Source organism: Sphingomonas trueperi (assembly GCF_040545665.1).
GTDB lineage: Bacteria > Pseudomonadota > Alphaproteobacteria > Sphingomonadales > Sphingomonadaceae > Sphingomonas > Sphingomonas trueperi_B.
In genome coordinates, this window is record NZ_JBEPMH010000009.1 from 1 (window position 1) to 90,594 (window position 90,594).

The following is a 90,594-nucleotide window of genomic DNA, read 5'->3' on the forward strand; positions in this document are numbered from 1 at the left end:
CCTCATCGCTGTCGCCAGACAACTTCTCGTCATCCTCAACGCCATGATCCGTAAAAGGCAGTCTATCGCGCTCGAGTGACCATCACAGTTGCCCCTAGGGCCTCAGGCGAGTGATCGCACCGTTTGCGTGCCTGAGCGCCCACGATGTGTTCGGGTGAAGGATGGCTGGCACGACGCGGCGGGACAATAGGTAGATCGGCCGGCGGCACAGGCGCACATGGCTACGTCCGGATTACAACGTGACAGGCGCTTGTAAGAAGCCTTGGTTTTCCGGGCTTCAGCCGCTTTTCCGTGGCTTAGGGCGGCTGGTGGAGCTGAGGGGAATCGAACCCCTGACCTCTGCAGTGCGATTGCAGCGCTCTCCCATCTGAGCTACAGCCCCGCCGCCTTGGTCCCAGGCTGACCCGGGAGGCGCTCCCCTTAGCGAGCCGAAACGGGCGATGCAACTGGCTTGTCGCATCTTGCGCTCGGATTCGTATCGCTGGCGACGAAGTGCCTGTGACACAGGTTAAAATTCGGGGAACCCATCCGCCCCTCTGCTCGCTTGGACGATGCGTGACGGCAAGCATGCCGCAGCCGCCGAAATCTCAGCAGGAGAGATACGATGGACGACCGCAACAATCGCTACGGCCCCTATGGCCCCACCGGTTACAACGACAGTGGCACCCCCGGCGACTATGGTCGGGATTACGGTTCCGGCCGCGATTACACCTATAGCAGCGCGCGCGACTATGCCGCCGCCGGCGAATATGGCCGTGGACGCGATCGCAATCAGCGCGACGACTGGAATCGCGGGCGCAACCAGGATCGCTCAAGCTATGGCGCGCAGGGCTATGGCCAGCGTAGCCAGGAGCGCAGCGGCTGGGATGGCAGCAACAACGACTGGAGCGACACCGGCTCGCGCAGCTACAGCAACTATGGTGGCAATTCGGCCCAGGATCGCGACCGCGACTATGGCCAGCGCAATTATGGCAACAGCGACTGGGGCAGCCGCGATTCGTTCGCGCGCAGCTACGGCCAGCAGGATCAGGATCGCTCGCGCTACGGCCGACAGGACCAGGGCCGCAGCGCCTATGGCTATGACCGCAACCGCGGCGAAGACCTGCGCGGCTATGATCGCGACCGCGGCTTCCTCGACCGCGCCGGCGACGAGGTCCGCTCGTGGTTCGGCGACGAGGAAGCGGAACGCCGCCGCCGCCAGGACCAGCGCTATGACGAGCAGCAGGCCCGCAACGAGGGCGCGTCGGACAGCCATTATGGCGAATGGCGCCGCAGCCGGCTCCAGGAGTTCGACCGCGACTATGACGAATATCGCCGCGAAAACGCCCAGCGTTTCCACAGCGAGTTCGAGACCTTCCGTACGGAGCGCACCGGCCAGCGCGATTCGCTGCGTCGCGTGACCGAGCACATGGAGGTGCTGGGTTCGGACGGCAGCCATGTCGGCACGGTGGACAAGGTGCGCGGCGATCGCATCATCCTGACCAAGAACGACACGGATGCCGAGGGTCGCCACCACTCGATCCCGTCGCGCTGGATCCAGACCGTCGACGACAAGGTGACGCTGCGCAAGACCGCGGACGAAGCCAAGAACCATTGGCGCGACGAAGAGCAGTCGGGCGCCATGTTCGGCGAGGACAAGGACAAGTCCAAGTCGACCGCGACAACCACTGGCCAGACCGGCACGGGCGAGCGCTCGCAGGACTGGAACACCACCGGCAACCTGAACGCGAGCTTCAAGGGCACCTACTAAGGTCCAATGAAGCGACGAAGGGGCCGTCCGGCGATACCGGGCGGCCCCTTTTTCACGGGTGAAAGGTCGACGCGGCCTCGCCGTTTCCTCCCCCGCCAGGGGGATTTGGCAGGCGCAGCCTGACGGAGGGGGAGGAAGCACGCCGGTCCGAGAGGTTCTGGCATCCTCCCCCTCCGTCGCCTTCGGCGCCAACTCCCCCTTGCGGGGGAGGATACGCCAGAAAAAGGGCCATCCGGCAGTGCCGAGCGGCCCTTCACCCGATCACAGGTCGACGCGGTCGGCGTGCATCACCTTGGTCCAGGCCTTGCCGAACGCGGTCACGAACGCCGCCTCGGCATCGTCCGTCGCATAGGCTTCGGCCAGCGCGCGCAGCTGCGCGTTCGAGCCGAAGATCAGGTCGACGCGGGTGCCGGTCCACTTCGCCTCGCCGGTCTTGCGATCGGTCGCGACGAAGCTGCCGTCGCCCTGCGCTGCCCATTTCGCGGTGAAGCTGGTCGACAGCAGGTTGCGGAAGAAGTCGTTGGTCAGCGTTTCCGGACGATCGGTGAACACGCCGTGCTTCGAATCGCCATGGTTGGCGCCGAGCACGCGCAGGCCGCCGACCAGCACCGTCATCTCAGGCGCGGTGAGCGTCAGCAGCGCGGCGCGATCGACCAGCAGTTCCTCTTCCGAATAGCCGGTCGACTGGCCGGCATAGTTGCGGAAGCCGTCGGTCTTGGGCTCGAGCGGCTCGAAGCTGTGCGCATCGGTCTGTTCCTGGGTCGCGTCGGTGCGGCCCGGGACGAAGGGCAGTGCCAGCTCGTGCCCGGCCTTCTTCGCCGCCGCTTCCACCGCCGCGGTGCCGCCGAGCACGATGAGGTCGGCAAGCGACACCCTCTTGCCGCCGGCCTGCGCGCCGTTGAACTTCGCCTGGATGCCCTCCAGCACGCCGAGCGCCTTGGTGAGTTCGGCCGGCTCGTTCACCGCCCAGTCCTTTTGCGGCGCGAGCCGGATGCGCGCGCCGTTGGCGCCGCCGCGGCGATCGGTGCCGCGATAGGTGCTGGCCGAGGCCCAGGCGGTCTTCACCAGCCGCGAAATCGACAGGCCAGAACCGAGGATCTTGGCCTTGAGGGCGGCGATATCGGCGGCATCGATCAGCGGGTGGTCCACCGCCGGCACCGGATCCTGCCACAAGCGCGGCTCCGCGGGGACTTCCGGCCCGAGCAGGCGACCATGCGGCCCGCTGTCGCGGTGGGTCAGCTTGTACCAGGCCTCTGCAAAGGCATGGGCGAACTGGTCCGGATTCGCGTAGAAGCGCCGCGAGATCGCCTCATAGGCAGGGTCTGCCCGCAGTGCGAGATCGGTGGTCAGCATCGTCGGGCGATGCTTCTTGGACGGATCATGCGCGTCGGGGATCACCTCGCCCGCGTCCTTCGCCACCCACTGGTGCGCGCCGGCCGGGCTCTTGGTGAGTTCATACTCATAGTCGAGCAGGTTCTTGAAGAAGCCCATGCCCCATTGGGTCGGCGTCTCGGTCCAGGTGACTTCGAGGCCGCTGGTGATCGTGTCCCCGGCATTGCCCTTGCCGTAGCTGCTCGCCCAGCCGAGCCCCTGCATCTCGACGCCCGCACCGGCCGGTTCCGGCCCGACATACTGGCTGGGATCGGCGGCGCCGTGCGTCTTGCCGAAGGTATGGCCGCCGGCGATCAGCGCGACGGTCTCCTCGTCGTTCATCGCCATGCGCGCGAAGGTCTCGCGGATGTCGCGCGCGGCGAGCAGCGGATCGGGGTTGCCGTCGGGGCCCTCCGGATTGACGTAGATGAGGCCCATCTGCACCGCGGCCAGCGGGTTGGCGAGGTCGCGCTCGCCCGAATAGCGGCCGCCCGGCTTGTCGCTGGTCTGCAGCCATTCGCGCTCCGGGCCCCAGTTGATGTCGCGCTCGGGCTCCCAGATGTCGGCGCGGCCGCCGCCGAAGCCGACGGTCTTGAAGCCCATCGATTCGAGCGCGCAATTGCCGGTGAGGATCAGCAGATCGGCCCAGGACAGCGCGCGGCCGTACTTCTGCTTGATCGGCCACAGCAGCATGCGCGCCTTGTCGAGATTGGCATTGTCCGGCCAGCTGTTGAGCGGCGCAAAACGCTGCGAACCCGAGCCAGAGCCGCCGCGGCCGTCGCCGATCCGATAGGTGCCCGAGCTGTGCCAGGCCATGCGGACGAACAGCGGGCCGTAATGGCCGAAATCGGCCGGCCACCAGTCCTGCGAGTCGGTCATCAGCGCGAAGATATCGGCCTTCACCGCCGCCAGATCGAGCTTCTGAAACTCCGCGGCATAATCGAAGTCCGCACCCATCGGATCGCCCGCGGGCGGGTTCTGGTGCAGCACGGTAAGGTCGAGCTGGTTGGGCCACCAAGTCCGGTTCGTCATCTCGAACAGGACGGCGTTACCCTCCATCTTGCCCCCATGCATCGGGCACTGGGATTCGGCGTTCATTCGGCATCTCCTTGCGGTTCGGGCTGTGGTCTCGAGCAAAGCCTCGCACGGCCAAAGCGATCGATGAAATGGATAAGTCCGGGCACACTGATCGATCCCGCCGCTCATGTCAGTATATCCGAACGGATAGGGGTCTTCCACCTCGCGCAGACGAAACGATGTTGCGCGATGGCGGTTACGGACTTGGCTGGTTTGCCGGCCGCAAGCGGTTACACTCGCAACCAACCGCAGAATAGAGAACCGGAGAGCCTGCACATGACCGACGCCACCGAAGCCGATCTGACCGGCGGCACCCCACGCCCCCGCCCCGAAGGCGAGGTCGAGAAGATCGGGGATCGCAAGCTGAAGCCGGCGACGATGATGATGGGGCACGGCTATGATCCGATGCTCTCGGAAGGCGCGCTCAAGCCGCCGATCTTCCTCACCTCCACCTTCGTCTTCCCCAACGCAGCGGCGGGCAAGCGCCACTTCGAAGGCGTGACCGGCAAGCGCCCGGGCGGCGCCGAAGGCCTCGTCTATTCGCGCTTCAACGGCCCGAATCAGGAGATTCTCGAAGACCGGTTGGCCGTGTGGGAAGAGGCGGAGGACGCGCTGGCCTTCTCCTCGGGCATGTCGGCGATCGCCACGCTGTTCCTGTCGATGGTCAAGCCGGGCGACACGATCGTCCATTCGGGCCCGCTCTATGCCGCCACCGAGACGCTGATCTCGCGCATCCTGGGGCGGTTCGGCGTCCAGTGGCTCGACTTCCCGGCAGGTGCCACCCGCGAGGAGATCGACACGGTGCTGAGCAAGGCGGCGAGCGGCAATGTCGCACTGATCTATCTTGAGAGCCCGGCCAACCCGACCAACGCGCTGGTCGACGTCGAAGCCGTCGCCGCCAGCCGCGACGCGATCTTCACGGGCGACAACAAGCCGCCGATCGCGATCGACAACACCTTCCTAGGCCCGCTTTGGGCGCAGCCGCTCCGCCAAGGTGCGGACATCGTCGTCTATTCGCTGACCAAATATGCCGGCGGCCATTCCGACCTAGTGGCCGGCGGCGTGCTGGGCACCAAGGCGCACATCAACACCATCCGGCTGATGCGCAACACGATCGGCACGATCTGCGATCCCAACACCGCCTGGATGCTGCTCCGCTCACTCGAGACGCTGGAGCTGCGGATGAGCCGCGCGGGCGAGAACGCCGCCAAGGTGTGCGAATTCCTCGCCAGCCATCCGAAGGTGGAGAAGGTCGGCTATCTCGGCTTCCTCGAGCGCGGCGAGGACAAGCGCCAGGCCGACATCTATCGCCGCCACTGCACCGGCGCCGGCTCGACCTTCTCGCTCTACCTCAAGGGCGGCGAGAAGGAGGCGTTCGCCTTCCTCGACGCGCTCAAGATCGCCAAGCTGGCGGTGAGCCTGGGCGGCACCGAGACGCTGGCAAGCCACCCTGCAGGCATGACGCACCTGTCGGTCGCGGAGGAGCGCAAGCAGGCGCTGGGGATCACCGACAATCTCGTTCGCATCTCGATCGGCGTCGAGGATGCCGACGACCTGATCGCCGACTTCGAGAATGCGCTGAAGGCGGTGTGAGCTTTCGTTCCCCTCCCGCTTGCGGGAGGGGAACGCTTACTTCGGCGTGCCCGCCGCTTGCTCTACCAGATCCGCCATCCGCTGCTGATCCTTCAGCGAGGGGTGGAAATTGCAGGCGGTGAATTCCAGCTGTGGCACCGCCACCGGCGTCGCGCCCGTCGCCGCCGCTACCGTGCGCACGTCCGCGATGAAGGCGGGCGCACCCATCAGCAGGAAGCGCGCGGCCGGGTTCGCCCCCTGCAGCTGCCGCACGAAGGCAACGTATTTCGCGCGGTAATCCGCATGCAGCGCCGCGTCGTCCTTCCACGCCTCGCCGGCTTGGACCGGCGTCGAGAAATCATTTGTGCCGAGGTTGATCACGATCAGCTGCGGCTTCCAGCCATCCTTCGCGGCCGGGGTCGGCTCGCCGGGAATGGCGCGCGGATAGAGCACCGGCAGCGTCTCGCCGGGATTGCCGCCGGCATAGTTACGAACGACGCCGCGGCCCGAAAACGCGATGACGCGATAATCTGCATTCCATTTCTTCGCGAGCAACGGGCCGAAGGCGCGCGCGGTGTTGGTCGTGTCGTGCACTTCCTCGGGGCTGCAGGTGCGCGTCGTGGCGGTGTCGCCATAGCCGACGCTGTGCGAATCGCCGATGAACTCTACCCGGCGCGCATGCACGGGCGGCGCGAGCGGCGTGCCGTTGGTGGTGATGCCGATCATCCGGCTGTAGCCGCTTTGGGTCTCGGTGAGTTTCTCGACGCGGACGACGTGCTCGCCGTCGGGAAGCCCGTCGAGGCGCCGCGAAACGCGACCCGGCTTCTTGAGCACGGTGCGCTCGACGCCGTCGATCAGGATGGCCAGATGATCGGTGTCGGCCTCAACCGCGACCGTCACCGCCGTCCCCTTGAACCGCCCTTCGAAATAGACGCCCGGCCAGCCGAACCGCCCATCGGCAGTTACGCGCCCGCCCGCATGCAGCGGCACCGGGGTTTCGATGGGCGCAAGCAGCAGCGCGGCGGGCAAGGCTAGGCGAAGCATGGTGGCAGCCTAACAACCCGCCCCGACGGCGTCAGCCCCAGAGCCGCTCGCGATAGGCCTCGAAGCAGCGCGCACCGCAACGCAGGCGGATCAGCGCGCCTTCGGCCATCGCCGTCGCGCGACGCGGATCATCTTCCACGGCGGGGCGGATCGCCTCGCGGTTCCAGTCCTCGCTATGCTTGATGTCGAGCACGGCATGCAGCGTGAAGTAGCGCGCTTCCTTGGGGCTGAGCCCGACGCGCTTCAGCCCTTCTGCGGTCGCCGCCGAGCGACCCGGCGCGGTCAGCTCGATCGCGCCCAGCGCGCCCACCGAATGCCACGCGTACCGCCGGCTGCTCGCCATCGCGGTCATCGCATTGGCAAGGCACAGGCTTTCCCACACGGTGTTCTCGATCACCGGCGTCACCGCCAGCGTATCGACCAGCGCGTCGAGCATCGGCCCGTGCATGCCCTTCTCGGTGCCATGCCCCATCTCGTCCCAGTAATTGCGGGCGAGTTCGAGCTTGGGCCGGGTCGGCAGCTTGACCTGGGTCATCGCGACGAGATCGTCGAACCCCGCCTCGCCGGCGGCTTCCTGCTCGAAGAACCATCGAAGCTGGTCTCGGTCCGCCTGCTCGGCGAGCCAGGGAAAGAGCGGGTCGCCCTGCCCCGGGCCGGTTGCCTGCAGCTCCTCGAACCAGTCGATGAAGCCGTCGACATCGGTCGGCGCTTCGGCCGCCTCGTCGATCACCTCGGCACGCAGCTCTTCGAGGAACGCGCCCTGCAGACGCTCCATGCGCATGTCGCGCTCGAACCGGCGCTGCCAGTCGTCGGAAGGAAAGCCGGGTTCGAGCCGCTCGCGGTTCCAGTGGGCGAGGCCGCGCTGGAAGCTGTCGGTCAAAAACTGCGAACGAATGCGTGGCGCGAAGTCGCGCGCGAGCGTTGCCATGGGGAATTCTCTCTCCTGCTTGGCCGCCTAAACCCCCGGCCGAAGAGGGGAGTTCCGATCGATTCAACCAGATCAATCACTTGGCAGTCGCCGAACTGTCATGTCGGGCCACGAATGCGAACCGGAGGGGCAGACCGTCACGGCAACGCATGCGCCAGGTGCATCCACCCATACCAAGTAGGTAATTGCAACAATTGCACGCGGCTCGGTAGGGCTGCATCGCCGCCGAAGATGCAGCTCTGAGAGGATCCATGTCGCGTATTGCCCATCCCGGACTGGCCGCCAAGGTCACCACCGCCGAACACGCCGCCTCGTTCATCGCCGACGGCATGACGGTGGGGATGAGCGGCTTCACCGGCTCCGGCTATCCCAAGGCGGTGCCGATCGCGCTTGCCGCGCAGATCGAGGCGGAACATGCCGCCGGCAAGCCGATGCGCCTCAAGGTGTGGACCGGCGCCTCGACCGGTCCGGAGCTCGACGGCGCGCTCGCCCGCGTCGACGGCATCGCCGCGCGGCTGCCCTATAACTCGGACCCGATCGCCCGCGAGAAGATCAACGCCGGCGAGATGGACTATGTCGACCTGCACCTCAGCCAGGTTGCCCCGCTCGCTTGGGAAGGGTTCCTCGGGCAGCTCGACGTCGCGGTGATCGAGGTTGCCGGCATCCGGGAGGACGGATCGCTGATCCCCTCCTCCTCGGTCGGCAACAACAAGACCTGGCTCGACGTCGCCAAGCGCGTGATCCTGGAAGTTAACAGCTGGCAGAACCCGGCGCTGGAGGGGATGCACGACATCTATTACGGCACCGCGCTGCCGCCCAACCGCGTGCCGATCCCGCTCACCGCGCCCGACCAGCGCATCGGCCAGCCGACGCTGCGCTGCGATCCGCACAAGGTGATCGCGGTGGTCGAGACCAACGCGCCCGATCGCAACCTGCCCTTCGCAGCACCCGATGCGAGCGCGCTCGCCATCGCCCAGCACCTGATCGAGTTCTTCCGCCACGAAGTCGGCAAGGGTCGCCTGCCGCCGTCGCTGCTGCCGCTGCAATCGGGCGTAGGCAACATCGCCAATGCCGTGCTCGCAGGCCTGCTGACCGCGCCGTTCGAGAACCTCACCGCCTATACCGAGGTGCTGCAGGACGGGATGCTCGACCTGCTGGCGGCGGGCAAGCTGCGCATGGCGAGCTGCACCGCCTTCTCGCTGAGCCCCGGCGCGGCCGAGCGGCTCAACCAGGATCTCGACCAGTTCCGCGATCGCATCCTGCTGCGCTCGCAGGAGATCAGCAACCACCCCGAAGTCGTGCGCCGCCTCGGCTGCCTGGCGATGAACGGGATGATCGAGGCGGATCTGTACGGCAACGTCAATTCCACCCACATCATGGGCTCGCGCATCCAGAACGGCATCGGCGGATCGGGCGACTTCGCGCGCAACGCCTATATCTCGATCTTCATGTCGCCCTCCACCGCCAAGGGCGGGGCCATTTCGTCGATCGTGCCGCACGTCTGCCATGTCGATCACATCGCGCAGGACGTGCAGATCGTGGTGACCGAGCAAGGCCTCGCGGATCTGCGCGGGCTCGCCCCGCGCAAGCGCGCCGAGCAGGTGATCGAACGCTGCGCCCATCCGACCTACAGACCGATGCTGCGCGACTATTACGAGCGCGCGCTGGCCGGCAGCTACGGCAAGCAGACGCCGATGCTGCCCGGCGAAGCGCTCGCCTGGCACCAGCGCTTCCTCGATACAGGGTCGATGCGGTAAACTACCTAGGGACGCTTCCACGAGACGAGAGCAGCGTCGTCGACCGCTATAATGTCCCTGGGCCGTGACGATCCCGCCCCGGCCCAGGGATGGAATTGGTGGATTTCAATCAGCCCGTCGTGCCCCGCAACGATCCACTCGAGCGCTCGATGCAGCGGCGGGTGATCGCGGCGTCGGCGGCGGTGATGGTGATGGTGGTGGCGCACCTGCTGCACCCGCTCGCGCACGGCCGCGATACCCAGCTGGTCGACGCGGTACTCGAGTTCGGCAGCGCCGCACTCGCCTTGTTCCTGCTGCTGGTCGGTGGGCCGCAGACGCTGCGGGTGTTGCGCGAGCGCCGCCAGGACGCCGAACGCGCCCATGCCGAGCGCAAGCAGGTCAACCACCTGTTCCGCATGACCGAGATGCTGCAGAGCGCCAACGGCTATGCCGATGCCAATGCGGTGCTGGGCGCGACGATCGATTCGCTGCTCGCCGGGTTCGGCGGCGCGCTCTACGTGTTCAACAATTCGCGCGACCGGCTGGAGCTGTCCGCCAGCTGGCACTGGCCCGAGGCCGATACGCTGCGGCCGATGCTCACGCCCTCGCAATGCTGGGCGCTCAAGCGCGGCAAACCGCACATGAATGCCGATACGCGCGGGGCGCTGCGCTGCGAGCATCATCTCGGCTGTGCCACTGTGCTCGAACTGCCGATGACTGCGCATGGCGAGATCCAGGGCATGCTCAAGGTGGCGACCACCCTGCCCGATGCCGCCGCGCAGCTCGAGCGGATTCAGCCGCTCGCCACCGCCATCGCCGACGCGATGTCGCTGGCGGTATCGAATATCGCGCTGCGCGAGAAGCTGCGTACCCAGGCGCTCCGCGACCCGCTGACCGGGCTCTACAACCGTCGCTACATGGAGGATGCGCTGAAACGCCATGCCAGCCTGGCGGAGCGGACAGGCGCGCACCTCTCGGCGATCATGATCGATCTCGATCATTTCAAGAAGCTCAACGACGAATTCGGCCATGCGCTGGGTGATTCGGTGCTGCGCGAGACCGCGGCGCAGATCATGGGCGCGCTGCGCACCTCCGACGTTGCCTGCCGCTATGGTGGCGAGGAACTGCTGGTGATCCTCCCCGAATGCGGGCTGAGCGAGGCGGTGGCGAAGGCCGAGATCCTGCGCGAGCGGATCGAGGCGCTCTCCGCCACGCACGACGCCAAGATCTCCGCCTCGTTCGGCGTGGCGTCCATTCCCGAAAGCACCCGCTCGGTCGCCGACCTGCTCGGGATGGCCGATGCGGCACTCTACCAGGCCAAGGAGGGCGGGCGGAACCGCGTGGTCGCCGCCCCCAGCCGTGAAACGCCGATGCTGCCGCTTGCCGCGGAGTGATCGCAGGCGGGCTTCCGTCCTCAGCTTTGCTCGGTTAAGCCTTGGCAATGCAGGGGACCTTTCAGCGCGCCGCGCTCGCACTCGCCGCCACGTCGCTTCTCGCGGCGCCGCTCGCCGCCCAGACCGGCTATGAGCATGCCGATCCGCTGGTCGGCACCGGCGGCGAGGGCCATACCTTCCCCGGCGCCGTCGCGCCCTTCGGCATGGTGCAGTTGAGCCCGGATACCGATACCGGCTGCGCGATCCGCGAATGCTATGGCCACGCCGCGGGCTATCGGTACGGCGACCCGACCATCCAGGGCTTCTCGCTGACGCATTTCTCCGGCGCCGGCCATTCGGACCTGGGCGACTTCCTGATCGCGCCGGTGGCGGGCGATACCGTGCCGCTGGAGCCGGGCGACCCCAAGAAGCCGGGCTCAGGCTATCGTTCGCGCTTTGCCCATGCCGACGAAGTCGCGCGACCGGGCTACTATGCGGTAACGCTGAAGGACCAGGCCGTCCGCGCCGAGATGACCGCGGGCACCCGCGTGGCGGTGGAGCGCTATGCCTTCCCGGCCGGCAAGGCGGCGCACCTGGTGCTCGACCTGCGCAGCTCGTTGTACAATTATCCCGGCAAGATCCTCTGGTCCTCGGTCCGCGTGCGTCCGGACGGCACGATCACCGGCGCGCGCGAGACGCGCGGCTGGGCGCCCGCGCGCAAGCTGTTCTTCGCGATCCGCCCCTCCGCCCAGCTCAAGAGCCATGCGTTTGTGGATACCGAGGGCAAGGTGCCGTACCGCGGCTTCCAGGGCCCCGGCCGCGGCGCCGATGGCGTGGCCCAGCTCCAGGGCCGTTCGATCGTCGCACGGCTCGACTTCGGGGCGCTCGACCGGCCGCTGGAACTCCGCGTCGCGCTGTCGAGCGTCGACGAGGATGCCGCGCTCGCCAATCTCGCCACCGAAGCCGGCGACTTCGATACCGTCCGCGCCCGCACCACGGCTGCCTGGAAGCAGGCGCTCGGCGCGATCGAGGCGCAGGGCAGCGACACGGCGCTGCGCAACTTCTACTCGGCCTTCTACCACACGCTGATGGCCCCCAGCGTCTTCTCCGACGCCGACGGCCGCTATCGCGGGCCCGACGATCAGGTCCACCAGGCCGAGGGCTTCACCTTCCACTCCACCTTCTCGCTCTGGGATACCTTCCGCGCCGAGCATCCGCTGCTGCTGCTCGTCCAGCCCGAGGCGCGCAACCGCGACATCATCCAGTCGCTGATCGCCAGCCGGCAGAACAGCCCGTTCGGCATCCTGCCGGTCTGGCAGTTCCAGGGCCGCGAGACCTGGACGATGATCGGCTATCACGCCGTGCCGGTGATCGCCGACGCGTACCTCAAGGGCCTGCGCGGCTTCGACGGCAAGGCGGCGCTCGACGCGATGGTCGCCAGCGCGACCTACGGCCCCTATGGCGGGCTCGACTGGTACCAGAAGCTCGGCTACGTGCCGATCGACAAGGAGCCGGAAGCCGCCTCCAAGACCGTCGAATATGCCTATGACGACTGGACCATCGCCCGCATGGCGCGTGCGCTGGGCCGCGACGATCTCGCTGCGACGTTCGAGAAGCGCGCGGGCAACTGGCGCAACAGCTTCGACGTGAAGACCGGCTTCCTGCGCGCCCGCAAGAGCGACGGCGCCTATCGCACCCCCTTCGATCCCACCGCGATCAACTATGGATCGGACTATACCGAGGGCAATGCCTGGCAATATTCGTGGTTCGTGCCGCAGGATCAGGCCGGGCTGTTCCGCCTGATGGGGGGCGATGCCGCGGTGGTGCGCAAGCTGGACGCGATGTTCGATTTCGACAATTCGAAGATCGACTACAGCCATGCCGAGGACATTGCCGGCCTCATCGGCCAGTATATCCACGGCAACGAGCCGAGCCACCATGTCGCCTATCTGTACAGCTATGCCGGCCAGCCCTGGCGGACGCAGGAGCGGCTGAAGCAGATCGTCGACAGCCAGTACAAGCCGACCCCGGACGGGCTCGCCGGCAACGACGATCTCGGCCAAATGTCGGCCTGGCTGGTGTTCACGATGCTGGGCTTTTACCCGGTCGCGCCGGGGTCCAACCAATATGTGCTGGGCCGCCCGTTCCTCGAGCGCGCGACGCTGACGCTGCCGGGCGGCAAGCGGTTCACCGTGAGCGCCCCGGGGTTGTCGGAGGCGAACCGCTATGTCGGGAGCGTGACGCTCAATGGACGCAAGCTCGACCGCGCGTACATCACCCATGACGAAGTGATGCGCGGCGGCGAGCTGCGCTTCGCAATGCAGGCTACGCCGAACCGCGCGGTGGTGCCGGTAACGGGCCGGCCGTTTTCGATGTCCGTTCCCGCCGCACGCTGACGTTGTGGATTCAGCCCTCCCCGCAAGCCGTCATCCCGGCGAAAGCTGGGATCCATTGGGGACAACGTCGAGGCGCTTGCCGAACGCGAGAGGCGAATGGATCCCGGCTTTCGCCGGGATGACGACCAACTTCCACTAGGCCGGGACGGCTCACCCGTCGCCGAGGCGCTCGATATCCGCGCCGACCGCCTGCAGCTTCTCTTCCAGCCGCTCGTAACCGCGATCGAGATGGTACACCCGATTGACCTGGGTCTCGCCTTCCGCTGCGAGGCCGGCGAGGATCAGGCTCATCGAGGCGCGCAGGTCGGTGGCCATCACCGGCGCGCCGGTGAGCTTCTTCACCCCGCGCACGATCGCGGTGCGGCCATGCACCTCGATGTCCGCGCCCATGCGGGCCAGCTCGGGCACGTGCATGTAGCGATTTTCGAAGATCGTCTCGGTGAGCGTGCTCGCCCCGTCCGCCTTGCACAGCATCGCCATGAACTGCGCCTGCATGTCGGTTGCGAAGCCCGGGAAGGGCGCGGTGTTGAGCGTCAGCGGGCGAATGCCGTTGTCGGCGGCGATGCGCACGCCGTTCGCGGTTTCCTCGACGGTGATCCCGGCCTCGACCAGCGCATCCAGCGTCGCGCGCATGTCCTCGGCCGAGGCGCCGACCAGCTCGACATCGCCGCCGGTAATCGCCGCCGCGCAGGCATAGCTGCCCGCCTCGATCCGATCGGGCATCACCGCATAGGTGGCGCCGTGCAGCCGGTCGCGGCCGTTGATCTCCAGCGTCTCGGTACCGATGCCGCGGATCACCGCGCCCATCGCGACGAGCAGGTTGCACAGGTCGACGATCTCGGGCTCGCGCGCCGCATTCTCCAGCACCGTGGTGCCGCGCGCCGTCGCCGCCGCCATCAGCGCATTCTCGGTCGCGCCGACCGAGACGACGGGGAAGCGGAAGCGGCCGCCCGAAATGCGGCCGCCGGGCGCGGTCGCCTTCACATAGCCGGCGCTGATCTCGATCTCGGCGCCCATCGCTTCGAGCGCCTTGAGGTGGAGGTCGATCGGGCGGTTGCCGATCGCGCAGCCGCCGGGCAGCGACACCGTCGCCTCGCCTTCGCGGGCGAGCAGCGGGCCGAGCACCAGGATCGAGGCGCGCATCTTCCGCACGATGTCATAGGGGGCGACCGTCGAGGTCAGCCGGCTGGCGCGCACCGAGAGCACCCGGCCGAATTCGTTCGGGCGCGTGCCCTCTACCGAGGTGGAAGCGCCGAGTTCATTCAGTAGATGTCCGAAGCTGTCGACATCTGCCAGACGTGGCAGGTTCCGCAGCGTTAGCGGCTCGTCAGTGAGCAGCGCACACGGCATCAGGGTAAGGGCGGCGTTCTTCGCCCCGGAAATCGCGATCTTGCCGGCAAGTCGATTGCCGCCACGGATGAGGATACGGTCCATGGCGAGCTTCTAGCCGCTCTGCGCGCCCGCGCAAGCGGTGGGCTGCCGGCCGGCTTGATCGATTTTAATGCGCTGATTCCGTTGCGCTGCTTTGCAGGGCGGACCGGGGGAAAGTGCAGAGCGTGTCATCCAGTTGTTTTGCCGATGTTTTGAGCGAGTTCATCCACCTCACGCCGAAGGAGCGCGAGGCGCTGGATGCGCTCGAGCTGCGCCAGCGCCATGTGCGCCGCGGGGCAATTTTACAGCGTGAGAACGAACCTTGCGGGGAGTTGTTCATACTCCGCAAGGGCCTGATGATGAGCTATGTGCTGCTCGACGACGGCAGCCGCCAGATCCTCCGATTCCTGTTCCCGGGCGACATGCTCGGCATCTCCTCGGCGATTTATCACGAAGCGCCGGAGACGTTGTGTGCCCTATCGGACACAGTGGTCTGCCCGTTCGACCGCGCGACCTTGTCCGGAATCATGCAGGAACACCCCCGGCTTTCGGCGATGATCCTCGTCTACAGCCAGATCGAGCGGGTGGCGCTTACCGATCGGCTCGCCGCGCTCGGGCGCACCAGCGCCAAGGCACGCGTGGCCGCGCTGCTGCTCGACCTGCGCAACCGGCTGCGCGCGACCGACAAGTCGATCGACCGTGCCTTCCCGCTTGGGCTGACCCAGGAGGAGATCGGCGACGCGACGGGGCTCACCGCGGTGCACGTCAACCGCATGCTCCGCCAGCTCGAGGAAGAAGGCATGATCGCGCGCGAGGGCGGCCGGGTGACGCTGCTCGATCGCGGCGCGCTGGCGGGCGCGGCGAACTACGTCAATCGCTATGAAGGGCTCGACCTGCGCTGGCTGCCGCCGGCGCGGTAAGCCGCGGGAGGTATCCCCCCTCGATCGTCATTCCCGCGCAGGCGGGAATCCATTTGCCAGGACGCTCGCGGAAAGAACTGAGGATTCAGCGCCAATGGATCCCCGCCTTCGCGGGGATAACCACGGAGGAGGTAGGCGAAAGCGCCTACGCCTTCTCCAGCGTGCACTGCAGCGGGTGCTGGTTCTGCCGGGCGAAGTCGATCACCTGCGAAACCTTGGTCTCGGCGACTTCGTAGCTGAACACCCCGCACACGCCCACGCCGCGCTGGTGGACGTGGAGCATCACCTGGGTCGCTTCCTCGATATTCATCCGGAAGAAGCGCTGGAGCACCAGCACGACGAACTCCATCGGGGTATAATCGTCGTTGAGCATCAGCACCCGGTAGGGCGTCGGCTTCTTGGTGCGGGTGCGGGTACGCGTGGCGATGCCGACCGCGTTGTCGTTGCCGCGATCATCCTGGTCGCCGTCCTCGGCCATCCGAATCTGTGTTGTACGAAGCTCGACCATAGACGTCGCAAAATATGTCGCACTGCCCCCAAGGGCAAGGCGTCGCGGGGCCGGGGGCGCATTTTGTGGCCATGAAAAAGGGGCAGTCGCCGCAGCGACCGCCCCCAAATCGTTTCCTTCCGGATCGGCAGGGCCGATCAGGCGGTGGTCTTCACCTTCTCGACCGCAACCGCGAAGCGGTTCGAGATCGGCTGCGCGGCGTCGCCGGCGAGCTTGATCACGGCTTCGGTATGCTTCGAGGCTTCGGCGACATAGGAGTCGAACGCGCCGCGCAGATAGTCGCTCTGCAGCTTGAAGAAGTCGGTCGGGGTCTTGACCGACGACAGGTTCTTCAGCGCCGCAGTCGCGCTCTCGAACGAGCGGCGGCTATAGTCGGCGGCTTCCTGGCCCAGGGTCTCGAAACCCTTGGCGGCGATACGACCCGACTCGACCAGCGCCTCGATGTTGCCCTTGGCGAACTCATTGGCTTCCTCGACCAGCTTGGTCGACTTCTCGACGGCAGCCTTGGTGCGCTCGTTGAAATCGGCGAAAGCGGTGTGGGCCTGGGTGGTCGCGTTCTCGTAGGTGGTAGCCATGATCGAAATTTCCTTCGCGGTGCTGGTGGTGACCGCCGGCGCGACGGTCTCTGCGGCTTCGATCACCGGTTCGGCGACGGCCTTGGCCGTTTCCGCGGGGGCGGCGATCGTCTCTTCAACGTGGGTCTTCACTTCCTGCGGTGCAGCGGTTTCGACCGGCGCCGGTACCAGGGCCGCAGCCGGGACGATCGTCTCGGCCAGCGGGGGTACGGGCGGCGGCGTCACCGCGGCAGCATCGGCCAGAATCGCGGGCTTGGGAGCGCCGCGAGCCGCCGTCTTGGCGGCCGGTTTGGCCGTCGTCTTGGGTCCCTTGCTGGCCATGTGACTAGCTTCCCTGCCTATTGCTGCACCGCAGCATATAACGAGATGGCGTCAGATTTGCAAGGCGTCATTGTGCAGTGCACAAAAAGTTACAAATGCCTCAATCTAACAATATTTTCTCAGCGCATTTTAACATAATCGCCAGGGGCTTCCGCAACCGCACAAAGGTTTCCACCCCCTGGCACACGCGCGCCGTCTGCCGCAACTTTGGCACCGTTCACCGCACGCAGCCAGTCGAGCCAGTCCGGCCACCAGCTTCCGGCATGTTCCGTCGCATGTTCAAGGAAGGATTCGAGCGAATCGGCGGGATCTTGATTGGTCCAGTATTGGTATTTCTTTGCCGATGGTGGGTTTATTACACCTGCGATATGGCCGGAACCGGCGAGCACGAACTTGTGCGGTCCGCGAAAATGCTCGGTCAACTTCCACACACTTTTGGCTGGCGCAATGTGATCTTCGCGGCCCGCCTGAATGTAGCTGGGCGTGGCAACCCTGGAGAGGTCGACCGGGGTGCCGCCGATGCTCAGCGCGCCGGGGGAGATCAGCTTGTTGTCCCGGTACAGGTCGGTCAGATAGCTTAGGTGCCAGGCGGCGGGCAGGTTGGTGACGTCCGAGTTCCAGTGGAGCAGGTCGAAGGGGGCATATTCCTGCCCCATCAGATAGTTGTTGGTGACGTAGTTCCAGATCAAATCGCGGCCGCGCAGCAGGTTGAAGGTCGCCGCCATGTAGCGCCCGTCGAGGAAGCCGTCGGCGCTGAGGCTGCGGATCATCGCCAGCTGCTCGTCATCGACGAACACGCGCAGGTCCCCCGCCTCGGTGAAGTCGACCTGCGCGGTGAAGAAGGTAGCACTCGCCACCTTCGCCGCCTCCCCGCGCGCGGCAAGCACCGCCAGCGTCGCCGCCAGGGTCGTCCCGGCGACGCAATAGCCGATGGTATGGACGCTCTCGACGCCGAGCAGCTCGCGCACCGTGTCGATCGCGTCGATCTGGCCGCGCTCGACATAATCGTCCCACACCACGTCCTTCATCGTCGCATCGGCCGAGCGCCACGAGACGACGAATACGGTGATCCCCTGCTCCACCGCCCAGCGGATGAAGCTCTTCTCGGGCGTCAGGTCGAGGATGTAGAAGCGGTTGATCCAGGGCGGGAAGATGATCAGCGGGGTTTCCAGCACCGCGTCGGTGGTCGGCGAATATTGGATCAGCTCGTAGAGTGGGGTGCGCTTCACCACCTTGCCCGGCGTCATCGCCAGGTTGCGGCCAAGCTCGAACGCGCCCGCCGCGGTCTGCGTCATCTGGCCCTTGGCCATGTCCTGCAGCATGTGCTGCAGGCCTTTCAGCAGGCTTTCCCCCTTGGTCTCGACGATCTTCTCGATCACCTGCGGGTTGGTCGCGGGGAAGTTGGTGGGGCTGATCGCATCGATGAAGCCCTGGGTGGCGAAGCGAATCTGGTCCTTCTGCCGGACGTCGACATGCTCGAGCGCCTCGACATTCTTGAGCAGGTGATCGGCAATGACGAAATAGCTCTGGCGAAGGAAGTCGAAGATCGGCTCTTCGCGCCATTGCGGTGCCTTGAAGCGCTTGTCGCGCGCCTGTTCGGGCGTCTCGACAAAGGGTTCGGCGTGGGCGGGGTCGAGGAAGCGCTGCCACAGCTGCATCGTATCCGCCCAGAAATCGGCGCTGGCGCGCATCGCCGGGGTAGGATCGAGCAGCATGCCGAAGGGCGGCGCGGCAGGCACATGCTCCATCAGGTCCAGCCCATGCTCCAGCATCATCTGCTGCGCCCGGCCCAGCACCCAGGTCCAGTGCTGCAGGTCTTCGAGGCGCGGCAGGGTCGGCGTGAGCGTGTCGGGCATTCGATCCTCTCCTTTGCCCCGCCTTAGCGCAGGCAATGCAATGCGTCATTCCCGACTTGGTTATTATGGCGTAGAACGACCGCACGACACAATTTTGTGTCGCATGCCAGAACCCTTGAAAGTCGAGGAAATGTCCGAAGAATTCTACCGCATCAAGCGCTTGCCCCCCTATGTCATCGCCGAAGTGAACGCGATGCGGGCGGCCGCGCGGGCGGGTGGAGAGGACATTATCGATCTCGGGATGGGCAACCCGGACCTGCCGCCGCCCGACCATGTGATCGAGAAGCTGTGTGAGGTCGCACGCAAGCCCGATGCGCATGGCTATTCGCAGTCCAAGGGCATTCCGGGCCTGCGCCGCGCCCAGGCCAATTATTATGGTCGCCGCTTCGGCGTCGAGCTCGATCCCGAGACCGAAGTGGTGGTGACGATGGGCTCGAAGGAGGGCCTGGCCAGCCTCGCTACCGCGATTACCGCGCCGGGCGACGTGGTGCTGGCGCCGAACCCGAGCTATCCGATCCACACCTTCGGCTTCATCATCGCCGGCGCGACGATCCGCGCGGTGCCGACCACGCCCGACGACGCCTATTTCGAGAGCCTCGAGCGCGCGATGAACTTCACCGTGCCGCGTCCCTCCATCCTCGTCGTCAACTATCCGTCGAATCCGACCGCGGAGACGGTGGACCTCGCCTTTTACGAGCGCCTCGTCGCCTGGGCGCGCGAGAACAAGGTGTGGATTCTCTCCGACCTCGCCTATTCGGAGCTGTATTTCGATGGCAAGCCGACCCCGTCGATCCTGCAGGTCAAGGGCGCCAAGGACGTCGCGGTCGAGTTCACCTCGCTGAGCAAGACCTATTCGATGGCGGGCTGGCGGATCGGCTTCGCGGTGGGCAACAAGCAGCTGATCGCGGCGATGTCGCGGGTGAAGTCGTATCTCGATTACGGCGCCTTCACGCCGATCCAGGCCGCGGCCTGCGCCGCACTCAACGGTCCGCAGGACATCGTCGAGAAGAACCGCCTGCTCTACCACAAGCGCCGCGACGTGATGGTCGAGAGCTTCGCGCGTGCCGGCTGGGAAATCCCCTCCCCCCGCGCATCGATGTTCGCCTGGGCCCCGCTGCCGCCGGCACTCGCGCATCTCGGCAGCCTGGAGTTTTCCAAGCAGCTGCTCACCCATGCCAAGGTCGCGGTGGCGCCGGGCGTCGGGTACGGCGAGAATGGCGAAGGCTTCGTCCGCATCGCGATGGTGGAGAACGAACAGCGCCTCCGCCAGGCCGCGCGCAATGTGAAGAAGTATCTCCAGTCGATGGGGGTCAACACGCCAGCCGCGAACGCGGGGTGATGGCGGCGGCCAAATGGCCGTCTCAGCAAAATGCCCTGGTGAGGCCCTGCGGCTGCAAAAGCGGGGCCCCGCGCACCACAACCGTCATCCCGGCGAAAGCCGGGATCCATTGAGGCCTCCCGCTAGGCTCCATCCCCGGCGTTCTGGCAAATGGATCCCGGCTTCCGCCGGGATGACAATCCTGTTCAAAGACAGCACGCCCGCATGCGCACCCCGCACTTGCGGACCTTGCCCCGCTCGGGGCAAAGCCCGCGACCATGTCACGACCCGGCTTCCCCTTCTCCACCCGCTTCCGCGTCCGCTATTCCGAGATCGACGGGCAGAAGATCGTCTTCAACTCGCGCTATCTCGAATATGCCGATGTCGGGCTCACCGAGTTCTGGCGCTGGGCCGATTTCGCCGCGCTCGGGCCGGAATGGATGGAGGCGGAGTTCAACGTCGTCCGCGCGCAGGTGGAATATAAGCGGCCGTTCCGCTTCGACGACCTGGTGGAGGTGTTCGTCCGTGTCGAACGGCTGGGCAACACCAGCATGACGATGCGCGCCGACCTCTGCCATGCGGAAACCGGCGAACTCCATGCCGAGGTGGAATTGGTAAGCGTCCACCTGGACCTCGACACGCGCCGCCCCAAGCCCATCCCGGACTCGGTCCGCGCCGCACTGGAAGCAATCGGCGGCTAGACCACCACGTCGGCGAAGGCGCCGCCCTGGGCCCGGCCCAGCTTGCGCTTCATTTCTTCCTCGATCTCCCGCCGGATCGCCGCCTGCTTTTCGGGGGCGAGCTGGTCGAACTGCTCCTGCGTCAGATTGTAGCGCTTGAGCACGGCTTCCTTGGTGCGCTCGGCCGGGCTCTTGCGGGCTTCGCGGAGAAAGGCTTCGGCGGTCTCGTCGACAGGGCCGCTCGTGCTGCCATGGGTCGCGGCGGCTCGCGCCACGCCTCCCACGCCGTTGATCCCCACCGTCGAAATGCCGAACGTCATGCGCAAATTTCCCTGATGCACACGCCATTATAGAAGCATTTACGCTTCAGTGGCGGAGCGGCCCCAACGTTACTCGGCCGCACGCGCCGCTTCGGCATCCTCGGGCAGCGCCCAGAGCAGGTCGCCCTTGCCCAGCACCCGGCCATCCTGCGCCTGCACCGTCACCGGCGCGATCGGCTTCCCGTCGCGCGCATCCACCAGGATCGGCGAGGCGGGCACGCCCGTCTCCCAGCGCTCGCCCCATTGGCGCAACGCCACCATCGTCGGCAGCAACGCATGCCCCTTGTCGGTCAGCCGATATTCCACCTTGCGGCGATCGTCGGCGCACGGGACCCGCGCGAGGATGCCATGCTCGACCAGCCGCGCCAGCCGGTTGGCGAGGATGTTGCGGGCGATGCCCAGCTCGCTCTGGAATTCCTCGAAATGGCGCAGACCGTTGAACGCGCCGCGCAGGATCAGGAACGACCAGCGTTCGCCCATCGCCTCCAGCGCGGCCGGCAGGCTGCATTCCCGCGCCATGGCCCGCAGCGTCTCTCGAACGGCTCCACCCATGCGGGCACCCTATCGTAAAAAAGGGGGGTGGGAAACCGGCCCGGCGCGGCACTTCGGCCACAGCGGTGCCGTCAAGCCGCGAATGCACCTTCAAATCGGTTGCAAAAAGCGGGCCAGTGACGCCATCTAGCAGGCGTGCTGCGTCAGTATGAACTTGTAGACCGGGTCCTCTCCTACGACCCCGAAGCCGATGAGGCATTGCTCAACCGGGCCTATGTCTTCTCGGTCAATGCCCATGGAACCCAGAAACGGGCCTCGGGCGACCCCTATTTCAGCCACCCGATCGAGGTGGCCGGCATCCTGACCGACCTGCATCTCGACGACGAGACGATCGCCACCGCGATCCTCCACGACACGATCGAGGACACGGTCGCGACGCCGGAGGAGATCCAGCGGCTGTTCGGCCCCAACGTCGCCCGCATGGTCGACGGCGTCACCAAGCTCTCCAAGATCGAGGCGCAGACAGAAAGCGAGCGCGCGGCGGAAAACCTCCGCAAGTTCCTGCTCGCGATGTCCGACGACATCCGCGTGCTGCTGGTGAAGCTCGCCGATCGTCTCCACAACATGCGCACGCTCCACTTCATCAAGAAGGAGGAGAAGCGCCGCCGCATCGCCCGCGAGACGATGGACATCTATGCCCCGCTCGCCGAGCGGATCGGCATGTACGAGTTCATGAAGGAGATGCAGACGCTCGCCTTCCGCCAGCTCGAACCCGAAGCCTATGAATCGATCACCCGGCGGCTGGACAGCTTCCGCGTCGAGGGCGAGGACCGGGTGCTCAAGATCGCCTCCGGCCTCAAGCTGCTGCTCGGCCGCGGCGGCATCAATGCCGAGATCACGGGGCGCGAGAAGCACCCCTATTCGATCTGGAAGAAGATGTCCGAGCGCCATGTCAGCCTCGAGCAGCTGTCCGACATCATGGCCTTCCGCGCGATCGTCGATACCGAGGAGGAGTGTTATCGCGCGCTGGGCGTGATCCACCGCCGCTGGCCGATGGTGCCGGGGCGGTTCAAGGATTACATCTCGACGCCGAAGCGCAACGGCTATCGCTCGCTCCACACCACGATCATGCACGCCGGCGACACCCGCGTCGAAGTGCAGATCCGCACCCGCGACATGCACGCCCAGGCCGAATTCGGCCTCGCCGCGCACTGGGCATACAAGCAGAGCGCGGTCCGCCCCGACACCCAGGTCAGCTGGATCCGCGACCTGATCGAGATCCTCGAACATGCCGAGAGCCCGGAAGAGCTGCTCGAGCACACGCGCATGGCGATGTACCAGGATCGCATCTTCGCCTTCACCCCCAAGGGCGAGCTGATCCAGCTGCCCAAGGGCGCGACGCCGATCGACTTCGCCTATGCGGTGCACACCGATCTCGGCGACCAGGCGGTCGGCGCCAAGGTCAACGGCAAGGTGGTGCCGCTGCGCACCGAGATCGAGCAGGGCGACCAGGTGCAGATCCTGCGCTCCAAGGCGCAGGAGCCGCAGCCCAACTGGCTCAACTTCGCGATCACCGGCAAGGCGCGCGCGGCGATCCGCCGGCACCTGCGCCACAAGGAGCGCGACGAGACGATCCGGCTGGGCCGCAAGCTCTACGAGGACATCGTCGCGCGGCTGCCCGCCCCCCCTGGCGAAGGCGCGCTGGGCGAGGCGCTCAAGCGGCTCAAGCTCCCCGATGCGGAATCGCTGATGGAGGCGATCGCCCGCCGCAGCCTTACCGACCGGCAGGTGATGGAAGCGGTGATGCCCGGCTCGGCCAGCGGCGAGGACGATCAGCTGCCGCCGCAGCATCACGCCATCGACATCAAGGGCCTCACCCCCGGCGTCGCCTTCACCTATGCCGAGGATTGCTGTCCGGTGCCGGGCGATCGAATCCTGGGCGTGCGCAAGCCCGACCAGCCGATCGTCGTCCACCGCATCGATTGCCCCAGCCTCGCCGATGTCGAGGAAGCCGACTGGGTCGACCTCACCTGGGGCGACAAGGCCGATGGCGGCGTCGCCGAGATCGCGGTGACGCTGAAGAACGAGCCCGGCGCGCTGGGCACGGTCGCGACGCTGATCGGCCAGCACAAGGCCAATATCCTGGGGCTGCGGCTGGATAATCGCGACACGACCTTTCACACCAACACGATCGACCTGGAAGTGCGCAACGCCGCACACCTGATGAAGCTGCTCGCGGCCCTGCGCGCGGCGGATGCGGTGAGTTCGGCCGAACGGGTGTGACGGACTGCCGTTTCCTCCCCCGCCAGGGGGAGGTGGCGCCGAAGGCGACGGAGGGGGAGGAAGCACGCAGGCTTGAGAGGTCCTGGCATCCTCCCCCTCCGACCCGCTGACGCGGGCCACCTCCCCCTGGCGGGGGAGGAAACGCTGTGGACCTTGCCCAAATTCGCGGTACGCTGCCTCCAACCAAATACATCAGTTGGGGAAAAGCCTTGGATCGTCGTACCTTCCTCGCCTCATCGAGCACCGCCGCGCTGGCCGCTTTGCTCCCCGCCGCTGCCCGCGCCGCCATGGCCGGCACCCGCGATGCCGAGATCAACGCCGTCTACAACCAGATCGTCGCCGAACGCATCCAGCGCTCCCCCGAGTTCGCCACCTCGCTCGGCTTCGACAAGGGCCCGAATGCCGCGCTCAAGCACAAGCTGAGCGACGGCAGCGCCGCGGCCAAGGTGCGCAACCTTGCCGATACCAAGGCCGCGATCGCGAAAATCGAGGCATTCGATCCCGCCAGCCTGTCCGAAGGCGCGCGGCTCGACCGCGAAGTGGTGCTCTACTCGCTGCGCAGCGCCACTGTCTCGCAGGACAAGTTCCAGATCGATTCGGTCGGCCGCCCCTTCCCGATCACCCAGCAGGGCGGCGCCTATTTCTCGACGCCCGATTTCCTCAACTCCAGCCACACGATCGTCACCCAGGACGATGCCGAGGCCTATCTCGATCGCCTCGACGCGTTCGCCGGCGCGCTCGACCAGGATACCGCCGACCAGAAGGAAGCCGCCGGGCGCGGCCTCGTCGCGCCGGGCTTCTGCCTCGAGCTCACCCTTGCCCAGATGGCCAAGCTGCGGCAGCCCGATCCGGCGGCGAACACGCTCACCCAGTCGGTGGTCCGCCGCGCCGCCGCCAAGCAGCTCCAGGGCGACTGGCAGGGCCGCGCCGCGAAGATCGTCGGCGAGAAGGTCTATCCCGCGCTCGATCGCCAGTACGCGCTGATCAAGGACCTCCACGCCAAGGGCCGCCCGTCGGCCGGCCTGTGGGACGTACCACGCGGCCAGGAAATCTACGCCGCGGCGCTGGAGCAATGGACCACCACCAGCTTCACCCCCGATCAGGTCCACAAGATGGGCCTAGAGCAGGTGGCGGAGATCAGCGCCAAGCTCGATACGCTGCTGAAGGCACAGGGCATGACCCAGGGCAGCGTCGGCGCACGGCTGACCGCGCTCAACGAGCGCCCCGACCAGCTCTACCCCGATACCGCGGAGGGGCGCGCTGCGCTGATCGCCGGGCTCAACGCCGGCATCCAGAATGTCGCGACGCTGCTGCCCAAGGCGTTCCTCAACCCCAACAAGGCGCCGCTGGAGATCCGCGCCGTGCCGGTGGAGATCCAGGACGGCGCCTCGAACGGCTATTACACCCGCGCTGCACTCGATGGATCGCGGCCGGCCATCTACTGGATCAACCTGAAGAGCGTGAACGACTGGCCGAAATATTCGCTGCCCGCGCTCACCTTCCACGAAGGCCTGCCCGGGCACCATCTTCAGATCAGCACCGCGCAGGCGGCGGAAGGGCCGCTGATCCGCAAGTTCGGCTTCTTCAGCGCCTACACCGAAGGCTGGGCGCTCTATGCCGAGCAGTTGGCGGACGAGCTCGGCGCCTATCACGGGCCGCTGGAGCGCGCGGGCTATCTCCAGTCCTTCCTGTTCCGCGCGGTGCGGCTGGTGGTCGATACCGGAATCCACACCCAGAAATGGACCCGCGACCAGGCGACCGACTATATCGTCCAGAACACCGGCTTCGCCCGGCCGCGCTCGCAGCGCGAGGTGGAGCGCTATTGCACGATGCCGGGCCAGGCCTGCGCGTACAAGCTCGGCCACATCGCCTGGACCCGCGCCCGCGCCAACGCGCAGAAGATCGCCGGCAACAAGTTCGATCTCCAGCAGTTCCATGAGGTTATCCGGTTGGGCGCGATGCCGCTCACCATGTTCGAACGACTGGTCGAGGAACGCGCCAAGGCGATGGCCTGAGCTTCGCAAGATCCTCCCCCGAGGGAGCGCTATCGCCTTTGGCCCTAGTCCCCCTCACCCCTCCCACCGCCTGCGGCGGCGGGCCCCTTCCCTCTCCCACAGGGGGAGAGGGAGTTTCGAGCCCCGCGCCCTCTCCCCCCCGTGGGAGAGGGAGGGAGCGCCGAAGGCGCGGAAGGGTGAGGGGGACTTCAGCACAGACGCGATAGCCCTACCTTCCAGGGCCAGGACCTTCCCGCCCGCGCCTCAGCCCGAGTATGGTTGCGGCGACCGGAACCGGCCGCCACAAGGGCGGTTGCCCTTCCCGTGTCCGTGAGCCCGCCATGTTCAAACTCCCCCGCACCGCCACCGCGCCCTTCTGTCCCTCCGAGGTCCGCGGCAGCGTGAGCGTGCCCGCGGGGCTTTCGCCGCTGGCCAAGCTGCTGCGCTATATGGGTCCGGGGCTGCTGGTTTCGGTTGGCTATATCGACCCGGGCAACTGGGCGACCGACATCGAGGCGGGCTCGCGCTACGGCTATGGCCTGCTGTTCGTCATCCTTGCCTCCAGCGCGGCGGCGATGGTGCTGCAATCGCTGTGCGCGCGGTTGGGCATCGCCACCGGGCGCGACCTCGCCCGGCTGGTCCGCGACCGCTATTCGCCGGGGGTCGCCAGGTTCCTCTGGGTGTTCGCCGAACTCGCAATCATCGCCACCGACATCGCCGAAGTGCTGGGCAGCGCGCTCGCCTTCCAGCTGCTGCTCGGCATCCCGCTATGGATCGGGGTGCTGATCACCGCGCTCGACGTGGTGATCGTGCTCAGCCTCAAGGGCCAGGGCTTCCGGCAGATGGAGGCGATCATGCTCGGGCTGGTCGGCACGGTGGCGGCATGCTTCGTGGTGCAGCTGTTCCTCTCGCCCCCGGACGGCACGGCGGTGCTGGCGGGGATGATCCCGGACCCCACTCGGCTCGCCAATCCGCACGCGCTGTACCTAGCGATCGGCATCCTGGGCGCGACGGTGATGCCGCACAATCTCTATTTGCACAGCTCGATCGTGCAGACCCGCGTCTCGGGACCCGACGAACCGGCGAAACGCGAGGCGGTGCGCTATGCCCAGTTCGACATCATCGCCGCGCTGCTTGCCGCCACCTTCGTCAACGCCGCGATCCTGATCGTCGCCGCCTCTGCCTTCAACGCCAACGGCAATACCGGCGTGCGCGAGATCGAGGATGCCTATCGCCTGCTCACCCCCGCCACCGGTGCCGCGATCGCCGCGCCCTTGTTCGGCATCGCCCTGCTCGCCTCGGGCCAGAGCGCGACCTTCACCGGCACCATCGCCGGGCAGGTGATCCTGGAGGGTTTCCTCGATCTCAAGATCCCCTGCTGGGTCCGCCGCCTGATCACGCGGGGGCTGGCGCTGGTCCCGGCGCTGGCCGGCGTGCTGCTGCTCGGCGACGGCGCGGTGGGGCGGCTGCTGGTGCTGACCCAGGTGGTGCTCTCCGCCGGGCTGCCTTTCGCGATGGCGCCGCTGCTGCTGCTCACCGCCGACCGCAAGCTGATGGGCCGCTTCGCTAGCCCGATCTGGCTGCAGGCGATCGGCTGGCTGCTCTTCGCCGGCATCACCGGCGCCAATGTGTGGCTCGTTACGAGCCTGTTCGCCTGATGCGCGCCCGCTCGACGGGCCGTTCCGGCAGCGCTACAGAGCGCGCGTGATGAAACGTCCCCAGCTTTCCGTCGTCGTCCCCTGCTACAACGAAGAAGCATGTCTCGACATGCTCCACGGCCGCGTCAGCGCCGCCGCGCGCGCCGCGGTGGGCGAGTCGTACGAGATCGTCTTCGTCAACGACGGGTCGCGCGACCGCAGCTGGGAGGTGATGCAGCGCCTGTCCGCCGCGGACCCGCACCTCGTCGCGATCAACCTGTCGCGCAACCACGGCCACCAGCTTGCGCTCACCGCGGGCCTCGACCTCTGCGCCGGCGAGCAGATCCTGATCATCGACGCCGATCTGCAGGACCCACCCGAGCTGCTGACCGAGATGCGCGAAACCATGGCCGCCCAGGGCGCCGACGTGGTCTATGCCGTCCGCCGCAAGCGCGAGGGCGAGAGCCTGTTCAAGAAGGCGACGGCGGCGATCTTCTACCGCATGCTGGATCGCATCACCGACACGCCGATCCCGCTCGACACCGGCGACTTCCGCCTGATGAGCCGCCGCGCGCTCGATGCGCTGCTGTCGCTGCCCGAGCAGGCGCGCTTCATCCGCGGCATGGTGGCGTGGATCGGCTTCCGCCAGGTGCCCTTCGTCTACGACCGGCACGAGCGCCATGCCGGCGAGACCAAATATCCGCTGGGCAAGATGATCCGCTTCGCGCTCGACGCGATTACCGGCTTCTCGACGGCACCCTTGCGCTTCGCCAGCCATGTCGGGCTGCTGCTGACCGGCGCTTCGGTGCTGCTGATCCTCTACATCCTCATCGCCTGGGCGATGGGCCATGCGATCCAGGGCTGGACCTCGACGATGCTGGTCGTGGTGATTCTCGGCGCGGTGCAGATGTTCGTGCTGGGGATGATCGGGGAGTATCTCGGCCGGCTCTATGTCGAATCGAAGCGGCGGCCTTTGTACCTGATCGCCGATGTCGCAGGGCCGGTGCAGGGCCATGCCTCGCTCGGCTATCGCCACCAGGATTCGGGCGCGATCAGCGTGTCACCGCAGGCGCGGCATAACGACGCGGCGGAGTAACTGCGGCAACCACCCTCACCCTCCCATCGCTGCGCGATGGGCCACTCCCTCTCCCAAAGGGAGAGGGGTTAAAGTCCCTCTCCCTTTGGGAGAGGGAGGGAGCCGCGAAGCGGCGGAAGGGTGAGGGTGGCCCACCCATCCTTGATGGCCCTCAGCCCTTCGGCTCGGCGATCACGATGATCGACAGTCCCGGCGGCATCGGCAGGCGGCCGAGCAGATGCCGCTCCAGCCCGAAGATCGTCTCGAACGCCTTGTTGAGCACGGCGGGCGGCGGCGAATCGTCGCTGTCGTCCTTGCCCATCAGCTTGCCGGCGAAGCGCGCCGCCACCGCCACCGGGAACAGCAGCGAGTTGAACCAGCGCAGCTTGCGCCATTTCAGCCCGGCCTTTTCCAGCGCGGCGAGCAGCGTGCCCTTGGAATAGCGGCGCTTGTGGTGGTTCACCACGTCGTGCGCGCTCCACATCCACTGATGCGCGGGCACGGTGATCAGGATCTTGCCGCCGGGCTTGAGCACCCGCGCCATCGCCTTCAGGGCGCCAACATCGTCCTCGATATGCTCGACCACGTCGAGCACCGCGACCAGATCATAGCTGCCGGGCGCGACGCCGGTCAGGTCCGGCAGCGGCGAGGCGCCGACCGGCTTGCCCAGCCGCGCGCTGGCAATTTCGCGCGCCGCCGGATCGATCTCGATCGCGTCGACCTCGCCGAACGCGCCCAGCATCGGCAGGTTGTGGCCGGTGCCGCAACCGATCTCGAGGATCCTGGCGTCCTTGGGCACCGCGCCGTAGCGCGCCAGATAATCGGCGAGGATGTCGCGGCGGGCGCGATACCACCAGTGCGTGGAATCATGCGCCGCCATGCGGTCGTAAACGATACGGTCCATTCAGCCGAAAACCCACAAGCGATTGAGTGCGAAGGTCGCGAAGGGCGTGACGAGCACCGCCGGCACCAGCGGCCACCAGGTGGGCCCATGGACCCAGGGACCGGTCAGCAGCCAGGTGAAGCCGGCATTGAGCAGCATGCCCGTCGCCTGCACGACGAAGAATTTCACCTTCAGCGCCGCATTCTCTTCGGCGCCGTGCCCCTGGAAGCTCCAGCGGCTGTGCATGAAATAGCCGAACACCACCGCGACGAGGAAGCCCGCCACGGAAGCGACCACCGGGTTGATGACATAGGTGGCGAGCGGCCAGTAGACGGCGGCATAGACCACTGTCGAAAGCCCGCCGACGATCACGAAGCGGATCAACTGGCCCAGCACCCCGCTGGCCCGCAATGCCTCAACGCGTTGCAATACTGCCGTCATCTCGCTTGCCCTCCGACCGGCGCTCGCCCTAATGCGCTGCAGCATCCGAGGAAAGCGATTTTGACGCCCAACATCCAGCGGCTTTTCCGCCTTCGAGACGAATTCGACCGCCACTGGCTGCTCTGGACGCTGGTCGCCTGGGCCTGCGTGACGGTTTGGTTCATCACCCAGCGCCAGGGCAACATCTATTGGCTGACCCTCGGCGACACCGACGACAACATGCGGCTGATGCAGGTCCGCGCGCTGCTGGCGGGCCAGGGCTGGTACGATCTGCGCCAGTACCGGATGGATCCGGCGCTGGGCGGATTCGACATCCACTGGTCGCGGATCGTCGACCTGCCGATTGCGGGACTGATCCTGCTGCTCGAGCCCTTTGTCGGCATGGCGACGGCGGAGAAATGGGCGTGCGGGCTCGCGCCGCTGCTGCCGTTGTCGATCACGATGACGGGGCTCGCGCTGACCGTGCGCCGGCTGGTCTCGAATTTCGCCTGGCCGATCGCGCTGATCCTGCTGGTGAGCGTCTGCACCACGACGCTGCCGATGTACGCGCCGCTGCGGATCGACCATCATGGCTGGCAGCTTGCCGCGCTGGCGATGACCGTCACAGGCATCGCCGATCCCCGCGGCGCGCGCGGCGGTGCGGTTGTCGGTCTGGCGAGCGCCTTCTCGCTGTCGATCGGGCTGGAACTGCTGCCCTTCTGCGCGATGGCGGGCGCGATCCTCGCGCTGCGATGGGTATGGGACGCCGCCGAGCGGTCCCGGCTGATGGTCTATGGCCTTACCCTGGGCGGCGGCTCGGCGATCGGCTTCGCGGCCTTTGCCTCCTACGCCAACCAGGCGATGCGCTGCGATGCGCTGACGCCGGTGTGGCTGAGCGTGCTGGTCGCCGCGGGCGCGCTGCTGGTGGCGCTGACGCTGGCCAACCCCGCGTCGCGCTGGGTGCGGCTGGCGCTGGCGGTGATCGCCGGCGGGCTGATCGTCGCGGGCTTCGTCCATTTCTTCCCGCAATGCCTGGGCCGCCCCGAGCAGGTCTCGGACGAGCTCTACAAGACCTGGCTGTCGAACGTCCGCGAGGCACGGCCGATCTATCGCCACCCGGCGGACGTCGCCGTTCCTGTCGCGATCGTCGCGGGGCTGGGCCTGCTGGGCGCGCTGCTCGCGGTGTGGACCGCACGGCGTGGCCCCAAGCTGGTCGGCTGGGTCGCCGTCGCGCTGTTCACCGCCTTCGCTGCGGCGATGCTGCTCTGGCAGATGCGCGCGGCGCCGGGCGCGCAGCTGCTCGCGGTGCCCGGCATCACGGCGCTGATCTGGATCCTGGTGCCGCTACTCGTCCGGCGCGGGCCGCTCTGGGTGCGGATCGGCGTGGCGGTGCTCGCCTTTGTCGGCGTCGGCGTGATCGCCAGCGGGGTGAAGATGCCCTGGGCGAACAAGGCCGCGTCTAAGCCCGGCAGCGACAAGGTGCGCCAGGCGAACATCGCCTGTACCCGCACCTCGCAGCTGCGCACGCTGGACGCGATCCCCGCGACGACCATGTTCACCCAGGTCGATCTCGGGCCGCGGCTGATCGTGGTGACGCACCACAATGCCGTCGCCGGGCCCTATCACCGCAACGGCCAGGCGATCCTCGACGTCCACCACGCCTTTACCGGCACCGCCGACGGCTTCCGCCCGATCGCGGCGCGCCACAAAGCGGCGTACCTGCTGCTCTGCCCCAACATGGCCGAGACGACCGTGTACCGCTCGCACAACCCCGTCGGCTTCTACGCCCAGCTCGCCAAGGGCCAGGTGCCGGACTGGCTGGAGCCCGTGCAGCTCCCCGACGGCTCGCCCTACAAGCTGTGGAAGATCCGCTACCAGGGGCAGTGACCCCGCGCCCGGATGGACGAGAGGGGCATGGCGCGGCTACAGCAACGCCCATGCCCGCAACCCCCGCCTGGCCGCCGCAATCCGCCCCCCGCCTGTTCGTCGAAGGCCCGCTCGAGCCGGGCATGCGCCGGATCGACGGCCCCCAGGCGCATTATCTGGGATCGGTAATGCGGCTGAAGCCCGGCGAAGCGGTGAAGCTGTTCGACGGCACCAGCGGCGAATGGCTCGGCATCGCCCGCGATGTCGGCAAGCGTGACCTGACGCTGGAGATCACCGAGCAGCTGCGCCCGCACGAGGCGGTGCCGGACCTGTGGCTCTGCGCCGCGCCGATCAAGAAGGGCCGGATCGACTGGGTGGCAGAAAAAGCGTGTGAATTGGGCGTCGCGCGGCTGGTGCCCGTCCTCACCCGCCGCACGGTGATCGACCGGCTCAACCTCGATCGCCTCCGCTCCCACATGATCGAGGCCGCCGAGCAATGCGGCCGCACCGCCCTGCCCGAACTGGTCGAGCCGGTGAAGCTCCCCGCCCTCCTCCGCGACTGGCCGGCGGAGCGCGCGCTGTTCTTCGCCGACGAGACCGGCGGCGTGCCCGCGCTGGAGGCGATGCGCGCCCACCCCGGCCCCGCCGCGATCCTGGTCGGACCCGAGGGCGGATTCGACGCCGAGGAACGCGAATCGATCCGCGCCGTTCCGCAAGCCATCGGCATCGCGCTCGGCCCCCGCATCCTGCGCGCCGAGACCGCGGCGGCGGCGGCGGTGAGCCTGTGGATGGGGGCCGCGGGCGACTGGTAACCGAACGGTACAAAAATCCGCTGGCGTGGTTTCGCCGGCACCGCTAGAGGCGCGAAAATGAGCACCAAGACCGTTTCGACCAAGACCGCGGCGGTCATCGAGGATCGCGCCCAGCTGGTGGAATATTTCGCCAAGGGCGAGAAGCCGGCCGAGCGCTGGCGCATCGGCACCGAGCACGAGAAGTTCGTCTACTGGATGGACGGCAGCCATCGCGCGCCCAGCTACGAAGAGCGCGGCGGCATCCATGCGCTGCTGATCGGCCTCACCGAATTCGGCTGGAAGCCGATCTACGAGGGCGAGCACGTCATCGCCCTGTCCGGCCCCGACGGCGCGATCAGCCTGGAGCCCGCCGGCCAGTTCGAGCTCTCCGGCGCGCCGCTGGAAAACCTGCACGATACCTGCGCCGAAACCGGCCGCCACCTCAAGCAGGTCAAGGCCGTCGGCGACCGGCTCGGCATCGGCTTCCTCGGCATGGGCATGTGGCCGGACAAGACCCGCGCCGAGCTGCCGATCATGCCCAAGGGCCGCTACGAGATCATGCTGCGCCACATGCCGCGCGTGGGCAGCATGGGCCTCGACATGATGCTGCGCACCTGCACGATCCAGGTGAACCTGGACTATGCCAGCGAAGCCGACATGGCCAAGAAGTTCCGCGTCGGCCTGGCGCTGCAGCCGCTGGCGACCGCCTTGTTCGCCAACTCGCCCTTCACCGAGGGCAAGCCCAACGGCTATCTTTCCTATCGCAGCCATATCTGGTCGGACACCGATCCGGCGCGCACCGGCATGCTGCCCTTCGTGTTCGAGGAGGGCTTCGGCTATGAGCGCTATGCCGACTATGCGCTCGATGTGCCGATGTACTTCGTCTACCGCGACGGCAAATATATCGATGCAGCCGGCCTCAGCTTCCGCGACTTCCTGAAGGGCGAGCTGTCGGTCCTGCCCGGCGAGCTGCCGACGATGGACGACTGGGCCGACCATCTCTCCACTGCCTTCCCCGAAGTACGGATGAAGCAGTTCCTCGAGATGCGCGGCGCCGATGGCGGCCGCTGGGGCCGCATCTGCGCGCTGCCAGCGCTGTGGGTGGGCCTGCTATACGATTCGGGCGCGCTCGATGCCGCCTGGGATCTGGTGAAGGGCTGGTCGATGGAGGGCCGCGAGGCGCTACGCAGCGCGGTGCCCAAGCTCGCGCTCGACGCACCGCTGCCGGGCGGCGGCAAGCTGGCGGACATCGCTGGCGAGGTGCTGGAGATCGCCGGCGCGGGGCTCAAGGCGCGCGGCCGGCTCAACGGCTCGGGCGACAACGAGTCCGGCTTCCTAGATCCGCTGCGCGAGATCGTGCGCACCGGCAAGGTGCCTGCGCAAGTGCTACTCGATCGGTATCATGGCGACTGGCATGGGGATATCACGCGGGTCTATGGCGAGGCGAAGTTCTGAGGGCAGCCCCGACAGCTATCTGGCCTTCCTAACGCGGAAGGTCGAGCTTTCGCGTGAGTCCATTCGGCGCGGTGAAGGGGCGAGCAATGAGGCTGTGGAAGCGAAATTCGCTGCACGCCGGGCTCAAACAAGACTTCGGAAGCCCGAGAGATAGAATGGCCGGAGCTCGAGACGAAGACCCTGACTGGGAAAAGATCGTTGCGGAGATGAGGGAAGCCCGCTCCATGAGCCGCGGGTACGCGTCAAATTGGGAGTGGGCGCCAGACCGACAGCTTGCTGAAGCGGGGGTCGTCCAAGCCTTGGCCGACTACCTCATAGGAGCTGAGGGCGCTTCTTGGACGTCTATTATACCAATCTCAGACGATCCTCCCGACGCCCTGCTTTCATCAACAGACGGCAGGCAAATTGGAGTCGAAGTAACGGAAATCGTCGATGAGAAGATGGTGAAGTGGCATCGCCACAAGAAGGCCCTTGGACAGTCATATCCATACCACTGGGCAACTTGGAATGAATCGCTTCTAGAAGAAGCGCTATCCAAATGCGTCATACGCAAGGATAAAAAGCTATCTTTCAAACGCTCGAACTTTGATGAGCTTTTTGTTATAGCATACACTGATGAGCCGGCCATAGATATTGATCTCGCACGACTAACGATCAGCAAGTTGTCAGTTAGCGTCGAAACAATCGACCGCGCATTCCTGCTTTTGAGCTATACCCCGAATGCGAACGTACTGGAATTTCCGCACGGAATCCCAATCTTCCCTATCCAACTCCGCCGTGCCTAGATGATTGCTACCGTTCTTTAGGCCCTCCCGCTTGCGGGAGGGCCTAAAGGTGCGATCAGCCTCAGACGGTGGGCTTGCCGTCCACGCGCGCCGGTACGCCGGCGCCGTCGCGCACGTCCGCCGGAAGCAGGGCTTCCGGCAGGTCCTGGTACGACACCGGGCGCAGATAGCGGTCGATCGCCAGCGTGCCCACCGAGGTGCTGCGGCCGTCCGAGGTCGACGGGAACGGTCCGCCATGCACCATCGCGTCGGTCACTTCGACGCCGGTCGGCCAGCCATTGGCGAGGATGCGGCCGGCGAGGCGCTCCAGCGACGGCAGCAGCTCCTGCGCGACGGCGACATCGCCCTCGTCCATGTGCAGCGTGGTGGTCAGCTGGCCTTCGAGCAGCGAGACGACCTTCTTCAGCTCCTCGACGCTGGCGCAGCGCACCAGCAGCGAGGTCGCGCCGAAGATTTCCTCGGCATGGCTCGGATCGGCGATGAAGTCCGCGCCCTGCATCGTGAACAGCGCACCGCGCGCGCAGGTCGGGCCCTGCGGCTCGACGCCCTGGGCGATCTGCTCGACGGTCGGCACCGACGACAGCTTCGAGACGCCGCTCTCATAAGCCTTGTGGATGTTCGGGGTGAGCATCACCTGCGCCGGCGCGCCCAGCATCGCTTCGCTTGCGGCCCCCAGGAAGCGCTCGAGCGCCGGGCCTTCCAGCGCCAGCACGAGGCCGGGGTTGGTGCAGAACTGGCCGGCACCCATCGTCACCGAGGCGACATAGCCCTTGCCCAGCGCCTCGGCGCGGGCTTCCAGCGCCGCCGGCAGCAGGAAGACGGGATTGATGCTGCTCATCTCGGCATAGACGGGGATCGGCACCGGGCGGCTCTGCGCGATGCGAACCAGTGCCAGGCCACCGCCGCGCGAGCCGGTGAAGCCCACCGCCTTGATGCGCGGATCGCTGACCAGCGCGCTGCCCAGCTCGTTGGCGGTGCCGGCAACCATCGAGAACACGCCTGCGGGCATGCCGGTCTTCTCCGCCGCGCGGGTGATCGCGGTCGCGACCAGCTCGGCCGTGCCCGGATGCGCCGGATGGCCCTTCACCACCACCGGGCAACCGGCGGCGAGCGCCGAGGCGGTGTCGCCGCCCGCGGTCGAGAAGGCGAGCGGGAAGTTCGACGCGCCGAACACCGCCACCGGGCCCAGCGGCACCATGCGCAGGCGCAGGTCCGGCTTGGGCAGCGGCGCGCGATCGGGAATCGCATGGTCGATGCGGACGCGCAGATAATCGCCCAGGCGCAGTTCCTTGGCGAACAGGCGCAGCTGGCCGGCGGTGCGGCCGCGCTCGCCCTGCAGACGGGCCTGGGGCAGGCCGGTTTCCTGCATCGCGCGCTCGATCAGTTCGTCGCCCAGCGCCTCGATCTCCTCGGCGATGGCTTCGAGGAACTTGGCGCGGTCCTCGCGCGACAGGCTCGAATAGGGCAGGAACGCGGCCTCGGCGGCGGCGCAGGCGGCGTCGACGTCTTCCAGCGTCGCCGTGCTGAAGCTGGGTTCGATCTCGCTGCCGGTAGCGGCGGCAACAGCGCGGAAGCCGGCGTCGCGGGCGACGCGCTTCGATGCGATGAACAATTCTCCGGTCAGCGCCATGATGAGCTCTCTCTCCGATCGACGAGGATGATTCTGAAAATGCAGGTTAGCGGTAACAAGCCGCAGGCGCGACTTAGGGGCCGCGCGGGCGCGGTTCAACCACGGAGTGCGGATCGCGTCAATTGTCGGAGTAAGCCGCGGCAGCGGTCGTAATGGCGGAGACGGAGGGATTCGAACCCTCGGTACGAGTAATCCCCGTACGGCGGTTTAGCAAACCGCTGGTTTCAGCCACTCACCCACGTCTCCGGATGCGCCGAGGTCGAGCCCTATAACGAGCCCTTCGCCCGCAATCAACGGGGATAACCACATGAACGTGAAATCGAGTCGATCGAGCGCCCATTCATTGCCGCGACAGCCCCGCGCCCCTAGGATGGCGGCTGCAAAAGCAGCAGGGTTCGGGAAATTTTGATGATGCGATCGGGTTGGTTCACGCTTCTGGCAGTTGCCGTCACCGGACTGGGCAGCGTGCCCGCGTCCGCGCAGATGACGACGATCGACCCCAATACCGCGATCGATTCGGACCTGAAGTCGCCGCAACAGCAGCAACCGCCGCAGCAGAGCGCGCCGCCACCCGCGACGACGCAGATGCAGGAATCCTATCCCCCGGCGGATACCGCGGCGCCGCCCGTCGACAGCGCCCCGCCGCCGGTACAGAACGCGCCCGCCAGCCCCGCCGCCGCCGATCCCTCGGCAACCACCGCGCGCCAGGCGGCGACCGACACGTTCGAGAAGGACGACCTGCTCGCCGCGGCAGAGGGCACGTTCGGCAAGGGCGCCTCGGGCCTCGCCAAGCTGCTTGAGGACATTCTGAAGGACCAGGGCAAGCCCAACGCCTATATCGCGGGCAGCGAGGCCTCGGGCGCGATCGGCGTCGGCCTGCGCTACGGCAAGGGGCAGATGTTCCACAAGGTGGAGGGGCAGCGCCCGATCTACTGGACCGGCCCGTCGATCGGCTTCGACCTGGGCGGCGACGCCAACAAGGTGTTCGTGCTGGTCTACAACCTCTACGACAGCCAGGAGATCTACAAGCGCTTCCCGCAGGGCGAGGGCCATGCCTATCTGGTCGGCGGCTTTTCGGCTTCCTACCTGCGGCGCGGCGACGTGGTGCTGATCCCGGTGCGGCTGGGCGTCGGCTGGCGGCTGGGCGTCAATGCCGGCTATATGAAATTCAGCGAAAAGCAGCGCTGGCTGCCCTTCTGATCGGATAGGGGGCGGGGCCGCACACGCAGCCCCGCCCCTGCCCTCAACCGAATTCGACCGCCTCGAACTTCACCGGTTCGCCGATCGCCTGGTTGGCGAGCTGGCCTTCCCACATCACCCGGTTGCCGCGGATGATCGTGCCGACCGGGCGGCCGGTGAGTTCCATGCCCGTGAAGGGCGACCAGCCGCAGCGCGAGGCGAGCCAAGCCGCGTCCACCGTCCAGCGGGACTTGAGGTCGACCACCGTAAAGTCGGCGTCGTAGCCCGGCACGATCCGGCCCTTGCCGACCAGCCCGAAGATCCGCTGCGGCCCCGCGCTGGTCAGGTCGATCAGCCGCTGCAGCGTCAACCGGCCCTCCGCGACATGGTTGAGCATCAGCGGCAGCAGCGTCTGCACGCCGGGCATGCCGCTGGGGCTGTCGGGATAGGGCTTGGCCTTCTCCTCCAGCGTGTGCGGTGCATGGTCCGAGCCGAGCACGTCGGGCACGCCCTGGCGCAGCCAGTGCCACAGCCCGTCGCGATGCGCGCCCGAGCGGATCGGCGGGTTCATCTGCGCGTAGGTGCCGATCGCGGGATAGGCCTCCTCGCCCGCCAACGTCAGATGCTGCGGCGTGACTTCGCAGGTCGCGATGTCCTTGTTCTGGCCGAGCAGTTCCAGCTCGGCCGGCGTCGTCACGTGGAGGACGTGGATCCGCCGCCGGGCTTCGCGCGCCAGCCGCAGGATGCGGCGGGTGGCGAGGATCGCGCTCTCGTCGTCGCGCCATACCGGGTGCGAGGCGGGATCGCCGGGGACGCGCTCGCCGAGCCGTTCCTGCATGCGGAACTCGTCCTCGGCATGGATCGCCACGCGGCGATGGCCCGAGGCGAGCACCCGCGCCAGGTTCGCATCGTCGGACACCAGCAGGTCCCCGGTCGAGGCGCCCATGAAGATCTTCACCCCCGCGGTGCCCGGCAGCCGCTCCAGCTCCGCCAGATGCTCGGCATTGTTGTTGGTCGCGCCGACATAGAAGGCGTGGTCGCACCACATGCGGTGGTGCGCGCGGCGGAGCTTGTCGGCCACCGCGTCGGCGCTGTCGGTATTGGGCTTGGTGTTCGGCATCTCGAACACCGCGGTCACCCCGCCCAGCACCGCCGAGCGGCTGCCGCTTTCCAGGTCCTCCTTATATTCGAGCCCCGGCTCGCGGAAATGGACCTGGCTGTCGATCACGCCGGGCAGGACGTCGAGCCCGAAGCAGTCGATCGTCTCGCCCGCATCGCCGACAGTGCCGATCGCGACGATCTTGCCGCCGGAGACGCCGACATCCACCTCCGCCGGTCCGCTCGGGAGATGCACGCGGCCGCCGCGCAGCTTGAGTTCGACATTCGCCATGGCTTGCCTCTTTCGTCAGCGTTTGCCGCGTCCTACCTGTTCGGCATGGACGATACCAGCACCTGGCTCGACGATCGCGCGCTCCTGCGCCTCACCGGCGACGATGTTCGCGGCTTTCTGCAGGGACTGCTGCCGCAGGACCTCGCCAGCGTCACGCCGCAGACGCCGCAATGGGCCGGGCTGCTCACCCCCCAGGGCAAGGCGCTGTTCGATTTTCTCCTCTGGGCGGACGGCGACGCGATCCTGATCGACTGCGAGGCCACTGCGCGGGATGCCCTTGCCCGCCGGCTGACCATGTATCGCCTGCGCCGCGCGATCACGATCGAGCCGATCGAGGGCGGCGTCCATTGGTCGCCTTCGACGCAGCCCGGTGCGGTTGCCGATCCGCGGCTGGCGGCGCTCGGCTATCGCTGGCTCGGCGATGCCACGGGGGATAGCGCCGCGCTCGCCTGGCGGACGCATCGCCTGGCGCTGGGGATCACCGAAGGCATGGACGAACTCAGCAGCGACAAGACGCTGTGGCTCGAATGCAATGCCGAGGAGCTGCACGGCGTCAGCTACACCAAGGGCTGCTATGTCGGCCAGGAGAACACCGCGCGGATGCACTACCGCGCCAAGGTCAACCGCCGGCTGGTCGTCGCGCCGCTCGGCGAACCGGGCGATCGCACCCGCGCCACCTATCCCGAGCTGGGCAAGATGGTTGAACTGCGCCGCGTCGAAGCGCTCGGCGACGCGCTGGTGCCGGAATGGCTCGCGGCGGCGCTAGCGGCGGAAGACTGACGGCGGCGTTGCGCTCGGCCGCCCACCACCACGCCGTCATCCCGGCGTAAGCCGAGATTCGTTGGGGCTCTGTCGCCGCACGTGCCGATACCGAGAGGCAAATGGATCCCGGCTTCCGCCGGGATGACGCAAGGGAAGGACGGCGCGCCCTCTTCACCCTGAATCAGGATGCTACCCGAGGATGCGAAGCGTCCACCACCCGCGCCGCACATAAAAGAAAGGGAGACCGGTTGCCCGGTCTCCCCTCTTTGCTTCCATCCCTTGCGGGAAGGCGGCAATTACATGCCCGAACCCGGACCGTAGGTGATTTCCACGCGACGGTTCTGGAGTTCGCGAACGCCGTCGGCGGTCGGAACGCGCGGGTTGCTCTCGCCGAAGCCCTGAGCCGACATTGCGGCGTCGGGGATACCCTTGCCACCCATGTAGCTGCGGACCGTGTCAGCGCGACGCTGCGACAGACCAACGTTGTAGCTCGCCGAACCCGAACGGTCGGTGTAGCCGGCGATGACAACCTTGGTGTTGCTGCAATCGGCGTAGTTGCTGATCGCATTGTCCAGGATGCTCGCTGCTTCCGGCGTGATGTCCGACTTGTTCCAGTCGAAGAACACGATGTACGGCCCAGGCGTGCAGACCTTGGCTTCCGGAGCCGGGGGCGGCGGAGGCGGCGGAGCCGGCTCAGCAACCGGCGGCGGCGGCGGCGGCGGCGGCGGAGCGACGGGCTCTTCCGGCGCACCGAAGTTGTAGGTCAGGCCGACGAGCAGGCTGTGCGAGCGATAGCGACCCTTCCACTGGTTGCCACCGATGTCGACCAGCTTGACGTCCGGCGCGTTGAAGAAGCGGTACTTCAGCGACACGTCGACGTTCTTGTTGATCGGCGCGCGAACGCCGGCCAGCGCCTGCCAAGCGAACACGGTGTCCGAATCGTTCAGCGTGTCGGCCGGGCCGGAAACGCGCAGGCGATCCTTGATGCGAGCAACGCCCGCACCGCCGCCGACGAAGCCCTGCAGGCCGTTGTCGTCACCGAAGTCGAGCAGGCCGTTCACCATGAACGAGAGAGCCGACGTGTTGCCGCTCGCCTGATCAAAGTTGCCTGCAGGCGCCGGGAAGGCGCTGGTCGCAAGCGCAACGGCGCTACGTGCGCTGTCGACGCGCGAGCGGCGATAGCTGACTTCGGCTTCCGCACGGAACGGACCGAAATCGTAGCCGATTTCGCCGCCGACGTCGTAGCCGACATGGTTGTTCTGCGTCACAGCATCCTGGCTGGCGCCGACGTCGAAGTGAATATCCTCGACGAGCATCGCGCCACCTTCAACACCCACATACCACGCGTCGTCGCGGGCAAAGGCGGGCGTGCTGAGCGCGGTCGTGGCGAGCGCCAAAGTGACGGCAAGCTTCCGCATCATAATCCCCTTTCATGGTCGTCCTAACGGACAGGCCAAACTCACTACTCAAACCAAAGTTTCGGCGCAAGCGCACAAACCCGCGGACTGTTGCACAAACGTCACATGTTAATCGACTCCGATCAACCCGTGTTGGCGCAACATTTGCACGACCGCAGAGATCGCCCTTCTCGCCTCTGCGTCAACCGTCGTGCCCCCCGTCGGTTCCACCACATTCGGCTGCCGAGGCCCAACTACCTGTTGGCCCTCTATAAAAAGTCTTCCATAGGTACGCCCTTGGTACCATTCTCCGCCGCTGTAGAACGCAAGCGCCTGATCCGCTTCAACCCACACGCGCATCCCGTCGCGCGGCGGAACGAACCGCCAGCCGCCTTCGGTCCAACCTGTTAGTTTGCGTGTCTGCCCGGCCCACGCACCTTGCGGTGCAGCACCGATGATCCAGCATTGGCCTATCGTCGGCGCCGTGGGCGGCACGTCGACCATCGCCGCGACGACGGCCGCCTGCGTCGCGATGTCGAGCAGCGCAAGGGCTTCGTTGTGGAACATCTCCTTTTGCGCCTGCCCGGGTTCGAGCAGCGGCAGCGCCAGGCGCGGCGTCGGCGATACGGTCATTGGTCGTCTCCAAGGCTGAGAAGCGAAAGCTGGGCGGCGGGGGACAGGCCGTGCGTACCGATCTGCCGCACCGACAGGGTGAGCGGCAGCGCGCGGTCGGCGGCGGAGAGCGTGAGCCCGGGCGCATCCAGCGTCAGCACGCTGCGTTCCCCGCCGCGCACGATCTCCACCTGGTAGCGCTCGCTTTCCTCGCCGAGCGGCACGTCAACGCCGTCGCGCCACGCCCAGCCGAGCCGGCTGCGCCGGGCCCAGCCGATCTGCGTGGTCTGCCCCTGTCGACTCGCACGAAGCTGCACCGGCGAGGGCGGCAGCAGCGAAATGCCGGTCACGCTCGCGGTGGCCGCCGGCGCATCGACGGGGTCGTCGGGCCCCTGTGCGAGCAACTGGACGGTTCCGCCGATCGCAACGCGAAGGTCGAGCGCCTTCAGCGTGTAGCGCGTCACCAGCACGAAGCGGTCGCCGCCCTGCTGGGTACCGATCGCGGCCTCGGTGCCGCGCCGCCCGCGCCACAGCCGGGACAGGCGCCAGCGCGTGCCGCCAAGGCTTTCCGCCTGGCCGAACTGGAGCAGTTCGTCGCCCAGCATCGCCAGGTTCGCGCCGGCATCGAGCGCCGCCAGGTCCGCATTGGCCAGCGCCATGTCGGCGCGGGCGAGCTCCACCTCGGCATAGCTCGCGCGATCGATCAGCGCCGCACGCGCCGGGCCCGGCGGCACCCGCACCGTGCCGAGGATCGCCGGATAGGCGGTGTCCCCTGCCGGCGCCCAGCGCGCGCCGCCATCGGTGCTCGCCAGCAGCGCGGCGCGGCGCCAGCCGCTGCCGGTGCCGGCGGCGGCGACAACCAGGTTCGGCGTCGTTGCCGCGACCTCGTCGAGCGGCGGCAGCTCGAACGGGCGCAGGAGCGTGCTGCCCCGTTGCGCGTCGGGTGCGGTGACCGAACGGCCCGGGCTCGCCGCGCCCGATAGCGGTGCCTCGGCGATCGGCACACATTCGAGCTTCACCACCATGTTCTCGAGCGACCAGCGATCCACCCGCCATTGTCCGGGCGCGCCGTCGATGGTGATACGCGCGCCGGGGGCGAGCGTCAGGGCCTCCCAGCCGACGGTCAGCGTGCGGCGCTCTCGGGACAGATCGGTCCGCGCCAGCGCGCCGGCCGCCATCGCCTTGGCCGCGCCGGCATCGAGCACGGCAGGCAGGTCGATCCGCGTCTCGCGCGTGCCGATGCCCTGGCGCGAGGCCTGCTGCACGCCCGCCTGATACTCGCGGGCGGGATCATAGTAGCCGATGCTCAGCCGGCGCGGGGCTGCATCCGCCGCCGCGATTGCGCGGACACCGCGGCCGGTGGGCTGGGCATCGGCGCCGACTCCGCCATCGGACATCGCCCGCGCCGCCCCCGTGCCGGTCCGCAGAGTCAGGGCAGCGCCGTCGCTCTGCACCCAGGCACCGGTCGCCGCGCACAGCGCATCCAGCGTGGTCCGCAGCGAATCCTGCGCGGAGAAGCCGCCCAGCGGCATGGCCAGGCCCTCCGCCGCCACCCCCAGCGCCTGGGCGACGCTGCCGGCCGGCACCGGTTCCGCATCGGCGATTACCTCGAAGCTCAGCTGGGGGATGCGGTTGCCGAAGGTGGCGAGTTCGAGGTCCTCGAACACCGCATAGGCGGTGCCGCGATGCGCGGGCGCCGTGGCCATGCCTTCGATCGACGCGATCAGCGGGTCGACCGGCTGATCCTCCGCGCCGGTATAGAGGCGGTAGCCGGTGCGCACCTTGAAGTCCCCGGCCGCGCCGCGGAGCAGCTGGCCATCTGCCCAGATCCGCCCCACGTCCTGGATCGGCCGTGTCGACAGCGCCACCGCGAAGGACGCGGTGTAGCTGTACGAGGTGGTCGAGGGCCGCCCCTTGCCGCCGCCTTCGGTCGCGCGATGCTCGATCAGGTCGGTCGCCCAGATCACGCTGCCGGCGACGCGGATCGTCCCGAACAGCTGCGGGACCGCGGTGCCGTAGCTAGAGGTCTGGACGCGGAGATCGGCGAGCCGCGGCCCCTCGCGCGGGCCCTGCTTGAACAGCAGCTGGCGATCGATCGCACCGCCGATCAGCCCGCCCAGGCTCGCCCCGAAAGGGCCGCCGATCAGCCCGCCCGCCACCGTCAGCACTACCGTCGCCATCAGCCTTCCTCCCCCAGACGCCAGCAGCTCAGCACCGGCCAGGGCACCGGGCCGGGCCGCTCGACCACGCGGCGCGCGATCGCATCGGCATGGATGATTCCGTCCTCGCAGCGGATCGCGAGGTGCAGCTGCCCGGGGCCGCTGCGGCACAGCAGCAGGTCGCCGGGTTGCGCCTCCGTGACCGCAAGGAGCCCCGCAGCCCGCAGCTGCGCCGCGGCCCCAACCGCATCGCCAGTGCGCAGTCGGTAGTCGGCAGGTGCGCCGCGCCCGAGCGCCACTGCCGCCAACCCGACGCAGTCGAGCCCCGTCGCCACGTCGCGTCCGTGCAGCCGAAAGGGTGCGCCGAGCGCCGCCCGCGCCGCCGCGACCACCGCTACGCCACTCATGCGCCCGGATACCGGGTGAGCAGGTCGGTGCCCGGCAGGAAGGGCTCGCCGCGGAAATTGGCGGCGTTGGCGAAGCGGCCCGAGCAGGTCTCGAACCGGCCGTCGCAGCCCTCAATCAGCTGCACCAGCGCGCCGACCCCGTCGAAGCGCGGCGGGCGGCGTAGGGTGACGCGATTGCCCTCGGACGCGGCGATCGCATCCTCCAGCCCGCCGTTCGCTCCGCCGAACCAGCGCAGCCGGCCATTGCCATAGGCATTGGCGGTAGGTTCCACGGCGTCCAGCGTCACCACGGCGTCCGCCACCGCCGTCACCCGCGCGAAACGTCGCCGCCCGGCCATCGCCACCCGGCAGCGCGCGTCGCCCAGCGCGGCGCGGCAATCCGGCGAGGTCGCCTCGGCCACCGGCGCGTCGAACGCGGCGGTGAGCCCGCGCATCTCGGCGGTGATCGCGCCGTCGCGGGTCTCGATCGCGCCGATCGTGCCCTCGCCCAGCGCCACGGTTTCGCCCGGCGCGGTCCAGTCGGTGGCGAACAGCGCGACGCGGGCGAAATCCCAGCGTCCGGCGAGCAGGTCCGTCTCCGAGATCGCGTCGCCGGAGAGCATGCCGTGCACGTCCATGCTGTCCGCCTCCAGCGTCGCGCTGCGCTCGACCGCGCTGGGGGTCATCCCCGGCGCGGCGCGGTAGAGCACGCCGTCGATCAGCAGGTCGCGGTCGTGCGCGGTGAGGCCGATCGTCACCCCGTCGCGCCGCTCGATTCGCCAGCACAGGGTGACGGTGGTCAGCGTGCCTTCGAGCCAGCTCATTCGCGGATCTCCACCAGGGGCACCGAGGCGGCAGCGCCGGCGAGGAAAGTCGCGCGGCTGACGCGCAACTGGTCCTCGGCGAAGCGAACCGGCACGTCGAACAGGAAGGAGGCGGTGAGTTTCACGCCCGCGGCAGGGGCGACGTCGAGCGTCACCACCCCGCCCTCGCCCAGGGTGAAGGCCGCGGTCGCGACGCCGTTCAGATTGAGCGCCACCGTGCCCGCCACCGGCCTGGTGATCCGCCGCACCGTGTCGCCATAGCTCTTGACCAGCTGGAAGCGCGCGGTCTGGCCGTCGCCGGTGTCGATCACCTGGTCCTTGGCGTCATAGTCGAACGGATCGCGCAGACGGAACCCGCGCGCCGGGCCCATCCGCGCGCGGTAGAAGCCGAGCAGCGCGGCGATGTCCGCCTCGGCGCGCACGCCGGGCCCGACATCGTAGCGGGTCCGCGCCTGCGCCCAGGCGGCGTTGCGCCGCTCGGCGCCGCCCGCGCTGGTGACGATCGCGGTCGACAACTCGGGGATCACTTCCGCCTCGCGGCCGAGCGCGATCGGAAAGGACACGTCGTCGAAGGGCGTCAATTCCGCCTCCTGGTCGAAATGGGTGAAACCGTCGCGCGCCACCTGCGGCAGCGCCCAGACGAAGGTCGCCGCGACCTCGCGCGCGCGGCCGCGCTCGGCCGCCTCGGCGATCGCGCGCCACTGGCGCCGGTCTTCGGCGCGCAGCACGAAACCGGCGAGATTGTGCTGCCGCGCCGCCGGATAGCCGAGCCGCGCCTGCGCCGCCGCGACCGCCCGCTCCGAGGCCGCCGCATTGCCCGCCGCCGCCCAGTCATAATCCTCGAGCTGGAGCACATCGAAGGCGGGCGAGGCCCAGCCGAGCGGCATATTGGCGCGCTTCGCCTCGGGCATCGCGGGATCGAGCACGGTCGGCAGATAGGCGAGCAGCAGCAGCTGCGCCCCCGGCGCGGCGGCCTTCACCGCGTCGCGCAACGCCAGCGTCGACGCCGCCAGCAACGTCCCCGCCGCATCGAGCACCGCCGTATTCACCGCGCCCTTGAGGTTCTGCGGCGCGGGATTACCCAGCGCCGCCTGCGCCGCGGCGTCGTGGATGCACAACCGGCCATCGGCCATCACCCACCACCAGGGCTCGCCGACCTGAAACTTGACCGGCAGCCCCGCAGCTTGCGCGATTCCGACGAACGCCAGCGCCACCGAACTCAGATAGGCCATGGCCCCGCCATGGGCAGGCGAGAGCAGCGTCGAGGCTGGGCTCCAGCCGGTCAGCGCCGGGCTGCCGTCGGCGGCGCGCTGCTTCCAGTCGCCCCAGCAATGCTGGTCGAGCAGCTCGTAGCTCAGCGACCAGATCACGCCGTAGCCGAGCGCCTTCGCCCGCGCGGCAAAGTCCGCATGCCAGGCCGCGCAGGCCCGGTTGAGCGCTCCGCCGGCCAGGCTCGCATAGAAGCCCCCGGAGGCGGGCTCGAGCCGGAAATAATGGCTCATGCCGACATAATGGAGAATGTCGCCGCGATAGCCGAGCTGCAGGATGTTCCGCAGCAGCCGCGCCGGCGTCTGGTTGTAGCCGTCGTCATAGCCGGTCGCGATCGACAGGCCGTGCTCGGGCACCACCACGTCGCCGATCGCCAGCACCGATCCCGGCCCGTCGCTGGCGATGTCGGTCAGCTCGACCCAGCCCTCGCTCGCCGCCGCCAGCGCCGTGGTATCCCCCGCGACATAGCCCGGCGGCACCAGCGAGACGAACATCCGGTCGATATCGCCGGCCCATACCGGATCCGCCTCGCCCGGCAGCAGGAAGCCCCCCGCCACCTTGGAGAAATCCAGCACCACCTCGGCATCGCCGGGCGACCCGCTGGCATAGTTCCACAGCCGGACATACCAGGATCGCGGCGCACCACCTTCGTCGCGCCCCTCGATCGTCAGCACCGGGCCGTTGACCGCGTCGAGCGCGATCACCCCCGAGGACCGCCAGCGGAACCGCAGCGTGCAGCCGCGGAAATCGCGATCGGTCGCGTACGCAAGCAGCGGATGGTCCCAGCGGTCCTCCGCCTCCCAGATCAGCCCGGCCAGATCGCCGCGCCGCTGGAACACCAGGTCGACGCGCAGCGCATCGGGTGCCGTCGTCACCACGCTCGCCATCATCGGACGGGGGAAGTTGACCGTCCAATAGGCCGGATCGAAGCGGCTGATCACGCCGGTCGCCTGGTCGCGCCGCCGCGCGGCGAGCCACCAGCCCATCAGTCGAGCCCCGCCAGCGCCGAGCGCACCGCCCGCGCCACCTGCCGGCTCGATTGCGCCAGCGCCCTGGGCGCGGCATCGGCGGCGGCGTTGACGGCGATCGACACGCGCACGTCGCGCCCGCCGCTTTGCCCGCCGGTGGGCGCGACCTGCCCCGCGCTGGTCGGCACGAACAGCTCGGGCCCGCGCTCGCCGACCCAATACGGCCTGCCGGGACTCACCGGCCCGCCGGTCGCGCGGCCGGGCAGCCCCAGCAGCCCGCCGAGCAGCGAGAGCACGCCGCCACCGCCCTCGGCGCCTGCCCCGCGGCTGGAGGGAAAGCCGACGCCCATCGCCGACTTGGCGATCTCTTCCAGCGCCCGGATCGCAATCTTGGCGAGATCGTCGAAGCCGAGCTTGCCGGTCTGCACCGCGCGCAGCAGCGTCGTCTCGATCGTCTTGCCTGCTTTGTCGACGCCGGTCGCCAGCGGCCCTTCCAGCGTGCCGCGCATCGCGTCGACGTCGCGCGCGAAGCCGGCGGTATCGGCACGCACCGACACCACCAGCCGTTCGATTTCCTCATCCATCGGGAAATTGCTCCTGCAATCTTGCGATCAGGTCGGCGCTCGGCGGTTCCCCCGCCTCGGGCGCGGCCGCCGCCAGCAGCGCGGCGAGTTCGGCGGGTGTCGCCCGCCAGAACCGATCGGGGCTCCAGCCAAAGGCGAGCCCCGCCAGCCCGGCCAGCCGCCCGGCGGCCTCGGCGAAGGACGTCATCGCCCCGCCAGGATCTGGCCGATCAGCGCCTTCAGCGCCGGCGTCGCCGCCACCAGCCCGGCCTGGGCCACGCCCTCCGAAAACGCCTCGCGCGTCAGCCCCTCGGGCACCGCCTTGAGGCAATGCCAGAACAACGCGACCATCTCGCCCAGCGCGAGCCGCCCGGCCGCCGCGCGCTCGACGAGCGCGAACAGCGGGCCCAGTTCGGCCTCGGCGGCGACCAGCGCCTCGAAGCTCGGCCGCAGGACGAGCGGCACGCCGCCCACCCGCAGCATCGCCTCGCCGCGCACCGGGTTGGCCGCGCCGGTCACGCGCTCACCATCGGCCCGGAGCTTTCCAGGCTCAGCGTGTAGCTGCGCTCGCCGTTGAAATCGCCGGCATAGTCTAGCCTGGTGACGAGAAACTTGCCCGTCATCGTCTCGCCGCTTTCGAAGCTCAGCCGATAATCGTCGAGCGTGCCGGCCAGGGCATTGGCCTTGACCCGTACCTCGGCGGTAGATCCGGTGAACACGCCCGCGGCGGACACGCTCACCGATCGCACCCCGGCGCCGGACAGCAGCTCGCGCCAGCCGCCCGAATCCTTGCTGGTGATCGCCACCGCCTCGCCGTTCACCGAAAGCTGCGTCGTCCGCAGCCCCGCCACGGTGGCATACACCACCGGCGTCGCGCCATTGCCCACCTTGAGCAGGAAGGCGCTGCCTTTTTCCGCTGCCATGTTCGTCTCCTGTTGTTGTTGGGGGGTTGCCCCCTCCACCACCGCCTTCGGCGGCGGTCCCCCTCCCCCGCTTCGCGGGAGAGGAAACCCGTATGCGGATAGCGTCTCCTCCACCGCGAAGCGGGGGAGGGGGACCGCGCCGCGCCAGCGGCGTGGTGGAGGGGGCCCTCACACGCCCCGCAGCATCCGCACCCGGTGCTCGACCACCGCGGTCACCCCGCTCGCGCCCTCGTCCACCAACCGCGTGCGGACCAGCGCTCGGCTGACGATGCGCCAGCCGCCGCCGAGCGCCGCGGGCATCGCCGCGATCGCCGTCTCGACGTCCGCCGCCAGCGCCCGCACCCGCTGCCGCGTCGCGCCGGAATCGCGCACCAGCACCGCGGTGCGCACCTCGCGGCCGTCCTGGTCCTTGGTGCTCCAGTCGGTCAGCATCGCCTCGTCGACGAGCAGATAGGGCCGAACCGCGCGCTGCGGCGGTGCGTCGAACACGCCGTTGACCGGCGTCGACAAGGCACCCGTGGCGGCCAGCGCCGTGCGCAGTGCCGCGGTGATCGCTTCCTGCGGGCTCATCGCAACAGCCCTCCCAGCCAGCGCAGCGCCGGATCGGCGAGCCAGCGCCGCCACAGCCCCCGCCCAGACAGCGTGACCGCGCTGCCCTCGACCGCCACCGACACGCCCGGCACCGCGTCGCGGACGCGTTCGGCCAGCCGCCCGGCCGCATCCGTGGCCGCCGCGCGACCGGTGGCTTCGGCGCGCGCCTTCAGCTGGTCCAGCATTGCCGCCGCGCCCCCGCCATCAGCTGCAGCCGCCGCCACGGCCGCCAGAATGCCACCACCGCCGCCGGCGGCACCGATGCGTCGCCGCGCGCCTCGAGAAGATGCGCCGCGAGCAGCACCACGCCTTGCGCGAGCGGCGGCGGCAGGTTCTCCCAGCCCGGCGCAGTGCCCGCCACGAAGGTCACGCGCACCCGCGTCGGCAGCGTCGGCGGCGCCAGCCGCACCCAGCCCTCGCCGCGCGCATCCAGATCGATGGTGTAGGCCGCCACCGGCATCGCCGTCGCCGCGCCCGCGGCATCGACCGTCTCGACCGCGCCGATCGCGGTGACCGGCGCCACCGGCAGCCGCTGCCAATCGGGCGAGCGGCCGAGCCAGGCCTGCCATTGCCGCGCGATCCAGGCGGTGCCGGTAAAGGCCTCGCCCAGCGCCAGCGCGGTCTGGACTGCGGCGGTGACGGCGGCATCGTCGGTGCCGTTCGCCATGCGCAGATAGTCCTTCACCGCCGCGCACGCGCTCGCGATCGCCGCCGCCGGAAAGGGCGGTGCGTCCATGGTTCTTCTCCCTCTGTTGGTTTGCGCCCGGCTTAAGCGGAGGGTTCCGCCTCGGCCTCCAGCGTCCGGTTCTCCCCAGGGTCGTAGGGGGACGTGCCGTCCCACTCGATCCGGTTGACCACCGCGCCCGCCTCGATCACCCGATAGACTGCCATCGCCCGCGCCTCAGCCAAAGGTCCAGGTGACGCGCACTTCGCCGCGCCCGCCATTGCCGCCCGCGCCGGGGGCGAAGCCGGCGTCACAGGCGCCTCCCCCGCCGCCGCCGCCGCCGGGCGCACCGCCGGTGCCGCCCGGGCCGCCATTGCCGGTCAGATTTCCGGAATAGCCGCCGCCACCGCCCGCGCCGCCGGAATGCAGCGCAGGATCAGCGGCAGCCCCGGCCCCGCCCGCAGCGCTGCTCGCCGTGCCCGCAGCCCCACCCGCGAGCGGCGAACCGGCGTGGTTCGATCCCGATCCCCCGGCTGCAGCGAGCCGTGCGACATTGCCCGCATCGATGCTGGCGCCCCCGGCACCGCCTCCGGTCGCGCCGTTGCCGCCGACCCCCGCGGTGGTGCTCGAAGCGCTTGCCCCGCCGCCGCCGAGCGCGCCGAAGGTGCCGATCGCCAGCGCGGCGCCGCCGCCGGCATTCGCAGCCTGGCCCGCACCGCCGCCATTGCCGCCATCGGCACGGACCAGCGCGCCCAGCAGGCTTGCCCCGCCCGTGCCGCCGGCGGTGCCGTTGGCGGCAGCGGTACCCGGCGAGGGGCCCCCGCTACCGCCTGCCCCCACGGTCACCGATTCGGTTGCGCCGTGCGCGGCGGCGGCGAAGCGCAGCTGCTGCACCATGCCGCCGCCCCCGCCGCCGCCCCCGGTGCGGATCGAGGCGCTGGCGCCGCAGCGGCCGGAGCCGCCGCCCCCGCCGCCGCCGATCGCCGTCACCTCCAGCCCGCTCGCCAGCGGCGGCCGGGTGCTGGTGCCCGAACTGGCATAGACGATCCGCAGCGGGGCGATCCGCCAGTCGAACGCCTCCCACGCGCCCTTCCACCAGACGAACCACACCGCGTCGCCCTGCGCCGACAGCCAGGCGAGGTCGCTTGCCGCGGCATTGCGCACCGTCACCCGGTTGCTGCTGGCGTCGCCCTTGTGGACGCGGAGGAAGTCGCCGTCGCGCACCGCGCTCGCCGGCAGGGTGACCGCGAAGCCGCCGCCGCTCGCATCGGCGCGGATCGAGCTGCCGCAATCGTCGCTCGACGCCGTATAGGCGGCGGTCTTCTCGATCTTGGGCGCCCGCGCGGCGCCGTCATAGAGTTCGTCGAAATTGGCGTTCGCCTTGATCCAGGCGGCACGCTCGGTATCGCCGGTGCCGTCATTGGCGACGGACCCGACATTGATGCTCTGCTTGGCCATGCTCAGCTCCTGTCGGTGCTGCGCAGCGTGGAATCCACGGTGCTGGTGGTGCGGTCGACCCGCGTCGAGAGACCGGCCCCCGCCGGCGGGGGCACGCGTCTGCGCGCCACCGCCGGGATGGATAGCGAAAGCCCATCCATCAGTAGAGCGCCAGCATATCGGCGGCGCTGGTGCCGGTCGCCCGCACATAGCGCGCGCGGAACGGCAGGATCGTGCCGTTCGCGACATTCTTCCACACCGTGTCGACGCTGCCGTTGACCCCGCGCATCGTCACCGTGCCGCCGGTGCCGACATAGAGCGCCTTGGGAATGTCGGTCAGCGCCACGGTGTCGCTCGGCACCACGGGAATCGCGGAGGTCGCCGGGGCCGCGACATGGTCGGCGCGGTTCGCGAAACTGTCTGCCATTGGTTCCTCCTCCGGCTCAGTTCGCGGCGAACTTGAGGAGCTTGATCGCCTCCGAATTGCTCACCATGCCGCCCAGCCGCTTGGTCGCGTAGAAATGGACGAAGGGCTTGTTCGAATAGGGATCGCGGAGCAGCTGGGTGTCGCCGCGCTCGGCGATCAGATAGCCGGCCTGGAAATTGCCGAAGGCGACCGAGAAGGCGTTGGCGGCGATGTCTGGCATGTCCTCGGCCTCGACCACCGGATAGCCGAGCAGCGTCGCCGGCTGGCCCGCGGCGATGCCGGGCTGCCAGAGCATCTGGCCGTCGCTGGTCTTGAACTTGCGGATCCGCGCGAGCGTCGCCGAATTCATCACCCAGCTCGCCCCCTGGCGATAGGGCGCACGCAGCGACTGGACCAGGTCGATCAGCTTCTCCTCCGGGTTCGCGGCGAAGGCGCCCGCCGCGCCGGTGGCGAGATATTGCAGCGTGCCGAAGGCGCGCGCCGCATCCGCCGCGGTCGAGGTCGGCACCGCGAGGAAGCCCTTGGGCTGGTTGGTGCCGCTGCCGTTCACGAACGCGGTCCCCTCGGCCTGGGCGAACTCGCGCGCGATCTCGCCGGCCAGCCAGCTTTCCACGTCGAACATCGCGTCGTCGAGCATCGCCTGGCTCGCCGCCGGATTGGCATAGAGTTCGCCGAAGGGCGGGGCGACTTCGTTGAAGGTCGGCGTCGCGGTGATCGGGCGGGCGGCGGTCTCCGCGGCCCAGCCGCTGTCGAAGCCGCCGCTCGCCACCAGCTTGCGATAGCCGCTCGACCCCACCTTGACGACGTTGGCGATCGCCCGGATCGGCGAGATCGCCTGCAGCGTCACGTCGATCTGCGCGTCGATCTCGCGCGGCACCGCATAGCCGCCCTCGCCGCCGCTATTGCCCGACAGCGCCTTGGTTTCCACGCCGCCGCGCAGATAGCCGTCGAACGCCGCGCTCGACACCGGCCGCCCGCCCGCCAGCATCGGCCGCACCGGCGGCAGCGTCACCTGTTCGAAGCTCGTTTCCATCGCATCCATGGTCTTCTCCCGCTCAAGAAAGATTGAAAAACTCAGCCGACCGCGTGCACCCGCGCGAGCGGCTGCATCGGTTCGGCCACCAGGCTCACCTCGATCAGCTTGAGCGCCGTCAGCTCGCGCACCCGGCCGCGCCGGGCGGCGGCCACGCGGTAGCCGAAGGACAGCCCCGCAACGGCGCCCTCGGCGACCAGCGCCGCCAGCCGCGGATCCTCGACCCGGCCGATCACCCGCAGGCCGCGCGCATCCTCGCCGATCGCCTCGATCGTGCCGACCGGCGCGCCGCGATGCTGCCAGAGCAAGGGCACGGGCCCGACGGCGCCGAACGCCCCCGGCCGCACCACGTCGCCGCCGCGGTCCTCGCGATCGAACACCGCCGCATAGCCGGCGAAGCGCACGCTCATTTCAGCCAGCCCGGAAAGCCCATCCGCAGCGCCAGCAGCACCAGCACCAGCGCGGCCAGCGTGCGGCCCAGCCACTGCATCACCGCCTTGATCATCGACTTCTTGGCGTCGCGCCACGCGCTCAGCAGCTCGCGCAGCTCGGCCATGTCCTTGGCCGCGCCGCTATCCTCCAGCCCCAGCCGGGCGAGCGCGCGGTTCGCGCCCACGGTGCCCGCCTCTTCGGCAATGGCGCGGAGCGTGGTCAGCTCGGCGCCTTCGTCCTCGGCCTGCGCGATCAGCTGGCCCAGCATCGTTCCATCGGTCATGGCAACCCCACCATCTTGCGTTTCTCTTCGCTCGTCAGGAAGTCGGCGCCCGAGACCTGCCGCCACAGCAGCTCGCGCTCCTCGGCCAGCGCCGTCACCCGATCGGGATCGACCACGAGGCTGGCACCCGGAAACCACGCGCCCAGTCCCTGCGCCAGCCCGCCGAGCAGATGCTCGGCCACCGGCAGGATCGCGAGCCGCCACAGCGCGCGATTGGCCTCGCGGTAATTGGCATAGGCCGCGTCGCCGGGCAGCCCGAGCAGCATCGGCGGCACCCCGAAGGCCAGCGCGATCTCGCGCGCCGCCGCCGCCTTCAGCCCCACGAAATCCATGTCGGCGGGGGTCAGGCTCATCGCCTGCCATTTGAGCCCGCCCTCGAGCAGCATCGGCCGCCCGGCATTGGCGGCGCCGGCGAACCCGGCCTCCATCTCGTCCTTCAGCCGGGCGAACTGGTCGGGTGCCAGCGCGGAGCCGTCGCCCGGATCATAGACCAGCGCCCCGCTCGGCCGCGCGGCATTGTCGAGCAGCGCCTTGTTCCACCGCGTCGCCGCATTGTGGATCGCGATCGCGCCCGCCGCCGCATCGAGGCAGCCCAGGCCATAATGGTCGTCCGCCGGATGGAAGGCGCGCAGATGCAGGATCTGCGGCCGCCCGCCATCGTCCGCCGCCAGCCGGGTGACATGCTCGCCGACCCGGTAGCGATAGGCGACCGGCCAGCCGGCCGCATCGGGCTCCACCGTCACCCGCTCGGGCCGCAGCGCATAGAGCGTCTGCAGCGTGCCCGCTTCGTCGGTGAGCAGCTGGACATAGGCATTGCCATGGAGCAGCAGCTGCGCCGCCAGCGTCTCGAGCAGCCGCTGCCCGCCCGACGGCGCGGAGACCAGCGCCACCAGCGCCGGATCGGTGCCGGTCAGCGGCGCGCCGCCGACGCCCTCGGCCACCAGCCGCACCGCGCGCTGCGCCACCGGATTCTGGCAATAGCCCTCGCGCAGCTGCACCTCGTAGCTGCGCGGCCAGTCGCCGACGCTGCCCCAGCCGCCGCGCGCCAGCGCCGGCCGCTGGCCTTCACGCGCGGCCTTGCGCCCGAACCACTTCATCGCGCCAGCTCCGCGACGCTGAGCTTGCCGTCCTTGTCCAGGTCGCGCGCCCAATAGGCGGCGGTGAGGCTGGCGCGCATGCCGTCCCAGAAGCCGCCGGGGAATTTCTCCGGCGGGAACACCTTGGCGACCAGCGCCTGCACCTCGGCGGCATCGAGCATGCCGTCACGGTCGCGGTCGTTCACCGCCACGGTGACGCCCGCGCCCACCGCAAGTCCCGTCTGCGCATTGAGCGCGCACGCGCTCGTCAGCAGGGCGAGCAGCCCTGCAGCCATGCAGTTTCGCATTGCGTTTCTCCTGTTGTCCAAATCCTCCCCGGCACGGGGAGGGGGACTATTCGCGCCAGCGAATGGTGGAGGGGCCGCCGCGGCACGCGGCGGTTTCGGGCGGCTTGGGCACACCGCGCCTTACGGCGCGGCCCCTCCACCACGCGGCTGCGCCGCGTGGTCCCCCTCCCCGTTCCGGGGAGGATCGGAAGGCAACCTCATCCTCCTCCTGGCGGGTAGGGCTATCGCATTTGGCACCCTGTCCCCCTCACCCTTCCCACCGCCTGCGGCGGCGGGCCCCTTCCCTCTCCCACAAGGGGAGAGGGAGTTACGGTAGTCTGCTCCCTCTCCCCTTGTGGGAGAGGGAGGGAGCGCCGAAGGCGCGGAAGGGTGAGGGGGACTTCAGCACAAATGCGATAGCCCTGCCCTGGCGGGGGAGGATCAAGCGGTCACACCACGCGCACCGCGGCCTTGCCGCGGCGCCCCAGCATCAGCTCGGTCACCGCCCAGACCAGCGCATCCGCCCGGTCGGGCGAACGCCCCGGCCCTTGATACCCGCCGCTCACCTGCAGCCCGGCCAGCTCCGCCTCCAGCCCGGCGAACACGCCCGCGTGCCACACCAGCCCGCGCTCGTAGAGCAGCGCCACCGGCTCGGCGCGCGCGGACTTGCCGCGGCTGGCATGGACCAGCCGGAGCGGCAGCGTGCTGTCCGCAGCCTGGAGCACGCTTCGCACCATCGCGCCGCCCTGGTTCTTCTCCGCCACCACGCATTCGGCCTCGAACCGCGCGGCGCAATCCGCCACCGCCGCCGCCCAGCCTTCCGGGCTGAGCCCCGCGACGCTTGCATCGGCGAGCACATAGCCGTGCTTGTCCTCGCCCAGCCCGATCGCGACGATCCCGCAAGCATCGCCCTCGGTCCCGGCGGGCGGATCGACGCCGACCACCACCCGTACCAGCGGCACTTCGACCTCGCGGCGCTGCCGCTCGATCAGCACGCGCGGCCACAGCGCGCCCGCGACATCGTCGATCATCTCGCCGTCCAGCTCCTGCCGCCCCAGCCGCGTTCCAGCATATTCAGCGAACATCGCCTCCACGAAGCTGCGGGGCAGATGGATATTGTCCCGCGTCCGCCCCCGCGTCTCGTGCAGCGCCGGGCGCGGGATCGCCATCACCCGCCGCATCAGCTTCACCGGGCGCGGCGTCGTCGTCACCACCACCCGCGGCTTCTCGCCGCGGCGCATCCCCATCATCAGATTGTCCCAGGTCGCGTCGGCGGTGCTCGCGGACCATTTAGCCAGCTCGTCCGCCCAGGCGAAGTCATGCTCGGGCCCGCGCAGTTTCTCCGGCGCCTCGGCCGAATAGACCAGCGCGCGGGCGCCCGACCCGAACACCAGCTCCCCCGCGGTTGCCCGCCAGTCGAACCTCTCGCCCTCCAGCCCCAGCGCGAGCAGTCCGGCAGGGCCCTCCACCATCACCCGCCGTGCATCTTCCAGCGTCGCGCCGACCAGCGCGATCCGGGCACCGGGCATGTCGCGCGCCATCTGGCTAACCCATTCGGCACCCGCCCGCGTCTTGCCGAAGCCGCGCCCGGCGCGGATCAGCCACACCCGCCAGTCGCCCTCGGGCCAGAACTGGCCCTCATGCGCCCAGCGTTCCCACCATTCGTTGAACACGCGGATCTCGGCGTCGGACATGCGCTCCAGCATCCGATCGCGCTCCTTGCGCGGCAGCAGCGCGAGCCGCTCCAGCGGATCGCTCATTTGCCCTGCTCTGCCTTGAGCCGCTTCTCCAGCGCATCCAGCCGCTTGGCCAGCGCCGCCTGCGCCTCCTCGCGGCTGATCCGGTGCACCTGCCCGCCGGGGCGCTTGCGCCGGCCGTCCACCGTGGGCCGGTGGTTGCGCAGCAGATTGAGCGCCAGTTCGGCGTCGAGCGGTTCCTCCGGAACGTCGCCGGTGCCGAATTCGACGTCGTTCACGCCGGCGCCCGCGCGGCGCAGCAGCCGTTCCTCCAGCCGGTCATACCCCATCAGCAGCGCGTCGCGCCAAAGCGCGGCGAACTCCGGGTCGCGCTGGCGAAGCCGGTACGCGCCTGTCGTCGACATGCCCGCCTGGCCACAGGCGATACCGACGTTGCAGGTCACCGCCAGCGTGTCGAGGAAGGTCTGTCGTTTTTCACGGGTCCAGCCGCCGGCCGCGACCGTGCGGACCTGCCGCCGCCGCTGGTTCCCCGAAGCGATCGTCAGTGCCATCCGCTCTCTCCCGAAAATACAAACGGGCCGGAAGCACCCCGTGCCCGGCCCGTTCCTTCGAGCCGCGCCCGGCGACTCACATTTCTTCAATGTTCCCCTTTTGTGCCATATCAGCGTGACGATGTCAAGCGCGATTATCCCATTTGGTTAAACGCGAGAGTGAGGAGGTTATCGTGGTGCAGACGTGCGACGGCCATCAACCTTCGCTTGCTCGGTCGGCGTTGCTCGGAAACGAGACACTCAGAACCGTGCGCCGAAGAGATCAAATTGCTCCGGGAGAAAGCTGATATACCTGCAGTAACCAGCGGATATTCAAACGTTAACCATGTTGCCTACACGCGATTACCCACTATCGTCCCGATCTCCAAAATCGAACAGGTGGGAACCATGATACGAATTGCGCTGATCGCTGCCGCGCTGCTGCTCGGCACCGCCGCCGAGGCAACGCCCTACAAGGTCACGATGACGGCGGGCTATTACACCAACTTCCTTCCCGGTGGCTCGAAACTTGGCACCATGACGTTCCAGGCGATCGTCAACGATCCCCAGGTCGTGACGACGTTCACGCCCGGCGGCGATCCGATCTACGGCTTCGACTTTTTCAAGTCGACGACGAGGATCGCCACCTATTTCGACACCAAGGTCGATGGTGCCTCAGCGACCAAGTCGTTCATGGATCTGACGCTGTCGTGGGACACGTGGAAGACGTACGAGACCGGCGGGCTGAGCATTCACAAGATTCTGAAGGTGGGTCTGAACAATGCGTCGATTCCCGCGATGACGCAGATCGCGACGCCGCCGATCGACGAGCTCTGCCAAAGTGCCTATCAGCCCGCCGGGGACTGCGCCTCCAAGGAGGTGACATCGACCCTCGTCGTCGCTCCCTATTCCGAGCTCATCGGCATCGACACCTATCTCGGTAAGGATGACGCTACGAAGGATGTGCTGAATTTCTCGCTGGGGAATGACAGCAACATCAACCCTTGCTGCGTATATTCCGAGATCGGCTGGCAGATCACCGCACCGGCAGGCTACGACGGACCGGACCCGGTGCTTCAAGGTATCGGCGTAATCGATTTCAACGTCAGCGACTTTACCATCTCCCCGGTGCCCGAACCGGCGAGCTGGGCGATCCTGATCACCGGCTTCGGCATGGTCGGCGCGGCGATGCGCCGGAAGACGCGGGTCCTCGCGCGGGCCTGAACGGGTTGGGCTGGCGGCGCCGATGCGCGCATCCAGCCGCCTCAAGGCAACGCAAGCATGTTCACCGGCGCAGCGGGCACTGCGCCGGTCGGAACGATCGACTGCTCAAAATCGAACAGGTGGGAACCATGATACGAACTGCGCTGATTGCTGCCGCGCTGCTGCTCGCCACCAATGCCGAAGCGACGCCGTACAAGATCACGATGAACGCGTACTACGACACGCTCTACACGCCGGGGACGCCGAAGAGCGGCACCATGTCCTTCCAGGCGATCATAAACGACCCGCAGGTCGTCACCACCACCTCGCCAGGGCAAGTGGGTATCGATATCGTCTCCTCCACGACGCGTTTCGCCGCGATGTTCGACACGAAAGTCGACGGGGTTACCGCTGCGAAGTCCTTCATGGACCTGACCTTGGGCTGGGCCACGATCCCCAATCTCGACTTCGGATATCCCAGCTACGAGAAGGTCCTCCAGGTCGGCTTCAACACCCTGTCGCTGCCATCGACGGTGCAGATTGCCAAGCCCACGATCACGGATCTCTGCAATACCGGGTATCAGCCCTATGGCGCTTGCACGCTCGGACCCATCACGTCGACGACGCGGCCGGACGTCGCGGGGGCGCTGTTCCTCGATACCTACGCGCCGCTCGACACCAGCAAGAAGAACATTCTCGATTTCTCGCTCGGCAACGACGGAAGCTATCTTGGCTACAACGAAGCCGAGGTGAGCTGGCAGGCGACGCCGCCGGCAGGCTACACCGGCGACGAGCCCTGGCCCGACCACAAGATCGTGTACCAGTTCACCCTGGGCAGCTTCACCATCTCCCCGGTGCCCGAACCCGCGAGCTGGGCGATCCTGATCACCGGCTTCGGCATGGTCGGCGCGGCGATGCGCCGCAAGACGCGGGTTCTCGCGCGCGCCTGAACGGGTCGGGCTGGGCGCTTCTCGGCGCTCAGCCCGCCAGTCCGGCGACCATCGCCTCCCATGCCGCGCGTTCCTCACCGCGATCGCGCAGCGTCTCCACCGCACCCAGGGTGCCGGCGGCGAAATCCACCTCTACCGTCCGCTCCGCCTCGAACGTCGCGTTGCCGCTCAGCATCACCCGCGTGTCCGCCTCGGCCTGGCCGCGAACCATGCCGCCGCGGTTGAACACCCCGATCGGCGTGCCGAAGGCGACGCGCCCGGTGAGCGCGGCGCCCAGCACCGAGGCGGCCATCGCGCTGCCGCAGCTGTCGGTCAGCCCGACGCCGCGCTCGAAGGTGCGGACGAACAGGCGGGTGGGCCCGCGGACCTCGACGAAGGACACATTGGCGCGTGCGGGCAATAGCGCCGGGCGGCTTTCGCACCATTCCCCCAGCGCCACCAGCTCGGCCTCGTCGACCCGGTCGACAAAGGTCACCAGATGCGGGTTGGGCATCGCCACGGCGGTGAAGGCGCGCGCGCTGGGCAGACCGTCGATCGGCGCATCGCGCACCTGCCCGGGCGCGCCGACCAGCCCGACATCGGCGGCGCGGGTCGAATTGGGGCCCACCAGCGTGCGGATCGTCGCGACGCCGGGCGCGATCTCCGGATCGCGCGAAACGTTGGCCGCGCTGGTCTTGAGCTTTACCTGCGCGGCGTCCAGCCCCAGCAGGTCGAAGCCGAACCGCGCGGTGCAGCGCAGCCCGTTGAGGCAGGTCTCGGCCTCGGAGCCGTCCGAATTCCACATCCGCATGCCGAAGGCGTGGGTATCGTCGCCGGGCACCAGCGCGAGCAGGCCGTCGCCGCCCACCGGCCCGGCACGATTGGCGAGCAGGCGGGCGAGCGTCGCCCAATCGGCCTCGGACAGCGTCAACGCCCGCGCGTCGATCAGCGGGAAGTCGTTGCCCGAGCCATGGCACTTGGTGAAGGTGATACGCATGCCGCCCATCTAGGCGGCGGCCGCCGCCTTGGCTACTGCGCCGCCCATCGCTTCCACCTGCGCCTTGTCGCGGGCGAGGATCGCGGCGAAGCTCGGCCGGGCGTGGATCGCCTCGACATAGGCGGCGGTACGCGGGTAGCGGCCGGCATCGACGCACACGCCGATGCAGCCGAGCGTCGCGAGCGGGCTGGCGATGGCGATATCGGCGAGGGTCAGCCGGTCCTCGACGAGAAACCCGCTGTCGCGGATGGTCTGTTCCAGATAGGCGAAGATCGGCGGCAGCTGCTCGTTCTCGGCCTGGTCGGCGGCGGCATGGTCGCAGGGCAGCTGCATCACCCGCGGCCGGACGAACCGGTTCCCGAAGATGGCGCCGCCCGCCGCCATCATGATCGTGTCGGCCAGTTCGTCGAACCAGATCGCCCGCGCGCGCGCTTCGGGCGCCAGCGGGATCAGGTTGGGTTCGGGGTATTTCGCCTCGAGATAGGTCACGATCGCGCTCGAATCGGCGATGGTGAAGTCGCCGTCGCGAAAGCCGGGCATCTTGCCGAACGGGCTGATCGCGCGAAACTCGGGGTCCGGGCTGCCCGGCGCGGCGAATTTCAGCTGCAGATCCAAGCCCTTCTCCGCCCCGAACACCATGCATTTGCGGACATAGGGCGACAGCGTCGAACCATAGACGATCATCGGCGTTCCTCTCCTTTATGGCCTGCAGCATAGCCGATTTTGCGCCCTGTCGCGTGCCCCGTGCGCGACATCGCCGCCTGAACGTGCGAAGCCCGGCGCGATGAACGCCTATGCCTTCCTGCTGCTCGCCATCGCCGCCGCAACCGCCTTCGCCGTGCTGAAGCGGCGCATCGACCGGCTGGAACGCGACCTGCAGACGCTGGAGGTGCGGCTCGCGCGGCTGGACGGCCGCGAGCAGGCACCGGCGCCGCGTCCCGGGGCGCGCGTGCAGACCGCCACCGTCCAAGGCCCGCGCATACCCGCGGACGAGACCGACGACGGAACCGCCATCCCGCCGGTACCCACGCCCGCGCCGGTCGAGGCACCGCCGCCGGCGCCGAGCCCCGCCTTCACCCTGCCCCGCCTCAGCTTCGAGACGCTGGTCGGCGGCCGCCTGCCGATCTGGATCGGCGGCGTCGCGCTGGTGCTCGCCGGCTTCTTCCTGGTGCGCTACTCGATCGAGCAGGGGCTGCTGGGCCCCGCTGCGCGCACCTTCATCGCCGCGCTGTTCGGCCTCGCCTTGGTCGCGGCGAGCGAAGCGGTGCGCCGCCTGCCCGCCACCCGCGACGATGCCCGGCTGGGCCAGGTATTCGCCGGGGCGGGCATCGCCAGCCTCTACGGCACGCTCTACATGGCGGCGGCACTGTATCACCTGATCGCCCCGCTCACCGCCTTCGGCGCGGTGGTGCTGGTGACGCTGGGCGCGATGGGGCTGTCGCTGCGCCACGGCCCGCCGACCGCGATCATGGCGCTGGCGGGCGGCTTCCTCGCGCCTTTGGTCGCCGGGTTCAACGCCGCGGGGATCGCCCCGCTGCTCGTCTATCTCGGGCTGTTCGTCGCCGCGCTGTTCGGGCTGGCGGTGCATCGCCGCTGGGGCTGGCTGGCACTCGCCGCGAGCGTCGCAGGGCTGGGCTGGACCCAGTTCCTGATCGCGGTGCTCGACGGACGCGGCAACCTGTCCGCGATCGGCCTCTACACCATGCTGCTCGCGGGCGGGGCGAGTGCCGCGCTGCCCGCGGCGGGCCTGCGCAACCGCTGGCTGCGGCTGGCGCCGCTGCTGGTCGGCCTGCTGCAGCTTGTGGCGATCGCGCCGGGGCTCGATTTCGGGCCGCTCGCCTGGAGCTTCTACCTCGTCCTCGCCGCCGCGACGCTGGTGCTTGCCTGGCGTGACGCCGTCTATCTCCCCGGCGCGCTCGCCGCGATGGCGCTGGTGCTGGCGCTGGAGAGCCTGGGGCTCACCGCCGTGCATCGCGGCGTCACGCCGGTGGGCGCGCTCGTCGCGGCGCTGCTGTTCACCGGCGCCGGCCAGGCGCTCGCGGCACGCGGGCGGCAATGGATTCTGCTCGCGCTGCTCGGCGCGGGCGGACCCGTGCTGGTGGCGCATGCGCTGGCCCCGGCGCTGCTGCCCCCGCTCGGCTGGGGCCTGCTTGAACTCGCCGCCGCGCTCGCCTGCGCGCGGCTCGCCTGGATGCTGCGCAGCGAAACCGACGATCCCGCGCTCAGCGTCGCGACGCTGGCGACCGCGCTGCTGCTGACCGTGGCGCTGGCCCAGCCGCTGCCGCATGGCTGGCTGTCGCTGCCGATCGCCTTGGTGCTGGGCGGGCTTGCCGTCTGGGCACGACAGGTGCGCGCGCTCACCCTCTTCGTGCTGCCGATGCTGTGGCTGCTCGCCGCGCTGGTCGCGGCGGCGCTGCCCCTGCTCGATGTCGCCTCGGCGATCTTCGTCTCGCTGACCGGCGACCGCCTGCCCTACAAGGAGCTGCCGGTCTTCGCCGATCTGCTGCGCGTCCTCGCGCTGCCGATCGCCGCGGCGCTGGCTTTCCTGTTCGTCGACCCGCGCGCCTTCGGCCGCGCCCGGCGCGCCGCTGCGATCCTGGCGGGCACGAACGCCGTGCTGCTGCTCTACACGCTCGCCAAGCAACCGCTGGCGATCGCCACGCCCGAGCGGTTCCTCGCCTGGGGCTTCATCGAGCGCGCGCTGTTCACCCAGGCCGCGCTCGCCGCCGGCTGGGCGCTGTTCCGCGCCGGGCGACTGCCCGGGCAGGCCAAGGCGCTGCTGTTGCTCGGCTTCGTCAGGCTGGTCTGGTTCGACCTGCTGCTGCTCAACCCCGCCCTCGTGGCGCAGCAAGCCGGGCCGCTGCTCGCCGCCCATCTCGCCCTTGCCGCCTTCTGGTGCTGGACGCTGCCGCGCCTGCGCATTCCCGCCGCGCTGCTCAGCATCGCCGCCGCGCTCGCCGCGATCCGGTGGGCGGCGCACGGCACGCTGCTCACCGGATCGATCGGCAGCCTGGAGAATGGCGGCTATTCGGCGGCGCTGCTGCTGCTCGCGCTCGCCTGGCTGTGGCGCGGCATCGCGACGGGGCGGCACGACCTGCGGCTCGCCGGACTGGGGCTGCTGACCCTCACCACCTGCAAGGTGTTCCTGGTCGACGCCGCCGCGCTGGACGGGTTGCTGCGCATCCTCTCCTTCCTCGGGCTCGGCGTGGCGCTGATCGCGATCGGCTGGGCCTATAGCCGCTTCCTCGCCCGCCCCGCCGCCGCGCCCGAGGCCCCGCCCGTCACCTGAGTCGATAATGGTCCGCGACGCGGTCGAGCGCGAGGCACAGCACCAGCTTGCCCGCCCGACTCGGCCAGCCCAGGCCCTTTTCGGCCGCGCCCAGCCCCTCGCCCGCGCAGACCACACGCCAGAGGATGTCGGAGAGCCCGCCGCCCACCGCCGCGATCGCCGCGTCGAAGCGGCGCTTGGCGGCGATCTGCGCCAGCGTCGGATCGAGCGGCTCGGGTGCCGATCGCCGCCCGCCCTCGCGCGGCGCGGGATCCCAGCGCATCGTCACGCTCGGGCCCAGCGACGCCGTCTCGTAATCGCCGCGCAACCGCTCGCCCGCTTCATATTGCCGGGCATCGACATGGCCGCGCGCGCGCAGCCAGTCGAGCGGCGACTCGCCCAGGTTCACCGTCACGCTGCGGCCCTTGCCCGTCGACCGCTCCACCAGCTCGCGCATGCCGTGATCTCCCTTTGTTCCGATTCGCCCCTCTTGCCGTCGCGGCGTATCTGTAGGAAAGAGAAAAACCGATTTGGTTAGGAGCAGGCCATGATCACCGCGATACGCGAAGTCCGCCGGGCCAAGGGGCTGACCCTTGACGACGTCGCCCGCCGCTGCCAGCCGCCCACCACCGCGCAGACGATCGGCAGGCTGGAGACCGGCACCCGCACCGTCTCGGTCGCCTGGCTCAACCGGATCGCCGCCGCACTGGAGGTGGATGCCGCCGATCTGGTCCAGCTTCCCGATCGCCCCGACGTGCCCGTGGCCGCGGTGCTGGAGGCCGACGGCGCACATGCTCCGCGCCGACCCGCCACGCTGGTCCCGCCCCGCCCCGAGGCCGGCACCATCGCCATCGCCGTCGAGGCGAGCATCGGCGACTATCGCAGCGGCGACGCGATCTGGTGCGAGCGGCTGGCCCCCGCCGACTTCGGCCCCGCGCTCAACCGCGACGTGCTGGTGCCCCGCCCCGCCGGCCGCTTCCTGTTCGGCCGGCTGATCGGCCGCGACGGCACCCGGCTGCAGCTGCTCCCCCCCGGCGCGGGGGGCCGCCAGCAGGTGGTGACGGACCCCGCCTGGATCGCCGTCGCGGTGCGGCTGGTGCGCACGCTATAAGCATTGTTACGCCCTTGCTCGCTGCACCTGTTGGGCGCAACATGCTGCGCAACAGGAGGGAAGAAGACCATGAAGAAACTGGCGCTCATTGCATCCGCAGCATTCCTTGCCGCGGCCGGCCCCGCGCTGGCCGACGAGTGGGATTTCATGCTCACCAACGCTACCGGCAAGCTGATCACCAAGATCGAAGTCGCCCCCGCGGGCAGCGGCACCTGGGTCGACAACAAGGTCGATGCCGAGCTCAACAAGGACGGCAAGGTCAAGCCGAATGGCAAGACCACGGTGCATTTCGACAAGGCGGCGAGCGCCTGCAAATTCGACGTGCGCGCCACCTTCGAGGACAAGACCAACGCGGTCTGGCCGAACATCAACCTGTGCGACAACAGCTATGTCACCGTCGCTTTCACCGGCGAGAAGCCGACCTTCAAGGCGAACTGATCCATGCGCCGGGCGACTCGCGGCGGTCGCCCGGCCCACAAGCCCGCCGCGTCGGGCTAAAAGCAAATCTATGTTCTCCTAGTCGCTGAGTAGGATATCGTGGCGGGCCGAAAGGAGCCGCCACGCATGGCCAATGCCGTCCCCGCCCGTATCCGCCCCAATTTCGCCCTTCAGGTGCTCCTCGGCATGGCCGCCGGCCTGGCGCTGGGCTTTGCCGTCCGCGCGACCGGGCAGGCCGGGCTGGGCGAGGCGCTCCACACCACCGGGCAGATCTTCGTCCAGCTGCTCAAGGCGCTGGTGCCGCCCTTGGTGTTCACCGCCATCGTCGCCTCGATCGCGGCGCTGCGCGACCTCGACAATGCCGCTCGGCTCGTCGCGCGCACCCTGTTCTGGTTCGCCGCCACCGCGCTGATCGCGGTGCTGATCGGCATCGCGCTGGGCCTGCTGCTCCAGCCCGGCCTGCACGCCGGTGTCGCGGCGAGCGCGGTCAAGGCGCCGTCGAGCACCGGCTCCTGGCTCGATTTCCTGAAAGGTGTCGTCCCCGCCAATTTCCTCGGTCTGACCGCCGCCACCACCCTCAAGGACGGCGGCGCGACCACCGGCCTGTCGTTCAACGTGCTCCAGATCATCGTCGCGGCGATCGCGATCGGTGCGGCGGCGGTGCGCGTCGGCGAGGCGGGGAGCGCCTTCCTCCAGTTCAACGCCTCGGCGCTCGCGATCTTCCGCCGGCTGCTGCGCTGGGTGATCGCGCTGACGCCGATCGGCACCGCCGCGCTGATCGGCGATGCGGTGATCCGCTATGGCTGGGACGCGCTGTCGGCGCTCGGAGCCTATGCCGTCGCCATCTATATCGGGCTCGCGCTGGTGCTGCTCGTCGTCTACCCGGCGCTGCTGCTCGCCAACGGCCTCAACCCGCTGCGCTTCTTCGCCACCGCCTGGCCCGCGATCCAGCTCGGCTTCGTCTCGCGCTCCTCGGTCGGCACGCTGCCGGTGACGGAGGAGGTGGTCGAGCGGCTGGGCGTGCCCTCGGCCTATGCCGCCTTCGCGGTGCCGCTGGGCGCGACCACCAAGATGGACGGCTGCGCGGCGATCTACCCCGCCGTCTCGGCGATCTTCGTCGCGCAATTCTTCGGCGTGCCGCTGCACCTGGCCGACTATGGCCTGATCGCCTTCGTGGCGGTGGTCGGCTCGGCCGCGACCGCGGGGCTCACCGGCGCGACGGTGATGCTCACCCTCACCCTCTCGACGCTGGGACTGCCGCTCGAAGGCGCGGGGCTGCTGCTGGCGATCGATCCGATCCTCGACATGGGCCGCACCGCGGTGAACGTCGCCGGCCAGGCGCTGGTGCCGACGATCGTCGCGCGCCAGAGCGGCCTGCTCGCGCCCGACGCGCTCGGCACCCCGGCGCGCACGGCGACGGCCTGAGCCGATGGCGACCGCCATTTTCTCCGACCACGCCTTTGCCGGCGAGATTGCCGATGCGGTCTCGGCGCTCAACACCGTCCGCTCGGCCTGGCGCGAGCGTCGCGCCGAGCATCGCGGCCTCTCGCGCTTTCCCGCGCCGGCCGACCTCGCCCGCTTCGTCGAGCATGTCGCGGCGGCGCTGTTCCCCACCCGGCTCGGCGGCTTCCGCGGCGGCATCGCGCGCGAGGACGATTTCGTCGCCGAGCAGTTGGGCCAGGCCTTCGCCATCCTGCGCGAACAGCTCGCCGCCGAGTTCGACTATTGGCAGCTGCACAGCGCCACCCCGTTCGACAGCGACCAGCCCGACCTGCTCGTCCGCCTGTTCGCCGCCGCGCTGCCCGAGATCCGCACCCTGCTCGACGCCGATGTCGACGCGGCGTTCGTCGGCGACCCCGCCGCGCGCAGCGTCGACGAGATCCTGATCAGCTATCCCGGCGCGCACGCGATCCTGCACTATCGCATCGCCCACCAACTGCATGGGCTGGGCGCGGTGATCGTCGCGCGGATCCTCTCCGAGCTCGCCAATGCCCGCACTGGCATCGACATCCACCCGGCCGCGACGATCGGCCCCAGCTTCTTCATCGACCACGGCACCGGCGTGGTGATCGGCGAGACGACGATCATCGGCCGCAACGTGCGGCTGTACCAGCACGTCACGCTCGGCGCGCGCAGCCCGCTGGGACTGGCGCCGGCGGGCCCGCGCAGCCGCTATGCCCGCCATCCGATCATCGAGGACGACGTGATCGTCTATGCGGGTGCCACGATCCTCGGCCGGGTGACGATCGGCCGCGGCAGCACGATCGGCGGCAATGTCTGGCTGCTCGACGACGTGCCCCCGCACAGCGTGCTGGTGCAGCCCGCCGCGGTGCCGCTCCACGGCGACGCGCAGAGCAACCTGACGGCGCGGCTGGCGGAACATCGCGACTAGGGAGGAATGCGTCAGCTTCTCCCTCTCCCTCTCCCTCTCCCGCTTGCGGGAGAGGGAGAGGGTGAGGGTGAGTCGGGCCGAGGGACGGACCAGCCTTCGCCCCACACACCCTCACCCTTCCGCCGCCTGACGGCGGCTCCCTCCCTCTCCCGCAAGCGGGAGAGGGAAAGTCCGCGCGGTGCGCAATGGACTCGCCTGCACTATCGATGAAGGAACATGGTGGGCGGTGACGGGCTCGAACCGCCGACCCTCTCGGTGTAAACGAGATGCTCTACCAACTGAGCTAACCGCCCGCGCGCGCCCAAGGCGTCCGCGTTGGACGCCGATGCCAAAGCCGCGCGCGAAGGGCAAGCCTCAAACTAGCGAAAGTCCCGCCCGCTTCACCGCCGCGATATAGCGCTCCATGCCGCGCCGCGCAGATTCGCTCAGCGCGATGTACGCCCGGCGGCGGTCGCTGGGATCGGCCTTGCGGTCGAACAACCCGGCTTCGTTGAGCGTGCCGATCCAGCGCAGCGCGGTCGTCGGCGGCACGGCTGCTGCGATGCACAGGCTGGAGACCGAAATCTGGCGATGCTCGAGTTCCGCCGCATAGAGGTCGAGCAGCATGTCCCAGGCGGGATCGGCGAACAGGTCGCCCTCGAAGAACTCCGCCCGCATCCGCCGCGCGCGGATCACCCGGCGGATCTCCGCCGCGTCGGTCTCGACGGTCTCGCTGCCGCCGTCCATGCGGAACGCCATGGCCTCGTTGCGAACGCTCGCGCCGCGCTCGGGCAGTTCGCTGCGGGTGAGGCGCGACAGCGAGTCGGCGATGCGCGCCACTTCCTCGTGGAAGCGCCGCATCCGCATCTTCTCCTGGTCGCGAATGCCGTCGTGCAGCCGCGCTACCGGCTCCCTGAGAAGCGACAGAATCGCGCCGAGCCGATCGACATCGCCCGGGGCACATTGCACCACCGCCGAGTGCGGCAGCAGGCCGATCGCGGCGTCGATCTGCCCGGGCGTCACTGTGGCGAGCAGCGGAATGCCGCGTGCCTCCGCCATCGCGCCAAGCCGGATCAGCAGCGGCTCGAGCAGATCCGGCGGCACGCCTTCGGCTTCGAGCAACAACAGCTGTACGCCGTCCAACAGCGTCTCGGCATGCAATGCGCTCGCGGCGTCCAGAGGCTGGCGGGCCCGAAGGCCGGCCGCCGCGACGATCCGTTTCGCGGCCGCCGCGCCCCCCGGCGACCCGGCGACGATCTGCGCGACATCGACCGCGATGTCGTAGGAAATGCTTTCGAGCCCCCCGGCCCCAATTGCCTCGTACATGTCCGCCCCCATGGTTCGACATCTGTTCCCCAACAAATGCCGTATGGCTCCGAAATGGCGGAGTCTGTTCTACTCCAAATCGGAGCGATTTGGCAGAGCGTTTATACGGTTTCTCCAAATTGGAGCAAAGAAGTTGGAACTAACGGTGTTTACGGCGCAAATCCTCGATCTGCCCGTCCTGCAATCCGAGCATGGTCCGCGCGGCACTGGCGAGAGTCGCGGTCATCAGAACGAAGCTCAACGCAGCCAGCACGAGCATGGCGGAAACCAGCAGCACCTGCGAGGCCGCCGGCAAGTTCTTTGCGGCGAGCACGATCATTAGCAACGTTTCCATCAATGCCTGCGCGTTGGCGCCGGTCTGCACCAGCGTGGCGAGGATCGGCAGGAAGAAGAGGGCGAGCAGCGCCAGCCCCGCTGCCGCGATCAGCATTGTCAGCACCGCGAAGGCACCGAAGATCGACCAGAAATGCCCGCGTGACTGCGCCCAGGCCTCGTCGACCGTGATCGCCTCGTAGAGATAGGTGAGCGGCAGCGCGATCGACAGGCGCACCTGCACGAAGAGCAGCCCCGCCAGCTCGGCGAGCAGCAGCGCCGCGCCCACCCACCCGGTCGCGACCGCAGGGAGCAGCCAGCCCGCCAGCCCCAGCAGGAAGCCGTTGGCGAGCGTCAGCAGGAAGGTCGCGACCATGGTGGCGATCGTCAAGAGCACCAGCAGCGCGAACACGCGCAGCTCGTTGGCACCGAGCCGCAGATAGCAGGCGCCGCGCTTATAGGGGTGCAGCGTCGCGCGGGTCGCCGCGGTGATCAGCACCGCGACCAGGGCCAGCGCCAGCCCCTGGCTGCCCAGCGCCGCACCGATCGCGCCCGCGATGTTCGCCGGGTCGGCGGGCGCGATCAGGATCCGCAGCAGCCCGATCGCGAAGATGCCGATAAGGTAGAGGATCGCCCAGACCAGCACCGAAAGCGGATGCTGCCGCAACAGGCGGAACGCGCCGCCCAGAATCGATCCGACCACCCCATCCCCCGATCAGTCCAGCGACTTGACGATTTCTTCCACCATCTTTTTAGCATCGGCGAGCAGCATCATTGTGTTGTCGCGGTAGAAAACCTCGTTGTCGACGCCGGCATAGCCGACGCCGCCCATGCTGCGCTTGATGAACAGCACGGTCTTGGCCTTCTCCACGTCGAGGATCGGCATGCCGTAGATCGGCGAGGACTTGTCGGTCTTGGCCGCCGGGTTGGTCACGTCGTTGGCGCCGATGACGAAGGCGACGTCGGTCTGGGCGAACTCGGAGTTGATGTCCTCCAGCTCGAACACCTCGTCATAGGGCACGTTGGCCTCGGCGAGCAGCACGTTCATATGCCCCGGCATGCGGCCGGCGACCGGGTGGATCGCGTACTTCACCCGCACGCCGTGGGCCTTGAGCTTGTCGGCCATCTCGCGAAGCACATGCTGGGCCTGCGCCACCGCCATGCCATAGCCGGGGACGATGATCACCTGCTCGGCCTGGGACATGAGGAAGGCCGCGTCCTCGGCCGAGCCGCGCTTCCACGGCCGGTCGACCGCCGCCGCGCCGCTGGCGCCGCCGCCCGCGTCGCCGCCGAAGCCGCCCGCGATCACGCTGAGGAAGCTGCGGTTCATCGCCCGGCACATGATGTAGCTGAGGATCGCGCCCGAGCTGCCGACCAGCGCGCCGGTGATGATCATCGCGGAGTTGTGCAGCGTGAAGCCCATCGCCGCCGCCGCCCAGCCCGAATAGCTGTTGAGCATCGACACCACCACCGGCATGTCCGCCCCGCCGATGGGGATGATCAGCAGGAAGCCGATGGCGAAGCTCAGCGCCGTCACCGTCCAGAAGATCCAGGGGCTCTGGTCCTGGGTGAAATAGGCGATCAGGCCGAGAATCGCGGCGAGCATGCCCAGGTTGATCACATGGCGGCCGGGCAGCAGGATCGGCTTGCCGCCCATATTGCCGTTGAGCTTGAGGAAGGCGATCACCGATCCCGAGAAGGTGATCGCGCCGATGGCCACGCCCAGCCCCATCTCTATCCGGCTCTGGAGGAAGATCACGCCGTCGCTGGCGATGCCGAAGGCGCCGGGATTTAGGAAGGCCGCGCCCGCGACCAGCACCGCGGCCAGGCCGACCAGCGAGTGGAAGGCGGCGACGAGCTGGGGCATCGCGGTCATCGCGATCCGCCGCGCAGTGACGATGCCGATCGCGGCACCGATACCGATCGCGGCGAGCAGTTCGACCAGTGTCAGCGTGTCGAGCACCGGCGTGCCGTAATTCTCGCAGATCGCCCCCGTCGGGCAGTGCGGCGCGATGCGCGGGACATGGGTGGCGAGCGTGGTCACGACGGCGATCGTCATGCCGATCATGCCGGCGCGGTTGCCGCGCTGGCTGGTGGCGGGGCTCGACAGCCCGCGCAGTGCCAGGATGAAGCAGACGCCCGCGACGAGATAGGCGAGTGCCGCCCAGGGGTTTTGCGCGATGCTCTCCATGCTCAGCGAACCTTCTTCTTGTACATGGCGAGCATCCGCGCGGTCACCGCGAACCCTCCGAAGATGTTGATGCTGGCCAGCACCACGGCGAGCAGGCCGAGCCATTTCGAGGTTTCGCCCGCGCCGCCCAGGCTACCGGCCGCGGCGGCGATCAGCGCGCCGACGATGATCACCGAGGAAATGGCGTTGGTCACCGCCATCAGCGGCGTGTGCAGGGCCGGCGTGACCGACCAGACGACGTAATAGCCGACGAAGCAGGCGAGCACGAAAACCGAGAGGATCGAGATGAAGTCCATGATCTACTCCTGATCCGCGCTCGGAGGCGCGGAAAGATCCTCCCCGGAACGGGGAGGGGGACCAGCCGCAGGCTGGTGGAGGGGGAGCCCGGCAAGCGACGCAATCGAGGACGCTACTGCGTCCGCGTCCTGCAGGATCTCCGCCGCGTCGATACGCAGAACTCGGTAGCCGTTACCGGCCAGAAACTGATCCTTGCGGCGGTCGTGCGCAATAGCCGCAGGCGACGCATGCACCTGACCATCGACTTCGATCACGAGACGCAAGGCGGCGAGGTAGAAGTCCACGACATAGGCACCGATAGGATGCTGGTTGCGGACCCGCGTCCCCAAGGCATTTCGACGCAGGCGCTGCCACAACAGCACTTCCGGCAGGCTGAGCTTCCGCCGCTGCCGCCGCGCCATCGCGACTTCGGGCCGGATCGCCCGCTTCGCTCCCCCTCCACCGCGCTGCGCGCGGTCCCCCTCCCCGTGCCGGGGAGGATCGGGGAGCGCCCCTGGCGTCATTGCAGCAGCCTCTCGTGCACCACCTTGCCGCCCTGCGTCACCCGCACGGCGGTGCCGATCTCCTCGTCGAGCACGGGCTTGCCCGCCTCCTTGTCCCAGAAGGCCGAAAGGAAGTTGAACAGGTTGCGCGCGAACAGCGCCGAGCTGTCCGTCGCCAGCCGGCTGGGCACGTTGCGATGGCCGACGATCTTCACGCCGTGGCGCTCGATCACCTCGCCGACGACCGAGCCCTCGACATTGCCGCCCTGCTCCACCGCCAGGTCGACGATCACGCTGCCCGGGCGCATCGTCGCGACCTGCGCTTCGCTGATCAGCCGGGGTGCCGCCCGGCCGGGGATCAGCGCGGTAGTGATGACGATGTCCTGCTTGGCGATGTGCGCGGAGACCAGTTCGGCCTGCGCGGCCTTGTAGGCGTCGCTCATCTCGGTGGCATAACCGCCCGAGCCTTCGCCCTCGATCCCGGCGACATTCTCGACGAAGATCGGCTTGGCGCCGAGCGACAGGATCTGCTCCTTGGTCGCCGAGCGCACATCGGTGGCGGAGACCTGCGCGCCGAGCCGCCGCGCGGTGGCGATCGCCTGGAGGCCGGCGACGCCGACACCCATCACGAACACCTTGGCGGCGCTCACCGTGCCCGCCGCGGTCATCATCATCGGGAAGGCGCGGTCATATTCCGCGGCCGCGTCGACCACCGCCTTGTAGCCGGCGAGGTTCGACTGCGAGGACAGGATGTCCATCGATTGCGCGCGGGTGATGCGCGGCATGAACTCCATCGCCAGCGCCTCCAGCCCGAGCGCCGCATAGCGGTCGATTCGCCCGCGCTCGCCGAACGGATTGAGCCCGGCGACAAGCCACGCGCCCGGCTTGAGGCCGGCGAGGCTGTCGGGGTCCGGGCCCTGCACGGCGAGCACGATGTCGGCATCGGCGAGCACGTCCGCCCGCGTCCCCGTGGTCGCGCCGGCCTCGCGAAAGGCGGCGTCGCTGTAGGAGGCGGCAAGTCCCGCGTCGGACTCGACCGCGACCGAAGCCTTCAAATTAATGAATTTCTTGACGGTTTCGGGCGTAGCCGCGACACGTCGTTCGGCAATCGCCGCTTCCTTGAGTACTGCGATCTTCACGTCAGCGGGCGATCAGGAAGACGACGAACGCAGCGATGAGGAAAACCGCCACCGTGCCCCACTTCATCAAAGCCGTGAAACCATTGAAGGTTTCGACATGCGATTGGATCTCGCCGGCGTTTTCACCTGTTTCAGCCATTGATGCGCTCCTCTCCTAGGTGCTCGATGTCTTATACCGCTGGTCCGGCGTGCCTCAACCCCGCCCCACAAAGAACTGTTTCGGCCCTGCTTAAGCCGAACTTTACGCATCTGGTCTAACCGATGCGGCTCGAAACGGGACATTTGGGACTGGAGTCGGCATGACGCGCAACGGGCAACGTCTTCTGTTGCTGATCGATTCGGAACCGGCGCAGCGGCGTCTGGTGGCCGCGATCGCTTCGCGCCGTGGCTGGCGGACGATCTTCGCCGACGATGCGGAGAGCGCGCTGGCGACGCTTGGGACGCCCGACGGCCTGGCGGTCGACGCGATCCTGCTCGATCATCCCGCCTCGGACGCCGATGCCGCGATCCTGATCGCCGAGCTGCGCGCGCGCCGGCCGCACATGCCGATCCTGGTGCTCGCCGCCAACGGCTCGGTCGCCGCCGCGGTCGGTGCGATGCGCGCCGGTGCCAGCGACTTCCTGGTCAAGCCGATCGCGTCGGAACGCCTGCTCGCCGCGCTGGAGAGCGCGATGGGCGGCAGCAGCGCCGGCGAACTCCGCCCGCTCACCGAGAAGCTTACTGCCAATCTCGGCTTCGCCGAGATCGTCGGCTCGGCCCCGCAATTCCGCGCCGCGCTGGCGGTCGCCGCCAAGGCCGCCCGCGCCCGCGTGCCGGTGCTGATCGAAGGCGAGAGCGGCGTCGGCAAGCATGTCGTCGCGGAAGCGATCCATGGCGCCTCGCCCCGCGCGCGCAAGGAACTCATCTGCGTCAATTGCGGCTCGATCCCCGCCAACCAGGTCGAATCGGAACTGTTCGGCCATGAGGAAGGCGCCTTTACCGGCGCGTTCGAGCGCAAGGTCGGCCGCCTCCAGGATGCCGACGGCAGCACGATCTTCCTCGACGAAGTGAGCGAGATGCCGCTCGAGGCGCAGGTCAAGTTGCTGCGCATGCTGCAGACCGGCGAGATCCAGCCGCTCGGCGCCCGCCATCCGCGCGAGGTCGATGTCCGCGTCGTCGCCGCCAGCAACGTGCCGCTGCTGGCCGAGGTGGAAGCCGGCCGCTTCCGCGAAGACCTCTATTACCGGCTCAACGTCGTCCAGGTGACGATCCCGCCCTTGCGCGAGCGCGCCGGCGACATCCCGGCGCTCGTCCGCCATCTCCTCGCGCGCATCGCCGAGCAGCCGGGCCTCCGCCAGCTCGGCATCAGCGAGGACGCGCTGCAGCTGCTCACCGCCTATGACTGGCCGGGCAATGTCCGCCAGCTGCAGAACGCGCTGTTCCGCGCGGCGGTGCTCTGCGACGAGGAAGGGCTGACCCGCGACGACTTCCCGCAGATCGCCCAGATCGCGCAGGGCAAGCCGATGACGTCCGGGCCAGTGGCGAACAACGCGGGCATGGGCGGCATCACGCTGTTCCGCCCGGACGGCAATCTACGCCCGCTCGACGAGATCGAGGCGGACGTGATCCGGCTGGCGATCGGCCATTATCGCGGCCGGATGACCGAAGTCGCCCGCCGCCTCGGCATCGGCCGCTCGACGCTCTACCGCAAGCTCGGCGAGCTGGGGATCGATCAGACCGCAGCGTGAGGCGCGGTGAGCGCGGCATCCTGCATGCCGCGCCAAACCCGCAGCGCCTGGACGCTTTCGAACACGTCGTGGACGCGCAGCAGTTGCACCCCCAGCGCGGCGCCCTTGAGCGCGAGCGCGAGCGATCCGCCCAGCCGCTGCTCGGCCGGCGCCTCGTTGGCGAGCGCACCGACGATGCGCTTGCGGCTGGCCCCCAGCAGGATCGGGCAGCCCAAGCCGTGGAACAGCGCGAGGCCGTTCATCAGCGCGAGATTGTCGGCCAGCGTCTTGCCGAAGCCGATGCCGGGATCCACGACGATGCGCGACCGATCGACACCAGCGGCAACCGCTGCCTCCACCCGCGCCTCCAGCCAGTCATAGACCTCGACCAGCACGTCGGTGTAGGCGCCCTTCCCCTTGGCACCGTGCTTGGGGTCGGCGGCATGCATCAGCACCACCGGGCAGCCGGCCCGGGCGACCACCTCGAGCGCGCGATCGTCGTATAGCAAGGCCGACACATCGTTGACGATATGCGCGCCGGCCGCGAGCGCCGCCTCCATCACTGCGGCCTTGCGCGTGTCGATCGAGATCGCCGCGCCGCTCGCCGCCAACCGCTCGATCACCGGCACGACGCGGGCGATCTCGTCGCCTTCCCACACCGTCTCCGCGCCCGGGCGGGTGGACTCGCCGCCGACGTCGAGAATCGCGGCACCGGCAATACTCATGTCGACGCCGGACTGCGCGGCCGCCGCAGGGTCGCCTAGGTGCTTGCCGCCGTCGGAAAAGCTGTCGGGCGTCATGTTGAGGATCGCCATCACCTGCGGCTGGTCGAAGCGCAGCGTGCGCGGCCCCAGAGTCAGCGGCGGACGGGGCGCGGTGATGCGCGCGGAAATGGGGCCAAGACGGGGATCGGCCTCGGCCTCCGCGACGGAAATGGCACGCTGGAGAACGCGCCGACCATTCTCCACGGCGATCAGTTCATAGGCGGAGAACCACAGCAGCCCGCCGGCCAGCCGCGCGACCTCGCCGTCGCGGCCGACCGGGGTGTCGACGAACTGGATAGGGCGGAGGTAGAGGCGCGCGGCGGAAGGAAGATCGAGCATGGCGCCGTGCTACCGACGCAACGCCGGCAATAAAAGCGCAACCCTCGCAACCTTCGCTCCCCTCCCGCTCGCGGGAGGGGTCGGGGGAGGGTGCGCGCGGGAAGCAGGCTGCGTCGGTGAAGAAAAAACCTCCACCTCGCACCCTCCCCTAGCCCCTCCCGCAAGCGGGAGGGGAACTTACGGCTGCGTCGCGAGCAGGTAGGTCTGGCGCAGTGCATCGATCGGCTTGAGGCCGCCCTGGTCCTCGTAATGCCAGAAGGTCCAGCCGTTGCAGCTCGGCGCGCCCTGCAGCGTCGCGCCCAGCTTGTGGATCGAGCCCGCCTGCCCGTCGCAGCTCAGCGAGCCGTCCGCGCCCACCGTCGCCCGCCAGCGGGACTTGTGGTCGCTGAGCACGGTGCCGGGCGCCAGATAGCCATTCTCGACCAGCTGACCGAACGCCACGCGCGGCGCGGCCTTGGGGGCCTGCATCGTCTGCAATGCGCTTTCGTCGAGCGGCAGGGCGGCGGCGATGCGTTCCAGCGCCGCCTCGACATAGACGCCCTCGCGATCGATGCCGATCCAGCGCCGGCCGAGGCGCTTGGCCACCGCGCCGGTGGTGCCGGTGCCGAAGAAGGGATCGAGCACCACGTCGCCTGGCTTGGTGCAGGACAGCAGCACGCGGTACAGCAGCGCCTCGGGCTTCTGCGTCGGGTGGACCTTGGTGCCGTTCTTCTTCAGCCGCTCCTGCCCGCTGCAGATCGGGAATTCCCAATCGCTGCGCATCTGCAGTTCGTCGTTGAGCGTCTTCATCGAACGATAGTTGAACGTGTAGCGCGACTTCTCGCCCTTCGACGCCCAGATCAGCGTTTCGTGCGCGTTGGTGAACCGCGTGCCCTTGAAGTTGGGCATCGGGTTGGCCTTGCGCCAGATGATGTCGTTGAGGATCCAGAAGCCCAGATCCTGGATCGCCGAGCCCACCTTGAAGATGTTGTGATAGCTGCCGATCACCCAGATCGTGCCGTCGTCCTTCAGGATGCGGCGGGCCTGCGCCAGCCACTCGCGGGTGAACTTGTCATAGGCGGCGAGGCTGTCGAACTTGTCCCACTCGTCGGTCACCGCGTCGACATGGCTGCCGTCGGGGCGATTGAGATCGCCGCCCAGCTGCAGATTGTACGGCGGATCCGCGAAGATCATGTCGATCGACTTGTCGGGCAGCCCGCGCATCGCCTCGATGCAATCCTGGCGCAGGATCGTGTCCAGCGGCAGCACGGCCGGCGCCTGCTTCGCGACGCGCACACCCGCCCGTTTGACCTTCTCCAGCACGCCCATGAATCATTGCCCCTTCGCTCAAAAGGCCCCCCTATTCGGGGCCGAGCGACTCCTCCGTCAAGAGGGGGGATCGCCGGGTGGTGACCCGAAGCAGGTGCTTGGCGAGGCGGAACATTTCGGCACCCGCCATATCTTGAGTCAAGAAGTTATCCACAGGCCCAAGCGCTGGTGGGTGTGGCCTAAAAGACTCAGTTCCTGGCCCGCGAAAATTTTCCCGGCCTGTGGATAAGCTGGAACGTTCCGCAAACGATTCAACCGATGGCGATGGCTTCGCCGCCGCTCACGACGCTTGCCGCAAGCCTTGCGCGGGCCTGGGTGAACAGCCCCATTTCGTACAGCGCCTGCGCCTCGCGACCGAACCATTCGGCCTCGCCGCCGAATCGGATGCGGGCAGCGACACACAGCGCCACGCGAACCTCCCACGAGGTCCCCTGCGCCAGGATCGCGGCCCGGACCGCCTTGCGGCTCGCCCGCGCGCTCAGCATGTCCGAAGGCAGACGCACCGCCAACGCGCGTTCGCGCCACGGTGCGATTTCGCCGGGATCGGCATAGTCGATGGCCAGCACGGGATCGCGCAGCGTCTCGAGAAAGGCGACGTGCAACGGATGGGTGGGGTCGGTCAGCGCGGCATCGTCGTCGAAGCGGAAGCGGATCGCCCCCAGCCCGCGCGATTCGGCGTAGCGCACCATCGCCGCCATCTCATGGAAGCTCGCCGGGCCGATGATCGCCTCGCGGAGCAGCTCGGCCAGCACCGGGTCATAGCGCGTTGCCGGCTGAAACCCGCCGGTCGTCCCCCGTATCAAACTGCCCATATACGCCATGCCCGCTCCTCCCGCTGCTATCCCAACATCATAGGACGGCGGCGGCACCTGCGGGCGCACTAGGCAAAATTTGCCGGGTGAGGGGCATAGGTGGCGCGCGCTCCTCCAGCCGTCATCCCGGCGAAAGCCGGGATCCATTGGGGCCTACGGCGCGGCTCTTGCTGCAGCGAAGAGGCGAATGGATCCGGCTTTCGCCGGGATGACGGAGGTAAGGAAACGACGGTCCAGGAGCTTACTCCGCCGCGATTTGCCCGAAATCGAGATGTGCCTGCGCCACCGGCGCGAAGCTGCGGCGGTGGTGCGGGGTCGGGCCCAGCGACCGCAGCGACTCCTGGTGCGCCTTGCCGCCATAGCCCTTGTTCGATGCCCAGCCATAGCCGGGGAACTGCGCGTCGAGTTCCACCATCATGCAGTCGCGCTGGTGCTTCGCGACGATAGAGGCGGCCGCGATCGACAGGCACAGCGCGTCGCCGCTGATCACCGCCTCGCTGCGGTGCTCCCATTTGGGGCAGCGATTGCCGTCGACCAGCACGAAGGCGGGCGGGAAGCCCAGCGCCTCCACCGCGCGCGTCATTGCCAGCATCGTCGCCCAGAGGATGTTGAGCCGGTCGATCTCCTCGACGCTGGCGATCCCCACCCCCACTTTCGCGCAGGCAAGCAGTTCCTCGCACAGCCGCGCGCGCTTGGCGGCGGTCAGCGCCTTGGAATCGTTGATGCCCTCAGGGATGCAATTCGGGTCCAGCACCACCGCGGCGGCTACCACCGGCCCGGCGAGCGGACCACGCCCGGCCTCGTCCACCCCGGCAACCGGGCCGGCATGAAGCTGGAAATAACGGGTCTCGTAGGAAAGGTCAGGCATCGTCCTCGATACGCCATGGCGGAAAGCGGCGCATCTCGCCAGCCTGATAGAGACGAACCGCATTGCCGGCAGGATCGCGCAACCGCGCCTCGCGCCAGCCCCATTTCTCGTCCCTGGGCTCCTGCTCGAAGCGGAAGCCCTGCTGCTGGAGATAGGCGACCGTCACGTCGAGGTCGCCGCATTCGAAATAGACGACGGGCGCGGTATAGGCCTCGTCGGTGGCGATCGAGAAGGTCGCGCCGCCCTCGGTCTCGAACCGGGCGTAGCGAGGAGAGGCCCGCACCACCTGCCGCAGCCCGAGCAGCCGGTAGAAGCGCTCGCTGGCCGCAAGGTCCTGCGCCGGTACCGTCACCTGGTTCAGCATCGGCTCGAAGAAGCTCATGTTGAGGTCGAGCCGCACCGCCTGCTGCGCCATGGGCCCATGGCCGCGGCCCAGCCCCTCGGCCTCGCGCATCGCAATCCGGACGAAGCGGCGTGCCCGGCTGACCGCCTCGGGCAGGTCCCATTCGCAGGCGAGGCCGCAGGCGATGGCCGAGGCGAGCGTGCAGCCAGTGCCATGGTCGTTTTCGGTATCGATCTTGGGGTCGCGCCATTCGATCTGCGGCGGGTCCTCGGGATCGGCGGAATAGAGCGTATCGACCACCTCGGGCCCTTCGCCGTGCCCCCCCTTCACCAGCACCGCGCAGCCATGCGCCGCGACGATCTCCTGCGGATCGCGGCCCAGCGCCTCCAGTTCGGGCAGGTTCGGCGTCACCACTGTCGCGCGGTCCATCAGCCGTTCGAACGCGGCGACGGTCGCCTCGTCCGCCAGCCGGGCGCCGCTGGTCGCAACCATCACCGGATCGAACACCACCGGCACACCCGGAAGCTCGGCCAGCCGCTCGGCAACTGCGAGCGCGGTGCGGGCGGAACCGATCATCCCGATCTTCACTGCATCCACACCGATGTCGCGCACCACCGAGTCGATTTGCGCGATCACCATGTCGGTCGGCACCGGGTGCACCGCCTGCACGCCCACCGTGTTCTGCGCCGTGATCGCGGTGATCGCGGTCATGGCATGGCCGCCGAGCATGGTGACGGTCTTGATGTCGGCCTGGATCCCCGCGCCGCCGCCGGAATCCGAGCCTGCAATGATCAGCACGCGTGCGCCCATGGCCTTATCCCTTGTGCTTGCGCTCGGTGGATGCCGGATGTCGCCGCAGCGCGTCGCCGACGCGGGCGGGGCGATCGAGCAGTTCGCCGCCGCAATTGGGGCAGCGCTCGTCCATGTCATCGGCGCATTCGGCGCAGAAGGTGCATTCGAACGAGCAGATGAACGCGCCGCCGGCATCGGCGGGGAGGTCGACGCCGCAGCGTTCGCAATCGGGCCGCATTTCCAGCATCGGGCAACCTTCTAGTCACCTTGCCGCGGGAGGCAAGCGCCGCTCAGTGCGGCGGATTGAAGGCGACGATCAGTACCGCGATCAACAGCGCCCCAAGGCCGCACAGAAAAGCCTTGTCGGCGATGTCCTCGGTCCGCGTCGCCTCGGGCGAGCGGATCGCGAGATAGGAGAGCAGGCAGCTGATGGCGAAGCAGAGGCACGCGCCCAGGGCCACCTCGTCGGCCATCGTCTGATCGGCAACCTTGGTAAGCTTGAGGCCGGTGATGATGAGCAGCGCGATACCGAGCAGATTCGACGCAGCGCCCAATATGTGCGGAGAGCGATCCATGAAGCTACCCTTCGGCGACGCATGGCCGATCACCCTGCGGCAACGCGCACCGCATCACATACGCGGTCGACCACCGCTTCCACCTGCGCCTTGTCATCGCCTTCGGCCATGACGCGGATCACCGGCTCGGTACCAGAGGCGCGGATCACCAGGCGGCCGCGGCCCTTAAGCTCGGCTTCGGCGACAGCGATCACGTCCTGCACGCGCGGGTCCTCCAGCGGCTTGCCCCCGGCGAAGCGGACATTCTTGAGCAACTGGGGCAGCGGCTCGAAACGGTGGAGCACCTCGCTCGCCGGCGCGCCTGCGCGGACGATCTCGGCGAGTACCTGCAACGCCGCGACCAGCCCGTCGCCGGTGGTCGCATAGTCGGAGAGGATGATGTGCCCGCTCTGCTCGCCGCCGACATTGTAGCCCGAGCCGCGCATCTTCTCGAGCACATAGCGGTCGCCCACCTTGGTGCGCACCAGCCCCAGTCCCTGCGCGGCGAGGTGCCGCTCCAGCCCCAGATTCGACATGACGGTGGCGACCAGCCCGCCCCCAGCGAGCTTGCCCTGCCGCGCCCAGCCCGTGGCGATCAGCGCCATCAGCTGGTCGCCGTCGATCACCGTGCCGGTCTCGTCGACCACGATCAGCCGGTCGGCATCGCCGTCGAGCGCGACACCCAGCGCCGCACCCGAACCGACCACCGTCTCGCTCAGGACCTGCGGCGCGGTGGAGCCTACGCCGTCGTTAATGTTCTTGCCATTGGGAGAAACGCCGATCGAGACGACCTCCGCCCCCAGCTCCCATAGCGCCGAGGGGGCGACCTGATAGGCCGCGCCATTGGCGCAATCGACGACCACCTTGAGGCCATCGAGCGTCAGGTCCGACGGGAAGGTCGACTTGGCGAAGTGGATATAGCGGCCGCGCGCGTCCTCGACACGGCGGGCGCGGCCGATATCGGCCGAGGCCGCGAGCGGCACCTCGCCGTCGATCAGCGCCTCGATCGCCTCTTCATCGGCATCGGAGAGCTTGAACCCGTCGGGGCCGAACAGCTTGATGCCGTTGTCGGCATAGGGGTTATGGCTCGCCGAGATCATCACGCCGAGATCGGCGCGCATCGAATGGGTAAGCATCGCCACCGCCGGCGTCGGCATCGGGCCGACCAGTACCACGTCCATGCCGACGCTGGTGAAGCCGGCAACCATCGCATTTTCCAGCATATAGCCGGACAGACGCGTGTCCTTGCCGATCACCACCCGGTGGCGGTGATCCCCGCGGCGGAAGTGCGCGCCGGCGGCCATGCCGACCTTCATCGCCATCGCCGCCGTCATCGGTGCGAGGTTGGTGGCGCCGCGAATGCCGTCCGTGCCGAAATATTTTCTTGCCATGCGTCTCGTTCTCGCGCCCTTGTGGCGTTGTGTGCGTGCTGTGATAGCGGCGAAAAATCCAAAGGGCGAGCATGTCGCAACCTACCCGTATTCTTCTTTCCCTGCTGGCCGGGCTCGCGGTCGGCGCCGCGCTGGCGGCTTTCTCCCCGCAATGGGGACTGACCATCGCCGGCTGGGCGCAGCCGGTCGGCCAGGCATGGCTCAACGGCCTGCAGATGACGATCGTGCCGCTGGTCGTGGCGCTGCTGATCACCGGCGTGACCGCAACGGCCGAGGCCGCCGCTGCCGGTCGCCTCGCCGGCCGGGCGATCGCGCTCTACGTCGTGCTGCTGTTCTGCTCGGCGCTGCTCGCCGCGCTGTTGACCCCGCTGTTCCTCCAGATCGCACCGCTGCCGCAGGAATCGGCCGCGAGCCTGCGCGCTGCGCTGAGCGGTGCCGAGAAGATCGGGCCCGTGCCACCGCTGGGCGAGTTTCTCGCCGCGATCATCCCCGCCAACATCGTCAAGGCGGCGGCGGAGAACGCCTTCCTGTCGCTGATCATCTTCTCGCTGGTGTTTGCCTTCGCGATCACCCGGGTGGCGGCGGAGTCGCGCGCGTTGCTCACCAACTTCTTCGTCGCGGTGCGCGACGTGATGCTGGTGGTGATCGACTGGGTGCTGTGGATCGGCCCGGTCGGCGTGTTCGCGCTGGCGCTGGTCGTCGGCGCCAAGGCGGGCACGGGCGCGTTCGGCGCGCTGCTCCACTATATCCTGATCGTATCGGCGGTGGGGCTGGTCATCACGCTGTTCGCCTATCCGGCCGCCGTGCTCGGTGGCCGCATCGGCCTCGGCCGCATGTTCCGCGCGGCACTGCCCAGCCAGGCGGTGGCGCTCAGCACCCAGTCGTCGCTGGCAACACTGCCGGTGATGATCGAGGGCGCCGAGGAGGTCGGCGTGCCGGTCGCCGTCTCGGGCGTGACCATGCCGCTGGCGGTGGCGATCTTCCGCTCGACGGGTCCAGCGATGAACTTCGCGGTCGCGATCTACGTCGCCGAATGGTTCGGCGTGCCGCTGCACCCTGCGACGTTGCTGGTCGGCGCGGTGGTCGCGACCCTCACGTCGCTGGGCTCTGTCTCCCTGCCCGGCACGGTCAGCTATGTCAGTGCGATCTCGCCGGTCGCCGCCACCATCGGCGCGCCGATCACCCCGCTGGGGCTGCTCGTCGCCGTCGAGACGCTGCCGGACATCATGCGCACGGTCGGCAACGTTACCTGGGATCTGGCCACGACAATCTGGCTGTCGCGCAAGGCAGGCGCGCAGCAGGGCTCGGGCGACGCGATCCTGCGCCACGAGGCCTGAGAGGCGAGCGCCTCCCCAGTGGGAGGCGCCCTGTCCTTACTTCAGCAGCACCAATTCCTCGGCCATGGTCGGGTGCAGCGCGACGGTGGCGTCGAACGCGTCCTTGGTCAGCCCGGCCTTCACCGCCACCGCGGCGGCCTGCAGGATTTCCGGCGCGTCCGGCCCGATCATGTGCAGGCCGACGACCTTGCCGGTCACGCCGTCGCAGATCATCTTGTACAGCGATCGCTCGTGCCGCCCCGCCAGCACGTTCTTCATCGCCCGGAAGTCCGAGGTATAGACCTTCACCGAACCAAGCGAATTGCGCGCTTCGCCCTCGGTCATGCCCACCGATGCGATCGGCGGGTGGCTGAACACCGCGCTCGGGATGCAGTGATAATCGACCTGGTGCGGCTTGCCGCCGAACAGCGTGTCGGCAAAGGCCTGGCCCTCGCGGATCGCCACCGGGGTCAGTTGCACGCGATCGGTCACGTCGCCCACCGCATAGATGCTCTCGACCGTGCTGCGATTGTCGGCATCGACCTTGACCGCACCGCGTCCGTTCAGTTCGACGCCGACCGTCTCGAGGCCCAGCCCCTTGGTGTTGGGCACACGTCCGGTGGCGAACAGCACGCAATCGACTTCGATCGGGTCATGCCCGCTCATCGAAACCAGCAGGCTGCCGTCCGCCTGCTTCTCGATCTTCTCGAACTCGGCGAAGAAGCGGAACTCGATGCCCTTGGTCATCGAAATCTGGAGCAGCCGGTCGCGGACCTGTGCATCATAGCCGCGCAGGATCACGTCGGTGCGGTTGACCAGCGTCACCTTCGACCCGAACTCGTTGAAGATGCCGGCGAACTCGTTGGCGATATAGCCGCCGCCCGCGATCAGCACGCGCTTGGGGAGCGTTTCCAGATGGAAGACCTCGTTCGAGGTGATGCCATGCTCGCTTCCGGGGAAGCTCGGAACATGCGGATGCGCGCCGGTGGCAATCAGGATCGTCTTGGCGCTGACCACTTTGCCGCTCGCCAGCGTCACCTCGTTCGGGCCGGTGATGGTGGCGCGCTCGTGGAAGATCTCGACGCCGTTATTCTCGAGCCCCTGGGTGTAGAGCCCGTTGAGCCGGTCGACGTCCGCCAGCACGTTGTCGCGCAGCGTCGGCCAGTGGAAATGGCAGTCGGGCACGTCCCAGCCGAATCGGCGCGCGTCCTTGAGATCCTCGGCGAAGTGCGCGCCGAAGATGAGCAGCTTCTTGGGCACGCAGCCGCGGATCACACAGGTCCCGCCGACGCGATACTCCTCGGCCACCGCGACCTTGGCGCCGTACGCCGCCGACATGCGCGAGGCGCGCGTCCCACCGGAGCCTGCGCCGATCACGAACAGGTCGAAGTCATAGTCGGACATGGGTCACTCCGGAGGTGTGCCGGCAGGGAAGGCCGGAAGAAGGGGTCGAGGGAAAGATAGGGTGCGGCGCCCGAAAACAAGGGCGCCGTGTGTGGCTCACCGCTTGCGGACGAATTCCGCGCGCAGCACCAGCCCCTTGATGCCGTCGAACTTGCAGTCGATCTCCTGCGCGTCGCCGGTCAGGCGGATCGACTTGATCAGCGTGCCTCGCTTGAGCGTCTGGCCGGCGCCCTTCACGGTCAGGTCCTTGATCAGCGTCACCTGGTCGCCGTCCTGGAGCAGGTTGCCGACCGAGTCGCGCACTTCCACCTTGTCGGCCGCCGCGGCCTTGGCAGCGGCCTCGGCGGCGGGGATCCACTCCCCGCTCGCCTCGTCAAACACATACTCGTCGTCGCTCATGCCCCAAACGCCCTTTTGATCAGATCGTTGGTGGAGGGGTCGAAATCGAGCCCGCCCTTGTCCGCCGCCTTGGCCATTTCCTTGCCGAGCTCGACGCCGAACTGGTCGAACGGGTTGATGCCGAGCAGCACCGCGTTCACGAACACGCGGTGCTCGTAGAAGGCGATCAGCGCGCCCAGCGTGCGCGGGTCGACGGCGTCGAGCAGCAGCGTCGACGACGGCCGGTCGCCCGGGTAGCTGCGCGCGGGGTCTTCATGGCCCTTGCCGGCCATCAGCGCCGCACCCTGCGCGAACATGTTGAGCAGCAGCTGGCGGTGATGCTCGGGCGCGAGCGCATCACCCGCCTCGATCACGCCGACGAACTCGAGCGGCACCAGATGCGTGCCCTGGTGGAGCAGCTGGAACACCGCGTGCTGCGCATCGGTGCCGACGCCGCCCCAGGTGATCGCGGCGGTCGGGTAGGTCACCACCTCGCCCTCGGCGGTGACGCGCTTGCCGTTCGACTCCATCTCCAGCTGCTGGAGATAGCTCGGCAGGAGCTTCAGCCGCTCGTCATAGGCGAAGGTCGCGCGGGTCTCGCAACCGCGCGCCTGGGTGTAATAGAGGTCGGCGAACGCCGCGAGCGCGGGGGCATTCTGCAACAGATCGGTCAGGCGGAAGTGCCGGTCCATCTCGGCCGCGCCTTCGAGCAGTTCCTCGAACGCGTCCCAGCCCAGCGCCAGCGCCGCCGGGAAGCCGATCGACGACCAGAGCGAATAGCGGCCGCCGACGCTCTCGAAGAAGGGCAGCACGCGGGTCTCGTCGACGCCCCATTCCACTGCCTTGTCGGGCGAGGCGGTGAGCGCCACCACCTGGCCATAGGGATCCTCGACGCCGCCTTCGGCCATCCACGCGAGCGCGCTCTGCGCGTTCAGCATCGTCTCGGTGGTGGTGAAGGTCTTGCTGGCGATCACCAGCAGCGTTGCCTGCGGATCGAACGCGTCCATCGCGTCTTCCAGCGCCACGCCGTCGACATTGGAAACGATCGCCACGTCGTAGCGGTCCATGTCGCGGCCCAGCGCGTCGACCAGCAGGTCCGGGCCCAGCGCGGAACCACCGATGCCGATGTGCAGGATGTGGCGGATCGGGCCCAGCGCCTCGGCCTCGATCGCGTCGATCAGCGCGCGCATCCGCGCATGCTGGCTGCGGGCGCGGGCGACGCTATCAGGGGCGCCTTCATAGCGCTCGGCGGTATGCTCGGCGGCGCGGCCTTCGGTGACGTTGACCACCTCGCCCGCGAACAGCGCGTCGCGCTTGCCCGCGAAATCCATCTGCTGCGCGAGTGCCGTGAATGCCGACACCGCCTCCGGAGTCAGATGGGTCTTGGACCAGTCGAAATGGATGCCGGCGACATCGACGCTCAGCCGCGACAGCCGCTCGGCGTCGGCAGCGAACAGGTCGGTCAGCTTGGTCTGGGGAAGGGCTTGGATGGGCGTCCAGTCGGGCAAGGCCATGTTCATCTCCTTGGTGGCAGGGCTCCCCTATCGTCCCGCACCGGCCCATTCCAGCCTCATTCCGCCGCTTGACCTCCCCGCCGCGCCCTAGCAGAGCAGTGCCCATGGAAACGCCCGCCTCCACCGAACCCGTCGCCTCGCGGCCCGAAAACGTGCAAGCGCCTGTCGCGAAGCCGGAAAAGCCGAAGTCGGAGTGGCGGGACCTCGCCACCTTCCTGCTCAAGCTGGCGCTGATCGTGTTCGTCGTGCGCAGCTTCATCTTCTCGCCGTTCAGCATTCCGAGCGAGTCGATGCTGCCGCGGCTGCTGATCGGCGACTATCTGTTCATCACCAAGTGGAACTATGGCTACTCCAAGCACTCGCTGCCGTGGAGCGTGCCGCTGATCCCGGGCCGTATCCTCCCGCGCGACCCCGCCCGCGGCGACGTGGTGGTGTTCAAGGCGCCGAACCATAATGGCGAGGACTGGATCAAGCGCGTGATCGGCCTGCCGGGCGACACGATCGAGATGGTGAATGGCCAGGTGATCCTCAACGGCAAGCCGGTGCCGAAGCAGCGCGTCGCCGATTTCGTGCTGCCGATCACCCCGAACTTCACCCATTGCCCGACGCAGTTCCAGACCGCCGACGCCAAGGGTGCGCCGATCTGCCGCATCCCGCAGTTTCGCGAGACGCTGCCCAACGGCAAGCAGTATAACGTGCTCGACCAGGACAATTTGCCGCAGGACAACACGCAGGTGTTCACCGTCCCCGCAGGCCATGTCTTCCTGATGGGCGACAACCGCGACAACTCCACCGACAGCCGCTTCCAGCAGCCGCCCTATGGCTCGGGCATCGGCTTCGTGCCGATCGAGAATATCGAGGGCAAGGCGGTGGTGAACTTCTGGTCGACCGATGGCGGCGCCAACTGGCTGCTGCCCTGGACCTGGTTCACCGCGGCCCGGTGGAGCCGGATCGGAGAAGGCTTCTGAGCGTGCCCGATCTGGGCGGCTGGGTCGCAAAGACCTTCGGCCGCCCCGCCAAGGACCTGCCCGCCTTCCAGCGCGCGCTGACCCATGGCAGCCAGGCCGCCGGCAACTACCAGCGGCTCGAATTCCTCGGCGACCGGGTACTGGGGCTGATCGTCGCCGAATGGCTGTTCGAGCGGTTTCCGGAAGAGCCCGAGGGTGCGCTCTCGCGCCGGCTCAACTCGCTGGTGACCGGCCCGGTCTGCGCCGATGTCGCGCGCGAGCTGGGCGTGGTGCCGCATCTCCGGCTCGGCAAGCAGGCGCGCGACGACGGTGCGGCGGACAGCGACAATGTGCTGGGCGACGTGATGGAGGCGCTGATCGGCGCCTGGTATCGCGAGGCCGGGCTGGATGCCGCGCGTGCCTTCGTGCGCAAGGCATGGGGCAACCGGATCGACGAGCACGCCAAGGCGCCCAAGCATCCGAAGTCGGCGCTCCAGGAATGGGCCGCCGCGCGCAACCGCCGTCCGCCCGAATATGAGATCGTCGATCGCTCCGGGCCGAACCACGCGCCGCGCTTCACGGTGAAGGTGTCGATCGGCAAGCTCGCGGAAGCTAGCGCCGAGGGCAGCAACAAGCAGGAAGCCGAAACTGCCGCGGCGGCAGCGCTGCTGGCGAAGCTGGGCGGCTGAACCATCTTAAGCCCCTCCTCCTCGGAGGAGGGGTTGGGGTGGAGGGATTCTAGAACATCTGTCGGCCTCTGTGAGACACTGCCCCACCCCAACCCCTCCCCTGAAGGGGGGGCTTAAGCATGGCGATACCCCCCCTCGCCCCCATCCCCATTCCCCAGTACAACCGGAACCCATGACCGAACCCACCACCCAACAATCCTGCGGCGTCGTCGCGATCCTAGGCGCGCCGAATGCCGGCAAGTCGACGCTGGTCAATGCCCTGGTCGGCCAGAAGGTCGCCATCGTCAGTCCCAAGGCGCAGACCACCCGCGCCCGGGTGATGGGCATCGCCATCGAGGGCGATACCCAGATCATCCTGGTCGACACCCCCGGCATCTTCGAACCCGAGCGCCGGCTCGATCGCGCGATGGTCGCCGCGGCCTGGGACGGCACCGACGGTGCCGACCTCGTCGCGCTGGTGGTCGACGGTAAGGGCGGCATCGGCCCCAAGGTCCATGCGGTCATCGACAGCCTGCGCGGCCGCAAGGGGCGCAAGATCCTGATCCTCAACAAGGTCGACATCGCCGACAAGCCGCGCCTGCTCGGCCACGCCGCCAAGCTCAACGAGGCGCTGGCGTTCGACGAGACCTATTTCGTCTCCGCCCAGACCGGCGACGGCGTGCCAGAGCTCAAGGCGGCGCTCGCCGGTGCGATGCCGCAGGGCGAATGGCATTTCCCCGAAGACCAGGTTTCGGACGCGACCGATCGCATGCTCGCGGCCGAGGTAACGCGCGAGCAGCTCTACCTCCAGCTCCATGCCGAGCTGCCCTATGCCAGCGCGGTCGAGACTGAGAAGTATAGCGAGCGCGAGGACGGATCGGTCGAGATCCACCAGCAGATCCTCGTCGCGCGCGACACCCAGCGTGCGATCGTGCTCGGCAAGGGCGGCCAGCGGCTCAAGGAAATCGGCAGCCGCGCCCGCGCCGAGCTCGCGAAGCTGCTCGGGGTACCCGTGCATCTGTACCTGCACGTCAAGGTCAATCCGAAGTGGGAAGAGGATCGCGGCCTCTACCGCGAGATCGGGCTCGACTGGGTCGAGTAATACCGGCAGCAGGGCGGCAGCGCTCGCTCTGCGTCGAACCCGGTGCGTATGTTCCGGGCCTTTTGCTCAGGATTTGGTAGCGCGGCCGCGCTTGGAGCGGCCGGCCGTCATCGGATCGGGCTTGGGCGGGGCACGCCATCCGGCGGGCGGGGTCCGCTTCTGCTGGCTCGTCCCCAAGCCCATCGCGCCGGGCTCCTGGCGTATCAACCCCGCGAAATCGGCAGCCTCGGCCTCGGCTGCAGTAGCCCCGCCGCGCATGGCGTTGATCATGTCGCGGCACCGCCCCGCGGTCTCGAAGTCGAGCGCAGCCACCGCCTCGTCCATCTGCCGCTGCAGGGTCTCAATCGTTATTGGCATCTGGCCACAACGCGTGGGGACGGCGCAAGGGGGCACGTTTTGAAACCAGGCATCATGCTCGAGCCGAGCCATCAGCCGCGTGGCATGACCTTCTTCGAGGTTGCCCTCGCGGTTCTCATTCCACGCACGCGCCGCCTGCTCGAATGTCTTGCCGACCGGCGATTTGTTGCTGGCGCCGGGGCCTCTGCCCTGCCCCAGCGCTACCCTGGCCTCGGCGCGGCGCAGCCGCGCCTCTGCAAGGCTGAGGGCAGGATAGCGGCCGAAAGAGAGCAGCTTCTCCTTGCCGTCGAACCGGTACTTCATCCGCCAGAGCTTCGAGCCATTGGGCCGGACGAGCAGGTACAGGCCCTCGCCGTCGGCGAGCTTGTAGTCCTTCTGTGGCTTGGTCGCGTAGCGGACTTCGAGTTCCTTGAGCGCCATCTGGGGGTACTCGGCTGGGGGTGCGACGATTACCCTGGAAAATACCCCCAAATGCAAATCGACGTCTTGGCGTTCAGTGGAGTCCAGAGAGGCTGCCTGAGACGAGGCGACTCGGAGATAAGCCACAGAAACTAGGCATAAAAAAACCGCCTCAGGATTTCCTGAAGCGGTTTGGTATGTCGGTGTTTGGTTGCGGGGGCAGGATTTGAACCTGCGGCCTTCAGGTTATGA

88 protein-coding genes and 3 tRNA genes are annotated in these 90,594 nt (G+C 68.4%); 30 read left to right on the forward strand and 61 right to left on the reverse strand.

Features of this window, described 5'->3' with window-relative positions; translation table 11 throughout:
- Positions 1-306 precede the first annotated feature (306 nt).
- A tRNA-Ala gene (locus tag ABIC65_RS21060) sits at positions 307-382 on the reverse strand.
- A 222-nt stretch (positions 383-604) separates the two neighbouring features.
- On the opposite strand from ABIC65_RS21060, the gene ABIC65_RS21065 reads away from it, so the two are divergent.
- On the forward strand, positions 605-1,750 hold the full coding sequence (locus ABIC65_RS21065; RefSeq protein ID WP_354311388.1) for a DUF2171 domain-containing protein: 1,146 nt from the start codon (positions 605-607) through the stop codon (positions 1,748-1,750).
- 261 nt (positions 1,751-2,011) lie between these two features.
- On the opposite strand, the gene katG is transcribed toward ABIC65_RS21065, so the two are convergent.
- Positions 2,012-4,219 carry a catalase/peroxidase HPI gene (katG, locus tag ABIC65_RS21070; RefSeq protein WP_354311389.1) on the reverse strand — a complete coding sequence of 736 codons (2,208 nt, stop codon included), beginning with the start codon at positions 4,217-4,219 and terminating at the stop codon, positions 2,012-2,014.
- Positions 4,220-4,474: 255 nt separating this feature from the next.
- Here katG and ABIC65_RS21075 point away from each other — a divergent pair, with 255 nt between their 5' ends.
- Positions 4,475-5,791, forward strand: a complete 1,317-nt coding sequence (locus tag ABIC65_RS21075; RefSeq protein ID WP_354311390.1) for a cystathionine gamma-synthase family protein — start codon at positions 4,475-4,477, stop codon at positions 5,789-5,791.
- Between the two features lie 36 nt (positions 5,792-5,827).
- Here ABIC65_RS21075 and ABIC65_RS21080 read toward each other — a convergent pair whose 3' ends face one another.
- The gene (locus ABIC65_RS21080; RefSeq protein ID WP_354311392.1) at positions 5,828-6,814 is read right to left on the reverse strand and encodes an SGNH/GDSL hydrolase family protein; all 987 of its coding nucleotides are present in this window, start codon (positions 6,812-6,814) and stop codon (positions 5,828-5,830) included.
- Between the two features lie 31 nt (positions 6,815-6,845).
- Positions 6,846-7,742, reverse strand: a complete 897-nt coding sequence (locus ABIC65_RS21085) for an iron-containing redox enzyme family protein (protein WP_354311394.1) — start codon at positions 7,740-7,742, stop codon at positions 6,846-6,848.
- A 251-nt stretch (positions 7,743-7,993) separates the two neighbouring features.
- Between ABIC65_RS21085 and ABIC65_RS21090 the strand changes: the two genes are divergently transcribed.
- From ABIC65_RS21090 to ABIC65_RS21100, 3 genes are all read left to right on the forward strand, one after another.
- Positions 7,994-9,499, forward strand: coding sequence for an acetyl-CoA hydrolase/transferase family protein (locus tag ABIC65_RS21090; RefSeq protein WP_354311396.1), 1,506 nt, complete (start codon positions 7,994-7,996; stop codon positions 9,497-9,499).
- Between the two features lie 98 nt (positions 9,500-9,597).
- Positions 9,598-10,872 carry a GGDEF domain-containing protein gene (locus tag ABIC65_RS21095; RefSeq protein WP_354311398.1) on the forward strand — a complete coding sequence of 425 codons (1,275 nt, stop codon included), beginning with the start codon at positions 9,598-9,600 and terminating at the stop codon, positions 10,870-10,872.
- A gap of 47 nt (positions 10,873-10,919) precedes the next feature.
- A complete protein-coding gene (locus ABIC65_RS21100) occupies positions 10,920-13,247 on the forward strand; it encodes a GH92 family glycosyl hydrolase (RefSeq protein WP_354311399.1) in 2,328 nt (775 codons plus the stop codon).
- A 150-nt stretch (positions 13,248-13,397) separates the two neighbouring features.
- On the opposite strand, the gene murA is transcribed toward ABIC65_RS21100, so the two are convergent.
- Positions 13,398-14,681: a UDP-N-acetylglucosamine 1-carboxyvinyltransferase gene (murA, locus tag ABIC65_RS21105; protein WP_354311401.1), complete on the reverse strand. Its 1,284-nt coding sequence runs from the start codon at positions 14,679-14,681 to the stop codon at positions 13,398-13,400.
- 149 nt (positions 14,682-14,830) lie between these two features.
- Here murA and ABIC65_RS21110 point away from each other — a divergent pair, with 149 nt between their 5' ends.
- Positions 14,831-15,538 (forward strand): Crp/Fnr family transcriptional regulator, encoded by a 708-nt coding sequence (locus ABIC65_RS21110; RefSeq protein WP_141987397.1) that lies wholly within the window; start codon positions 14,831-14,833, stop codon positions 15,536-15,538.
- A gap of 145 nt (positions 15,539-15,683) precedes the next feature.
- On the opposite strand, the gene clpS is transcribed toward ABIC65_RS21110, so the two are convergent.
- The 3 genes from clpS to ABIC65_RS21125 all read right to left on the reverse strand — a co-directional run bounded on the left by clpS (position 15,684) and on the right by ABIC65_RS21125 (position 18,798).
- Positions 15,684-16,016 carry an ATP-dependent Clp protease adapter ClpS gene (gene clpS, locus ABIC65_RS21115; protein WP_064310916.1) on the reverse strand — a complete coding sequence of 111 codons (333 nt, stop codon included), beginning with the start codon at positions 16,014-16,016 and terminating at the stop codon, positions 15,684-15,686.
- A gap of 167 nt (positions 16,017-16,183) precedes the next feature.
- Positions 16,184-16,942, reverse strand: a complete 759-nt coding sequence (gene phaP / locus ABIC65_RS21120) for a phasin family protein (protein ID WP_354311403.1) — start codon at positions 16,940-16,942, stop codon at positions 16,184-16,186.
- Between the two features lie 119 nt (positions 16,943-17,061).
- Positions 17,062-18,798 (reverse strand): PHA/PHB synthase family protein, encoded by a 1,737-nt coding sequence (locus tag ABIC65_RS21125; protein ID WP_354311405.1) that lies wholly within the window; start codon positions 18,796-18,798, stop codon positions 17,062-17,064.
- 130 nt (positions 18,799-18,928) lie between these two features.
- Here ABIC65_RS21125 and ABIC65_RS21130 point away from each other — a divergent pair, with 130 nt between their 5' ends.
- Both ABIC65_RS21130 and ABIC65_RS21135 read left to right on the forward strand, forming a co-directional pair.
- Positions 18,929-20,137 (forward strand): LL-diaminopimelate aminotransferase, encoded by a 1,209-nt coding sequence (locus ABIC65_RS21130; RefSeq protein WP_354311508.1) that lies wholly within the window; start codon positions 18,929-18,931, stop codon positions 20,135-20,137.
- Between the two features lie 257 nt (positions 20,138-20,394).
- Positions 20,395-20,817, forward strand: a complete 423-nt coding sequence (locus tag ABIC65_RS21135; protein WP_354311407.1) for an acyl-CoA thioesterase — start codon at positions 20,395-20,397, stop codon at positions 20,815-20,817.
- Here ABIC65_RS21135 and ABIC65_RS21140 read toward each other — a convergent pair.
- On the reverse strand, positions 20,814-21,116 hold the full coding sequence (locus ABIC65_RS21140) for a hypothetical protein (RefSeq protein ID WP_354311408.1): 303 nt from the start codon (positions 21,114-21,116) through the stop codon (positions 20,814-20,816). The genes ABIC65_RS21135 and ABIC65_RS21140 overlap by 4 nt on opposite strands.
- Positions 21,117-21,185: 69 nt before the next feature.
- Positions 21,186-21,668, reverse strand: a complete 483-nt coding sequence (locus ABIC65_RS21145; RefSeq protein ID WP_354311410.1) for a winged helix-turn-helix transcriptional regulator — start codon at positions 21,666-21,668, stop codon at positions 21,186-21,188.
- A 135-nt stretch (positions 21,669-21,803) separates the two neighbouring features.
- On the opposite strand from ABIC65_RS21145, the gene ABIC65_RS21150 reads away from it, so the two are divergent.
- From ABIC65_RS21150 to ABIC65_RS21165, 4 genes are all read left to right on the forward strand, one after another.
- Entirely contained in the window at positions 21,804-23,891 is a 2,088-nt protein-coding gene (locus ABIC65_RS21150) for a RelA/SpoT family protein (RefSeq protein WP_354311412.1), read from the forward strand.
- 209 nt (positions 23,892-24,100) lie between these two features.
- The gene (locus ABIC65_RS21155; protein WP_354311414.1) at positions 24,101-25,906 is read left to right on the forward strand and encodes a DUF885 domain-containing protein; all 1,806 of its coding nucleotides are present in this window, start codon (positions 24,101-24,103) and stop codon (positions 25,904-25,906) included.
- Between the two features lie 320 nt (positions 25,907-26,226).
- Complete coding sequence (locus tag ABIC65_RS21160) at positions 26,227-27,543, forward strand: Nramp family divalent metal transporter (RefSeq protein ID WP_354311415.1); 1,317 nt, start codon at positions 26,227-26,229, stop codon at positions 27,541-27,543.
- 49 nt (positions 27,544-27,592) lie between these two features.
- Positions 27,593-28,618, forward strand: coding sequence for a glycosyltransferase family 2 protein (locus ABIC65_RS21165; protein WP_354311417.1), 1,026 nt, complete (start codon positions 27,593-27,595; stop codon positions 28,616-28,618).
- Positions 28,619-28,769: 151 nt separating this feature from the next.
- Here the strand turns inward: ABIC65_RS21165 and ABIC65_RS21170 are convergent, their stop codons facing one another.
- Both ABIC65_RS21170 and ABIC65_RS21175 read right to left on the reverse strand, forming a co-directional pair.
- The gene (locus ABIC65_RS21170; protein WP_354311419.1) at positions 28,770-29,501 is read right to left on the reverse strand and encodes a class I SAM-dependent methyltransferase; all 732 of its coding nucleotides are present in this window, start codon (positions 29,499-29,501) and stop codon (positions 28,770-28,772) included.
- Entirely contained in the window at positions 29,502-29,921 is a 420-nt protein-coding gene (locus tag ABIC65_RS21175) for a GtrA family protein (protein ID WP_354311421.1), read from the reverse strand. It lies immediately after the preceding gene.
- 60 nt (positions 29,922-29,981) lie between these two features.
- Between ABIC65_RS21175 and ABIC65_RS21180 the strand changes: the two genes are divergently transcribed.
- From ABIC65_RS21180 to ABIC65_RS21195, 4 genes are all read left to right on the forward strand, one after another.
- Positions 29,982-31,787 (forward strand): AcrB/AcrD/AcrF family protein, encoded by a 1,806-nt coding sequence (locus tag ABIC65_RS21180; protein ID WP_354311422.1) that lies wholly within the window; start codon positions 29,982-29,984, stop codon positions 31,785-31,787.
- A gap of 50 nt (positions 31,788-31,837) precedes the next feature.
- On the forward strand, positions 31,838-32,578 hold the full coding sequence (locus ABIC65_RS21185; RefSeq protein WP_121071858.1) for a 16S rRNA (uracil(1498)-N(3))-methyltransferase: 741 nt from the start codon (positions 31,838-31,840) through the stop codon (positions 32,576-32,578).
- Positions 32,579-32,635: 57 nt separating this feature from the next.
- The gene (locus ABIC65_RS21190; protein WP_354311424.1) at positions 32,636-34,012 is read left to right on the forward strand and encodes a glutamate--cysteine ligase; all 1,377 of its coding nucleotides are present in this window, start codon (positions 32,636-32,638) and stop codon (positions 34,010-34,012) included.
- 86 nt (positions 34,013-34,098) lie between these two features.
- Positions 34,099-34,797 carry a hypothetical protein gene (locus ABIC65_RS21195; RefSeq protein WP_354311425.1) on the forward strand — a complete coding sequence of 233 codons (699 nt, stop codon included), beginning with the start codon at positions 34,099-34,101 and terminating at the stop codon, positions 34,795-34,797.
- 61 nt (positions 34,798-34,858) lie between these two features.
- Here the strand turns inward: ABIC65_RS21195 and ABIC65_RS21200 are convergent, their stop codons facing one another.
- The gene (locus ABIC65_RS21200) at positions 34,859-36,427 is read right to left on the reverse strand and encodes an aldehyde dehydrogenase (NADP(+)) (protein WP_354311426.1); all 1,569 of its coding nucleotides are present in this window, start codon (positions 36,425-36,427) and stop codon (positions 34,859-34,861) included.
- A gap of 153 nt (positions 36,428-36,580) precedes the next feature.
- A tRNA-Ser gene (locus ABIC65_RS21205) sits at positions 36,581-36,673 on the reverse strand.
- Between the two features lie 162 nt (positions 36,674-36,835).
- Here ABIC65_RS21205 and ABIC65_RS21210 point away from each other — a divergent pair.
- Positions 36,836-37,627: a DUF1134 domain-containing protein gene (locus tag ABIC65_RS21210; RefSeq protein ID WP_354311428.1), complete on the forward strand. Its 792-nt coding sequence runs from the start codon at positions 36,836-36,838 to the stop codon at positions 37,625-37,627.
- 43 nt (positions 37,628-37,670) lie between these two features.
- Here the strand turns inward: ABIC65_RS21210 and ABIC65_RS21215 are convergent, their stop codons facing one another.
- Positions 37,671-38,996 carry a dihydroorotase gene (locus tag ABIC65_RS21215; RefSeq protein ID WP_354311430.1) on the reverse strand — a complete coding sequence of 442 codons (1,326 nt, stop codon included), beginning with the start codon at positions 38,994-38,996 and terminating at the stop codon, positions 37,671-37,673.
- A gap of 45 nt (positions 38,997-39,041) precedes the next feature.
- Between ABIC65_RS21215 and ygfZ the strand changes: the two genes are divergently transcribed.
- Complete coding sequence (ygfZ, locus tag ABIC65_RS21220; RefSeq protein WP_354311431.1) at positions 39,042-39,776, forward strand: CAF17-like 4Fe-4S cluster assembly/insertion protein YgfZ; 735 nt, start codon at positions 39,042-39,044, stop codon at positions 39,774-39,776.
- A gap of 278 nt (positions 39,777-40,054) precedes the next feature.
- On the opposite strand, the gene ABIC65_RS21225 is transcribed toward ygfZ, so the two are convergent.
- The 23 genes from ABIC65_RS21225 to ABIC65_RS21335 all read right to left on the reverse strand — a co-directional run bounded on the left by ABIC65_RS21225 (position 40,055) and on the right by ABIC65_RS21335 (position 57,337).
- Positions 40,055-41,176, reverse strand: coding sequence for an OmpA family protein (locus tag ABIC65_RS21225; protein WP_354311432.1), 1,122 nt, complete (start codon positions 41,174-41,176; stop codon positions 40,055-40,057).
- A gap of 108 nt (positions 41,177-41,284) precedes the next feature.
- The gene (locus ABIC65_RS21230; protein ID WP_354311433.1) at positions 41,285-41,788 is read right to left on the reverse strand and encodes a DUF2793 domain-containing protein; all 504 of its coding nucleotides are present in this window, start codon (positions 41,786-41,788) and stop codon (positions 41,285-41,287) included.
- Positions 41,785-43,947 (reverse strand): phage tail protein, encoded by a 2,163-nt coding sequence (locus ABIC65_RS21235; RefSeq protein ID WP_354311435.1) that lies wholly within the window; start codon positions 43,945-43,947, stop codon positions 41,785-41,787. The genes ABIC65_RS21230 and ABIC65_RS21235 overlap by 4 nt, the downstream gene beginning before the upstream one ends.
- The gene (locus ABIC65_RS21240; protein ID WP_354311436.1) at positions 43,947-44,333 is read right to left on the reverse strand and encodes a peptidoglycan endopeptidase; all 387 of its coding nucleotides are present in this window, start codon (positions 44,331-44,333) and stop codon (positions 43,947-43,949) included. The genes ABIC65_RS21235 and ABIC65_RS21240 overlap by 1 nt, the downstream gene beginning before the upstream one ends.
- Complete coding sequence (locus ABIC65_RS21245) at positions 44,330-45,136, reverse strand: DUF2163 domain-containing protein (protein WP_354311438.1); 807 nt, start codon at positions 45,134-45,136, stop codon at positions 44,330-44,332. The genes ABIC65_RS21240 and ABIC65_RS21245 overlap by 4 nt, the downstream gene beginning before the upstream one ends.
- On the reverse strand, positions 45,133-47,391 hold the full coding sequence (locus ABIC65_RS21250; RefSeq protein ID WP_354311439.1) for a DUF2460 domain-containing protein: 2,259 nt from the start codon (positions 47,389-47,391) through the stop codon (positions 45,133-45,135). The genes ABIC65_RS21245 and ABIC65_RS21250 overlap by 4 nt, the downstream gene beginning before the upstream one ends.
- Positions 47,391-47,957 carry a tail tape measure protein gene (locus ABIC65_RS21255; RefSeq protein ID WP_354311440.1) on the reverse strand — a complete coding sequence of 189 codons (567 nt, stop codon included), beginning with the start codon at positions 47,955-47,957 and terminating at the stop codon, positions 47,391-47,393. The genes ABIC65_RS21250 and ABIC65_RS21255 overlap by 1 nt, the downstream gene beginning before the upstream one ends.
- Entirely contained in the window at positions 47,950-48,144 is a 195-nt protein-coding gene (locus ABIC65_RS21260) for a phage tail assembly chaperone (protein WP_354311441.1), read from the reverse strand. The genes ABIC65_RS21255 and ABIC65_RS21260 overlap by 8 nt, the downstream gene beginning before the upstream one ends.
- A complete protein-coding gene (locus tag ABIC65_RS21265) occupies positions 48,141-48,455 on the reverse strand; it encodes a gene transfer agent family protein (protein ID WP_354311443.1) in 315 nt (104 codons plus the stop codon). The genes ABIC65_RS21260 and ABIC65_RS21265 overlap by 4 nt, the downstream gene beginning before the upstream one ends.
- On the reverse strand, positions 48,452-48,859 hold the full coding sequence (locus ABIC65_RS21270) for a phage tail protein (protein WP_354311444.1): 408 nt from the start codon (positions 48,857-48,859) through the stop codon (positions 48,452-48,454). Before ABIC65_RS21270 ends, ABIC65_RS21265 begins: the two co-directional genes overlap by 4 nt.
- Positions 48,860-49,027: 168 nt before the next feature.
- A complete protein-coding gene (gene gp17 / locus ABIC65_RS21275; RefSeq protein WP_354311445.1) occupies positions 49,028-49,429 on the reverse strand; it encodes a tail completion protein gp17 in 402 nt (133 codons plus the stop codon).
- On the reverse strand, positions 49,426-49,635 hold the full coding sequence (locus ABIC65_RS21280) for a hypothetical protein (protein WP_354311446.1): 210 nt from the start codon (positions 49,633-49,635) through the stop codon (positions 49,426-49,428). The genes gp17 and ABIC65_RS21280 overlap by 4 nt, the downstream gene beginning before the upstream one ends.
- Positions 49,620-50,186 (reverse strand): head-tail connector protein, encoded by a 567-nt coding sequence (locus ABIC65_RS21285; RefSeq protein WP_354311448.1) that lies wholly within the window; start codon positions 50,184-50,186, stop codon positions 49,620-49,622. The genes ABIC65_RS21280 and ABIC65_RS21285 overlap by 16 nt, the downstream gene beginning before the upstream one ends.
- A 32-nt stretch (positions 50,187-50,218) precedes the next feature.
- Positions 50,219-50,341, reverse strand: coding sequence for a hypothetical protein (locus ABIC65_RS21290; RefSeq protein ID WP_354311449.1), 123 nt, complete (start codon positions 50,339-50,341; stop codon positions 50,219-50,221).
- 10 nt (positions 50,342-50,351) lie between these two features.
- Positions 50,352-51,572 carry a hypothetical protein gene (locus tag ABIC65_RS21295; protein WP_354311450.1) on the reverse strand — a complete coding sequence of 407 codons (1,221 nt, stop codon included), beginning with the start codon at positions 51,570-51,572 and terminating at the stop codon, positions 50,352-50,354.
- A 139-nt stretch (positions 51,573-51,711) separates the two neighbouring features.
- Positions 51,712-51,978 carry a spike base protein, RCAP_Rcc01079 family gene (locus ABIC65_RS21300; protein ID WP_354311451.1) on the reverse strand — a complete coding sequence of 89 codons (267 nt, stop codon included), beginning with the start codon at positions 51,976-51,978 and terminating at the stop codon, positions 51,712-51,714.
- A 16-nt stretch (positions 51,979-51,994) separates the two neighbouring features.
- Positions 51,995-53,020: a phage major capsid protein gene (locus ABIC65_RS21305; RefSeq protein ID WP_354311452.1), complete on the reverse strand. Its 1,026-nt coding sequence runs from the start codon at positions 53,018-53,020 to the stop codon at positions 51,995-51,997.
- 32 nt (positions 53,021-53,052) lie between these two features.
- Positions 53,053-53,421: an HK97 family phage prohead protease gene (locus ABIC65_RS21310; RefSeq protein ID WP_354311453.1), complete on the reverse strand. Its 369-nt coding sequence runs from the start codon at positions 53,419-53,421 to the stop codon at positions 53,053-53,055.
- Entirely contained in the window at positions 53,418-53,726 is a 309-nt protein-coding gene (locus ABIC65_RS21315) for a DUF6127 family protein (protein ID WP_121071880.1), read from the reverse strand. Before ABIC65_RS21315 ends, ABIC65_RS21310 begins: the two co-directional genes overlap by 4 nt.
- Positions 53,723-54,823, reverse strand: coding sequence for a phage portal protein (locus ABIC65_RS21320; protein WP_354311454.1), 1,101 nt, complete (start codon positions 54,821-54,823; stop codon positions 53,723-53,725). Before ABIC65_RS21320 ends, ABIC65_RS21315 begins: the two co-directional genes overlap by 4 nt.
- The gene (locus ABIC65_RS21325; RefSeq protein ID WP_354311456.1) at positions 54,820-55,098 is read right to left on the reverse strand and encodes a hypothetical protein; all 279 of its coding nucleotides are present in this window, start codon (positions 55,096-55,098) and stop codon (positions 54,820-54,822) included. Before ABIC65_RS21325 ends, ABIC65_RS21320 begins: the two co-directional genes overlap by 4 nt.
- 440 nt (positions 55,099-55,538) lie before the next feature.
- Entirely contained in the window at positions 55,539-56,849 is a 1,311-nt protein-coding gene (locus ABIC65_RS21330) for a DNA-packaging protein (protein ID WP_354311457.1), read from the reverse strand.
- Positions 56,846-57,337, reverse strand: coding sequence for a hypothetical protein (locus ABIC65_RS21335; protein WP_354311459.1), 492 nt, complete (start codon positions 57,335-57,337; stop codon positions 56,846-56,848). Before ABIC65_RS21335 ends, ABIC65_RS21330 begins: the two co-directional genes overlap by 4 nt.
- A 387-nt stretch (positions 57,338-57,724) precedes the next feature.
- Between ABIC65_RS21335 and ABIC65_RS21340 the strand changes: the two genes are divergently transcribed.
- Together ABIC65_RS21340 and ABIC65_RS21345 are read left to right on the forward strand one after the other, a co-directional pair.
- Positions 57,725-58,540: a PEPxxWA-CTERM sorting domain-containing protein gene (locus ABIC65_RS21340; RefSeq protein ID WP_354311460.1), complete on the forward strand. Its 816-nt coding sequence runs from the start codon at positions 57,725-57,727 to the stop codon at positions 58,538-58,540.
- Between the two features lie 128 nt (positions 58,541-58,668).
- Positions 58,669-59,469, forward strand: a complete 801-nt coding sequence (locus ABIC65_RS21345) for a PEPxxWA-CTERM sorting domain-containing protein (protein ID WP_354311461.1) — start codon at positions 58,669-58,671, stop codon at positions 59,467-59,469.
- Between the two features lie 28 nt (positions 59,470-59,497).
- On the opposite strand, the gene dapF is transcribed toward ABIC65_RS21345, so the two are convergent.
- Both dapF and ABIC65_RS21355 read right to left on the reverse strand, forming a co-directional pair.
- On the reverse strand, positions 59,498-60,445 hold the full coding sequence (gene dapF, locus ABIC65_RS21350) for a diaminopimelate epimerase (protein WP_354311463.1): 948 nt from the start codon (positions 60,443-60,445) through the stop codon (positions 59,498-59,500).
- Between the two features lie 9 nt (positions 60,446-60,454).
- Positions 60,455-61,129, reverse strand: coding sequence for a glutathione S-transferase family protein (locus ABIC65_RS21355; protein WP_354311464.1), 675 nt, complete (start codon positions 61,127-61,129; stop codon positions 60,455-60,457).
- A gap of 100 nt (positions 61,130-61,229) precedes the next feature.
- Between ABIC65_RS21355 and ABIC65_RS21360 the strand changes: the two genes are divergently transcribed.
- Positions 61,230-63,734: a DUF2339 domain-containing protein gene (locus ABIC65_RS21360; protein ID WP_354311466.1), complete on the forward strand. Its 2,505-nt coding sequence runs from the start codon at positions 61,230-61,232 to the stop codon at positions 63,732-63,734.
- Here ABIC65_RS21360 and ABIC65_RS21365 read toward each other — a convergent pair.
- Positions 63,727-64,170 carry a DUF6456 domain-containing protein gene (locus ABIC65_RS21365; RefSeq protein WP_354311467.1) on the reverse strand — a complete coding sequence of 148 codons (444 nt, stop codon included), beginning with the start codon at positions 64,168-64,170 and terminating at the stop codon, positions 63,727-63,729. The genes ABIC65_RS21360 and ABIC65_RS21365 overlap by 8 nt on opposite strands.
- Positions 64,171-64,260: 90 nt before the next feature.
- Here ABIC65_RS21365 and ABIC65_RS21370 point away from each other — a divergent pair, with 90 nt between their 5' ends.
- The 4 genes from ABIC65_RS21370 (at position 64,261) to epsC (ending at position 67,654) form a co-directional block, all read left to right on the forward strand.
- On the forward strand, positions 64,261-64,824 hold the full coding sequence (locus ABIC65_RS21370) for a helix-turn-helix domain-containing protein (protein ID WP_354311469.1): 564 nt from the start codon (positions 64,261-64,263) through the stop codon (positions 64,822-64,824).
- A 69-nt stretch (positions 64,825-64,893) separates the two neighbouring features.
- Positions 64,894-65,262 carry a hypothetical protein gene (locus tag ABIC65_RS21375; RefSeq protein ID WP_354311471.1) on the forward strand — a complete coding sequence of 123 codons (369 nt, stop codon included), beginning with the start codon at positions 64,894-64,896 and terminating at the stop codon, positions 65,260-65,262.
- Positions 65,263-65,388: 126 nt separating this feature from the next.
- A complete protein-coding gene (locus ABIC65_RS21380; protein WP_354311472.1) occupies positions 65,389-66,687 on the forward strand; it encodes a dicarboxylate/amino acid:cation symporter in 1,299 nt (432 codons plus the stop codon).
- 4 nt (positions 66,688-66,691) lie between these two features.
- On the forward strand, positions 66,692-67,654 hold the full coding sequence (gene epsC / locus ABIC65_RS21385) for a serine O-acetyltransferase EpsC (RefSeq protein WP_354311473.1): 963 nt from the start codon (positions 66,692-66,694) through the stop codon (positions 67,652-67,654).
- Positions 67,655-67,871: 217 nt separating this feature from the next.
- Here epsC and ABIC65_RS21390 read toward each other — a convergent pair.
- The 8 genes from ABIC65_RS21390 to ABIC65_RS21425 form a co-directional block, all read right to left on the reverse strand.
- Positions 67,872-67,947 (reverse strand) — tRNA-Val (locus ABIC65_RS21390).
- A gap of 61 nt (positions 67,948-68,008) precedes the next feature.
- Positions 68,009-68,959, reverse strand: a complete 951-nt coding sequence (locus ABIC65_RS21395; RefSeq protein ID WP_354311475.1) for a hypothetical protein — start codon at positions 68,957-68,959, stop codon at positions 68,009-68,011.
- A gap of 139 nt (positions 68,960-69,098) precedes the next feature.
- Positions 69,099-69,974, reverse strand: a complete 876-nt coding sequence (locus tag ABIC65_RS21400) for a hypothetical protein (RefSeq protein WP_354311476.1) — start codon at positions 69,972-69,974, stop codon at positions 69,099-69,101.
- Between the two features lie 12 nt (positions 69,975-69,986).
- Positions 69,987-71,462, reverse strand: a complete 1,476-nt coding sequence (locus ABIC65_RS21405) for an NAD(P)(+) transhydrogenase (Re/Si-specific) subunit beta (protein ID WP_354311478.1) — start codon at positions 71,460-71,462, stop codon at positions 69,987-69,989.
- Positions 71,463-71,464: 2 nt separating this feature from the next.
- Entirely contained in the window at positions 71,465-71,758 is a 294-nt protein-coding gene (locus tag ABIC65_RS21410) for a proton-translocating transhydrogenase family protein (protein ID WP_093297885.1), read from the reverse strand.
- A gap of 3 nt (positions 71,759-71,761) precedes the next feature.
- Positions 71,762-72,160 (reverse strand): endonuclease domain-containing protein, encoded by a 399-nt coding sequence (locus tag ABIC65_RS21415; RefSeq protein ID WP_354311479.1) that lies wholly within the window; start codon positions 72,158-72,160, stop codon positions 71,762-71,764.
- Between the two features lie 98 nt (positions 72,161-72,258).
- Entirely contained in the window at positions 72,259-73,380 is a 1,122-nt protein-coding gene (locus ABIC65_RS21420) for an NAD(P) transhydrogenase subunit alpha (RefSeq protein ID WP_354311481.1), read from the reverse strand.
- A gap of 1 nt (position 73,381) precedes the next feature.
- The gene (locus ABIC65_RS21425) at positions 73,382-73,519 is read right to left on the reverse strand and encodes an aa3-type cytochrome c oxidase subunit IV (RefSeq protein WP_093297881.1); all 138 of its coding nucleotides are present in this window, start codon (positions 73,517-73,519) and stop codon (positions 73,382-73,384) included.
- Positions 73,520-73,679: 160 nt separating this feature from the next.
- Here ABIC65_RS21425 and ABIC65_RS21430 point away from each other — a divergent pair, with 160 nt between their 5' ends.
- Entirely contained in the window at positions 73,680-75,107 is a 1,428-nt protein-coding gene (locus ABIC65_RS21430) for a sigma-54-dependent transcriptional regulator (protein ID WP_354311482.1), read from the forward strand.
- Here ABIC65_RS21430 and folP read toward each other — a convergent pair.
- The 8 genes from folP to glmM form a co-directional block, all read right to left on the reverse strand.
- Positions 75,092-76,189 (reverse strand): dihydropteroate synthase, encoded by a 1,098-nt coding sequence (folP, locus tag ABIC65_RS21435; RefSeq protein ID WP_354311483.1) that lies wholly within the window; start codon positions 76,187-76,189, stop codon positions 75,092-75,094. The two genes, ABIC65_RS21430 and folP, sit on opposite strands and share 16 nt — an antisense overlap.
- A 177-nt stretch (positions 76,190-76,366) precedes the next feature.
- Positions 76,367-77,497 (reverse strand): site-specific DNA-methyltransferase, encoded by a 1,131-nt coding sequence (locus ABIC65_RS21440; RefSeq protein WP_354311484.1) that lies wholly within the window; start codon positions 77,495-77,497, stop codon positions 76,367-76,369.
- 251 nt (positions 77,498-77,748) lie between these two features.
- Positions 77,749-78,318: a hypothetical protein gene (locus ABIC65_RS21445; RefSeq protein ID WP_354311486.1), complete on the reverse strand. Its 570-nt coding sequence runs from the start codon at positions 78,316-78,318 to the stop codon at positions 77,749-77,751.
- Positions 78,319-78,550: 232 nt separating this feature from the next.
- Positions 78,551-79,177, reverse strand: a complete 627-nt coding sequence (locus tag ABIC65_RS21450) for a ribonuclease HII (RefSeq protein ID WP_354311487.1) — start codon at positions 79,175-79,177, stop codon at positions 78,551-78,553.
- Positions 79,170-80,330: a bifunctional hydroxymethylpyrimidine kinase/phosphomethylpyrimidine kinase gene (gene thiD / locus ABIC65_RS21455; protein ID WP_354311489.1), complete on the reverse strand. Its 1,161-nt coding sequence runs from the start codon at positions 80,328-80,330 to the stop codon at positions 79,170-79,172. The genes ABIC65_RS21450 and thiD overlap by 8 nt, the downstream gene beginning before the upstream one ends.
- Before the next feature lie 4 nt (positions 80,331-80,334).
- The gene (locus ABIC65_RS21460) at positions 80,335-80,559 is read right to left on the reverse strand and encodes a DUF1272 domain-containing protein (protein ID WP_125975517.1); all 225 of its coding nucleotides are present in this window, start codon (positions 80,557-80,559) and stop codon (positions 80,335-80,337) included.
- A 43-nt stretch (positions 80,560-80,602) separates the two neighbouring features.
- On the reverse strand, positions 80,603-80,887 hold the full coding sequence (locus ABIC65_RS21465) for a hypothetical protein (protein ID WP_354311491.1): 285 nt from the start codon (positions 80,885-80,887) through the stop codon (positions 80,603-80,605).
- 29 nt (positions 80,888-80,916) lie between these two features.
- Positions 80,917-82,257, reverse strand: coding sequence for a phosphoglucosamine mutase (gene glmM / locus ABIC65_RS21470; protein WP_354311493.1), 1,341 nt, complete (start codon positions 82,255-82,257; stop codon positions 80,917-80,919).
- Between the two features lie 71 nt (positions 82,258-82,328).
- Between glmM and ABIC65_RS21475 the strand changes: the two genes are divergently transcribed.
- Positions 82,329-83,594 (forward strand): dicarboxylate/amino acid:cation symporter, encoded by a 1,266-nt coding sequence (locus tag ABIC65_RS21475; protein WP_354311495.1) that lies wholly within the window; start codon positions 82,329-82,331, stop codon positions 83,592-83,594.
- A 36-nt stretch (positions 83,595-83,630) separates the two neighbouring features.
- Here ABIC65_RS21475 and gorA read toward each other — a convergent pair whose 3' ends face one another.
- The 3 genes from gorA to pgi form a co-directional block, all read right to left on the reverse strand.
- Positions 83,631-84,977 (reverse strand): glutathione-disulfide reductase, encoded by a 1,347-nt coding sequence (gene gorA, locus ABIC65_RS21480; RefSeq protein WP_354311497.1) that lies wholly within the window; start codon positions 84,975-84,977, stop codon positions 83,631-83,633.
- A 96-nt stretch (positions 84,978-85,073) separates the two neighbouring features.
- The gene (locus tag ABIC65_RS21485; protein ID WP_354311499.1) at positions 85,074-85,376 is read right to left on the reverse strand and encodes an alkylphosphonate utilization protein; all 303 of its coding nucleotides are present in this window, start codon (positions 85,374-85,376) and stop codon (positions 85,074-85,076) included.
- Complete coding sequence (gene pgi / locus ABIC65_RS21490; RefSeq protein WP_354311500.1) at positions 85,373-86,869, reverse strand: glucose-6-phosphate isomerase; 1,497 nt, start codon at positions 86,867-86,869, stop codon at positions 85,373-85,375. Before pgi ends, ABIC65_RS21485 begins: the two co-directional genes overlap by 4 nt.
- Positions 86,870-86,973: 104 nt before the next feature.
- On the opposite strand from pgi, the gene lepB reads away from it, so the two are divergent.
- The 3 genes from lepB (at position 86,974) to era (ending at position 89,586) form a co-directional block, all read left to right on the forward strand.
- Positions 86,974-87,837 (forward strand): signal peptidase I, encoded by an 864-nt coding sequence (gene lepB / locus ABIC65_RS21495; protein WP_354311502.1) that lies wholly within the window; start codon positions 86,974-86,976, stop codon positions 87,835-87,837.
- 2 nt (positions 87,838-87,839) lie between these two features.
- Positions 87,840-88,505, forward strand: a complete 666-nt coding sequence (rnc, locus tag ABIC65_RS21500; RefSeq protein WP_436286759.1) for a ribonuclease III — start codon at positions 87,840-87,842, stop codon at positions 88,503-88,505.
- Positions 88,506-88,677: 172 nt separating this feature from the next.
- Positions 88,678-89,586, forward strand: a complete 909-nt coding sequence (gene era / locus ABIC65_RS21505) for a GTPase Era (RefSeq protein WP_354311504.1) — start codon at positions 88,678-88,680, stop codon at positions 89,584-89,586.
- Between the two features lie 66 nt (positions 89,587-89,652).
- Here era and ABIC65_RS21510 read toward each other — a convergent pair whose 3' ends face one another.
- Positions 89,653-90,363 (reverse strand): integrase arm-type DNA-binding domain-containing protein, encoded by a 711-nt coding sequence (locus tag ABIC65_RS21510; RefSeq protein WP_354311506.1) that lies wholly within the window; start codon positions 90,361-90,363, stop codon positions 89,653-89,655.
- Positions 90,364-90,594 lie beyond the last annotated feature (231 nt).

Excerpts from the sequence above, each read along its gene's own strand:
- ABIC65_RS21330 (WP_354311457.1), bottom strand. The coding sequence starts at position 56,849 with ATGAGCGATCCGCTGGAGCGGCTCGCGCTGCTGCCGCGCAAGGAGCGC.
- dapF (WP_354311463.1), bottom strand. The coding sequence starts at position 60,445 with ATGCGTATCACCTTCACCAAGTGCCATGGCTCGGGCAACGACTTCCCG.
- katG (WP_354311389.1), bottom strand. The coding sequence starts at position 4,219 with ATGAACGCCGAATCCCAGTGCCCGATGCATGGGGGCAAGATGGAGGGT.
- ABIC65_RS21320 (WP_354311454.1), bottom strand. The coding sequence starts at position 54,823 with ATGAAGTGGTTCGGGCGCAAGGCCGCGCGTGAAGGCCAGCGGCCGGCG.
- ABIC65_RS21125 (WP_354311405.1), bottom strand. The coding sequence starts at position 18,798 with ATGCCCGACACGCTCACGCCGACCCTGCCGCGCCTCGAAGACCTGCAG.
- ABIC65_RS21375 (WP_354311471.1), top strand. The coding sequence starts at position 64,894 with ATGAAGAAACTGGCGCTCATTGCATCCGCAGCATTCCTTGCCGCGGCC.
- ABIC65_RS21225 (WP_354311432.1), bottom strand. The coding sequence starts at position 41,176 with ATGCGGAAGCTTGCCGTCACTTTGGCGCTCGCCACGACCGCGCTCAGC.
- ABIC65_RS21240 (WP_354311436.1), bottom strand. The coding sequence starts at position 44,333 with ATGAGTGGCGTAGCGGTGGTCGCGGCGGCGCGGGCGGCGCTCGGCGCA.
- ABIC65_RS21190 (WP_354311424.1), top strand. The coding sequence starts at position 32,636 with ATGAGCACCAAGACCGTTTCGACCAAGACCGCGGCGGTCATCGAGGAT.
- ABIC65_RS21380 (WP_354311472.1), top strand. The coding sequence starts at position 65,389 with ATGGCCAATGCCGTCCCCGCCCGTATCCGCCCCAATTTCGCCCTTCAG.
- ABIC65_RS21085 (WP_354311394.1), bottom strand. The coding sequence starts at position 7,742 with ATGGCAACGCTCGCGCGCGACTTCGCGCCACGCATTCGTTCGCAGTTT.
- ABIC65_RS21185 (WP_121071858.1), top strand. The coding sequence starts at position 31,838 with ATGCCCGCAACCCCCGCCTGGCCGCCGCAATCCGCCCCCCGCCTGTTC.
- ABIC65_RS21285 (WP_354311448.1), bottom strand. The coding sequence starts at position 50,186 with ATGGACGCACCGCCCTTTCCGGCGGCGGCGATCGCGAGCGCGTGCGCG.
- ABIC65_RS21255 (WP_354311440.1), bottom strand. The coding sequence starts at position 47,957 with ATGGATGAGGAAATCGAACGGCTGGTGGTGTCGGTGCGTGCCGATACC.
- ABIC65_RS21425 (WP_093297881.1), bottom strand. The coding sequence starts at position 73,519 with ATGGCTGAAACAGGTGAAAACGCCGGCGAGATCCAATCGCATGTCGAA.
- ABIC65_RS21130 (WP_354311508.1), top strand. The coding sequence starts at position 18,929 with ATGTCCGAAGAATTCTACCGCATCAAGCGCTTGCCCCCCTATGTCATC.
- ABIC65_RS21430 (WP_354311482.1), top strand. The coding sequence starts at position 73,680 with ATGACGCGCAACGGGCAACGTCTTCTGTTGCTGATCGATTCGGAACCG.
- ABIC65_RS21465 (WP_354311491.1), bottom strand. The coding sequence starts at position 80,887 with ATGGATCGCTCTCCGCACATATTGGGCGCTGCGTCGAATCTGCTCGGT.
- ABIC65_RS21260 (WP_354311441.1), bottom strand. The coding sequence starts at position 48,144 with ATGACGTCCTTCGCCGAGGCCGCCGGGCGGCTGGCCGGGCTGGCGGGG.
- ABIC65_RS21305 (WP_354311452.1), bottom strand. The coding sequence starts at position 53,020 with ATGGATGCGATGGAAACGAGCTTCGAACAGGTGACGCTGCCGCCGGTG.
- ABIC65_RS21395 (WP_354311475.1), bottom strand. The coding sequence starts at position 68,959 with ATGTACGAGGCAATTGGGGCCGGGGGGCTCGAAAGCATTTCCTACGAC.
- ABIC65_RS21300 (WP_354311451.1), bottom strand. The coding sequence starts at position 51,978 with ATGGCAGACAGTTTCGCGAACCGCGCCGACCATGTCGCGGCCCCGGCG.
- ABIC65_RS21210 (WP_354311428.1), top strand. The coding sequence starts at position 36,836 with ATGATGCGATCGGGTTGGTTCACGCTTCTGGCAGTTGCCGTCACCGGA.
- ABIC65_RS21485 (WP_354311499.1), bottom strand. The coding sequence starts at position 85,376 with ATGAGCGACGACGAGTATGTGTTTGACGAGGCGAGCGGGGAGTGGATC.
- ABIC65_RS21100 (WP_354311399.1), top strand. The coding sequence starts at position 10,920 with ATGCAGGGGACCTTTCAGCGCGCCGCGCTCGCACTCGCCGCCACGTCG.
- ABIC65_RS21080 (WP_354311392.1), bottom strand. The coding sequence starts at position 6,814 with ATGCTTCGCCTAGCCTTGCCCGCCGCGCTGCTGCTTGCGCCCATCGAA.
- glmM (WP_354311493.1), bottom strand. The coding sequence starts at position 82,257 with ATGGCAAGAAAATATTTCGGCACGGACGGCATTCGCGGCGCCACCAAC.
- ABIC65_RS21170 (WP_354311419.1), bottom strand. The coding sequence starts at position 29,501 with ATGGACCGTATCGTTTACGACCGCATGGCGGCGCATGATTCCACGCAC.
- ABIC65_RS21090 (WP_354311396.1), top strand. The coding sequence starts at position 7,994 with ATGTCGCGTATTGCCCATCCCGGACTGGCCGCCAAGGTCACCACCGCC.
- ABIC65_RS21145 (WP_354311410.1), bottom strand. The coding sequence starts at position 21,668 with ATGGGTGGAGCCGTTCGAGAGACGCTGCGGGCCATGGCGCGGGAATGC.
- gorA (WP_354311497.1), bottom strand. The coding sequence starts at position 84,977 with ATGTCCGACTATGACTTCGACCTGTTCGTGATCGGCGCAGGCTCCGGT.
- ABIC65_RS21140 (WP_354311408.1), bottom strand. The coding sequence starts at position 21,116 with ATGACGTTCGGCATTTCGACGGTGGGGATCAACGGCGTGGGAGGCGTG.
- phaP (WP_354311403.1), bottom strand. The coding sequence starts at position 16,942 with ATGGCCAGCAAGGGACCCAAGACGACGGCCAAACCGGCCGCCAAGACG.
- clpS (WP_064310916.1), bottom strand. The coding sequence starts at position 16,016 with ATGGCCGAGGACGGCGACCAGGATGATCGCGGCAACGACAACGCGGTC.
- ABIC65_RS21410 (WP_093297885.1), bottom strand. The coding sequence starts at position 71,758 with ATGGACTTCATCTCGATCCTCTCGGTTTTCGTGCTCGCCTGCTTCGTC.
- murA (WP_354311401.1), bottom strand. The coding sequence starts at position 14,681 with ATGGACCGTATCCTCATCCGTGGCGGCAATCGACTTGCCGGCAAGATC.
- ABIC65_RS21335 (WP_354311459.1), bottom strand. The coding sequence starts at position 57,337 with ATGGCACTGACGATCGCTTCGGGGAACCAGCGGCGGCGGCAGGTCCGC.
- ABIC65_RS21230 (WP_354311433.1), bottom strand. The coding sequence starts at position 41,788 with ATGACCGTATCGCCGACGCCGCGCCTGGCGCTGCCGCTGCTCGAACCC.
- ABIC65_RS21310 (WP_354311453.1), bottom strand. The coding sequence starts at position 53,421 with ATGAGCGTGCGCTTCGCCGGCTATGCGGCGGTGTTCGATCGCGAGGAC.
- ABIC65_RS21360 (WP_354311466.1), top strand. The coding sequence starts at position 61,230 with ATGAACGCCTATGCCTTCCTGCTGCTCGCCATCGCCGCCGCAACCGCC.
- ABIC65_RS21295 (WP_354311450.1), bottom strand. The coding sequence starts at position 51,572 with ATGGCCAAGCAGAGCATCAATGTCGGGTCCGTCGCCAATGACGGCACC.
- ABIC65_RS21415 (WP_354311479.1), bottom strand. The coding sequence starts at position 72,160 with ATGGCGCGGCGGCAGCGGCGGAAGCTCAGCCTGCCGGAAGTGCTGTTG.
- ABIC65_RS21315 (WP_121071880.1), bottom strand. The coding sequence starts at position 53,726 with ATGACCGATGGAACGATGCTGGGCCAGCTGATCGCGCAGGCCGAGGAC.
- ABIC65_RS21075 (WP_354311390.1), top strand. The coding sequence starts at position 4,475 with ATGACCGACGCCACCGAAGCCGATCTGACCGGCGGCACCCCACGCCCC.
- ygfZ (WP_354311431.1), top strand. The coding sequence starts at position 39,042 with ATGGACGATACCAGCACCTGGCTCGACGATCGCGCGCTCCTGCGCCTC.
- ABIC65_RS21235 (WP_354311435.1), bottom strand. The coding sequence starts at position 43,947 with ATGGCGACGGTAGTGCTGACGGTGGCGGGCGGGCTGATCGGCGGCCCT.
- ABIC65_RS21460 (WP_125975517.1), bottom strand. The coding sequence starts at position 80,559 with ATGCTGGAAATGCGGCCCGATTGCGAACGCTGCGGCGTCGACCTCCCC.
- ABIC65_RS21405 (WP_354311478.1), bottom strand. The coding sequence starts at position 71,462 with ATGGAGAGCATCGCGCAAAACCCCTGGGCGGCACTCGCCTATCTCGTC.
- gp17 (WP_354311445.1), bottom strand. The coding sequence starts at position 49,429 with ATGAGCCCGCAGGAAGCGATCACCGCGGCACTGCGCACGGCGCTGGCC.
- ABIC65_RS21065 (WP_354311388.1), top strand. The coding sequence starts at position 605 with ATGGACGACCGCAACAATCGCTACGGCCCCTATGGCCCCACCGGTTAC.
- ABIC65_RS21195 (WP_354311425.1), top strand. The coding sequence starts at position 34,099 with ATGAGGCTGTGGAAGCGAAATTCGCTGCACGCCGGGCTCAAACAAGAC.
- ABIC65_RS21345 (WP_354311461.1), top strand. The coding sequence starts at position 58,669 with ATGATACGAACTGCGCTGATTGCTGCCGCGCTGCTGCTCGCCACCAAT.
- ABIC65_RS21445 (WP_354311486.1), bottom strand. The coding sequence starts at position 78,318 with ATGGCGTATATGGGCAGTTTGATACGGGGGACGACCGGCGGGTTTCAG.
- ABIC65_RS21340 (WP_354311460.1), top strand. The coding sequence starts at position 57,725 with ATGATACGAATTGCGCTGATCGCTGCCGCGCTGCTGCTCGGCACCGCC.
- ABIC65_RS21200 (WP_354311426.1), bottom strand. The coding sequence starts at position 36,427 with ATGGCGCTGACCGGAGAATTGTTCATCGCATCGAAGCGCGTCGCCCGC.
- ABIC65_RS21475 (WP_354311495.1), top strand. The coding sequence starts at position 82,329 with ATGTCGCAACCTACCCGTATTCTTCTTTCCCTGCTGGCCGGGCTCGCG.
- pgi (WP_354311500.1), bottom strand. The coding sequence starts at position 86,869 with ATGGCCTTGCCCGACTGGACGCCCATCCAAGCCCTTCCCCAGACCAAG.
- ABIC65_RS21290 (WP_354311449.1), bottom strand. The coding sequence starts at position 50,341 with ATGGCAGTCTATCGGGTGATCGAGGCGGGCGCGGTGGTCAACCGGATC.
- thiD (WP_354311489.1), bottom strand. The coding sequence starts at position 80,330 with ATGGGCGCACGCGTGCTGATCATTGCAGGCTCGGATTCCGGCGGCGGC.
- ABIC65_RS21175 (WP_354311421.1), bottom strand. The coding sequence starts at position 29,921 with ATGACGGCAGTATTGCAACGCGTTGAGGCATTGCGGGCCAGCGGGGTG.
- folP (WP_354311483.1), bottom strand. The coding sequence starts at position 76,189 with ATGCTCGATCTTCCTTCCGCCGCGCGCCTCTACCTCCGCCCTATCCAG.
- ABIC65_RS21440 (WP_354311484.1), bottom strand. The coding sequence starts at position 77,497 with ATGGGCGTGCTGGAGAAGGTCAAACGGGCGGGTGTGCGCGTCGCGAAG.
- epsC (WP_354311473.1), top strand. The coding sequence starts at position 66,692 with ATGGCGACCGCCATTTTCTCCGACCACGCCTTTGCCGGCGAGATTGCC.
- ABIC65_RS21325 (WP_354311456.1), bottom strand. The coding sequence starts at position 55,098 with ATGGCTGCAGGGCTGCTCGCCCTGCTGACGAGCGCGTGCGCGCTCAAT.
- ABIC65_RS21365 (WP_354311467.1), bottom strand. The coding sequence starts at position 64,170 with ATGCGCGAGCTGGTGGAGCGGTCGACGGGCAAGGGCCGCAGCGTGACG.
- ABIC65_RS21270 (WP_354311444.1), bottom strand. The coding sequence starts at position 48,859 with ATGGCAGCGGAAAAAGGCAGCGCCTTCCTGCTCAAGGTGGGCAATGGC.
- ABIC65_RS21165 (WP_354311417.1), top strand. The coding sequence starts at position 27,593 with ATGAAACGTCCCCAGCTTTCCGTCGTCGTCCCCTGCTACAACGAAGAA.
- ABIC65_RS21280 (WP_354311446.1), bottom strand. The coding sequence starts at position 49,635 with ATGCTGGACCAGCTGAAGGCGCGCGCCGAAGCCACCGGTCGCGCGGCG.
- ABIC65_RS21160 (WP_354311415.1), top strand. The coding sequence starts at position 26,227 with ATGTTCAAACTCCCCCGCACCGCCACCGCGCCCTTCTGTCCCTCCGAG.
- ABIC65_RS21510 (WP_354311506.1), bottom strand. The coding sequence starts at position 90,363 with ATGGCGCTCAAGGAACTCGAAGTCCGCTACGCGACCAAGCCACAGAAG.
- ABIC65_RS21355 (WP_354311464.1), bottom strand. The coding sequence starts at position 61,129 with ATGATCGTCTATGGTTCGACGCTGTCGCCCTATGTCCGCAAATGCATG.
- era (WP_354311504.1), top strand. The coding sequence starts at position 88,678 with ATGACCGAACCCACCACCCAACAATCCTGCGGCGTCGTCGCGATCCTA.
- ABIC65_RS21245 (WP_354311438.1), bottom strand. The coding sequence starts at position 45,136 with ATGAGCTGGCTCGAAGGCACGCTGACCACCGTCACCCTGTGCTGGCGA.
- ABIC65_RS21135 (WP_354311407.1), top strand. The coding sequence starts at position 20,395 with ATGTCACGACCCGGCTTCCCCTTCTCCACCCGCTTCCGCGTCCGCTAT.
- ABIC65_RS21370 (WP_354311469.1), top strand. The coding sequence starts at position 64,261 with ATGATCACCGCGATACGCGAAGTCCGCCGGGCCAAGGGGCTGACCCTT.
- ABIC65_RS21250 (WP_354311439.1), bottom strand. The coding sequence starts at position 47,391 with ATGGGCTGGTGGCTCGCCGCGCGGCGGCGCGACCAGGCGACCGGCGTG.
- ABIC65_RS21215 (WP_354311430.1), bottom strand. The coding sequence starts at position 38,996 with ATGGCGAATGTCGAACTCAAGCTGCGCGGCGGCCGCGTGCATCTCCCG.
- lepB (WP_354311502.1), top strand. The coding sequence starts at position 86,974 with ATGGAAACGCCCGCCTCCACCGAACCCGTCGCCTCGCGGCCCGAAAAC.
- ABIC65_RS21450 (WP_354311487.1), bottom strand. The coding sequence starts at position 79,177 with ATGCCTGACCTTTCCTACGAGACCCGTTATTTCCAGCTTCATGCCGGC.